Annotated in this window: 119 protein-coding genes and 1 pseudogene (2 of these 120 running past the window's edge); 63 read left to right on the top strand and 57 right to left on the bottom strand. The window is 49.8% G+C overall.

The features are described from left to right. Both HUZ68_RS12950 and pphA read left to right on the top strand, forming a co-directional pair. Nucleotides 1-7, top strand: the final stretch of a protein-coding gene (locus HUZ68_RS12950) for a YebY family protein (protein WP_000976483.1). It extends 335 nt beyond the left edge of the window; the window shows 7 of its 342 coding nt (coding positions 336-342); the start codon falls outside the window, past its left edge; its stop codon occupies nt 5-7. Nucleotides 8-402: 395 nt separating this feature from the next. Beyond that, on the top strand, nt 403-1056 hold the full coding sequence (pphA, locus tag HUZ68_RS12945) for a protein-serine/threonine phosphatase (RefSeq protein ID WP_239593892.1): 654 nt from the start codon (nt 403-405) through the stop codon (nt 1054-1056). A gap of 3 nt (nt 1057-1059) precedes the next feature. Here the strand turns inward: pphA and HUZ68_RS12940 are convergent, their stop codons facing one another. From HUZ68_RS12940 to yebS, 5 genes are all read right to left on the bottom strand, one after another. After that, nucleotides 1060-1251: a YdfD/YebW family protein gene (locus tag HUZ68_RS12940; RefSeq protein WP_001296140.1), complete on the bottom strand. Its 192-nt coding sequence runs from the start codon at nt 1249-1251 to the stop codon at nt 1060-1062. A gap of 104 nt (nt 1252-1355) precedes the next feature. Further along, a complete protein-coding gene (locus HUZ68_RS12935) occupies nt 1356-1592 on the bottom strand; it encodes a YebV family protein (RefSeq protein WP_001295499.1) in 237 nt (78 codons plus the stop codon). A gap of 117 nt (nt 1593-1709) precedes the next feature. Further along, a complete protein-coding gene (rsmF, locus tag HUZ68_RS12930) occupies nt 1710-3149 on the bottom strand; it encodes a 16S rRNA (cytosine(1407)-C(5))-methyltransferase RsmF (protein ID WP_033814685.1) in 1440 nt (479 codons plus the stop codon). 79 nt (nt 3150-3228) lie between these two features. Beyond that, a complete protein-coding gene (gene yebT, locus HUZ68_RS12925) occupies nt 3229-5862 on the bottom strand; it encodes a lipid-binding membrane homeostasis protein YebT (protein WP_033814655.1) in 2634 nt (877 codons plus the stop codon). Then, nucleotides 5831-7114: a membrane integrity lipid transport subunit YebS gene (yebS, locus tag HUZ68_RS12920; protein ID WP_001207282.1), complete on the bottom strand. Its 1284-nt coding sequence runs from the start codon at nt 7112-7114 to the stop codon at nt 5831-5833. Before yebS ends, yebT begins: the two co-directional genes overlap by 32 nt. A gap of 129 nt (nt 7115-7243) precedes the next feature. On the opposite strand from yebS, the gene msrC reads away from it, so the two are divergent. The 4 genes from msrC to htpX all read left to right on the top strand — a co-directional run bounded on the left by msrC (nt 7244) and on the right by htpX (nt 11677). After that, on the top strand, nt 7244-7741 hold the full coding sequence (msrC, locus tag HUZ68_RS12915; RefSeq protein ID WP_001043882.1) for an L-methionine (R)-S-oxide reductase: 498 nt from the start codon (nt 7244-7246) through the stop codon (nt 7739-7741). A gap of 96 nt (nt 7742-7837) precedes the next feature. Beyond that, entirely contained in the window at nt 7838-8536 is a 699-nt protein-coding gene (gene proQ, locus HUZ68_RS12910; RefSeq protein ID WP_000431368.1) for an RNA chaperone ProQ, read from the top strand. A gap of 19 nt (nt 8537-8555) precedes the next feature. After that, on the top strand, nt 8556-10604 hold the full coding sequence (prc, locus tag HUZ68_RS12905; protein WP_001055778.1) for a carboxy terminal-processing peptidase: 2049 nt from the start codon (nt 8556-8558) through the stop codon (nt 10602-10604). 191 nt (nt 10605-10795) lie between these two features. Next, nucleotides 10796-11677, top strand: a complete 882-nt coding sequence (gene htpX / locus HUZ68_RS12900; RefSeq protein WP_000984517.1) for a protease HtpX — start codon at nt 10796-10798, stop codon at nt 11675-11677. Between the two features lie 48 nt (nt 11678-11725). Here the strand turns inward: htpX and HUZ68_RS12895 are convergent, their stop codons facing one another. Continuing rightward, nucleotides 11726-13099 carry an MFS transporter gene (locus HUZ68_RS12895; RefSeq protein ID WP_001127216.1) on the bottom strand — a complete coding sequence of 458 codons (1374 nt, stop codon included), beginning with the start codon at nt 13097-13099 and terminating at the stop codon, nt 11726-11728. Nucleotides 13100-13275: 176 nt separating this feature from the next. On the opposite strand from HUZ68_RS12895, the gene kdgR reads away from it, so the two are divergent. Next, the gene (kdgR, locus tag HUZ68_RS12890) at nt 13276-14067 is read left to right on the top strand and encodes a DNA-binding transcriptional regulator KdgR (protein WP_001262182.1); all 792 of its coding nucleotides are present in this window, start codon (nt 13276-13278) and stop codon (nt 14065-14067) included. 143 nt (nt 14068-14210) lie between these two features. Here kdgR and HUZ68_RS12885 read toward each other — a convergent pair whose 3' ends face one another. Continuing rightward, nucleotides 14211-14450 carry a YobH family protein gene (locus HUZ68_RS12885; protein ID WP_001211011.1) on the bottom strand — a complete coding sequence of 80 codons (240 nt, stop codon included), beginning with the start codon at nt 14448-14450 and terminating at the stop codon, nt 14211-14213. Nucleotides 14451-14608: 158 nt separating this feature from the next. Between HUZ68_RS12885 and mgrB the strand changes: the two genes are divergently transcribed. Continuing rightward, nucleotides 14609-14752 carry a PhoP/PhoQ regulatory lipoprotein MgrB gene (gene mgrB, locus HUZ68_RS12880; protein ID WP_000714550.1) on the top strand — a complete coding sequence of 48 codons (144 nt, stop codon included), beginning with the start codon at nt 14609-14611 and terminating at the stop codon, nt 14750-14752. A gap of 42 nt (nt 14753-14794) precedes the next feature. On the opposite strand, the gene HUZ68_RS12875 is transcribed toward mgrB, so the two are convergent. Continuing rightward, nucleotides 14795-15492, bottom strand: a protein-coding gene (locus tag HUZ68_RS12875; protein ID WP_095033700.1) for an IS1-like element IS1B family transposase whose coding sequence is annotated in 2 segments (ribosomal slippage) — nt 14795-15243 and nt 15243-15492 — 699 coding nt in all. Because the reading frame shifts where the segments join, the coding sequence is not laid out codon by codon here. A gap of 110 nt (nt 15493-15602) precedes the next feature. On the opposite strand from HUZ68_RS12875, the gene HUZ68_RS12870 reads away from it, so the two are divergent. From HUZ68_RS12870 to rlmA, 4 genes are all read left to right on the top strand, one after another. After that, nucleotides 15603-15890 carry a YebO family protein gene (locus HUZ68_RS12870; RefSeq protein WP_001006862.1) on the top strand — a complete coding sequence of 96 codons (288 nt, stop codon included), beginning with the start codon at nt 15603-15605 and terminating at the stop codon, nt 15888-15890. A gap of 670 nt (nt 15891-16560) precedes the next feature. Further along, nucleotides 16561-16704 (top strand): DUF2627 domain-containing protein, encoded by a 144-nt coding sequence (locus HUZ68_RS12865; protein WP_001295496.1) that lies wholly within the window; start codon nt 16561-16563, stop codon nt 16702-16704. A 12-nt stretch (nt 16705-16716) separates the two neighbouring features. Next, nucleotides 16717-16926 carry a transcription antiterminator/RNA stability regulator CspE gene (gene cspE, locus HUZ68_RS12860; protein ID WP_001062678.1) on the top strand — a complete coding sequence of 70 codons (210 nt, stop codon included), beginning with the start codon at nt 16717-16719 and terminating at the stop codon, nt 16924-16926. Between the two features lie 165 nt (nt 16927-17091). Then, the gene (rlmA, locus tag HUZ68_RS12855; RefSeq protein WP_021577590.1) at nt 17092-17901 is read left to right on the top strand and encodes a 23S rRNA (guanine(745)-N(1))-methyltransferase; all 810 of its coding nucleotides are present in this window, start codon (nt 17092-17094) and stop codon (nt 17899-17901) included. Here the strand turns inward: rlmA and mntP are convergent. The 6 genes from mntP to manX all read right to left on the bottom strand — a co-directional run bounded on the left by mntP (nt 17898) and on the right by manX (nt 22105). Further along, nucleotides 17898-18464: a manganese efflux pump MntP gene (gene mntP / locus HUZ68_RS12850; RefSeq protein WP_001296134.1), complete on the bottom strand. Its 567-nt coding sequence runs from the start codon at nt 18462-18464 to the stop codon at nt 17898-17900. The two genes, rlmA and mntP, sit on opposite strands and share 4 nt — an antisense overlap. Further along, a complete protein-coding gene (locus tag HUZ68_RS24950; RefSeq protein ID WP_000547919.1) occupies nt 18461-18583 on the bottom strand; it encodes a hypothetical protein in 123 nt (40 codons plus the stop codon). Before HUZ68_RS24950 ends, mntP begins: the two co-directional genes overlap by 4 nt. A gap of 310 nt (nt 18584-18893) precedes the next feature. Next, nucleotides 18894-19352: a DUF986 family protein gene (locus HUZ68_RS12845; protein WP_000156258.1), complete on the bottom strand. Its 459-nt coding sequence runs from the start codon at nt 19350-19352 to the stop codon at nt 18894-18896. Between the two features lie 54 nt (nt 19353-19406). Further along, nucleotides 19407-20258, bottom strand: coding sequence for a PTS mannose transporter subunit IID (gene manZ / locus HUZ68_RS12840; RefSeq protein ID WP_088744398.1), 852 nt, complete (start codon nt 20256-20258; stop codon nt 19407-19409). A 12-nt stretch (nt 20259-20270) separates the two neighbouring features. Beyond that, on the bottom strand, nt 20271-21071 hold the full coding sequence (manY, locus tag HUZ68_RS12835) for a PTS mannose transporter subunit IIC (RefSeq protein WP_000406926.1): 801 nt from the start codon (nt 21069-21071) through the stop codon (nt 20271-20273). Between the two features lie 62 nt (nt 21072-21133). Beyond that, nucleotides 21134-22105: a PTS mannose transporter subunit IIAB gene (manX, locus tag HUZ68_RS12830; protein ID WP_000150543.1), complete on the bottom strand. Its 972-nt coding sequence runs from the start codon at nt 22103-22105 to the stop codon at nt 21134-21136. Between the two features lie 316 nt (nt 22106-22421). Between manX and HUZ68_RS24945 the strand changes: the two genes are divergently transcribed. After that, a complete protein-coding gene (locus tag HUZ68_RS24945; protein WP_001327808.1) occupies nt 22422-22580 on the top strand; it encodes a protein YoaL in 159 nt (52 codons plus the stop codon). Continuing rightward, entirely contained in the window at nt 22568-24124 is a 1557-nt protein-coding gene (gene yoaE / locus HUZ68_RS12825; protein ID WP_000394983.1) for a CNNM family cation transport protein YoaE, read from the top strand. The genes HUZ68_RS24945 and yoaE overlap by 13 nt, the downstream gene beginning before the upstream one ends. A gap of 3 nt (nt 24125-24127) precedes the next feature. Here the strand turns inward: yoaE and HUZ68_RS12820 are convergent, their stop codons facing one another. From HUZ68_RS12820 to pabB, 4 genes are all read right to left on the bottom strand, one after another. Next, nucleotides 24128-25726 (bottom strand): EAL domain-containing protein, encoded by a 1599-nt coding sequence (locus HUZ68_RS12820; protein WP_001359300.1) that lies wholly within the window; start codon nt 25724-25726, stop codon nt 24128-24130. A gap of 130 nt (nt 25727-25856) precedes the next feature. Further along, the gene (gene sdaA, locus HUZ68_RS12815; protein WP_000624283.1) at nt 25857-27221 is read right to left on the bottom strand and encodes an L-serine ammonia-lyase; all 1365 of its coding nucleotides are present in this window, start codon (nt 27219-27221) and stop codon (nt 25857-25859) included. Between the two features lie 183 nt (nt 27222-27404). Beyond that, nucleotides 27405-27983, bottom strand: coding sequence for a CoA pyrophosphatase (locus HUZ68_RS12810; protein ID WP_000456725.1), 579 nt, complete (start codon nt 27981-27983; stop codon nt 27405-27407). 3 nt (nt 27984-27986) lie between these two features. Then, nucleotides 27987-29348 (bottom strand): aminodeoxychorismate synthase component 1, encoded by a 1362-nt coding sequence (pabB, locus tag HUZ68_RS12805; protein WP_033814657.1) that lies wholly within the window; start codon nt 29346-29348, stop codon nt 27987-27989. Nucleotides 29349-29421: 73 nt separating this feature from the next. Here pabB and HUZ68_RS12800 point away from each other — a divergent pair, with 73 nt between their 5' ends. Further along, nucleotides 29422-29601, top strand: coding sequence for a YoaH family protein (locus tag HUZ68_RS12800; RefSeq protein WP_000457334.1), 180 nt, complete (start codon nt 29422-29424; stop codon nt 29599-29601). Nucleotides 29602-29720: 119 nt separating this feature from the next. Here the strand turns inward: HUZ68_RS12800 and HUZ68_RS12795 are convergent, their stop codons facing one another. Both HUZ68_RS12795 and HUZ68_RS12790 read right to left on the bottom strand, forming a co-directional pair. Further along, complete coding sequence (locus tag HUZ68_RS12795) at nt 29721-30020, bottom strand: DUF1889 family protein (RefSeq protein ID WP_001111995.1); 300 nt, start codon at nt 30018-30020, stop codon at nt 29721-29723. A 421-nt stretch (nt 30021-30441) separates the two neighbouring features. Next, nucleotides 30442-30786, bottom strand: coding sequence for a RidA family protein (locus tag HUZ68_RS12790; RefSeq protein WP_001295493.1), 345 nt, complete (start codon nt 30784-30786; stop codon nt 30442-30444). A gap of 131 nt (nt 30787-30917) precedes the next feature. Between HUZ68_RS12790 and HUZ68_RS12785 the strand changes: the two genes are divergently transcribed. The 5 genes from HUZ68_RS12785 (at nt 30918) to rnd (ending at nt 37289) form a co-directional block, all read left to right on the top strand. Beyond that, nucleotides 30918-32828 carry a DNA repair helicase YoaA gene (locus tag HUZ68_RS12785; RefSeq protein WP_000128847.1) on the top strand — a complete coding sequence of 637 codons (1911 nt, stop codon included), beginning with the start codon at nt 30918-30920 and terminating at the stop codon, nt 32826-32828. A gap of 57 nt (nt 32829-32885) precedes the next feature. Beyond that, nucleotides 32886-33581: a tRNA (adenosine(37)-N6)-threonylcarbamoyltransferase complex dimerization subunit type 1 TsaB gene (gene tsaB, locus HUZ68_RS12780; protein ID WP_001220955.1), complete on the top strand. Its 696-nt coding sequence runs from the start codon at nt 32886-32888 to the stop codon at nt 33579-33581. Nucleotides 33582-33620: 39 nt separating this feature from the next. Continuing rightward, the gene (yeaY, locus tag HUZ68_RS12775) at nt 33621-34202 is read left to right on the top strand and encodes a Slp family lipoprotein YeaY (protein WP_239593891.1); all 582 of its coding nucleotides are present in this window, start codon (nt 33621-33623) and stop codon (nt 34200-34202) included. 204 nt (nt 34203-34406) lie between these two features. Further along, the gene (gene fadD, locus HUZ68_RS12770) at nt 34407-36092 is read left to right on the top strand and encodes a long-chain-fatty-acid--CoA ligase FadD (protein WP_000758422.1); all 1686 of its coding nucleotides are present in this window, start codon (nt 34407-34409) and stop codon (nt 36090-36092) included. 81 nt (nt 36093-36173) lie between these two features. After that, complete coding sequence (gene rnd / locus HUZ68_RS12765) at nt 36174-37289, top strand: ribonuclease D (protein WP_001362465.1); 1116 nt, start codon at nt 36174-36176, stop codon at nt 37287-37289. 53 nt (nt 37290-37342) lie between these two features. Here rnd and yeaX read toward each other — a convergent pair whose 3' ends face one another. The 4 genes from yeaX to dmlA form a co-directional block, all read right to left on the bottom strand. Continuing rightward, entirely contained in the window at nt 37343-38308 is a 966-nt protein-coding gene (gene yeaX / locus HUZ68_RS12760) for a carnitine monooxygenase reductase subunit YeaX (protein WP_001287017.1), read from the bottom strand. 55 nt (nt 38309-38363) lie between these two features. Then, nucleotides 38364-39488: a carnitine monooxygenase, oxygenase subunit YeaW gene (gene yeaW, locus HUZ68_RS12755; RefSeq protein ID WP_000067822.1), complete on the bottom strand. Its 1125-nt coding sequence runs from the start codon at nt 39486-39488 to the stop codon at nt 38364-38366. A gap of 31 nt (nt 39489-39519) precedes the next feature. Further along, entirely contained in the window at nt 39520-41130 is a 1611-nt protein-coding gene (yeaV, locus tag HUZ68_RS12750) for a BCCT family transporter YeaV (RefSeq protein WP_000987525.1), read from the bottom strand. Nucleotides 41131-41380: 250 nt separating this feature from the next. Then, complete coding sequence (gene dmlA / locus HUZ68_RS12745; protein WP_033814658.1) at nt 41381-42466, bottom strand: multifunctional D-malate/3-isopropylmalate/tartarate dehydrogenase; 1086 nt, start codon at nt 42464-42466, stop codon at nt 41381-41383. A gap of 102 nt (nt 42467-42568) precedes the next feature. Here dmlA and dmlR point away from each other — a divergent pair, with 102 nt between their 5' ends. From dmlR to HUZ68_RS12720, 5 genes are all read left to right on the top strand, one after another. Continuing rightward, the gene (gene dmlR, locus HUZ68_RS12740; RefSeq protein WP_001061578.1) at nt 42569-43492 is read left to right on the top strand and encodes a DNA-binding transcriptional regulator DmlR; all 924 of its coding nucleotides are present in this window, start codon (nt 42569-42571) and stop codon (nt 43490-43492) included. A gap of 126 nt (nt 43493-43618) precedes the next feature. Beyond that, complete coding sequence (gene leuE / locus HUZ68_RS12735; protein WP_000457207.1) at nt 43619-44257, top strand: leucine efflux protein LeuE; 639 nt, start codon at nt 43619-43621, stop codon at nt 44255-44257. A 172-nt stretch (nt 44258-44429) separates the two neighbouring features. Next, entirely contained in the window at nt 44430-44789 is a 360-nt protein-coding gene (gene yeaR, locus HUZ68_RS12730) for a DUF1971 domain-containing protein YeaR (protein WP_000939317.1), read from the top strand. 3 nt (nt 44790-44792) lie between these two features. Next, nucleotides 44793-44975 (top strand): DUF1869 domain-containing protein, encoded by a 183-nt coding sequence (locus HUZ68_RS12725; protein WP_000513737.1) that lies wholly within the window; start codon nt 44793-44795, stop codon nt 44973-44975. Between the two features lie 147 nt (nt 44976-45122). After that, nucleotides 45123-45371, top strand: coding sequence for a GlsB/YeaQ/YmgE family stress response membrane protein (locus tag HUZ68_RS12720; protein WP_000512153.1), 249 nt, complete (start codon nt 45123-45125; stop codon nt 45369-45371). A 57-nt stretch (nt 45372-45428) separates the two neighbouring features. Here the strand turns inward: HUZ68_RS12720 and yoaJ are convergent, their stop codons facing one another. From yoaJ to dgcP, 3 genes are read right to left on the bottom strand one after another with little or no spacing between them, the layout of a single operon-like run. Then, on the bottom strand, nt 45429-45503 hold the full coding sequence (yoaJ, locus tag HUZ68_RS12715; protein ID WP_001386836.1) for a protein YoaJ: 75 nt from the start codon (nt 45501-45503) through the stop codon (nt 45429-45431). 2 nt (nt 45504-45505) lie between these two features. Further along, the gene (locus HUZ68_RS12710) at nt 45506-45604 is read right to left on the bottom strand and encodes a YoaK family small membrane protein (protein WP_001219350.1); all 99 of its coding nucleotides are present in this window, start codon (nt 45602-45604) and stop codon (nt 45506-45508) included. 32 nt (nt 45605-45636) lie between these two features. After that, entirely contained in the window at nt 45637-46662 is a 1026-nt protein-coding gene (gene dgcP, locus HUZ68_RS12705; RefSeq protein WP_001283455.1) for a diguanylate cyclase DgcP, read from the bottom strand. 182 nt (nt 46663-46844) lie between these two features. Here dgcP and yoaF point away from each other — a divergent pair, with 182 nt between their 5' ends. Continuing rightward, nucleotides 46845-47099 (top strand): DUF333 domain-containing lipoprotein YoaF, encoded by a 255-nt coding sequence (gene yoaF, locus HUZ68_RS12700; protein WP_000691930.1) that lies wholly within the window; start codon nt 46845-46847, stop codon nt 47097-47099. Between the two features lie 21 nt (nt 47100-47120). On the opposite strand, the gene HUZ68_RS12695 is transcribed toward yoaF, so the two are convergent. Together HUZ68_RS12695 and nimT are read right to left on the bottom strand one after the other, a co-directional pair. Next, nucleotides 47121-47468, bottom strand: coding sequence for a DUF488 domain-containing protein (locus HUZ68_RS12695; protein ID WP_001338156.1), 348 nt, complete (start codon nt 47466-47468; stop codon nt 47121-47123). A gap of 54 nt (nt 47469-47522) precedes the next feature. Beyond that, nucleotides 47523-48704: a 2-nitroimidazole transporter gene (gene nimT, locus HUZ68_RS12690; protein ID WP_000128483.1), complete on the bottom strand. Its 1182-nt coding sequence runs from the start codon at nt 48702-48704 to the stop codon at nt 47523-47525. A 96-nt stretch (nt 48705-48800) separates the two neighbouring features. Here nimT and nimR point away from each other — a divergent pair, with 96 nt between their 5' ends. Next, on the top strand, nt 48801-49622 hold the full coding sequence (gene nimR / locus HUZ68_RS12685; protein WP_000972250.1) for a DNA-binding transcriptional regulator NimR: 822 nt from the start codon (nt 48801-48803) through the stop codon (nt 49620-49622). Here nimR and HUZ68_RS12680 read toward each other — a convergent pair. Beyond that, nucleotides 49579-50025 (bottom strand): DUF441 domain-containing protein, encoded by a 447-nt coding sequence (locus tag HUZ68_RS12680; RefSeq protein WP_000460707.1) that lies wholly within the window; start codon nt 50023-50025, stop codon nt 49579-49581. The genes nimR and HUZ68_RS12680 overlap by 44 nt on opposite strands. A 169-nt stretch (nt 50026-50194) precedes the next feature. On the opposite strand from HUZ68_RS12680, the gene yoaI reads away from it, so the two are divergent. Next, nucleotides 50195-50299, top strand: coding sequence for a small membrane protein YoaI (gene yoaI / locus HUZ68_RS12675; RefSeq protein WP_000999630.1), 105 nt, complete (start codon nt 50195-50197; stop codon nt 50297-50299). On the opposite strand, the gene yeaK is transcribed toward yoaI, so the two are convergent. From yeaK to yeaG, 5 genes are all read right to left on the bottom strand, one after another. Then, nucleotides 50300-50803, bottom strand: coding sequence for a mischarged aminoacyl-tRNA deacylase (gene yeaK / locus HUZ68_RS12670; RefSeq protein WP_000138042.1), 504 nt, complete (start codon nt 50801-50803; stop codon nt 50300-50302). A gap of 42 nt (nt 50804-50845) precedes the next feature. Beyond that, nucleotides 50846-52336 (bottom strand): diguanylate cyclase DgcJ, encoded by a 1491-nt coding sequence (gene dgcJ / locus HUZ68_RS12665; protein WP_001613229.1) that lies wholly within the window; start codon nt 52334-52336, stop codon nt 50846-50848. Nucleotides 52337-52516: 180 nt separating this feature from the next. Further along, a complete protein-coding gene (locus tag HUZ68_RS12660) occupies nt 52517-53992 on the bottom strand; it encodes a sensor domain-containing diguanylate cyclase (protein ID WP_000616433.1) in 1476 nt (491 codons plus the stop codon). 146 nt (nt 53993-54138) lie between these two features. Further along, a complete protein-coding gene (locus HUZ68_RS12655; RefSeq protein WP_000219686.1) occupies nt 54139-55422 on the bottom strand; it encodes a YeaH/YhbH family protein in 1284 nt (427 codons plus the stop codon). Nucleotides 55423-55534: 112 nt separating this feature from the next. Next, complete coding sequence (gene yeaG, locus HUZ68_RS12650) at nt 55535-57469, bottom strand: protein kinase YeaG (protein ID WP_001019882.1); 1935 nt, start codon at nt 57467-57469, stop codon at nt 55535-55537. Between the two features lie 435 nt (nt 57470-57904). On the opposite strand from yeaG, the gene mipA reads away from it, so the two are divergent. Next, complete coding sequence (mipA, locus tag HUZ68_RS12645) at nt 57905-58651, top strand: scaffolding protein MipA (RefSeq protein WP_000163771.1); 747 nt, start codon at nt 57905-57907, stop codon at nt 58649-58651. Between the two features lie 89 nt (nt 58652-58740). After that, nucleotides 58741-59595 (top strand): methylglyoxal reductase YeaE, encoded by an 855-nt coding sequence (gene yeaE, locus HUZ68_RS12640; RefSeq protein WP_001186335.1) that lies wholly within the window; start codon nt 58741-58743, stop codon nt 59593-59595. 50 nt (nt 59596-59645) lie between these two features. On the opposite strand, the gene HUZ68_RS12635 is transcribed toward yeaE, so the two are convergent. Continuing rightward, nucleotides 59646-60530: a D-hexose-6-phosphate mutarotase gene (locus tag HUZ68_RS12635; protein ID WP_032200543.1), complete on the bottom strand. Its 885-nt coding sequence runs from the start codon at nt 60528-60530 to the stop codon at nt 59646-59648. 83 nt (nt 60531-60613) lie between these two features. Beyond that, entirely contained in the window at nt 60614-61609 is a 996-nt protein-coding gene (gapA, locus tag HUZ68_RS12630; RefSeq protein ID WP_000153502.1) for a glyceraldehyde-3-phosphate dehydrogenase, read from the bottom strand. Nucleotides 61610-61950: 341 nt separating this feature from the next. On the opposite strand from gapA, the gene msrB reads away from it, so the two are divergent. The 10 genes from msrB (at nt 61951) to HUZ68_RS12580 (ending at nt 71760) form a co-directional block, all read left to right on the top strand. Further along, on the top strand, nt 61951-62364 hold the full coding sequence (gene msrB, locus HUZ68_RS12625; protein WP_001284618.1) for a peptide-methionine (R)-S-oxide reductase MsrB: 414 nt from the start codon (nt 61951-61953) through the stop codon (nt 62362-62364). Between the two features lie 41 nt (nt 62365-62405). Continuing rightward, entirely contained in the window at nt 62406-62678 is a 273-nt protein-coding gene (locus HUZ68_RS12620) for a YeaC family protein (RefSeq protein ID WP_001046791.1), read from the top strand. Nucleotides 62679-63047: 369 nt separating this feature from the next. Continuing rightward, nucleotides 63048-64124: a zinc-binding dehydrogenase gene (locus tag HUZ68_RS12615; RefSeq protein WP_000645193.1), complete on the top strand. Its 1077-nt coding sequence runs from the start codon at nt 63048-63050 to the stop codon at nt 64122-64124. A gap of 26 nt (nt 64125-64150) precedes the next feature. Next, nucleotides 64151-65530 (top strand): MFS transporter, encoded by a 1380-nt coding sequence (locus HUZ68_RS12610; protein WP_033814659.1) that lies wholly within the window; start codon nt 64151-64153, stop codon nt 65528-65530. A 16-nt stretch (nt 65531-65546) separates the two neighbouring features. After that, nucleotides 65547-66590, top strand: a complete 1044-nt coding sequence (locus tag HUZ68_RS12605) for an NAD(P)-dependent alcohol dehydrogenase (protein WP_000798120.1) — start codon at nt 65547-65549, stop codon at nt 66588-66590. A gap of 20 nt (nt 66591-66610) precedes the next feature. After that, nucleotides 66611-67447, top strand: coding sequence for a ketose-bisphosphate aldolase (locus HUZ68_RS12600; protein ID WP_000878895.1), 837 nt, complete (start codon nt 66611-66613; stop codon nt 67445-67447). 4 nt (nt 67448-67451) lie between these two features. Beyond that, a complete protein-coding gene (locus tag HUZ68_RS12595) occupies nt 67452-68399 on the top strand; it encodes a sugar kinase (RefSeq protein ID WP_239593890.1) in 948 nt (315 codons plus the stop codon). Nucleotides 68400-68408: 9 nt separating this feature from the next. After that, nucleotides 68409-69389 (top strand): NADH-dependent methylglyoxal reductase, encoded by a 981-nt coding sequence (gene ydjG / locus HUZ68_RS12590; protein WP_033814660.1) that lies wholly within the window; start codon nt 68409-68411, stop codon nt 69387-69389. A gap of 136 nt (nt 69390-69525) precedes the next feature. Next, a complete protein-coding gene (locus HUZ68_RS12585) occupies nt 69526-70284 on the top strand; it encodes a DeoR/GlpR family DNA-binding transcription regulator (protein ID WP_000719088.1) in 759 nt (252 codons plus the stop codon). Nucleotides 70285-70401: 117 nt separating this feature from the next. Next, on the top strand, nt 70402-71760 hold the full coding sequence (locus tag HUZ68_RS12580; protein ID WP_033814687.1) for an MFS transporter: 1359 nt from the start codon (nt 70402-70404) through the stop codon (nt 71758-71760). A 92-nt stretch (nt 71761-71852) separates the two neighbouring features. Here the strand turns inward: HUZ68_RS12580 and pncA are convergent, their stop codons facing one another. The 3 genes from pncA to sppA form a co-directional block, all read right to left on the bottom strand. After that, nucleotides 71853-72494 (bottom strand): bifunctional nicotinamidase/pyrazinamidase, encoded by a 642-nt coding sequence (gene pncA / locus HUZ68_RS12575; protein WP_001135075.1) that lies wholly within the window; start codon nt 72492-72494, stop codon nt 71853-71855. 10 nt (nt 72495-72504) lie between these two features. Continuing rightward, the gene (gene ansA, locus HUZ68_RS12570) at nt 72505-73521 is read right to left on the bottom strand and encodes an asparaginase (RefSeq protein ID WP_239593889.1); all 1017 of its coding nucleotides are present in this window, start codon (nt 73519-73521) and stop codon (nt 72505-72507) included. A 153-nt stretch (nt 73522-73674) separates the two neighbouring features. Further along, entirely contained in the window at nt 73675-75531 is a 1857-nt protein-coding gene (sppA, locus tag HUZ68_RS12565; protein ID WP_001259824.1) for a signal peptide peptidase SppA, read from the bottom strand. Nucleotides 75532-75691: 160 nt separating this feature from the next. Here sppA and HUZ68_RS12560 point away from each other — a divergent pair, with 160 nt between their 5' ends. From HUZ68_RS12560 to HUZ68_RS12545, 4 genes and pseudogenes are all read left to right on the top strand, one after another. Further along, a complete protein-coding gene (locus tag HUZ68_RS12560; RefSeq protein ID WP_000339283.1) occupies nt 75692-76243 on the top strand; it encodes an NAD(P)H nitroreductase in 552 nt (183 codons plus the stop codon). Nucleotides 76244-76359: 116 nt separating this feature from the next. After that, nucleotides 76360-77403: a selenide, water dikinase SelD gene (selD, locus tag HUZ68_RS12555; RefSeq protein WP_001298241.1), complete on the top strand. Its 1044-nt coding sequence runs from the start codon at nt 76360-76362 to the stop codon at nt 77401-77403. Nucleotides 77404-77407: 4 nt separating this feature from the next. Then, complete coding sequence (gene topB, locus HUZ68_RS12550; RefSeq protein ID WP_033814661.1) at nt 77408-79369, top strand: DNA topoisomerase III; 1962 nt, start codon at nt 77408-77410, stop codon at nt 79367-79369. Nucleotides 79370-79496: 127 nt separating this feature from the next. Continuing rightward, nucleotides 79497-80536, top strand: a pseudogene (locus HUZ68_RS12545) (DUF1266 domain-containing protein). A 116-nt stretch (nt 80537-80652) separates the two neighbouring features. Here the strand turns inward: HUZ68_RS12545 and gdhA are convergent. Beyond that, on the bottom strand, nt 80653-81996 hold the full coding sequence (gdhA, locus tag HUZ68_RS12540; protein WP_033814662.1) for an NADP-specific glutamate dehydrogenase: 1344 nt from the start codon (nt 81994-81996) through the stop codon (nt 80653-80655). A 235-nt stretch (nt 81997-82231) separates the two neighbouring features. Between gdhA and HUZ68_RS12535 the strand changes: the two genes are divergently transcribed. Then, complete coding sequence (locus tag HUZ68_RS12535) at nt 82232-82504, top strand: YnjH family protein (protein WP_028132257.1); 273 nt, start codon at nt 82232-82234, stop codon at nt 82502-82504. On the opposite strand, the gene nudG is transcribed toward HUZ68_RS12535, so the two are convergent. Next, entirely contained in the window at nt 82470-82877 is a 408-nt protein-coding gene (nudG, locus tag HUZ68_RS12530; protein ID WP_000781877.1) for a CTP pyrophosphohydrolase, read from the bottom strand. The two genes, HUZ68_RS12535 and nudG, sit on opposite strands and share 35 nt — an antisense overlap. Before the next feature lie 86 nt (nt 82878-82963). Between nudG and HUZ68_RS12525 the strand changes: the two genes are divergently transcribed. After that, on the top strand, nt 82964-83584 hold the full coding sequence (locus HUZ68_RS12525) for a CDP-alcohol phosphatidyltransferase family protein (RefSeq protein WP_001371603.1): 621 nt from the start codon (nt 82964-82966) through the stop codon (nt 83582-83584). A gap of 8 nt (nt 83585-83592) precedes the next feature. On the opposite strand, the gene ynjE is transcribed toward HUZ68_RS12525, so the two are convergent. From ynjE to xthA, 9 genes are all read right to left on the bottom strand, one after another. Continuing rightward, nucleotides 83593-84900: a thiosulfate sulfurtransferase YnjE gene (gene ynjE / locus HUZ68_RS12520; protein WP_033814663.1), complete on the bottom strand. Its 1308-nt coding sequence runs from the start codon at nt 84898-84900 to the stop codon at nt 83593-83595. 66 nt (nt 84901-84966) lie between these two features. Beyond that, complete coding sequence (locus HUZ68_RS12515) at nt 84967-85620, bottom strand: ATP-binding cassette domain-containing protein (RefSeq protein ID WP_001383240.1); 654 nt, start codon at nt 85618-85620, stop codon at nt 84967-84969. Beyond that, nucleotides 85620-87155 carry an ABC transporter permease subunit gene (locus tag HUZ68_RS12510; protein WP_033814664.1) on the bottom strand — a complete coding sequence of 512 codons (1536 nt, stop codon included), beginning with the start codon at nt 87153-87155 and terminating at the stop codon, nt 85620-85622. The genes HUZ68_RS12515 and HUZ68_RS12510 overlap by 1 nt, the downstream gene beginning before the upstream one ends. Continuing rightward, nucleotides 87128-88294, bottom strand: a complete 1167-nt coding sequence (locus tag HUZ68_RS12505) for an ABC transporter substrate-binding protein (protein WP_112925034.1) — start codon at nt 88292-88294, stop codon at nt 87128-87130. Before HUZ68_RS12505 ends, HUZ68_RS12510 begins: the two co-directional genes overlap by 28 nt. 9 nt (nt 88295-88303) lie before the next feature. After that, nucleotides 88304-88852, bottom strand: coding sequence for a carboxymuconolactone decarboxylase family protein (locus tag HUZ68_RS12500; RefSeq protein WP_000524072.1), 549 nt, complete (start codon nt 88850-88852; stop codon nt 88304-88306). Beyond that, nucleotides 88852-89559, bottom strand: a complete 708-nt coding sequence (locus HUZ68_RS12495) for a TVP38/TMEM64 family protein (protein WP_000977128.1) — start codon at nt 89557-89559, stop codon at nt 88852-88854. Before HUZ68_RS12495 ends, HUZ68_RS12500 begins: the two co-directional genes overlap by 1 nt. Before the next feature lie 14 nt (nt 89560-89573). Then, entirely contained in the window at nt 89574-90251 is a 678-nt protein-coding gene (ydjY, locus tag HUZ68_RS12490) for a lipoprotein YdjY (protein WP_033814666.1), read from the bottom strand. 4 nt (nt 90252-90255) lie between these two features. Beyond that, nucleotides 90256-90966 (bottom strand): TVP38/TMEM64 family protein, encoded by a 711-nt coding sequence (locus HUZ68_RS12485; protein ID WP_033814667.1) that lies wholly within the window; start codon nt 90964-90966, stop codon nt 90256-90258. A 166-nt stretch (nt 90967-91132) separates the two neighbouring features. Beyond that, nucleotides 91133-91939 carry an exodeoxyribonuclease III gene (xthA, locus tag HUZ68_RS12480; protein ID WP_000673937.1) on the bottom strand — a complete coding sequence of 269 codons (807 nt, stop codon included), beginning with the start codon at nt 91937-91939 and terminating at the stop codon, nt 91133-91135. Between the two features lie 445 nt (nt 91940-92384). On the opposite strand from xthA, the gene astC reads away from it, so the two are divergent. The 7 genes from astC (at nt 92385) to ves (ending at nt 100005) form a co-directional block, all read left to right on the top strand. Next, complete coding sequence (gene astC / locus HUZ68_RS12475; protein ID WP_033814668.1) at nt 92385-93605, top strand: succinylornithine/acetylornithine transaminase; 1221 nt, start codon at nt 92385-92387, stop codon at nt 93603-93605. Beyond that, entirely contained in the window at nt 93602-94636 is a 1035-nt protein-coding gene (gene astA, locus HUZ68_RS12470; RefSeq protein ID WP_000989419.1) for an arginine N-succinyltransferase, read from the top strand. The genes astC and astA overlap by 4 nt, the downstream gene beginning before the upstream one ends. Continuing rightward, nucleotides 94633-96111 (top strand): succinylglutamate-semialdehyde dehydrogenase, encoded by a 1479-nt coding sequence (gene astD / locus HUZ68_RS12465; RefSeq protein WP_033814669.1) that lies wholly within the window; start codon nt 94633-94635, stop codon nt 96109-96111. Before astA ends, astD begins: the two co-directional genes overlap by 4 nt. Next, nucleotides 96108-97451, top strand: a complete 1344-nt coding sequence (gene astB / locus HUZ68_RS12460) for an N-succinylarginine dihydrolase (RefSeq protein ID WP_072686479.1) — start codon at nt 96108-96110, stop codon at nt 97449-97451. The genes astD and astB overlap by 4 nt, the downstream gene beginning before the upstream one ends. After that, nucleotides 97444-98412 carry a succinylglutamate desuccinylase gene (gene astE / locus HUZ68_RS12455; protein WP_000368528.1) on the top strand — a complete coding sequence of 323 codons (969 nt, stop codon included), beginning with the start codon at nt 97444-97446 and terminating at the stop codon, nt 98410-98412. Before astB ends, astE begins: the two co-directional genes overlap by 8 nt. Nucleotides 98413-98741: 329 nt before the next feature. Then, entirely contained in the window at nt 98742-99227 is a 486-nt protein-coding gene (gene spy, locus HUZ68_RS12450; protein WP_001228981.1) for an ATP-independent periplasmic protein-refolding chaperone Spy, read from the top strand. Nucleotides 99228-99429: 202 nt separating this feature from the next. Next, the gene (gene ves, locus HUZ68_RS12445; RefSeq protein WP_001302036.1) at nt 99430-100005 is read left to right on the top strand and encodes an environmental stress-induced protein Ves; all 576 of its coding nucleotides are present in this window, start codon (nt 99430-99432) and stop codon (nt 100003-100005) included. Here the strand turns inward: ves and cho are convergent. Together cho and nadE are read right to left on the bottom strand one after the other, a co-directional pair. Beyond that, nucleotides 99965-100852, bottom strand: coding sequence for an excinuclease Cho (gene cho, locus HUZ68_RS12440; RefSeq protein WP_033814671.1), 888 nt, complete (start codon nt 100850-100852; stop codon nt 99965-99967). The genes ves and cho overlap by 41 nt on opposite strands. A gap of 229 nt (nt 100853-101081) precedes the next feature. After that, nucleotides 101082-101909, bottom strand: a complete 828-nt coding sequence (nadE, locus tag HUZ68_RS12435) for an ammonia-dependent NAD(+) synthetase (protein ID WP_000175050.1) — start codon at nt 101907-101909, stop codon at nt 101082-101084. A gap of 201 nt (nt 101910-102110) precedes the next feature. Between nadE and osmE the strand changes: the two genes are divergently transcribed. The 7 genes from osmE (at nt 102111) to chbG (ending at nt 107991) form a co-directional block, all read left to right on the top strand. Beyond that, nucleotides 102111-102449 carry an osmotically-inducible lipoprotein OsmE gene (osmE, locus tag HUZ68_RS12430; protein WP_001039044.1) on the top strand — a complete coding sequence of 113 codons (339 nt, stop codon included), beginning with the start codon at nt 102111-102113 and terminating at the stop codon, nt 102447-102449. A 298-nt stretch (nt 102450-102747) separates the two neighbouring features. Then, a complete protein-coding gene (gene chbB / locus HUZ68_RS12425; RefSeq protein ID WP_000412169.1) occupies nt 102748-103068 on the top strand; it encodes a PTS N,N'-diacetylchitobiose transporter subunit IIB in 321 nt (106 codons plus the stop codon). Nucleotides 103069-103152: 84 nt separating this feature from the next. Beyond that, on the top strand, nt 103153-104511 hold the full coding sequence (gene chbC / locus HUZ68_RS12420; RefSeq protein ID WP_000073041.1) for a PTS N,N'-diacetylchitobiose transporter subunit IIC: 1359 nt from the start codon (nt 103153-103155) through the stop codon (nt 104509-104511). Between the two features lie 50 nt (nt 104512-104561). Then, nucleotides 104562-104912, top strand: coding sequence for a PTS N,N'-diacetylchitobiose transporter subunit IIA (chbA, locus tag HUZ68_RS12415; protein WP_000968919.1), 351 nt, complete (start codon nt 104562-104564; stop codon nt 104910-104912). Nucleotides 104913-104919: 7 nt separating this feature from the next. Then, nucleotides 104920-105762 carry a transcriptional regulator ChbR gene (gene chbR / locus HUZ68_RS12410; protein ID WP_000983653.1) on the top strand — a complete coding sequence of 281 codons (843 nt, stop codon included), beginning with the start codon at nt 104920-104922 and terminating at the stop codon, nt 105760-105762. Nucleotides 105763-105867: 105 nt separating this feature from the next. Beyond that, nucleotides 105868-107220 (top strand): 6-phospho-beta-glucosidase, encoded by a 1353-nt coding sequence (gene celF / locus HUZ68_RS12405; protein WP_000078747.1) that lies wholly within the window; start codon nt 105868-105870, stop codon nt 107218-107220. A gap of 12 nt (nt 107221-107232) precedes the next feature. Beyond that, the gene (gene chbG / locus HUZ68_RS12400) at nt 107233-107991 is read left to right on the top strand and encodes a chitin disaccharide deacetylase (protein ID WP_000440487.1); all 759 of its coding nucleotides are present in this window, start codon (nt 107233-107235) and stop codon (nt 107989-107991) included. A gap of 46 nt (nt 107992-108037) precedes the next feature. On the opposite strand, the gene katE is transcribed toward chbG, so the two are convergent. Then, nucleotides 108038-110299, bottom strand: coding sequence for a catalase HPII (katE, locus tag HUZ68_RS12395; RefSeq protein WP_000077873.1), 2262 nt, complete (start codon nt 110297-110299; stop codon nt 108038-108040). 182 nt (nt 110300-110481) lie between these two features. Between katE and cedA the strand changes: the two genes are divergently transcribed. Continuing rightward, complete coding sequence (cedA, locus tag HUZ68_RS12390; protein WP_001241561.1) at nt 110482-110745, top strand: cell division activator CedA; 264 nt, start codon at nt 110482-110484, stop codon at nt 110743-110745. A 288-nt stretch (nt 110746-111033) separates the two neighbouring features. Beyond that, on the top strand, nt 111034-111837 hold the full coding sequence (ydjO, locus tag HUZ68_RS12385; protein ID WP_001313014.1) for a protein YdjO: 804 nt from the start codon (nt 111034-111036) through the stop codon (nt 111835-111837). Between the two features lie 3 nt (nt 111838-111840). Here the strand turns inward: ydjO and tcyP are convergent, their stop codons facing one another. The 3 genes from tcyP to hxpB all read right to left on the bottom strand — a co-directional run bounded on the left by tcyP (nt 111841) and on the right by hxpB (nt 114786). Beyond that, nucleotides 111841-113232, bottom strand: coding sequence for a cystine/sulfocysteine:cation symporter (tcyP, locus tag HUZ68_RS12380; protein WP_001010706.1), 1392 nt, complete (start codon nt 113230-113232; stop codon nt 111841-111843). A gap of 132 nt (nt 113233-113364) precedes the next feature. Beyond that, entirely contained in the window at nt 113365-113955 is a 591-nt protein-coding gene (locus HUZ68_RS12375; RefSeq protein ID WP_001295408.1) for a metal-dependent hydrolase, read from the bottom strand. Nucleotides 113956-114117: 162 nt separating this feature from the next. Further along, nucleotides 114118-114786: a hexitol phosphatase HxpB gene (hxpB, locus tag HUZ68_RS12370; protein WP_000106834.1), complete on the bottom strand. Its 669-nt coding sequence runs from the start codon at nt 114784-114786 to the stop codon at nt 114118-114120. 146 nt (nt 114787-114932) lie between these two features. Between hxpB and HUZ68_RS12365 the strand changes: the two genes are divergently transcribed. Then, nucleotides 114933-115343, top strand: the 5' portion of a protein-coding gene (locus HUZ68_RS12365) for a YniB family protein (RefSeq protein WP_047644298.1). It continues 126 nt past the right edge of the window; only the first 411 of its 537 coding nucleotides appear in the window; it begins with the start codon at nt 114933-114935; its stop codon lies off the right edge, out of view.

The raw sequence follows: 115343 nt of genomic DNA, 5'->3' as shown, positions 1-115343 counted from the left end.
CTGTTAATTACCTAAAATAGCCTTTTGATTTCCAATAAAAAAACCGCCTTAGTTCTTTCACCAGAACGGGCGGTTTTTAACATTTAAGCTGATGACCACCGCGCTTTTTATTGACCATTTTGCACGCAAACTGGAAAACCTGGCGTCGTCATCTATTCTTAAAGGGCAAGGCAACTAAGCCTGCATTAATGCCAACTTTTAGCGCACGGCTCTCTCCCAAGAGCCATTTCCCTGGACCGAATACAGGAATCGTGTTCGGTCTCTTTTTATCTGTTAAAAGCCAGAAGCATTTCCTTCGCTGACTTTATAGTCAACCATAACACACACTCTACTGTCTGAGTCCAGCGTTTTTTAACATTCTTGTTAAGATTATGTGATCTTTAGCGCGGGAGGAAAATATTGATGAAACAGCCTGCGCCCGTTTATCAGAGAATTGCGGGTCATCAATGGCGACATATCTGGCTTTCTGGCGATATACACGGTTGTCTTGAGCAGTTGCGCCGCAAATTATGGCATTGTCGTTTTGATCCGTGGCGAGATTTACTTATCTCAGTGGGAGACGTTATCGATCGTGGGCCGCAAAGTTTACGTTGTCTGCAGTTACTGGAACAACATTGGGTTCGTGCGGTAAGAGGCAATCATGAACAGATGGCGATGGATGCGCTGGCATCCCAGCAGATGTCTTTGTGGTTGATGAATGGCGGCGACTGGTTTATTGCGCTGGCAGATAATCAACAGAAACAAGCGAAAACGGCGCTGGAAAAATGTCAGCATTTGCCCTTTATTCTTGAAGTACACAGCCGCACCGGCAAACATGTTATTGCTCATGCCGATTATCCAGATGATGTTTATGAATGGCAAAAGGACGTTGATTTGCATCAGGTCTTGTGGAGCCGCTCGCGATTAAGTGAACGCCAAAAAGGGCAGGGAATTACAGGTGCTGATCATTTCTGGTTTGGTCATACACCGTTGCGCCATCGCGTGGATATTGGCAACCTGCATTATATTGATACCGGCGCTGTCTTTGGGGGCGAACTGACTTTCGTGCAATTGTAATAATTAAAAATCACCATACTCCTGTGCTGGTCGCCAGAAACCATCTATAAAATCCTCAATCGGAAAACAACCGCCATGGCGGATCCGTTGATCGCTCATAGAATAAAGACACTGCTGTTCCGTGTTGTAGACATCCACAACAATATCTTCACAACCGCCATCCAGGTAGCAAACAAAAAGTACCAGCGCGAACATTTCATCCCCGAAGTGTGGTGCCGTACCGTTAAGTTTAGGAGAGATTTTACAACGGGGGAATAACCAGGACAAATAACCCGCCATGCCGACGGGTTCTTTTTGGATCAGGCAAGACGCATAATCCAGGCATCAGATTGTTGATCGTAACGGGTACGGTAAAGGACAGAGTGTTCGCCATTTAGCAGGGCAGGGATACTGGTTTCAGCATCCCAGGCATCCAGTTGCATACATAAATCGGGGTCAGATTTACAAGGAATGGTTAACGTTCGATCACCCGGCGATTCACCGTGTAATTCGCCGTCGTCGATTTCAAAAGCGCCTATGCGCACACTGGTTTTCATCTTCGTGCTCTCCATTTAGCTGCCGATTGTGGTACGACCAGTCCGATCGCACCATTTTTCAGCCTAGTTGAGGCCGCCGAATGTGCCAGTCAAAAAGTGCGCTTTTTTTGTGCGCTGTCATGCGTTACTGGTAAAAAGTTTCCCGTCCCGCACCAGTTCACGCGGGTAGCTGTTTTTCAGTCGCGAACCAATCCGTTTGGCTAAACCAATCGGCTGATGCTGGAAAGTAACCAACACGTCATCCGCCACTGGCTCGGCTTGCGGGTAAACATCGCGCCCGCGATACCACTCCTCCGCTTCTTGCGGTGTCAGTTCAAAAGCGTTCTCGTTGTCGGGGGAGGCAAGGGCAATAACCGCTTCATGCTGCCAGCGATAACCTTTGTTGTGCGTTTCGGCAAGTTTAATCCCCAGGCGAGAAAATCGGACTTTACCGATCAGGGCTTCAATGCCCACCGGGAACAACCACACTTCTTTGTCACGCTGCCAGAGGCGCAGGTTTTCATCCCAGTTTAAGCCAACACCTGCAGCCGCCTGACGAATTTGTGCGGCTTCGCGATCTTTCACCGGGCTGAACGGGAAATTGTCCACTTTGTATTTTGGGGTGGGTAAGGCGGGAATGGCCTGAGTTTTACGCAGACGAGCAACGAAGAAGCCTTCGCAGTCGTAAATTTGTGGGAAAACATGCAAAAAGCCTTCTTCGGTCAGCGCTTTGTTTGCACCAGGGAAGAGATCGCCAAGTGGTAAAAACTCTACTGCGTCAGGGTAAGTCTCTTTAAGCCACAGGCAAACGGCTTCGTTTTCTTCCCGGTTTAAGGTACAGGTCGAGTAAACCAGCGTACCACCAGGACGTAATGCATGAAAGGCGCTGTCGATAAGCTCCCGTTGTGTAGCTGCGATTTCCTGATTGCTTTCTGGTGACCAGTTTTTTAGCGCATCGGGATCTTTACGCACCACGCCTTCGCCGGAGCAGGGAGCGTCCAGCAAAATGGCATCGAACATTTCTGGCAATGCCGCACCAAACACGCGGCCATCAAAATGTGTGAGCGCAACATTACTGATACCACAGCGGCTGATATTGGCATGTAACACTTTTACCCGACTGGCGGAAAACTCATTGGCAAGGATTGCCCCTTCGTTATTCATCCGCGCGGCAATTTGCGTCGTTTTGGAGCCTGGCGCAGCAGCGACATCCATCACCCGCTGTGGTGCATTACCGTCAGCAAACAAGGCGGCGACGGGCAACATTGAACTGGCTTCCTGAATATAAAACAGGCCACTTAAATGCTCGGCGGTACTACCCAATGGCAATGCATCTTCATTGTCGCGTTCAATCCAGAAACCTTCTTCACACCACGGAATTGGCGTAAGCGTCCAGCCATAAGGAGCGGTTAATTGCAGGAAATCAGCAACGGAGATTTTCAGCGTATTAACGCGAATGCTGCGGCGCAACGGGCGCTGACAGGCAGCAAGAAAATCATCAAAAGAGAGCGTCGAAGGCATCGCTTCGCGCATTTGCGTCAGAAAGGCGTCCGGGAAATAAACGGTGTGTTGGGCCACGAGCATATACCACTGGCAAAAAAACAGGCGCGCAGTTTAGCATAAACGCTCCGGCGCAGGCACGCCGGAGCAGTGGGCATTATTTGGGAAGCGCAGTTCCCCATTCACGCCACTCTTTCGGTTCACTTTCCTGCAACAGGAAGTGCTTGCCTTCCTGGGCTTTCGGTGCCAGTGGCGTACCCGGAGGCGTGGCGAAGGCGATGCCGCCACGGATAAACTGGTTAAAGGTGCCGGTTTTCACTACGCCGCCCGTCAGACCAAAGTCCAGACTGTAACCCGATGCCAACCAGAAGACGGAATTGTTACGCACCAGGTGTTGATAGCGTTTACTGATGCGCATCGCAATCATCACGCGATCTGACAATGTCCCCAGCGTCATTCCGGTAACCGTACCGACTTCCAGACCACGGAACAGCACAGGCGTACCGATGCCTAACGAACCGGCTTCCGGCGCTTCAACAATAATGCTTAAGCCATCCAGGTAACGCGAATCAGTAATGGTGGCCTCTTGTAATTCAAAGTCGCGGCGAGGATTGCCCCGGCCTGGTTCGACGTTGATATACGGCTGGAGGATAGTATCAAGATGCTCAACGCCAGCTGCCGAAATTTGCGGTGTGACCACTGAGAAGCGCGTACCACCGCGAGCAAAGGTCTGGACATATTCCGGATAGAGCACCGCCTTTGCCTGTACTTCATTGCGCGCGGTAATCAGATCCAGCGTCTGGATTTGCCCGATATCAATACCGAGATAGCGAATAGGCATCCCGACCGCCAGTTTTCCGGCATCGAAAGCGTGAAGCGTAATCTGCCCGCCAACCGCACGGGCCGCTGTTTCGGAAGCATACAGAATACGCTTATCGCCTTTACGCTGACTGGCGCTGGCACCGCTGAGGTTATCGAAGCTAATGGCTCCCTTTAATGCTCTGGAGAGCGGGGATGCCTGTACGGTCAGGCCACTACCATTCAGCTGAACTTTCGCCCCGCCTTCTGCCCAGAACACGCTATTGCTGGTCAGAAGGTTGCGATACTCCGGCTTAATATGCAGATCGATATCAAACGCGTTAGCTCGCGGACGCACGGTAATAACTTCACCAACTTCAAATTTACGGTACAGCACTACCGATCCTGCCTGCACATCCGGCAGCGTCTCTGCACTCAAACTCACGGTTGTGGTGGGTAAATCGCTAAGGCTGTTCTCCAGCGCTTTTTCCAGATTGGCATACAGTGGATAGCTGGCTTTCATCTCGCCTTTATCGCCCGGCAGAATACGTATCCCGCCGTTAATCCATTCTGAGGCGCTGGCACCAAGAAACTCAACGCCATCCAGCCCCACCTTCACATCGACACGGCTGTTGACGACAAATTTGCTATCGCCTTTTACCAGTTCTCGATGCTGAGGCTCGATGGCGACGGTAAAGGTGACGCCTTTGCTGGTGAGTTTACGATTGATAACCTGGCCTACCTGCACGCCGTGAAGAATGAGCGGCTGACCCGCATCAATACCGTAACTTTCCGGCGCGGTCAGGGTCAGCGTCAGAACATCAGGTTCATGCAGCAGTGCTTTTTCGCCTGGCACAACAACGAACTCTTTGCGTGGCTCGCCATCGCCGGGTACCAACTCGAAGGTTTTGCCAGTCAGCAGGGCGCTGAGATTGGCATCGCTAAAGGATAATTTCGGATTACGTAATTCGATGCGGGTATTTTCACGAAGCAGGGTAACGACGCTGGGATCAACGGTCATTTCCCCAGTGACTTTACCACCAGGATTTAAATCCAGTTTAGTTAGCTGTCCGACTTCCAGCCCCTGATACATTAACGGCGTCGAGTCGGCGGTTAATCCGGCCCCACTCGGCAGTTCCAGTTTTATTATTACGCCACGCTGGCTGTGGGCCAGATCTTCATACAGACCAAAAGTATCTTCCGCCTCGGCAGGTTTCGACTCTTCAGGTGAATCGAAGGCAATCGCACCGTTAACCAGTGCCGCCAGACTTTCCAGTTTCACCTTCGCGCCACTGATACTGACGTTGGCATCAACGCCGGAAACGTTCCAGAAACGGCTACCTTTTTTCACCAGGTCGGTAAAACGCCGCTCGATCAGGACATCAATCACCACGCCTTGCTTGTTGGGATTGATGGCATAGTCGTAGACTTTTCCCACCGGGATCTTGCGGAAATAGACCAATGAACCGCTGTTCAGCGAACCGAGATCGGGGGCTTGCAGGTGGATCATCAGATCGCCGTTATCCAGCCGATATTTCGGTTGGGTATCAAGTGCGACAAAGTGATCCTGCTCTTTACCTTTACCTGGCATCATGCCGATATAGTTACCACCGACGAGGGCGTCCAGCCCGGAGACACCTGCCAACGAGGCCTTTGGCGTCACCAGCCAGAACTGTGTCTCTTCGCGCAGCGCATCTTTCATATCGGATTTGATGCTGACCTTGACTTCAATCTTACGAAGATCGTCGCTGAGGCTGATATCCTGCACTGTTCCGACTTCAACGCCCTGATAACGAACAGGCGTACGGCCTGGAACAATACCATCCGCCGACATAAAGTCGATGGTGACGGTATTACCCCGGTCCTGATAACTGTCCCAAATCAGCCAACCGGCAATCATTAGCGCGATGAACGGCAGCAGCCAGAAAGGTGAGATACGGCGTTTATTTTTAATCTGCGCTTCAGTCGTCGAAGCGGGCGTTTCCTGACTCATGTGCATCCCAAAGTAAGCGGCTGTCCAGCCATTCCACAGCAAGAATAGTCAAAATTACCGCTGCGCCGAAATAAAACGCAGCCGGTCCCATAGTAAAAGCGAGGATCTGATCGCGATTAATCAGCGACATGGTTAAAGATATGACAAACAGGTCGAGCATCGACCAGCGACCAATCCAGGTCACCATTCGCAGTAACAGAATGCGTGTGCGTAAACCTTGCTGGCATTTAAAATGAATGCTCAACAGTAAAGTGAACATGACGATCACTTTAGTAAACGGTACCAGAATACTGGCGATAAACACGATTCCCGCAACGGCAATGTTGCTACTTGCCAGCGACATAATCCCGGAAAGAATCGTATCTTCCTGCCGGCCACCATTCAGATAAATGATAGAAATAGGCAACAGGTTGGCAGGTAACAACAAAACGATTGACGCTAACAGCGCCGCCCAGCATTTTTGCAAACTATGACGGCGACGCAGGCGTAGCGGAATATGGCAACGCGGGCAGCGACCACGCTGATCAGGATAGCCGGTAAAATGGCACCCAAGACAGACACGAAGTTTCTCGTCCCTACGCGTAGCGGGGCGCTGCGGATAAAATCGCTCCCACAGCTCCTCGACATTAAGATGTGACAACGTCACCGTCGTTAAAATCACCAACGCCACAAAAGAGAACAAGCCGACACCCGCCTGGATATGGGCATAATCCTGTACCTTTATAGAAGCAACGCCAATGCCGACCAGGTAGATATCAAGCATTACCCACTCTTTAAGTCGCTCAAGCATCAGCAGTACCGGACGTAGATTCATTCCCAGTCGGTTACCAAACCATAAATAAGCTATGGAGGTCACCAGAATGAGCGGGGCACCAATAACGCAGAAAAAGACCATCGACCCCGTTATCGCATCGCCCTGTTTGGTCATTTGCCAGATGCCTTGCATAACGTTGGCGTCAATACGAATGCCTAACAGCCAGATATGCAACAGCGGTTCGCCCCAGGCAAACGGCATCAGCAACAGCATGGTGAAGGCCATTGCCGCCAGGCGCGTTAGCGACCAGTCGCGCCCGTCACGAATTTTTGCCTGACAGCGCGGACAATAGGCACTTTGATGAGAATTTATCTCGGGCAGGCTAAACAGCATGTCACATTGCGGGCAACGTTGGTAATCACCACGCGGCAGTTCCTCGCCGATTGCCCTCACTGTTATCTTTTTTGTCGGCGTAATTTGTGGTGTGTTAAGAGCCATGACGTGCCAAATGTAATAAGAATTAACATTAATCTTAACCCATGATGGGAATGATCTTGAGCATTAACGCATTTAATGCTTATTTTAATAGGCTGGCAGTTCCAGGTAAGACAACCAAGTGATTATATAATGAACAAAACAGAATTTTACGCGGATTTAAATCGCGACTTTAACGCGCTGATGGCGGGAGAAACCAGTTTTCTGGCAACGCTTGCGAACACCAGTGCGTTGTTATATGAGCGTCTCACTGACGTAAACTGGGCAGGTTTTTATTTGCTTGAGGACGATACACTGGTGCTCGGACCATTTCAGGGCAAAATTGCCTGTGTCCGGATACCCGTCGGGCGTGGCGTGTGCGGCACTGCGGTTGCCCGCAATCAAGTGCAGCGTATCGAGGATGTTCATGCGTTTGACGGGCATATTGCCTGTGATGCGGCGAGTAATTCTGAAATTGTTCTGCCGCTGGTGGTGAAAAATCAGATTATTGGTGTTCTCGACATCGATAGTACCGTCTTCGGTCGCTTTACAGACGAGGACGAGCAAGGCTTACGTCAGCTTGTGGCACAGCTTGAAAAAGTGCTTGCAACGACGGATTACAAAAAATTCTTTGCGAGCGTCGCAGGATAATCAACGGATAACGTAGCATTTACAGATAGCGTCATTATAATGACGCCTGTTCATGCCTGCGCTTGTTGGCTACGTCCGTTGTAATCAGGAAATTTCATGGAAAATCAACCTAAGTTGAATAGCAGTAAAGAAGTAATCGCGTTTCTGGCCGAACGTTTTCCCCACTGTTTCAGTGCGGAAGGTGAAGCGCGTCCGCTGAAAATCGGTATTTTTCAGGATTTGGTCGATCGTGTTGCCGGGGAAATGAACCTGAGCAAAACGCAATTACGATCCGCTTTACGTCTCTACACTTCGAGCTGGCGTTATCTTTACGGTGTTAAACCCGGCGCAACGCGTGTCGATCTTGACGGCAACCCATGCGGTGAGCTGGACGAGCAACATGTAGAGCATGCTCGCAAGCAGCTTGAAGAAGCGAAAGCGCGTGTTCAGGCACAGCGTGCTGAACAGCAAGCGAAAAAACGCGAAGCTGCCGCAGCTGCTGGTGAGAAAGAAGACGCACCGCGTCGCGAACGCAAGCCACGTCCGACCACGCCACGCCGCAAAGAAGGCGCTGAACGTAAACCTCGTGCGCAAAAGCCGGTAGAGAAAGCGCCAAAAACAGCAAAAGCACCTCGCGAAGAACAGCACACCCCAGTTTCTGACATTTCAGCTCTGACTGTCGGACAAGCCCTGAAGGTGAAAGCGGGTCAAAACGCGATGGATGCCACCGTATTAGAAATCACCAAAGACGGCGTCCGCGTCCAGCTGAATTCGGGTATGTCTTTGATTGTGCGCGCAGAACACCTGGTGTTCTGAAACGGAGGCCGGGCCAGGCATGAACATGTTTTTTAGGCTTACCGCGTTAGCTGGCCTGCTTGCAATAGCAGGCCAGACCTTCGCTGTAGAAGATATCACGCGTGCTGATCAAATTCCGGTATTAAAGGAAGAGACGCAGCATGCGACGGTGAGTGAGCGCGTAACGTCGCGCTTCACCCGTTCTCATTATCGCCAGTTCGACCTCGATCAGGCATTTTCGGCCAAAATCTTTGACCGCTACCTGAATCTGCTCGATTACAGCCACAACGTGCTGTTGGCAAGCGATGTTGAACAGTTCGCGAAAAAGAAAACCGAGTTAGGCGATGAACTGCGTTCAGGCAAACTCGACGTTTTCTACGATCTCTACAATCTGGCGCAAAAGCGCCGTTTTGAGCGTTACCAGTACGCTTTGTCGGTACTAGAAAAGCCGATGGATTTCACCGGCAACGACACTTATAACCTTGACCGCAGCAAAGCGCCCTGGCCGAAAAACGAGGCTGAGTTGAACGCGCTGTGGGACAGTAAAGTCAAATTCGACGAGTTAAGCCTGAAGCTGGCAGGAAAAACGGATAAAGAAATTCGTGAAACCCTGACTCGCCGCTACAAATTTGCCATTCGTCGTCTGGCGCAAACCAACAGCGAAGATGTTTTCTCGCTGGCAATGACGGCGTTTGCGCGTGAAATCGACCCGCATACCAACTATCTTTCCCCGCGTAATACCGAACAGTTCAACACTGAAATGAGTTTGTCGCTGGAAGGTATTGGCGCAGTGCTGCAAATGGATGATGACTACACCGTTATCAATTCGATGGTGGCAGGTGGTCCGGCAGCGAAGAGTAAAGCTATCAGCGTTGGTGACAAAATTGTCGGTGTTGGTCAAACAGGCAAGCCGATGGTTGACGTGATTGGCTGGCGTCTTGATGATGTGGTTGCCTTAATTAAAGGGCCGAAGGGCAGTAAAGTTCGTCTGGAAATTTTACCTGCTGGTAAAGGGACCAAGACCCGCACTGTAACATTGACCCGTGAACGTATTCGTCTCGAAGACCGCGCGGTTAAAATGTCGGTGAAGACCGTCGGTAAAGAGAAAGTCGGCGTACTGGATATTCCGGGCTTCTATGTGGGTTTGACAGACGATGTCAAAGTACAACTGCAGAAACTGGAAAAACAGAATGTCAGCAGTGTGATCATCGACCTGCGTAGCAATGGCGGTGGGGCGTTGACCGAAGCGGTATCGCTCTCAGGTCTGTTTATTCCTGCGGGTCCTATTGTTCAGGTCCGTGATAACAACGGTAAAGTTCGTGAAGACAGCGATACCGACGGACAGGTTTTCTATAAAGGCCCGCTGGTGGTACTGGTTGACCGCTTCAGTGCTTCGGCTTCAGAAATCTTTGCCGCGGCAATGCAGGATTACGGTCGTGCGCTGGTTGTGGGTGAACCGACGTTTGGTAAAGGCACCGTTCAGCAATACCGTTCATTAAACCGTATCTACGATCAGATGTTACGTCCTGAATGGCCAGCGCTGGGTTCTGTGCAGTACACGATCCAGAAATTCTATCGCGTTAACGGCGGCAGTACGCAACGTAAAGGCGTAACGCCAGACATCATCATGCCGACGGGTAATGAAGAAACGGAAACGGGTGAGAAATTCGAAGATAACGCGCTGCCGTGGGATAGCATTGATGCCGCGACTTATGTGAAATCAGGAGATTTAACGGCCTTTGAACCGGAGCTACTGAAGGAACATAATGCGCGTATCGCGAAAGATCCTGAGTTCCAGAACATCATGAAGGATATCGCGCGCTTCAACGCTATGAAGGACAAGCGCAATATCGTTTCTCTGAATTACGCTGTGCGTGAGAAAGAGAATAATGAAGATGATGCGACGCGTCTGGCGCGTTTGAACGAACGCTTTAAACGCGAAGGTAAACCGGAGTTGAAGAAACTGGATGATCTACCGAAAGATTACCAGGAGCCGGATCCTTATCTGGATGAGACGGTGAATATCGCACTCGATCTGGCGAAGCTTGAAAAAGCCAGACCCGCGGAACAACCCGCACCCGTCAAGTAATATCAATCAGGCACAAGAAATTGTGCCTGATTTTTTAACAGCGGCAAGATGCCGTAAATCAGATGCTACAAAATGTAAAGTTGTGTCTTTCTGGTGACTTACGCACTATCCAGACTTGAAAATAGTCGCGTAACCCATACGATGTGGGTATCGCATATTGCGTTTTGTTAAACTGAGGTAAAAAGAAAATTATGATGCGAATCGCGCTCTTCCTGCTAACGAACCTGGCCGTAATGGTCGTTTTCGGGCTGGTACTGAGCCTGACAGGGATACAGTCGAGCAGCGTTCAGGGGCTGATGATCATGGCCTTGCTGTTCGGTTTTGGTGGTTCCTTCGTTTCGCTTCTGATGTCCAAATGGATGGCATTACGATCTGTTGGCGGGGAAGTGATCGAGCAACCGCGTAACGAAAGGGAACGTTGGCTGGTCAATACTGTAGCAACCCAGGCTCGTCAGGCGGGGATCGCTATGCCGCAAGTGGCTATCTACCATGCGCCGGACATCAACGCTTTTGCAACCGGTGCGCGCCGTGATGCCTCTCTGGTTGCTGTCAGCACCGGTTTGCTGCAGAACATGAGCCCGGATGAAGCCGAGGCGGTAATTGCTCACGAAATCAGCCACATCGCCAATGGTGATATGGTCACCATGACGCTGATTCAGGGCGTGGTGAACACCTTCGTTATCTTTATTTCCCGTATCTTGGCGCAGCTTGCCGCGGGTTTTATGGGCGGAAATCGTGATGAAGGTGAAGAGAGCAACGGCAACCCGCTGATCTACTTTGCGGTTGCAACGGTTCTGGAACTGGTGTTTGGTATTCTGGCGAGCATTATCACCATGTGGTTCTCGCGTCATCGTGAATTCCATGCTGATGCCGGTTCGGCAAAACTGGTTGGTCGCGAGAAAATGATTGCCGCGCTGCAGCGCCTGAAAACCAGCTATGAACCGCAAGAAGCAACCAGCATGATGGCTTTCTGCATTAACGGTAAGTCGAAATCGCTCAGTGAGTTGTTCATGACTCACCCGCCGCTGGATAAACGAATTGAAGCTCTGCGTACGGGTGAATACCTGAAGTAATATTATGAAGTAAACACTAAAAAGCGCGTCCTGATCGACGCGCTTTTTTTATGCCCTGGATCGTGGCTGAGTGATACGTAAACCACTGACACAGGCAGCAATCACTGCCAGAATAGCCGCAGCCATCAGCGAGACGTGTGTACCATTATCTCCAAACTGATTTAGCATCAGCGCCACCAGCGCCGCGCCGCTACTCTGACCCAGTAGACGAGCCGTTCCTAACATGCCACTGGCTCCACCGCTACGTTCGCGAGGAGCGGAGGTAATAATGGTGTGGTTATTGGGTGACTGGAACAAGCCAAATCCAGCGCCACATAAGATCATCGGCCAGATAATATTGATATCCGCAGGTGACGCGGGCAGCAGAACCAGGGAAAAAAGCCCCGCAGCCATGATGAATAATCCTAAAGCACCCAGCAATCCTGCATGTACGCGTTCAATCAAATAGCCTGCCAACGGAGCCATCACCATCGTTGCTAACGGCCACGGTGTCAGAAGTAAACCTGTTTCGACTTCACTACGCCCGAGCACGGTTTGCAGGTAAAAGGGCAGGGAAACCATTGCCAGCATTTGTGCGCAGAAAGAGCAAACAGATGTGCAAATAGAAAGTGAAAACAGCGGGATACGCAGTAAATCCACCGGTAGCAGCGGTACGGGAAGAGAAAGCTGGCGGCGAATAAAGAAAATACCAACAACAACCATCACCACCAGTTCCGCAGCAATTAACGTCAGCGATTGCCCCTGAGCGAAACCACTCAACGCAGTGATAAGCAGGCCGAAGGTTAACGCGTTCATCACGGCGCTGGGCAGGTCGAAACGAGGTTTACTGGCGCGAGAACCATTGGGTGGCAGAAAACGCATCGCCAGAAGCAGGGCGATAATACCTAACGGTACGTTGATTAAAAATAACCATTTCCAGGATGCGATGGAGAGGATTGCTGCAGCAATTGTCGGCCCGGCAGCAGAAGAGACGGCAACAATAAACGAGTTTATGCCCATCCCTCTACCCAGAAAACGTTGTGGATAGATCAGGCGGATAAGTGCGGTATTAACGCTCATCAACGCTGCACCGCCGAAACCTTGTATGACACGCGCAAGGGTGAGCATTTGCAGCGAATCAGAAAGGGCGCAGAACAGTGAAGACAACAGAAAAACGACCAGACCGCATTTATAAATACGTCGATAGCCAAACATATCGCCCAGAAACGAAAACGAGAGCAGGGAGATGACAATGGCGATTTGATAGGCGTTCACTACCCAGATGGAACTGGCTGGCGTGGCATGAAGGTCCGTGGCGATTGTTGGCAGGGCGACGTTGGCGATTGCGCCGTCAAGGACAGCCATCGAAATACCAATCACAATGGTTAATATCGCACCGTATCGCTGGGGCAACGGCAGGCCGTCGGCCTGAACTTTTGGCATAGGAATTTTATATCTTTAGTGAATAATCAACAGGGGTATGATTCTAGCACTGATATTCACGGTGGATGTCGCAGAATTGTAACTAACCGGCAAAAGATGGATTGCGACCACCCTGGTGCGAAATTATAATAAAAAACAGTTCTGATTTTTATAAAACACTCGCAATGAGGTGATAAATGGCTAACGCAGATCTGGATAAACAGCCTGATTCTGTATCTTCCGTGCTAAAAGTTTTTGGCATTTTGCAGGCGCTGGGTGAAGAGCGCGAAATAGGGATAACCGAGCTGTCGCAGCGCGTCATGATGTCAAAAAGCACCGTTTATCGCTTTTTACAGACCATGAAAACCTTAGGTTATGTGGCGCAGGAAGGGGAGTCGGAGAAATATTCCCTGACCCTGAAATTGTTTGAACTGGGCGCTCGCGCGTTACAAAACGTCGATTTAATTCGTAGCGCAGATATCCAGATGCGTGAGATCTCCCGCCTGACCAAAGAAACTATCCACCTCGGCGCACTGGACGAAGACAGTATTGTTTACATTCACAAAATTGACTCTATGTACAATTTGCGCATGTATTCACGGATTGGGCGTCGTAATCCGCTGTACAGCACCGCGATTGGTAAGGTGCTGCTGGCATGGCGCGATCGCGATGAAGTGAAGCAAATACTTGAGGGCGTGGAGTATAAACGCAGTACCGAGCGGACCATCACCAGTACAGAAGCGTTATTACCGGTTCTGGACCAGGTGCGCGAGCAGGGGTATGGCGAAGATAACGAAGAGCAGGAAGAAGGACTGCGATGCATTGCGGTTCCGGTATTTGATCGCTTTGGCGTGGTCATTGCCGGTTTGAGCATCTCCTTCCCGACGTTGCGTTTCTCTGAAGAGCGTTTACAGGAATATGTCGCAATGTTGCATACCGCAGCGCGCAAAATTTCTGCACAAATGGGTTATCACGACTATCCGTTCTGATGAGAGTAAGAACCTGTCGGAATATCAAACAGACAGGTTCTTTATTTAGCATGAGAAAAATAAAGTTGAAGGTGGCGTTATATTAAACGCGCTTGCTATAAGAGTATTTTACTCATGAGTGAGAATCTGGTTATTTATTACACTTAACCATTATCGACCACGATATTGCTTTTGCGTAACAGCGGGCAATCTGTTATCCCCAAAAAACCACTTTTAGTGTGCAAGTATTGTACCGTGCTGGTGCCTCTGGCAGTCAGATAGGTACATTGCAAACCTAATCCTGCGGCATTCTCTTTGCTTCCAATCAAAACGCCATATCCGCTGAGTAATAATCCTATCCATACCAGTGCTATCAGCATAACTGTGCGAATGATGAATCGCATTACAACCTCTTCTCTTTTTATGTTCGCTTAATCGTAGCGGCAATATGCGCTGAAGCAAGCGACTCATTCCGAAAAAGCACGAATATCGACATAGTTAGGCGCTGTTTAACTAACGCATGCTAGTTTAATGACATAAGGTAGGTGAAACGGAGATTGGAGTGAAAAAGTTTCGATGGGTCGTTCTGGTTGTCGTGGTGTTGGCTTGCTTGCTGCTTTGGGCGCAGGTATTCAACATGATGTGCGATCAGGATGTACAATTTTTCAGCGGAATTTGTGCCATTAACCAGTTTATCCCGTGGTGATATCATTTTTTCAGCACTAGATTTTCTGGTAATGACTCCAACTTATTGATAGTGTTTTATGTTCAGATAATGCCCGATGACTTTGTCATGCAGCTCCACCGATTTTGAGAACGACAGCGACTTCCGTCCCAGCCGTGCCAGGTGCTGCCTCAGATTCAGGTTATGCCGCTCAATTCGCTGCGTATATCGCTTGCTGATTACGTGCAGCTTTCCCTTCAGGCGGGATTCATACAGCGGCCAGCCATCCGTCATCCATATCACCACGTCAAAGGGTGACAGCAGGCTCATAAGACGCCCCAGCGTCGCCATAGTGCGTTCACCGAATACGTGCGCAACAACCGTCTTCCGGAGCCTGTCATACGCGTAAAACAGCCAGCGCTGGCGCGATTTAGCCCCGACGTATCCCCACTGTTCGTCCATTTCCGCGCAGACGATGACGTCACTGCCCGGCTGTATGCGCGAGGTTACCGACTGCGGCCTGAGTTTTTTAAATGGCGGAAAATCGTGTTGAGGCCAACGCCCATAATGCGGGCGGTTGCCCGGCATCCAACGCCATTCATGGCCATATCAATGATTTTCTGGTGCGTACCGGGTTGAGAAGCGGTGTAAGTGAACTGCAGTTGCCATGTTTTACGGCAGTGAGAGCAGAGATAGCGCTGATGTCCGGCGGTGCTTTTGCCGTTACGCACCACCCCGTCAGTAGCTGAACAGGAGGGACAGCTGATAGAAACAGAAGCCACTGGAGCACCTCAAAAACACCATCATACACTAAATCAGTAAGTTGGCAGCATCACCGATTTTCTTCCTCTCCAGCAGTGGTAGAATAGCGCCTCTACTCAGAGGTGGTGAAATGAACGAAGTTGTAAATTCAGGCGTGATGAACATTGCGTCTTTGGTTGTATCGGTGGTGGTTCTTCTTATCGGGCTCATCTTGTGGTTTTTTATTAATCGTGCCAGTTCTCGGACTAACGAACAGATTGAACTGCTTGAGGCGTTGCTGGATCAGCAAAAACGTCAAAATGCACTGTTACGTCGTTTGTGCGAAGCAAACGAACCAGAGAAAGCAGATAAAAAGACCATTGAGAGTCAAAAATCGGTTGAAGACGAAGATATTATTCGCCTGGTCGCCGAACGATAATCCTTCCTCAATCTTGAGTAACCCCGTCGTTGAAGGGTTACTCAATTCATCCTGATTATACGCACTGTCATGGTGCAACTGCTTCAAATTAAAACTCTGGTCTGACTTCAAATAATTATCATATTATTTATTTGCGTAACGGGATATCAGAAAAAGATATTTTCCTCATTAATTTATTAGGATGTTTACATCGGATTTGTGATTAAGCGTGGTATTATTTATTAGCGAAACGTTTCTCTCTTGATTTTTTTTGCTCACTCATCAATTTTTCTTATTTTAAATTTACAATCCCTTTGGGGATTGACTTCTCTTTAGGGTAATTGATAGCCGTTAACTGACTGTTTTATGAGAAAAAGTGATATAACTTTTTATTCATTGCATAGCAGAAAATGTGATATTGCACGCACTATGTAATAACTTCTCCCACTGGCCTGGAACAACTGAACTTATTGAACTATGTTAGAAACTACGCCAGTTTAAGTATCTGCCTGAACTGGCAAGGTTAAGCACAATGATATATCGGCGCGTATTCCGTTGCATAAGTGTGCAAAAAAAGTGGAAGACGTATCGAGATTTGTGCGTCTGATCGAGACATGTTTAAAAATGGCTTGCCATAATTAACGTTGTATGTGATAACAGATTTCGGGTTAAACGAGGTACAGTTCTGTTTATGTGTGGCATTTTCAGTAAAGAAGTCCTGAGTAAACACGTTGACGTTGAATACCGCTTCTCTGCCGAGCCTTATATTGGTGCCTCATGCAGTAATGTGTCAGTTTTATCTATGTTATGCCTGCGGGCGAAGAAAACAATCTAAGGAATTTTTCAAATGGCAAAGATTAAAGGTCAGGTTAAGTGGTTCAACGAGTCTAAAGGTTTTGGCTTCATTACTCCTGCTGATGGCAGCAAAGACGTGTTCGTACACTTCTCCGCTATCCAGGGTAATGGCTTCAAAACTCTGGCTGAAGGTCAGAACGTTGAGTTCGAAATTCAGGACGGCCAGAAAGGTCCGGCAGCTGTTAACGTAACAGCTATCTGATCGAATCCACTGATCTGAAGTGTGAATACGCTTCAATCTCGCTATAAAGCCTCGTCGAATGCGAGGCTTTTTACTATGCTTTATCTTCGCTCCTGGCGTTCGGATATTTGCCCGCCGCGTGATTCGCGTTACACTTGCGGCCTTTAGTATCCTGCCGGAGTTGTCATGTCGTTTTCCTGTCCACTTTGCCATCAGCCTCTTACGCGTGAAAAAAACAGCTATATCTGTCCCCAACGACATCAGTTTGATATGGCGAAAGAAGGGTATGTCAATCTGCTGCCCGTTCAGCATAAACGGTCTCGTGATCCGGGCGACAGCGCGGAAATGATGCAAGCACGCCGCGCATTCTTAGATGCCGGACATTATCAGCCGCTGCGTGATGCAATTGTCGCCCAACTGCGGGAACGGCTTAATGAAAAGGCCACGGCGGTGCTGGATATTGGCTGTGGTGAAGGGTATTACACACACGCATTTGCCGATGCGTTGCCCGAAATCACCACCTTTGGTCTGGATGTTTCGAAGGTAGCGATAAAAGCGGCGGCGAAACGCTATCCGCAGGTCACTCTTTGTGTCGCTTCCAGCCACCGTTTGCCGTTTTCCGATACCAGTATGGACGCCATAATACGTATTTACGCGCCGTGTAAAGCAGAAGAATTAGCACGAGTAGTGAAGCCCGGCGGCTGGGTCATTACTGCCACGCCGGGACCGCGACATTTGATGGAGCTGAAGGGGCTGATTTACAATGAAGTACATCTTCATGCACCTCATGCAGAACAACTGGAAGGTTTTACATTACAGCAGAGTGATGAGTTGTGTTATCCGATGCGTCTTCGCGGTGATGAAGCCGTCGCATTATTGCAGATGACGCCGTTTGCCTGGCGTGCGAAGCCAGAAGTCTGGCAAACACTGGCAGCAAAAGAAGTGTTCGACTGCCAGACGGACTTTAATATTCACCTCTGGCAGCGTTCTTATTAACCGTGGAAGTGCGTCCAGAGGATCTGGACGCCGATGCCGATCAGCACCAGCCCGCCGAGAATTTCCGCTTTTTTCCCAATAATTGAGCCGATAAAGCGACCAACCATCATCCCTAATGTCGACATAATCAAGGTTGCACAACCAATGGCCAATGCGGTCGCGATAATGTTGACCTGAAGGAAAGCAAGACCAACACCCACAGCCATGGCATCCAGGCTGGTGGCAATCGCGGTGGTTACCAGTAGCCAGAAACCGTGCCGACGGCGCGGCTCTTCATCTTCATCATCTGCGCCACGAAAACCCTCAATAATCATTCGCCCGCCGAGGAATATCAGCAGCACAAACGCAATCCAGTGATTCCATTCAAGGACAAACCGGCTGGCTAACATGCCCATTCCCCAGCCGATCAGCGGCGTCAGGGTTTCGACGGCACCAAAAATAAGGCCGGTTCGCAATGCTTCAGAAAATTTCGGTTTATGGAGGGTGGCACCTTTACCGATTGATGCAGCAAATGCATCCATCGACATACCAAACGCAAGAAGAACAGTAGCAGTGATATTCATGACAACGTCCTGACCGGGGTATCCATAAAACACATCATCGCCCCCAGCAAACATGCATACATGAACAACAAGCCGCGATGGGTTTTCGCGTTCATGCAGGCATAGCGATTGATGTGCATATGGTCTCGCCTGACTGAAAGTCTTCAGTCCGTACGTGCCACGTTTTGCAACGAGTATGTTGACACGTACATTTCCGGAATCTGGAAATTGGCTACTCCCCAAATGAGGGCGCAACCTTAACATATTTTGAGAATATAAAACAACTGTTGGAATATATTATTTTATTGCCTTGTTGATAACGATTTTCATTTAGATTTATATATCAATGAAACGTTATAATAAATAACAAATAAGGGAAGAGGTAATATAGCCTAAGCTATGTCTGATTATTAAAAATACACTAAACATAGCTTTGGCTAAATTAATAACTCATTGAGTTGAAACGAGAAGTTTATAAATTCTTTCCAGATCGTCGATATTTCGAACGCGGATTAACAGCCGACGCTGTTCTAATTGCATCACCAACACGCCATCTTCCGACAAGTTCATCGCTTTGATTCGGCTATATTCAATCCAGACATTGGCGAAGAAAAAACCTTTTTGTTTAAAGATGATCTTCGGAACGCGGATCCAGAATATATAAAAACCCATCAGAGCCAGTGCGCTTAATAACCATGTCGTTATTAACGCACCATGATTCGTGACGTTGTTATAGATAAGAATGACAATCAATCCGACGAAGATAACGCTATCGATGCGACCACGCCGGAGCAAAGGAATTGCCAGCAGGGTGGGGCCGTTACGGCGGGGCATGATGAACTGATCGTAGATCGCGAAGGCCAGGAGTGCGGCGATGAAAAGAATCAGTACCAGGTCCGTGATTGTCATTAATCCTCCAGATAAAAAAACGGGGCCAAAAGGCCCCGGTAGTGTACAACAGTCTTACAGTCCCAGCAGGCCGCAAGCGTAACCAGCGATACCGATGACGAAGAAGCCAACGATGATCCACAGCGGGTTAACTTTTTTGCACAGTAGCCACATACAAGCAAAGGTCAGCAGCAGTGGTACCAGGCCTGGCATTAACTGGTCCAGAATAGTCTGGACAGTAGTAACGTGTTCTTTGCCCGTCTGGTCAGTAATGCGAGAGACAACCAGCGGGATGTTGACATGTGTCCACTTGTTAACCAATGCCCCCATGACAAACAGGCCGAGGATAGACGCCCCTTCCGTCAGTTTTTGCAGGAAGCCACCACCCATATCTTTAACGATATCGATACCTTTGGAGTAACCATACGCTACGCCGTAGTAACGGGTTGCCAGACGCACCAGGTTAAACAGGATGAAGAACAGCAGCGGACCTAACAGGCTGCCGCTCATCGCGATACCGGCACCCAGTGCTGCAAATACCGGACGTACGGTTCCCCAGAAGATCGGGTCGCCTACACCAGCCAGCGGCCCCATCAAACCGACTTTGATACCGTTGATAGCACCGTCGTCGATCTCTGCGCCATTAGCACGCTGTTCTTCCAGCGCCAGGGTTACGCCGAGAATCGGCGCAGCCACGAACGGCTGGGTGTTAAAGAACTCCAGGTGACGGCGAATAGCTTGTTTACGAGCTTCGTTGTTCTCAGGGTAGAGGCGACGAATTGCCGGTACCATAGAGAAGCAGAAACCCAGTGCCTGCATACGTTCGAAGTTCCATGAACCCTGGAAGAGGTTAGAACGCAGGAAGACGCCACGAATATCACTTTGAGTGAGTTTTTTCTCGGTGGTAGTTTGAGTTGTATCAACCATTTCGCTCACCTGTTAGTCCAGTTCGTTATCGAGATCGTTGTTACCAGCTGCCTGAGCAGGCGCACCGGCTACGCGGTTGTATTTCGGGCTAAGTTGGATGTAGAGCACTGCCATAACAGTACCAATCACACCCAGAGCAACCAGGTTAAAGTTGGTGAATGCTGCGGTTACGAAGCCGAGGTAGAAGAACGGCATCAGGTAGCCAGCACGCATCATGTTGATAACCATCGCATAACCAACCACCACGATCATGCCACCGGCGATATTCAGACCATTGGTCACCACTTCCGGAATCGCATTCAGCATGTTCTGTACTTCGCTGGTACCTACAGACAGCGCAACGATGACGGCCGGAATAGCCACACGCATTGCTTGCAGGAACAGAGAAGAAACGTGGATCCAGGAAATCGCTGTCAGGTTGCCGTTATCAGCAGCCTTATCCGCAGCGTGCTGGAAAGCAACGGTAATAGTACGAACGATGATGGTCAGTACCTGGCCCGCAGCGGCCAGAGGGATTGCCAGTGCAATACCTGCACCAATGCTCTGATGACCTGCGATAACCAGAATGGTAGAAATGATAGATGCCAGAGCGGCGTCAGGCGCAACTGCAGCACCGATGTTCATCCAGCCCAGCGCGATCATTTCCAGCGTACCACCGATAATAATACCGGTTTTCATATCCCCAAGAACGATACCCACCAGGGTACACGCGATTAGCGGACGGTGAAACTGAAATTCATCGAGGATTGATCCCATACCTGCGATACAGGCTACGATAAATACCAGCACAATTTGAAGAGTGGTAATCTCCATTGTACTTCTCCTGTTTACGTAAGACTAAAGTGTGAAAACTGAGTGATAATCAACACAATACGTTACTTATCGATTTTGCTGATCAGATCCATCATTTTCAGTTTCGGATCGGTGGAAACCTTACGGACTTCCAGCTCAATACCGCGCGCATTCAGTTTCTTGAACGCCTCGATATCTTTTTCATCAACCGAAACCGCGTTATTCACCTGGGTTTTACCCTGACGGAATGCCATACCACCGACGTTAACAGAGGTGATTTTCACGCCGCCTTCAACGAGACGCTCTACATCTGTTGGGTTGGTAAATAACAGCATTACACGTTCGCCAGCATATTTCGGGTTGTTGTAGACGCGAATCATTTTGGCAACATCAACTACGTGTGCTGTTACGCCCGGAGGTGCAACCTGGGTGAGCAGTGTCTTACGAACGGTATCCGCAGCCACTTCATCACTAACAACAATAATACGGGAGACATTGGTTTCTTTGGTCCAGCGGGTGGCGACCTGACCGTGAATCAGACGGTCGTCGATACGCGCAAGGCCAATAACCATGTAGTCGTTTGGCCCCATTGGTTTTGCCGGAGTTGGAGCCGCTTTTGGTGCTGCGGCCGCGGGTGCTGGCGCGGCTTTTTCAACCGGTTTGGCTTTCAGTGCTTTCACGCCTTCACGGCCTGTTTCTACTGCCAGCGCAACCAGTTCATCAAAGCTTGGGTCATCATCACGGGCCATTAACGTTTCCACGAGCATTGGAATGTTAACGCCTGCAATGACTTCATAATGCTCTTTGTCGACGACAATGCGGCTGGCAGCATTGAACGGGCTGCCTCCCCATGTATCAACGAGAAACAGCACGCCTTTAGTGGTGTCGAGTTTTGCCAACTGAGCGTTGTACTTTTCAATCAGCGTTTCGGCATTTTCACCTGGAACGAAATCGATCCAGCCGACGTTTTCCTGCTCGCCTAACAGCATTTCTGCCGTTTTAAGCAACTGCTCTGCAGCCCAACCATGTGTGCCTATAACAATAGCAATGGTCACTTGCTACCTCCTTTATTATCGTTAACACCTCAACGTGCCAGATGTATTTTTGAATCGTCGTCCACAATCGAATCGATTCAGATAAGGGCTACAACCAAAAACCCCTGCGTTTCGCGATTTATTTTAGATATCGAAAAAATTATTTTATGTGATGAAGATCCGTAATTTAACTTTCGATTAGCAGAAATTTCGAAAGGTAAAATATCCTTGTCACATTCGTTTGCAAAGGAAGGTAAATCTTTGCCAAATCAGAGGCGTCTCTGATATGTTTAACTCCCGTTTAACAACCATGGAGTATAGGGCAGTAGCCCGCAGTATGGATCGTCACCGACGTCATTTCAGCATCAGGCCTTTTAACGCCTGCCTTTCTGGCACTCTATGCCGCACCTTTCGTTTGCATTTTGTCGTTACGCCTGCATTATTTCTGGCGTCGAATAGCTATTCCTTAAGCAGGAGCTTGTCATGGAATTCTTAATGGACCCCTCAATTTGGGCGGGGCTACTCACGCTTGTTGTTCTCGAAATTGTGCTGGGTATCGATAACCTGGTCTTCATCGCCATTCTTGCTGACAAACTGCCGCCAAAACAACGCGATAAAGCGCGTTTGTTGGGGTTATCACTGGCGCTGATTATGCGTCTGGGGCTGCTGTCGCTGATTTCATGGATGGTCACGCTGACCAAACCGCTATTTACCGTCATGGATTTCTCCTTCTCCGGACGCGACCTGATTATGTTGTTCGGGGGGATATTCTTGCTGTTCAAAGCAACAACCGAACTGCATGAACGGTTGGAAAACCGTGATCATGATTCCGGCCACGGTAAAGGCTACGCCAGTTTCTGGGTAGTCGTCACACAGATTGTCATCCTTGACGCCGTCTTCTCGTTGGATGCGGTAATTACTGCAGTAGGGATGGTTAACCATCTGCCGGTGATGATGGCGGCGGTAGTGATTGCGATGGCGGTTATGTTGCTGGCATCCAAACCGCTGACGCGATTTGTTAACCAGCACCCCACGGTGGTGGTGCTCTGTCTGAGCTTCCTGTTAATGATTGGTCTGAGTCTGGTGGCAGAAGGTTTCGGTTTCCACATTCCGAAAGGTTACCTGTATGCCGCGATTGGCTTCTCGATCATCATCGAAGTGTTTAACCAGATTGCGCGTCGCAACTTTATTCGTCACCAGTCGACTTTGCCGCTGCGAGCGCGTACTGCCGATGCCATCCTGCGTTTGATGGGCGGGAAACGTCAGGCCAATGTTCAGCACGATGCCGATAACCCGATGCCGATGCCGATCCCGGAAGGTGCATTTGCCGAAGAAGAACGTTACATGATTAACGGCGTACTGACGCTGGCGTCGCGTTCTCTGCGCGGGATCATGACGCCGCGCGGTGAAATAAGCTGGGTTGACGCTAATCTCGGGGTAGATGAAATCCGCGAGCAGCTGCTCTCCTCACCGCACAGCCTGTTCCCGGTATGTCGCGGTGAACTGGATGAAATCATCGGAATCGTACGTGCTAAAGAACTGCTGGTGGCGCTGGAAGAGGGCGTTGATGTGGCGGCGATTGCTTCGGCGTCTCCGGCGATTATCGTCCCTGAAACCCTCGATCCGATCAACCTGTTGGGCGTGCTGCGTCGTGCTCGTGGGAGCTTTGTTATCGTGACCAACGAGTTTGGTGTGGTACAAGGTCTGGTCACGCCGCTGGATGTGCTGGAAGCCATTGCGGGTGAATTCCCGGACGCTGACGAAACGCCGGAAATCATTACTGATGGTGACGGCTGGCTGGTAAAAGGCGGTACAGATTTGCATGCCTTGCAGCAGGCGCTTGATGTTGAGCACCTTGCCGATGACGATGATATCGCGACGGTCGCGGGCCTCGTGATCTCGGCAAATGGTCACATTCCCCGTGTGGGCGATGTGATTGATGTAGGGCCACTGCATATCACCATCATTGAAGCCAATGATTATCGTGTTGATCTGGTTCGCATTGTTAAAGAGCAACCGGCGCACGATGAAGATGAGTAAGCGTTAACGTAACGGCATAATGGGCGTGATATGTCCATTATGCCGGGCGGGCGGCGGTTGGCTGCCCGCCAGCCATTTGGGAAAATCACGTAGCGGCATCGGCTGTGCGTACAAATACCCTTGCAAAATATGCACGCCATGACGGCGCAAATACTTCGCCTGTTCTTGCGTTTCCACGCCCTCCGCCACCAGTTCAATATTCAGTCTTTGCCCCAGCGCGATGATGATATCGGTCACCGTCGAGTTAACCGCGTCAGAACCTATAGCTGCGGTAAATGACTTATCAATTTTCAGCACGTCAGGACGTAATGTTTCAAGCCAGGAAAACGAGCTGTTGCCGGTGCCGAAGTCATCAATCGCCAGTTTGACGTTTTTACGATGCAGCTCGCGGGCAATCCGATAATCAACATCCAGTAAGGCATCGCGTTCGGTGATTTCGAGGATCAGTTGCTGAATCGGGTGAGCGCTAAACCAGTACTGATTGAGATCTTTTATCAGCACACCACGGCGAAAATGGCTGGGTGCGACGTTAATGCCAACATGAAACTGACTACTCATCGGGAAAACATGGCGCTGACGAATGGTTTCTGCCATCACATAGCGGGTCAGTGGCACAATTAAATGATGTTCTTCCGCGATAGGAATAAACACATCCGGTGAAATCCAGCCCTGACGCGGATTGTTCCAGCGCAGCAAAATCTCTACACCAATACATTGCTGGCTGCGCGCATTAAGCAAAGGCTGACAGAACAATTCGAACTCATGTTGCGCCAGGCCCAGATTGATTTCGCGGGAAAAGCTCATCCGGTAAGCGGTCGCCAGCCAGGCGATGTAGCCCACCAGTAAACTTAGCAGCACCGCCAGCGGTAATTGTGTTGGAAGATAGTGCCATGCCAGCGCCGTAGCCCCCGGACCATTAACGTTAATGGTAAAAGGAAAGCGTTGCGAAGAAACCTGATAGTTTTCATTGTCTTCAGGTTGTGGAAGGGAATCTACCAGCCCATTACCATAGAGCAAATGCCGTTTGTCCACCGTCAGGCTGGCGCTACTGATTTGCGGCAGTTGTGGCTCAAGCAGCATTGCCGTCAGTAAGTCGATGTTAATCATCTCCATGACCCCAGCATTGCTACTGCTCGCTGCAGGCGTCCATTGAATCAAAACCGGACTGCCTTTAATCAGGACACGGTCGGTCGTCAGGCGTAAAAGTGGTTGCGGTGCAGGAAGTTCAGCCAGAATGTCCACGACGGGCACATTGCGATAACCAAAAATGCTGGAGCAATAAAGTGTGCCGTCTTGCACCAGGCCAATGGATCGCACAGTTTGGAGTTTTGCCGCCTGTTTACGTAATGGCAAATGGGCGACAGAGCAGGGCAGACCAATCAGCGGAAGCAAGACTTCGCTACCTGCCTGTAGGGGAAGCAGTACTTTATCTAATTCTTCTACAGCGTGATTGGCGAATTGTACTACCCGTTGTTGATTTAAGTTACGCTGTGAAATAAATCGCACGCTCAGGGTCGAAGCGAGCGTAACGAGTGCGCAAATCGTACAAACAATCATTCGATTACGGCGATAGGTTTTAATGATCCGTTGTGCTTTTTGCATGCGGGCCACCCTGTAAGCGTATGGCGACAAACGCCTGACGCAACAGTGGAAGTGTAGTGGGGAATATTACAGCAGACGAGAAAGCGGGGATAAATTCGCCCATCCGTTGCAGATGGGCGAGTAAGAAGTATTAGTCACACTGGACTTTGATTGCCAGACCACCGCGTGAGGTTTCGCGGTATTTGGCGTTCATGTCCTTACCGGTTTCGTACATCGTTTCGATGACCTTATCTAGCGAGACGCGCGGTGCACTGGTGCGGCGCAGAGCCATCCGTGCGGCGTTAATCGCCTTCACAGAGGCAATGGCATTACGCTCAATGCACGGCACCTGAACCTGCCCTGCAACCGGGTCGCAGGTTAAACCAAGGTTGTGTTCCATGCCAATTTCCGCCGCCACGCAAACCTGTTCCGGGCTACCGCCCAGCAGTTCTGCAAGACCCGCAGCAGCCATTGAACAGGCAACACCCACTTCGCCCTGGCAACCAACTTCCGCACCGGAAATAGAGGCGTTCATTTTATACAATGCACCAATCGCGCCCGCTGCCATAAAGTAACGGGTATAGATGTCCGGGCTGACCGATTCAATAAAGTGGTCATAGTAAGCCAGCACTGCCGGAACGATACCGCAGGCACCGTTGGTTGGCGCAGTTACCACACGACCACCGGCGGCGTTTTCTTCGTTAACTGCCAGCGCAAACATGTTTACCCAGTCAATGACATTCATCGGATCGTTAGACAGTTTATCGCTGGAAACCAGCATCCGGCGCAGGGCAGACGCACGACGTGGTACGCGCAGCGGGCCTGGCAGTACACCTTCGGTGTTCATCCCGCGATCGATACATGCCTGCATGGTTTGCCAGACATGCGCGAAATACTCGTCGATCTCTTTCTTGCTGTGCAGCGCCAGTTCGTTCTGCATAGCGAGACCAGACAGCGAATAGCCGGTTTCATTACAGTACGCGAGCAGTTCGGTGGCAGATTTGAACGGATACGGCACGCTCACTTCGTTGGCAGCATCCTGACCAAAGTGTTCTTCATCGACGATAAAACCGCCGCCGATGGAATAATAAGTTTTGCTGTAGACGACTTCATCGCCGTTATAGGCGTGGATTTGCATACCGTTTTCATGCAGCGGCAGGTTGCCGTTATGAAAACGCATCCCGTTGTCGCGCGGGAAATCCACTTCATGCTGTCCCTGTGCCAGCAGCAGACGTTCGCGCTCTTCTACGTCGCGAATAAAACCGGGAATACTGTCGATATCCACGGTGGCAGGTTCGTTACCTGCAAGACCCATAATAATGGCGATATCGGTGTGGTGGCCTTTACCCGTCAGCGACAGTGAACCATAAACGTCCACGGCAACGCGAGTAATGCTATCCAGTAAGCCTTTTTCGACCAGATCATCGACGAACTGTTTACCTGCCTTCATAGGCCCTACGGTATGGGAAGATGAGGGACCAATCCCCACCTTAAACATGTCGAATAGACTAATCACGATAATACTCCTGACAAGGTGACTGGACTTCCAGTAACGAACTAATAACAGCGCATAGTGTAAGAGGGAACGCGGCGACTGGCTTAACTATTCACATGAATTAAACTAATCAAAAACCGCGATTTAACTAATATTGCGATGATTGTCTCAAGTAGTGTTTTGTAGATGTAAAGATAAGTATAGTCAGGGTTTCACACCAATTTGCAGCGCCAGCTCACGAATTATGCCTGCGGTCATTCCCCATACAAAATACTGTTCGTACCAGGACAGCCATACCCGATGTGAATCGCCACGGCGGTAGATATCTAAAGGGTGATAACGACCCAGATGTAATGCCTGGGCGAGCGGCATTTCAAACACAGCGGAAACTTCATCTTCACTGGCGCGATACGGCAGATCGGGCGGGATAATGCCGACCACTGGGGTTACCTGGTAGCCAGTTACGCTATCGACGGGCGGCAGCACGCCGATAACTTCAACGGCGGAAGGCGGTATAGCAACCTCTTCTTCAGCTTCGCGCAGCGCGGCGGCGATAACTGATGCGTCCGTGTCATCGACTGCACCTCCAGGGAATGCCACTTGTCCAGCGTGTTTACGCAGATGAATTGAACGCTGAGTCAGCAACAACCCCGGTTGCGGTCGACGGACGATGGGGATCAACACGGCAGCCTGACGATGATTTAGGGTTTCCCGGTTAATTTGCGGGCGCAAAAGTTGAAAGCGCGATAAAAAATCATCAAGCGTCAGGCTACGGTATTCCACGTCTTACTTCTCCAGTTGGCGTAATATCTTATTAACTTTATCAAAAGTTTCCTGATATTCCGCTTCTTCCTGGCTATCGGCGACAATTCCACCGCCCGCAGAGCAGAAAATTTGTCCGTTAATGGCAGTCAGCGTGCGGATAGTAATGCTGGTGTCCATGTTGCCGCAAAAGCTCAAATAGCCAATGCTGCCGCACCAGGCATTGCGTCGCTGCGGTTCCAGTTCGTCGATAATTTCCATAGCCCGTACTTTCGGAGCCCCGGTTATTGAACCACCAGGAAAAGCCGCGCGCAGCAGATCGCTGGCGTGTAACTGTTCTGGTAGTCGCGCCGTTATGGTGCTGACCAGATGATGCACGGCAGGGAAGGGTTCCACCACGAACAGCTCTGGTACTTTTACCGAACCTGCTACGGCAACACGACCGATATCATTACGCATTAAATCGACAATCATCAGATTTTCGGCACGATCTTTCGCTGAGTTCGCCAGTTTTTCTGCTTGTTTGCTATCTTCCTGAGGATCGGGCAGGCGTGGTAGCGTGCCTTTAATAGGGCGGGTCTGGATTTCACTATTATCACAAAGAATAAACCGCTCTGGCGAAAGGCTTAAAATTGCACCCTGTTCAAGACGTAAAAAAGCGCTAAATGGCGCGCGGTTGGCCTGATTAAGCTGAAGGAATGCCTGCCATTCATCGCCAGAATAGGTCGCATGAAAACGCTGGGCGAGATTCACCTGATAGCAATCACCGCTGTGCAGATATTCCTGTACCTGGCGAAATTTTTCGCCGTACTGCTCGCGGGTCATATTGGATTGCCAGTCGGAAGTGAGCGTGAAATCTTCCTGCGGCGAGAATTGCTGGCTTTCCAGCCAGGCCCGACGGGCATTGACATCATTATGACTCAGCAAAGAAACTGTATGACGCTGGTGGTCGACAATGAGCGCCCAATCGTAGATACCCACTGCCATATCCGGCAGAACGATATCTTGTTCCGCAATTTCTGGCAGTGACTCAAAACGGCGGCCCAGATCGTAGCCAAACAACCCCAGTGCGCCGCCCTGAAATGGCAAATCTTCGTTATGCGTTGGGCGAATGTCTGCGCGATCCAGCACCTGCTGGAGCACCTGTAGCGGGTCATCAGTGGTCGTTGTGCGTTTTTCGCTTTCACTAACAACGGTTTCTTTACCTAAAGTGGTTAAAGTGCAAATCGGATCGGCGACCACAATATCAAAGCGGCTATACGGATGATCGGCATAGCCGGAGTGTAAAAGCATCGCCCACGGCAGGTGGCTTAAGCGGGAGAAATAAAATTCAGCGGCGTCCTGACGCCAGGGTAAAGTAATCACAACGGGAGATAACGTCTTCATCAGTCCTGACTCTACTGGCTATGTGCCGGGTAGCATGAAATAATTAGCGCCAACAATTTAGCAGGAGTTAACAATGTTTGCAGGTTTACCTTCACTCACCCATGAACAGCAGCAAAAAGCTGTCGAGCGGATCCAGGAACTGATGGCACAAGGGATGAGCAGCGGCCAGGCAATCGCGCTGGTGGCAGAAGAGCTGCGTGCCAACCACTCCGGCGAGCGAATCGTGGCGCGTTTTGAGGATGAAGACGAGTAACACACTAATCCGTATCGATTTCGTTATAGAAGCCGATGATTATTTGATTGTGAGAAAAAGGACGCTTTTTATATGTGATTAAAAGCGTCCTGACCCATTTATGCTGATATAAATTTAACTCAGACCAGTGCTTTTAGTTCTTCCTGCATATATGTTGAAAAGTACTCAGGATTTTTAATCACAGAGCGTTCACCTGTCTCCATTTTTTTTGCCCATCCAACCATTTTTTCCGTGAACCCAGGGTTCCAGCCTTCCTGGTCAGCTCGCGCCGTAATATCAGCGGCACTCGCGGGTACTCCCAGTTCTTTTAAATATTTAAAGATTCCCTTCGCCGTGCTTTCATTCATCGAACTTGGTGTTGGCGCTGATACATCCATGGCACCAATGAAATCCAGGGCTTTATCTATTACAGCAGGCATATTCTTATCCTTAAAATTAACCATGTTATCGATAAGGCTATATATGACCTTAATTTGCATCTAATATCAAAGGGATTATAACGATATGGCACGAGTTAACCTGTTGACATTCAGGTGTTTTAAAGGTAGCAGCTCATGGTGTGTTATCCAGTAAGATGGAGAAAATTAACGGTCAGTCCGCACGCTATAACCAGATTGTTCAGCTAAGAAAGAAAACCAGAGTTGCTAATCAAAGGGCGAACACAACGGCATGGTTATGTTTATTTATATAGTTAGTTTTATAGATAAAATTGAAATTATAAAAATAAATAATGAATTAGCAGAAGCATCAACAGTAATATCTTATTCTCTGGTCGATTTATGTAAAACCGACCAGTATTATCGATAAATTATCGTCTGACTTATTTTGCTTCGATAAAGCTTACACCGCAGCCACAATCTTAATTTCAACTTTATACTTCGGGTTCATCAAACCCGCTTGTACCGTGCAGCGCACCGGCGCATGACCCGCGACAACCCAGGCATCCCACGCTTTATTCATCGCCGCGAAGTCGTTTTTATCGGCCAGGAAAATGGTGGCATCCAGAATACTCGATTTATTGCTGCCCTGTTTTTCCAGCACGGCGTCAATCTGCGCCAGCGTGTTGGCGGTTTGCTCAAAGGCATCGGCGTCGAGGTTTTCCGGTACACCAGTGTAGTAGAGCGTGTTGTTGTGGATTACTACATCAGACCAGCGGGCTTCAGCATCGATACGAACGATAGTCATCATTTTGTCCTCATTATCCTTCCATTTTCGTGCTGCAAAGACTGCCACAATGTGAGGTCGCCGTCACCACTTCAACTGGCGAAAGCGCCCTCATCCTGACATAATCCCTGTTCAAATCAACAGGGGGTAGTGTGACGGACGATTTTGCACCAGACGGTCAGCTGGCGAAAGCGATACCAGGCTTTAAGCCGCGAGAACCACAGCGACAGATGGCGGTAGCCGTCACCCAGGCGATAGAAAAAGGCCAGCCGCTGGTGGTGGAAGCAGGAACCGGTACGGGCAAAACCTACGCTTACCTGGCTCCTGCGCTGCGGGCGAAAAAGAAAGTCATTATCTCGACCGGCTCAAAAGCGTTGCAGGATCAGCTCTACAGCCGCGATTTGCCAACAGTCTCAAAGGCATTGAAATATACGGGCAATGTGGCGCTGCTGAAAGGGCGCTCAAACTACCTCTGCCTCGAGCGTCTCGAACAGCAGGCGCTGGCGGGGGGCGATCTGCCGGTACAAATCTTAAGCGATGTGATCCTGCTGCGCTCCTGGTCTAATCAAACAGTCGATGGTGATATCAGCACCTGCGTCAGCGTGGCGGAAGATTCACAGGCGTGGCCGCTGGTCACCAGCACCAACGACAACTGTCTTGGCAGCGACTGCCCGATGTATAAAGATTGCTTTGTGGTCAAAGCACGTAAAAAAGCGATGGACGCCGATGTGGTGGTGGTAAACCATCATCTCTTTCTGGCGGATATGGTGGTTAAAGAGAGTGGATTTGGCGAGTTGATCCCGGAAGCGGACGTCATGATCTTCGACGAAGCCCACCAGCTACCGGACATTGCCAGCCAGTATTTTGGTCAGTCACTCTCCAGTCGACAACTGCTCGACCTGGCAAAAGACATCACCATCGCCTACCGCACCGAATTAAAAGACACCCAGCAGTTACAAAAGTGCGCTGATCGTCTTGCCCAGAGTGCGCAGGATTTTCGTCTGCAACTCGGTGAGCCAGGTTATCGCGGTAACCTGCGTGAGCTGTTAGCTAATCCGCAAATTCAGCGGGCATTTTTACTGCTCGATGACACCCTGGAACTTTGTTATGACGTGGCGAAACTGTCACTGGGGCGTTCCGCCTTGCTGGATGCGGCATTTGAGCGCGCCACGTTGTATCGCACACGGCTGAAGCGGCTAAAAGAGATCAATCAGCCGGGCTACAGCTACTGGTACGAATGCACTTCGCGCCATTTTACTCTGGCTCTCACGCCGCTCAGCGTGGCGGATAAATTCAAAGAGTTAATGGCGCAAAAGCCCGGTAGCTGGATCTTCACCTCAGCAACGCTGTCGGTGAACGACGATCTGCATCATTTCACCTCGCGGCTTGGGATAGAACAGGCGGAGTCGTTGCTATTGCCAAGCCCGTTTGATTACAGCCGCCAGGCGTTACTCTGTGTGCCGCGCAACCTGCCGCAAACCAATCAACCGGGTTCCGCGCGGCAACTGGCGGCTATGCTGCGCCCGATCATCGAAGCTAACAACGGTCGCTGTTTTATGCTTTGTACCTCGCACGCCATGATGCGCGATCTGGCCGAGCAGTTCCGCGCTACCATGACGCTTCCCGTATTATTGCAGGGGGAAACCAGCAAAGGGCAACTGTTGCAGCAATTTGTCAGTGCCGGTAACGCGCTTCTTGTGGCAACCAGTAGTTTCTGGGAGGGGGTGGACGTGCGTGGCGATACATTGTCATTGGTGATTATCGACAAATTGCCGTTTACCTCGCCTGATGATCCATTGTTAAAAGCGCGCATGGAAGATTGCCGTTTGCGCGGTGGCGACCCGTTCGATGAAGTACAACTGCCGGATGCGGTGATTACTCTCAAGCAGGGAGTCGGGCGACTGATTCGCGACGCCGACGATCGCGGGGTTTTGGTAATTTGTGACAATCGGCTGGTGATGCGTCCTTACGGCGCGACGTTTCTCGCCAGTCTGCCGCCCGCGCCACGCACCCGTGACATTGCCCGTGCGGTTCGTTTCCTTGCGATACCATCCTCCAGGTAATTTGTTACGGAGTATGGTATGATGCGCGCCTTTTTATTGATCTAAGCACGAAGACCCATGCGAATTCTGGCTATCGATACCGCGACAGAGGCCTGCTCTGTCGCCCTGTGGAACGACGGTACTGTCAACGCTCATTTTGAGCTTTGCCCTCGTGAACATACTCAACGAATCTTACCGATGGTGCAGGATATCCTGACCACCAGCGGAACTTCCCTGACTGATATTAACGCTCTGGCTTACGGGCGCGGCCCCGGTAGCTTTACCGGCGTGCGCATTGGTATAGGCATTGCGCAGGGGCTGGCACTTGGCGCGGCGCTGCCGATGATTGGCGTCTCCACGCTCATGACGATGGCGCAGGGGGCGTGGCGCAAAAACGGCGCAACGCGCGTGCTGGCTGCCATTGATGCGCGGATGGGCGAAGTTTACTGGGCCGAATATCAGCGTGATGAAAACGGCGTCTGGCACGGCGAAGAAACCGAAGCCGTACTCAAACCCGAACTCGTTCATGAACGGATGCAACAGCTTTCCGGGGAATGGGTGACGGTAGGTACAGGCTGGCAAGCCTGGCCGGATCTCGGTAAAGAGAGCGGACTGGTTTTGCGCGACGGAGAAGTTTTACTGCCCGCTGCAGAAGATATGCTGCCGATTGCTTGTCAGATGTTTGCCGAGGGTAAAACGGTGGCGGTGGAACATGCCGAACCGGTTTATTTACGTAACAACGTCGCATGGAAGAAACTTCCGGGCAAAGAATGAATCTTAAGAGTATGCCCTGAGAAAAAAAGGAGTCGCATCATGGCGGTTCAAAAGAATGTTATCAAAGGCATACTGGCAGGTACGTTTGCGCTAATGCTGAGCGGTTGTGTCACTGTGCCGGACGCCATTAAAGGCAGCAGTCCCACGCCGCAACAAGATTTAGTTCGGGTGATGAGTGCGCCGCAGCTGTACGTTGGTCAGGAGGCACGCTTTGGTGGCAAAGTGGTTGCGGTACAAAACCAGCAAGGGAAAACCCGCCTGGAAATTGCTACCGTACCGCTGGACAGCGGAGCCAGACCGACGCTGGGAGAACCTTCTCGCGGTCGCATTTATGCCGATGTGAACGGTTTTCTGGACCCGGTGGATTTCCGTGGACAACTGGTTACGGTAGTCGGGCCAATCGCCGGTGCGGTTGACGGCAAAATCGGCAATACGCCCTATAAATTTATGGTGATGCAAGTAACGGGTTACAAACGTTGGCATTTAACCCAGCAGGTGATTATGCCGCCTCAGCCGATTGATCCATGGTTTTATGGCGGTCGTGGCTGGCCCTATGGCTACGGCGGATGGGGCTGGTATAATCCCGGCCCCGCGAGAGTACAAACAGTTGTAACTGAATAATTGCTTGTTTTTAAAGAAAAAGAAACAGCGGCTGGTCCGCTGTTTCTGCATTCTTACGGTAAAGATAAAAATAAATAGTGACGCGCTTCGCAACCTTTTCGTTGGGTAATTATCAAGCTGGTATGATGAGTTAATATTATGTTAACGGCATGTATATCATTTGGGGTTGCGATGACGACGAACACGCATTTTAGAGGTGAAGAATTGAAGAAGGTTTGGCTTAACCGTTATCCCGCGGACGTTCCGACGGAGATCAACCCTGACCGTTATCAATCTCTGGTAGATATGTTTGAGCAGTCGGTCGCGCGCTACGCCGATCAGCCTGCGTTTGTGAATATGGGGGAGGTAATGACCTTCCGCAAGCTGGAAGAACGCAGTCGCGCGTTTGCCGCTTATTTGCAACAAGGGTTGGGGCTGAAGAAAGGCGATCGCGTTGCGTTGATGATGCCTAATTTATTGCAATATCCGGTGGCGCTGTTTGGCATTTTGCGTGCCGGGATGATCGTCGTAAACGTTAACCCGTTGTATACCCCGCGTGAGCTTGAGCATCAGCTTAACGATAGCGGCGCATCGGCGATTGTTATCGTGTCTAACTTTGCTCACACACTGGAAAAAGTGGTTGATAAAACCGCCGTTCAGCACGTAATTCTGACCCGTATGGGCGATCAGCTATCTACGGCAAAAGGCACGGTAGTCAATTTCGTTGTTAAATACATCAAGCGTTTGGTGCCGAAATACCATCTGCCAGATGCCATTTCATTTCGTAGCGCACTGCATAACGGCTACCGGATGCAGTACGTCAAACCCGAACTGGTGCCGGAAGATTTAGCCTTCCTGCAATACACCGGCGGCACCACAGGTGTGGCGAAAGGCGCGATGCTGACTCACCGCAATATGCTGGCGAACCTGGAACAGGTCAACGCCACCTATGGGCCGTTGCTGCATCCAGGTAAAGAACTGGTAGTAACGGCACTGCCGCTGTATCACATTTTTGCCCTGACCATTAACTGCCTGCTGTTTATCGAACTGGGTGGGCAGAACCTGCTTATCACTAACCCGCGTGATATTCCAGGGTTGGTAAAAGAGTTAGCGAAATATCCGTTTACCGCTATCACTGGCGTTAACACCTTGTTCAATGCGTTGCTGAACAATAAAGAGTTCCAGCAGCTGGATTTCTCCAGTCTGCATCTTTCCGCAGGCGGTGGGATGCCAGTGCAGCAAGTGGTGGCAGAGCGTTGGGTGAAACTGACAGGACAGTATCTGCTGGAAGGCTATGGCCTTACCGAGTGTGCGCCGCTGGTCAGCGTTAACCCATATGATATTGATTATCATAGTGGTAGCATCGGTTTGCCGGTGCCGTCGACGGAAGCCAAACTGGTGGATGATGATGATAATGAAGTACCACCGGGTCAACCGGGTGAGCTTTGTGTCAAAGGACCGCAGGTGATGCTGGGTTACTGGCAGCGTCCGGATGCTACCGATGAGATCATCAAAAATGGCTGGTTACACACCGGCGACATCGCGGTGATGGATGAAGAAGGGTTCCTGCGCATTGTCGATCGTAAAAAAGACATGATTCTGGTTTCCGGTTTTAACGTCTATCCAAACGAGATTGAAGATGTCGTCATGCAGCATCCTGGCGTACAGGAAGTCGCGGCTGTTGGCGTACCTTCCGGCTCCAGTGGTGAAGCGGTAAAAATCTTTGTAGTGAAAAAAGATCCATCGCTTACCGAAGAGTCACTGGTGACTTTTTGCCGCCGTCAGCTCACGGGCTACAAAGTACCGAAGCTGGTGGAGTTTCGTGATGAGTTACCGAAATCTAACGTCGGAAAAATTTTGCGACGAGAATTACGTGACGAAGCGCGCGGCAAAGTGGACAATAAAGCCTGAGCGTTAAGTCAGTCGTCAGACGCCGGTTAATCCGGCGTTTTTTTTGACGCCCACTAAAGAGAATACAATTTGAATTACCAAATGATTACCACGGACGATGCGCTGGCTTCTTTGTGTGAAGCCGTCCGTGCCTTTCCGGCGATAGCCCTGGATACTGAATTTGTTCGTACGCGCACTTATTACCCGCAGCTGGGGTTGATTCAACTTTTCGATGGCGAGCATCTGGCGCTAATTGATCCTCTCGGGATCACCGACTGGTCACCGCTGAAAGCGATCCTGCGCGATCCGTCCATCACAAAATTTCTCCATGCAGGCAGTGAAGATCTGGAAGTGTTCCTCAATGTCTTTGGCGAATTACCACAACCCCTGATTGACACGCAAATCCTTGCTGCCTTCTGCGGACGCCCGATGTCATGGGGGTTCGCTTCCATGGTGGAAGAGTATTCCGGCGTTACGCTGGACAAGAGTGAATCGCGCACCGACTGGCTGGCCAGACCGCTGACCGAACGTCAGTGTGAATATGCAGCGGCGGATGTCTGGTATCTGTTACCGATCACCGCCAAGCTTATGGTAGAAACGGAGGCCTCCGGCTGGCTACCAGCGGCGCTGGATGAATGTCGCCTGATGCAAATGCGTCGTCAGGAAGTCGTTGCGCCGGAAGATGCCTGGCGTGATATCACCAATGCCTGGCAATTACGCACACGCCAACTGGCCTGTCTGCAACTGTTAGCCGACTGGCGACTGCGCAAGGCGCGAGAGCGCGATCTGGCGGTGAACTTTGTCGTGCGTGAAGAGCATTTGTGGTCGGTAGCGCGTTATATGCCGGGAAGTTTAGGCGAACTGGACAGCCTGGGTTTATCCGGTAGCGAAATCCGCTTTCACGGTAAAACGCTGCTGGCGCTGGTGGAAAAAGCGCAGACATTGCCGGAAGATGCCTTACCGCAGCCGATGCTTAACCTGATGGACATGCCGGGTTATCGTAAAGCGTTTAAAGCGATTAAGTCGCTGATTACTGACGTGAGCGAAACGCATAATATCAGCGCCGAATTGCTGGCATCGCGTCGGCAAATCAACCAACTGCTGAACTGGCACTGGAAACTGAAACCGCAGAACAATTTGCCGGAGCTGATTTCCGGCTGGCGTGGTGAGCTGATGGCGGAAGCATTACACAATTTATTGCAGGAATATCCGCAGTAAAATTTTCCGAAGCCGGACTGGGCGCGCTCAGCGCCACATCCGGCTTCGGCAAACTACAAATCCAACACCAGGCGTTTACCCTTCGCACGCGAACAACAGATCAACATACTTTGCTGGCTGGCACGCTCTTCATCGCTAAAATACTGATCCCGATGGTCAGCTTCACCTTCCAGTATTGCCGTTTCGCAGGTTCCGCATACCCCTTCACGACATAAACATTCCACTTTCGCGGCTTTATTATTTTCAATAACCTGCAAAATAGTCATCTCTTCCGGCACCACAAACTCTTTTCCGGAACGGGCAAGCACCAGGGTAAATGCATCGCCGGTTTTGTCTTCGATAGCAAATTGCTCAAAGTGCAGCGTATCGGCAGCGATGTCCAGACGCGCAGCTTCACTTCTTACCGCTTCAATTAGCGCCTCGGGGCCACAGGTATAAACGTGTGTGCCAGGTTCGATATCCGCCAATAATCGCGCTAATTCCAGTCGTGTTCCGGTTGATGAATGATGCAAATGGACTTTCTCAGCCTGCGGATGCTGGACTAGCTCATCACGAAATGCGCAACTTTCTGGATTTCGCGAGCAGTAATGTAGCTGCCAGTCGACGTCGCTGTGTTGCAACTCTGCCATGTGCGACAGGAAAGGGGTGATACCAATACCGCCCGCGATAAACAGATGCTTTCTGGCTGAGGAAATTAGCGCAAACAGGTTATTAGGCGTTGAGATCGTTAACCGATCGCCCACTTTTACCTGCTGATGCAGAAAGCGGGAACCGCCGCGCGAGTTTTCTTCCAGTCGAACGGCAATCTGATAACTAGAGGTGTTATGCGGTGAACTCAGTAGTGAATACGCATTGCTGTACTGGTTATCACCATCGCTCATCTGCACTATGATGTGACTTCCTCCGGTGAACGCAGGCAGCGGTTTGCCATCGGTTGCCACCAGCGTGAAGCGTTTCACCTGTTCGGTAAGCGGTTCCACCTGACTCACCTGTACTTCAAACATTTGATAGTCTGACATTGCTGTACTCCATCAAAAATCAGCCCGGCGGCGGAAAATACCGCCGCCGATGTCATTAGTCCTTAAATACCTGCGCCAGCAGATTATGGAAATGGGCGATACCATGTTCGGAAATGCCGCTACCGCTACTGTCGGCCATGATGCGCCCCTGACCACGATAGCCACGCGATTTCAGCCCTTTCTGTACGCTTTCAACCAGACGTAAATCTTCCGGACGGAACACATCGCGATACCACTCAATCAGCGATTTTTGCTCGTCGGTTAACTCTTCATTGGTGAAGTAAATATCGTAGTTTTGCAGGGTAGTTTCAGAATCCACCGGGAATTCATAAATGACCGTCATCATCCCTTTGATCGGGGTGACATTCAGCATCGTGCACGGCCACAGCCAGAAACCGTGGAATGCCGCATCCGTACCCTCTTCAAATTTAAACGACTGTTCGGACGGTTTGGCGAAACCGTATTGCAGCGTCCAGTTACCGTGCATGGTGTGCCAGTAACGATCAACCTGTACGGAGTCGGAGAAACCTGGATGCGCCGGACCACAGTGATAGCACTCGAGATAGTTATCGACAATGTTCTTCCAGTTGGCAGGCGTGCGGGTGGTAAAGCGGGCCGCCAGTTTCAGATCGTGGACTTCCGGGCAGGCTTCCAGCACTTTCGCGCCCAGACCGGGTAACTGATCTTCTACGCTGGTGGCGTTGGGGTCCATGTTGATGAAGACGAATCCGGCATATTCTTCCAGACGCACCGGAACCAGTTGCGCTTTGTCGCTATCGAAATTGGCGACGTTTTCGCAGTTACGTGCATGGGCCAGATTGCCATCGAGTTTGAATGCCCATGCGTGATATGGGCAGGTAATCACATTTTTTGCTTTTCCTTCACCGCTCAACAACTGATGACCACGGTGCGGACACACGTTATAGAACGCGCGCAAAACCTTATCACGACCGCGTACCAGCACGATGCTTTCGCCAATGATCTCACGCGTCACATAATCATTGGCATTCGCCAGTTCGCTGCTGTGAGCGACGCAAATCCAGCTTTTGGCGAAGACGTTCTCTTTTTCGTGTTCAAAGGCGTTCTGATCGGTATAAAAACGGGCAGGAATGGTCCACGCCTCTTGCGGGTTAGCGCAAAAATTTTCGGGTAGTACGAAGTCAGGGCTCAGATTGCTCATAGGGATACCTTTATCGTTAGGATGATGGCGCTCAGTTGTCGCCTTTGAATACGGTTCCCGCAGGGAGCACTGGTGTTTTTTCCAGGGCTTCAACCGGTGTCTGCGGGAGATAATGTTCAACTTGATGAGCCGGAATGTCGGCGTAATCCTGTTTCAGCCAGCGAATAAATCCGCCGACTTTCACCAGTAAAATGACGAGGAAGGGAAGGGCTGTGAGCACGACGGTGGTTTTCATCGTTTCCAGCGAAGCACCGGTAAACAAGATGGAAAGCGGGATCAGAGTGATCACCACGCACCAGAAAAGACGCAGCCCACGGTCAGGATCGTCACCTTCCTGGAGATTACGCGTACTGGTCGCCGCCATGGTGTAGGCCACTGCATCCATATGCGAGGCAAGGAAAATAATCATCACGCCCAGGTATGCGGCGAGGAACAATTTACCGGCTGGCAACGACATCAGAACTTGCTGTACAGCTGTTTCGCCGCCCAGTGTTTCCAGCACCTGTGGGACGTTGATTACGCCATTGATAAACTGATGAATGGCATAGCTTTCCATTACGCCGAAGAAGAACCAGCAACCGACGGTGCTGCCGAGGATCAGTCCCCAGATAACTTCTTTAATCTTACGACCGCGGGAAACGCGGGTGACAAACATTGCTACGCCAGGGGTGTATGAGATCCACCACAGCCAGTAGAAAACGGTCCAGTTGCGGGTAAATGAACCATCGCCAAGCGGATCGGTGAATAAGCTCATTTGCAGGAAGTTTTGCGTGGTCAGGCCGATGGCATTGATGATGCTGTTGGTAATAAATTCGGTTGGACCGACAATCAGCACCAGTAATGGCAGCAGGAACGCGCCCCAGCCAACCATTTTGCTCAGACGTTGCAAACCGTTGTTGATACCAATCCATGAGCTTAGGCAAAAAATGCCGCCGGAAAGCAGGATCACAAATGCCTGCACGGTGAAGTTATCGGGTAAACCGGTCAGTGCGGAAAGTCCACGAGTAAAGGTTGCTGCGGTGACAACAAGGGAAATAGTCAGTGCGCCGACAGTGGCGATCAGGAACATCAAATCAACCAGTTTTCCCCATGGGCCTTGCGGGCGAACGCCGGTAATCGCGGCAATAATGCCGGAAAGACTCAGACCTTTGTTTTTACGCACATGAAAGTGATAAGCCATGATTAATGAGGCCAGCGTATAAGTTGCCCAAGCGCTGATGCCCCAGTGGAAGAAGGAGTAAGGGACGCTAAATTCGAGTGCCTGTTGTGAACGCGGTGCGATATTTAATCCAGGCGTTTGATAATAATAGGCCCATTCAGCAACCCCCCAATAAAGCGTAGAAGAACCTAAACCGGCACAAATAAACATAAACAGCCAGGAGAGCGTGCTGTATTCCGGTTTTCCTTCGCCAAGACGAATATTGCCGTATTTACTGGTGGCTAAATAAATCACCAGTCCCATTGCCAGCAAAACCAATACCTGTACGGCGGAACCTAACGTACGCGTAACAAAAGTGTATATTGCGTTGGCCGCGTCGGCCGATTGTTGTGGGAAAAGGCTTAATGCAGCTGCGATGAAAAGAATGGCCACCAGGCTGATGCTTATCAGCGGCACATCTTTTTTCTTAACATTGCTCATCATGAGTCATCTCCTGGGCATAAAAGCCCGTCTCTGGCTTTTGCCAGTTGTAATTATTTGCAGGGTAATGAGTTGTATGTTGTGCTTAACAAATTGATTATTTGCATGTTACATAAATTAAACAATTAAGAATACGGAAAGCCATAAAACACGAAACGGAAACAATAAAAGGTGAAATGACGCAGGTTATTAACTGCAAAGAACGAAGAAAAAAACCGCGTCAGTGACGCGGTTCAAATAAACTGGTTTGACCTTAACGCAAAATAATTTTGCAAATCGCGTCGGCAACCTGTGGCGTGGTGGCACTGCCTTTCATATCCGGTGTTTTCGGCCCGTGAGCAATCACTTCTTCAATCGCTGCCAGAATACCGTTATGCGCTTGCTGGAAACGCTCATCGCCATTGCCGAGAAAATCGAGCATCATTGCACCGGCCCAAATTGTGGCGATAGGGTTAGCAATATTTTTCCCGTAGATATCCGGCGCGGAACCGTGGACAGGCTCGAAGAGCGACGGGAAAGTGCGTTCCGGATTCAGGTTGGCGGATGGGGCAATGCCAATGGTGCCGGTGCAGGCCGGGCCAAGATCGGAAAGGATATCGCCAAACAAATTGGACGCCACCACCACATCGAAGCGTTCCGGCTGCATCACAAAACGCGCGCAGAGAATATCAATATGCTGCTTGTCCCAGCGGATCTCCGGGTAATTCTCGGCCATTGCTTCCACTCGCTCATCCCAGTACGGCATGCTGATGGCTAAACCGTTTGATTTAGTGGCAGAAGTTAGCGTCTTACGTGGGCGGCTTTGCGCAAGTTCGAAGGCATAACGCAAAATGCGATCGACACCACGACGCGTAAATACCGATTCCTGAATGACGACTTCATGCTCTGTACCTTCATTCACTCTACCGCCGAGCGAGGAATATTCGCCTTCGGTGTTTTCCCTGACCACGTAAAAATCGATGTCGCCAGGCTGTTTTCCCGCCAGCGGGCAGGGAATGCCAGGAAAGAGACGAACCGGGCGCAGGTTGACGTACTGGTCGAATTCACGACGAAATTTCAGCAGCGAACCCCACAACGAAATATGGTCCGGAACGGTGTCCGGCCAGCCGACGGCACCAAAATAGATGGCGTCGAAACGGCTAAGTTGCTCATGCCAGTCGTCCGGCATCATTTTACCGTGATGGCTGTAATACTCGCAGCTCGCCCACTCCATTTGCTCAAAACTCAAGGCGAAGCCCCAGCGCTCAGCGGCAGCCTGTAACACGCGAATCCCTTCAGGAAGGACTTCTTTGCCAATCCCGTCTCCCGGGATCGCAGCAATACGCATCGTTTTCATCATTGGGTTCTCACTTCCTGACCATCAAAATTGACAACATCACCATCCTATAATTGACTGAAAAGGAATTAATCCCTGTAACTGGTGAAACATAAAACACGAATCATGAATAATTTACCGCTGCTGAATGATTTGCGCGTCTTTATGCTGGTGGCTCGCCGGGCTGGTTTTGCCGCCGTGGCGGAAGAACTGGGCGTTTCACCGGCGTTCGTCAGCAAGCGCATCGCCTTGCTGGAGCAAACGCTAAACGTGGTGTTGTTACACCGCACCACCCGCCGCGTCACCATTACCGAAGAAGGAGAGCGGATTTATGAATGGGCGCAGCGGATTTTGCAGGATGTCGGTCAGATGATGGACGAACTTTCTGACGTGCGTCAGGTGCCACAGGGGATGCTGCGTATTATCAGCAGCTTTGGTTTTGGACGACAGGTGGTGGCTCCGGCGTTATCAGCGCTGGCGAAGGCGTATCCGCAACTGGAATTACGTTTTGATGTGGAAGACCGGCTGGTCGATTTGGTCAATGAAGGTGTCGATCTCGATATTCGCATTGGCGATGACATCGCCCCTAATTTAATCGCCCGCAAACTGGCGACCAATTACCGCATTCTCTGCGCGTCGCCGGAATTTATTGCGCAACATGGCGCGCCGAAACATTTAACCGATCTTTCTGCATTGCCGTGCCTGGTCATTAAAGAGCGCGATCATCCTTTTGGTGTCTGGCAATTACGCAATAAAGAAGGCCACCATGCGATTAAAGTCACCGGCCCACTGTCGTCTAATCATGGAGAAATTGTCCATCAGTGGTGTCTCGATGGGCAGGGGATTGCTCTGCGTTCCTGGTGGGATGTTAGCGAAAACATTGCCAGTGGTCATTTAGTGCAAGTGCTACCGGAATATTACCAGCCAGCGAACGTCTGGGCCGTTTATGTTTCAAGGCTGGCGACGTCAGCGAAAGTGCGGATAACGGTAGAATTTTTACGGCAGTATTTTGCCGAGCACTACCCGAATTTTTCACTGGAGCATGCCTGATTCATGATTCAATTATCGGGTTGATATCAGGTTAAAACCTGATTTTCTCCTTTCTAAGCCGCTACAGATTGGTTAGCATATTCACCTTTAATCGCGCATGATCGAAAGATAATTAAAGAGGTTAATGTGTTCGCTGAATACGGGGTTCTGAATTACTGGACCTATCTGGTTGGGGCCATTTTTATTGTGTTGGTGCCAGGGCCAAATACCCTGTTTGTACTCAAAAATAGCGTCAGTAGCGGTATGAAAGGCGGTTATCTTGCGGCCTGCGGTGTATTTATTGGCGATGCGGTATTGATGTTTCTGGCATGGGCTGGAGTGGCGACATTAATTAAGACCACCCCGATATTATTCAACATTGTACGTTATCTTGGTGCGTTTTATTTGCTCTATCTGGGGAGTAAAATTCTTTACGCGACCCTGAAGGGTAAAAATAGCGAGGCCAAATCCGATGAGCCCCAATACGGTGCTATTTTTAAACGCGCGTTAATTTTGAGCCTGACTAATCCGAAAGCCATTTTGTTCTATGTGTCGTTTTTCGTACAGTTTATCGATGTTAATGCCCCACATACGGGAATTTCATTCTTTATTCTGGCGACGACGCTGGAACTGGTGAGTTTCTGCTATTTGAGCTTCCTGATTATTTCTGGTGCTTTTGTCACGCAGTACATACGTACCAAAAAGAAACTGGCTAAAGTGGGCAACTCACTGATTGGTTTGATGTTCGTGGGTTTCGCTGCCCGACTGGCGACGCTGCAATCCTGATGCTTTCAGCCCGCGTTGTCGCGGGCTTCCCATCTATAATCCTCCCTGATTCTTCTCTGATATGGTGCTAAAAAGTAACCAATAAATGGTATTTAAAATGCAAATTATCAGGCGTACCCTGAAACGGCTGGAATAAACCGTTTTCAGCGCATTCACCGAAGGAGGGAAAAGGATGCTGCAAATCCCACAGAATTATATTCATACGCGCTCAACGCCTTTCTGGAATAAACAAACTGCGCCTGCCGGAATATTCGAACGTCATCTTGATAAAGGAACGCGCCCGGGGGTTTACCCACGCCTTTCCGTTATGCATGGGGCGGTCAAATATCTCGGCTACGCTGATGAACACAGTGCAGAGCCTGATCAGGTGATCCTTATCGAAGCGGGGCAGTTCGCGGTGTTCCCTCCAGAAAAGTGGCACAACATTGAAGCCATGACTGACGATACTTATTTCAACATTGACTTCTTCGTGGCTCCTGAAGTCCTGATGGAAGGTGCGCAACAACGGAAAGTCATTCATAACGGGAAATGAATCATGGGCAAAGCAACGTATACCGTGACCGTCACCAATAACAGCAATGGCGTTTCTGTCGATTATGAAACAGAGACGCCGATGACTTTGCTGGTGCCAGAAGTGGCGGCTGAAGTGATAAAAGATCTGGTGAATACCGTGCGTTCTTATGACACGGAAAACGAACATGATGTTTGTGGTTGGTAATTATCACTGATCGTTGATGGCGCAATTTCTGCGCCATCGCAAAAAAATCCTCCGTGATGCTCGTCACAAATCTTGCCCTCCCGATGTTGTGCTATGCTTTTTATCAGCGACTAACCCGCTAATGCAAAACAGATAAGTGAGGAAACAATGGGCATTCTGTCATGGATTATTTTTGGGCTTATTGCCGGTATTCTGGCGAAGTGGATCATGCCAGGTAAAGATGGTGGTGGATTCTTTATGACTATCCTGCTGGGGATAGTCGGTGCCGTAGTCGGCGGTTGGATCAGCACGCTGTTTGGCTTTGGTAAAGTCGATGGCTTCAATTTTGGCAGCTTCGTGGTTGCCGTTATTGGTGCGATTGTCGTGCTATTTATCTACAGGAAGATTAAAAGTTAACGCGTAAATTGCACAAAGGCTGCACACAGGCAGCCTTTGCTATTTTTAGAGGTGACGTTACCACCATCCCAGCTCAGTGCCGAGTACGACAATAATCGCCACACCCATCATAATGATCGTTGTTTTTTTCATCTTTATGCTCCCGGGGCAGCATAGCCGCCAATAAAAAACCATGCTAAAAATACGACCGCTGTAATGAAGATTACAACCGGAAAAATAATACCGATTCGCATGTTATCACCAATCAAAAGGATGTGAATACGCCTCAGGAATGTGGCGCTGAATGCGCGACAAAAGGTGTTTTCTGTTTGTGTTTTTTCTCCTGATACATCGCGATATCGGCAGCATGTAGGGCACTGTCTGCATCGGTCGTTTCAGGATCGACTTCTACTATGCCAAGACTGGCACCAGGATAATACAAATCAACATCACCTAAGTGATATTCTCCACGTATTTGCTGTTGAATACGTTCTCGCAGCGACGAAATATCCGCATTCTCGTTGTTTAGTGAAACAACCAAAAACTCATCACCACCGAGACGACCAATAACTTCGCCATTTTGCTGAAGCGTATTAAGGCGCTCGCCAACCTGAATGAGAAACAGATCGCCACTATTATGACCAAAACGATCATTGATTAATTTGAAGTTATCCAGATCGATAAACGCGATCATTATCTTATGGTTAAGATGCCGGGCGAGGGAAAACAGCGTCGTCAGATTTTCAAAAATCGCCCGCCGATTCGGTAGCCCGGTTAACGAGTCGGTATACGATTGCGCAATCAGCGCGGCATTGGCTTCGCGCAGTTGTTCAACCAACGCCTCTTTTTGAATATATTGTGCAATCAGTCCGGCGAATAACTGTAAAACCTGTTCCGCGCGTTCACTCCACTGGCGCTTCTCACTGCTGGCGGCGCAAAGCGTGCCATAGAATGATCCATCCGGTAAGTGAATTGGCGTGCTCAGAAATGTGGTGATGCCAAGATTGCGTGCCGCAATACAGTCGCCCCAACGGTCAGGGACTTCATCGCTGAAAAAGCAGTTTTCATCAATGGCGCGTTTGCATAACGAGTAATCCCACGAGACGGTAAAATTCTCCGGGATGTGCATTTTCTGGCTGTTACGGGCAAACATAATATGCTGCAGGCGCGCTTCGACATCCACTTTGGTCAGGTAGGTTGATTCCATATCAGTGACCATTTCCAGCATCTCCAGAAGCTGTCGGACCAGACTTTCCAGTGACTGTTCTTTGGCAAGGGATTGCGAGACGCGGGCGATAATCTGATCTGACACGGAACAACTCCAGGATACGGCGGGTAAATGCTGATTATTTAATCTTTGCAGGCATGATAAAACATCATCAACAAAGATGAAACAAGACGTAATATGTTTTGAGTGAATGTAATAAAAATAGTGCTGCAAAACAAAACGATACCGCGATACTCTAAGCTTGGATACATATGTGAGATCAATAAATGAAAATTATCAGTTTTGTTCTGCCTTGCTTGCTGGTCCTGGCTGGTTGTTCAACCCCTTCTCAGCCAGAAGCACCTAAACCGCCGCAGATTGGTATGGCAAATCCGGCGTCGGTCTATTGCCAGCAGAAGGGCGGGACGCTCATTCCAGTGCAGACAGCGCAAGGGGTCAGCAACAATTGCAAATTACCGGGCGGTGAAACGATTGATGAATGGGCATTGTGGCGACGGGACCATCCGGCTGGTGAAAAATAACCGCCGGATGCTGTACTAAAATCACAAGCTACGTAGCCAGTCGGCCAGCACCAGCGCATGGTTCTGCGTGGTGTTTTTTGCTGAGTAGAGCAGGGTCAGCGGCTGTTTTTTGGCGATGTCCGCCAGCCGCTTTCCTTCTTGCTCGTGTTGTGCCAGTTCTGCAAGATATTGCTCGCGAAAGGTTGCAAAATCGACGACTTCGCCGTGAAAGGCTTTGCGCAGTTCCGTTGACGGCGTGATTTCTTTATCCCACTCATCAAGGGCTAAATCGGTTTTTTTGATACCGCGCGGCCAGAGGCGGTCGACCAGTATGCGATAACCATCGCTCTGTTCTGCCGGATCATAAACGCGTTTGCACTGAATATTCATCGTGTTTGTTCTCCCTTTCACGCATGATTTGTCACGTCACTATAGCACCGGATATTAGCGAATTTCTTTGTCTCTCCCGGCGCAAAGTCCGAAAATCGCCATCAGTAGTGAAAGTATTGCAACACCCATTAGTGGTACGGACCAGTCACCGTTAGCATCGTGTATTTTACCCATCAGCGGCGGCCCACAGGCTGCCAACAAATACCCGACGGATTGTGCCATCCCCGAGAGTGCCGCCGCCTGATGCGCAGAACTTGCCCGAAGACCAATGAACGTCAACCCCAGTATCATTGTTGCGCCGGATCCAAAACCGAAAAGCAGAGTCCAGGTGATCGCGTGCGCTGGCATGAAGCAGAGCCCAACCGCGCCTACTGCGCACATCAAGGCAACGAACGCTGCAATACCACGCTGGTCTTTCACATGATGTAAGAAAAGTGGGATCAGCAAACCGGGAGCTGCTGTGGCTAGTTGCAGCAAACCATGCAGTGAACCCGCCTGTGCTTCGCTATAGCCGTGACTGATGAGGATCGCCGGAAGCCAGCCAATAATTACGTAATAGATCAGTGAGTTGATCCCAAGAAACAATGTTACCTGCCAGGCAAGCGGCGAACGCCAGATACCCCGAGTATGTAAGGCGCGCGAGGTACTCAAATTTGCATGTTGTTGGCTTCGCCACTGTGGCAGCCATAAAAAAAGAGCCAGCAGAGGAAAACACATCAGCATGAGCAACGCGCCTTGCCAGCCAAAACCATTCAAAGCCAGCGGCACTACCATAGCCGATCCCAGGGCCGCCGCAGCTCCCATTGTCAGGGAATATGCGCCGGTAAGTCTGGCGACGGAATGAGGGAAATCGCGTTTAATTAATCCTGGCAGTAAGACATTACCTAATGCAATCCCACCGCCAATGACCGCTGTACCGCCAAATAATAAGTAAGGCGAAGGGAGAGAGCGAATTGCGATACCTGCACAGATCAAAAGTAACGCGGCAAACAGGCTACGTTCCATACCAAAACGTCGAGCCACCGGGGCAGCCAGAGGTGAGATTAGCGCAAAGGCCAATAATGGCAGGGTGGTCAATAAGCCGGTTTGCGCAGTCGTCAGCGAGTAAGCGGAACGAATCGTATCCAGTAACGGTGCTGCGCCGGTGAAGGTGACGCGTAATGTAGTGGCAATCATCAGAATGCCAGCGATAAGGACAATCCTGTTTTTGCCGCTTAATGAAGTTGAACAGGTCATATGCTTCTCATTGTTACAAACGAGGCTGTACCTTACCGTTTTTATTGTTATGTTGAATCAAGCTAAAATGACAAATTATCGCTAAATTCGGACAAAATGATGCACAGGTTGAATCTCAATGGCTATGAACCCGACCGACACCATGAAGCCGCGGTCGCATTTTGTATTCACGCCGGAACGGATGAGTTAACCAGTCCTGTACATCAGCACCGCAAAGGACAGCTGATACTGGCGCTACATGGTGCAATTACCTGTACGGTGGAAAATGCTTTGTGGATGGTGCCGCCGCAATATGCGGTTTGGATACCGGGCGGGGTGGAACATAGCAATCAAGTGACAGCTAACGCTGAACTCTGTTTTCTGTTTATCGAACCCAGCGCAGTGACAATGCCGACAACATGTTGCACATTGAAAATATCGCCCTTATGCCGGGAATTGATTTTAACCCTGGCAAACAGGACGACGACTCAGCGTGCTGAGCCGATGACCCGCAGATTAATTCAGGTCCTGTTTGATGAACTCCCTCAGCAGCCACAACAACAGCTGCACCTGCCCGTTTCTTCTCATCCTAAAATCCGCACGATGGTGGAGATGATGGCGAAAGGGCCCGTCGAGTGGGGGTCATTGGGGCAATGGGCTGGCTTTTTTGCGATGAGTGAACGCAATCTTGCCCGACTGATAGTAAAAGAGACGGGGTTGAGTTTTCGCCAGTGGCGTCAGCAGTTACAGCTGATTATGGCGCTTCAGGGATTAGTGAAAGGCGATACTGTACAGAAAGTTGCTCATACGCTGGGGTATGATTCAACAACGGCCTTTATTACTATGTTTAAGAAAGGCCTGGGGCAAACGCCAGGCCGATATATTGCGGGATTAACTACTGTTTCCCCACAATCAGCGAAACCAGACCCGCGGCAATAAGCGGGCCGACCGGTACGCCGCGAAACAGCGCCACGCCTAAAACAGTGCCTACCAGCAGCCCGGCGACCAGTTGCGGCTGGCTGCCCATTAACGTCACGCCGCGCCCACCCAGCCAGGAGACAATAACGCCTACTGCAATTGCCACCAGCGATTTCCAGTTCAGAAACGAGTGAATCAGGGTTGAGGGTGGTAGCGTCCCGCTGGCGATGGGGGCCATAACGCCAATCGTCAGAATTATTATCCCGATACTTAGCCCCTGTTTTTCAATCCACGGGAAAAAGGTGCTTAACGGTGTGACGCGGACAATGATTAACACCAGAATTGAAACGGCGACAGTGGTGTTATGACTGATAAAGCCCAGCGCAGCTAACCCAAGCAGGATCAGCAAAGTGACATCAAACATCGTGGTTTCCTTGCCAAAAAATAATAAGCCTGCTTACTTTACGCTTGCTGCAGGAAGGAAGTAGAAAATCTTTACGTTTTTTGCATAAAAAATCAGGGGAACTGTCATCAAACTGCCATTTGTGCACGCTAACAATAACGTGAAAACAGCTATCTCCCTGGGGCATACTATGAACGATCAAATGTTCGTCGAGACACTGATTATTACGTCATCGTTTTTTGCCATTGCGGTTGTGCTGGTTTTGTCCGTTCTGCTTATTGAACGGACAGGCTAGTTACGCAGTGCGGCGGAAATTGATCAGTTCTGGTTGCGCAATGCGCAAATAATCCGCGGTTTTCAAAATAACGGATTTATCCAGCATGCCTGCATTGAAGGCGATTTCATCAAATCGTTCGAAGAGTAGGGGGTCGGCAACCAGTTTGAGTTTTGGATGGAAGCTGAAAGGGGGGATCGCGCCGAAGACACAGCCTGTGAGTTCATCGACTTCCGCCGGGCTGGCCAACGAAGCGCGTAATCCGCCTATATGGCTGGCGAGTTGGCTCAGATCGGCCTGTTGATCCGCAGCGAGGATCGCCAGAACATGTTGATTTACGCCATTGCCTTTGACTTTACATACCAGTGCCTTAGCCCCCTGGCCTAAAGCGGTGCCACGAATTTCTGACACCGCTTCACATTTACCTACCGCTTCATGGGTAACGACGCGGAAGTCTGCACCTTCTTGTGATAATAAAGCGATTAACCGCTGATGCGTCACGCTTCCTTTAGCCATTTCAGTCATTTCATGCTCCTGAGATTACAAGCAAACAACCACAGAAGGTTATCATGAACGGCTGTTTTTGTTCTGCTTATTGACATATAAACGCTCATCGGAAGCTTTATACGCATCATGTAACGTATCGTTTTCTTTCATCGCGTAAATACCGGAAGAGAAGCCGATCTCTTTCTGCGGCGCGATATGTTGCAGACGTTTTTCGATACGTTCAGGCAGTTGTGATGCAATTTGCGGCGTCGAATCGACAAGAATGATGCAGAATTCATCGCCACCGAGTCGGATGGCATAATCACTTTTACGAATCGATTGTTTAATCGCCTGAGCTAACAACGTAATCGCTAAATCCCCTTCCTGATGACCGAGGGTGTCATTTATTAGCTTTAACTTGTCCATGTCAATTGCAATAAACATCACCGAAGAACCGGATTGCACCAGTTTCTGCAACCGCTGCTCCAGTTCAGGGGTTAAAATTTTGCGATTATACAGTCCAGTCATCGCATCACTAATATTTTCTCGCGACACATTTTGGTATAAGCGGAAGTGCATCCGCACCATATTCAGCAAAATTAACGCCGTCAAAATCCAGAACAGAACGCTTTTCCACGAAGACGTGATAAAGTAAAGAATATCAATGGATAACGAGACACGAATGCCGCCCGGTAAGTCATGGACGTAACTGACATACTGGAACAGATTATCTTCGCTCTGGTTGATGATAATGTCGCGCCCCGAATCTGTATCGGTTAGCGTGACATTGAGAAAACGCCAGAGGAGAGGGCGGTCATGAGTGTAAAAGATATTCCGCAGATTGTTTTTGTTAATATCCAGCAGCACAATCCCTTTTAGCTGCCCTGCGACATATACCGGCGTCAGCAAACTCATCACGTTCTGTTTAGTACGCTGATCCAGGTAAATGCTCGATAATACGGTACGCCCGGTAAATACCTTTTCAATATCTTTGCGATCGATGCCAATACTTCCTGACTGCAGGAAGGACCAGTTATTCATCGCAAAGTATTCAACATTAACCGGCTCATAAAAATAGACATAGCGGTCATTGAGATCGAGATAATAGTGAAATTTCTCTTCGGCCATCCCAAGACCTGAACCGTAATCATCCTGGTGGCGGTTGCCTTCCACTGCCTGATCAAAAGCGGGTAATAGTGCTGCAGCTTCCACAATTGTGTCGCAGTCAGTGGATGCGGTTTGTAGTGTGCCGCGTAAGCCCGGGTATTTATGGGCAGTCAGGTTTAAGCCATGGGTATTATTGGCAGACTCAAAAGCCTCGCAGATGGCGCGCCGCTGTTCTGGCGACACTTCCGACTGCTCAGCAGCGAGAGCGCGCATCACATGCGCGGCAATACTCTGATTCTGATACTTATCATAAAGAAAGGAGGAGTCTGCTTTCTGCACGATATAGCGCAGATAGGCACTCATTGCTCTGTCGCTGGCGACAAGTTCAAAAATAAGGAAGGAAGATGTCAGCACAATGACACTTGCGGCGATAAAATGCCGGAGCATTCTATGGTGCAATTTCATGATAAATGGCACTCCTTCGGTTAGTGAAACGAGAAAACCAGATAAAGTTCGATTGCGGCCTGGCACAGGGGCGCTAATTATACTCATCTCTGCGCCGCTGGGGAGGGGAAATTTAGGGGTAATAGTAATAAATTGTATGCAAAAGCCACGCAAAAAGCATGGCTCTGAATATTTTTGCACTTAAATATGATGAATAATCACTTTGTTGCCCCCCTCGCTTTTCGCTTCGCGTAAGGCTTTATCTGCTTCCGTCATGACAAGCGAGATATTACGCGTGTCACCCGTTGAAAAAACCGTGCCAATACTGATGGTCATTTGTTCAGGAACATCATATCTGTTACTAAAGCCGGTCAGGAGTTCGACATTTTTACGCATACGTTCCGCAATGATTTTTGCCTGGGCACTATTGAGTTCGGTAAATAGCAAGCCAAACACCTCACCCTCCAGTCGCGCTAAAATATCATCGGGGCGGATGCTTTGCTGGATAATATCGACAATTGAAACCAGCACTTTATCACCCACACGATGTCCCCATTGGGCATTGATGCGTTTGAACTGATTAATATCAACCAGCATGACACAGAAGTCCTTAACAACAGGTCGCGACAATAATGACTCTACGCTGTTGAAAAAGTAGCGCCGATTATAAATATTGGTCAGCACATCATGAACTGCCAGTTTGCTGGAGAGTTGCAGCTCCTGAAAAATGTTATAAATCAGAAAAGACACAACAAACAGTTTACTGGAGACTTCAATCCCGCGACTGATATACCAGATGGTATAATTATACTCATCCAGAGTCAGTAGAAGTAAGTTGCAGCATAGCGATGCCAGACATAATAATGCTATTAACGGCCATAGTTCGCTGGCTAATCGTGTACGCATGATAATAAAGAACAGTAAAAATGCCCACAGACAAACCAATATTTTTGTATAGTTGATTCCCCAGGTCGCAGTATGGTTGTCCGGACAGTAATCGACGACATACAAAGAATAGTCAGCGTTATAACTGCTCAGATTGTGTGCCAGAAGGGGAAAAACTAAAAAAGGAATCAGCGCCAGCAACAGAATGCCAGTTTTTTTCTTATTGTTGTCAAGGATGTTGTCTTTTCCATAACAAAAGAGCGCCAGCGAGGTTAAACAAATAAAACTGAGTTGGCGGAAAATATAGAAAATAGAAACATCATTCGACTTTGTCTGGATCAGTGTACTGCCGTTAATTGGTTTATGGATAATTACAATGGTTTCAACTAAATAGATAAGGCCACTTAAAAATGCAAGGCTTAAAATGAGTGTTGGTAAAATTTGTTTGTTAGTGAAATATTTCATTAACATGAAAAGAAAAATGACGGCGTTAAGGAAAAACAAAGCCACAACAACCATCAGGTAATTCATCTGTGGGATGAGTTTTACATTTGTGTTTTCGTTATATAAGGTAGTAATGCAAAATAAAATTAACGTCAGCAATAAACTGAAAATAAAAAAGCTTTGAGCTTTTAATTTTTGTGTACCCATAGAAACCATAAAAAGGAGAGCAATGTGAGTGCTGGATTTTATTGATGGCAGAGATATATAGTTTTGACCAGGATCAATTTTCGTTAACGATAAAAAATATTTAAAGAATAACCCCATGGAAATACGTGTTGACTGAATCATTTTTCCGAATGATTGTTTTCTGGAACTAAATTATGTAAAGGTTATGCTGTCATATTTAAAGCGATTGTAAGCTAATGTATGTAATAAATGAGATAATTTACAGTGAGCTAAAAATCAGCCAGGCGATAATGACCCGGCTGATAGTTTTAGTCTTTAGCTGTTGCATTTTGTTTATGAAACAGTTCACGGAACACCGGATAAATATCATCCTGGTCGCGGATGTGCTGCATCGCAAAGTTGTCGAAAGTAGATTGCAGATGCTCATATTCTCGCCACAATGTCTGATGTGCACGACGAGTAATTTCGATATAGCTGTAATAACGAACAACAGGTAATAATTTTTTCGCCAGGATTTCATGGCAAAGCGGAGAGTCATCGGCCCAGTTATCGCCGTCCGATGCTTGTGCAGCGTAAATATTCCACTGTGCCGGGTTATAACGCTCTTTCACTACCTCATCCATCAGTTTCAGGGCGCTGGAAACAATGGTGCCGCCAGTTTCCTGCGAGTAGAAAAACTCATGTTCATCGACTTCTTTCGCCTGGGTATGATGGCGGATGTATACGACTTCCACGTTCTTATACGTTCTGCTGAGGAACAGATACAGCAGAATATAAAAACGCTTAGCCATATCTTTAGTGGATTGATCCATTGAACCGGAAACGTCCATCAGGCAAAACATCACTGCCTGGCTGGAGGGATCGGGCCGCTTCTCGTAGTTCTTGTAACGTAAATCGAAGGTGTCAATAAAAGGGACGCGTTCAATTTTGGCACGTAATTCTGCAATTTCTTTGCGCAGACGTTCCTCTTCCAGCAGCTGCGCAGGTTCACTGTTGCTGATGATGGCCAAATTCTCTTCCAGTGCATGAAGTTCCCGCCGCTTGCCTGCCGTCATGGCTGTGCGTCGCGCCAGTGAGTTCTGCAATGAACGCACAACGCTGATATTGGCCGGAACGCCGTTAGCGGTATAACCCGCCCGATGCGTTTTATATTCGGTCAGCTGGCGTTGTTGGTTTTGTTTCAGATTCGGTAAGGCCAAATCTTCAAAGAGCAGATCAAGATACTCATCTTTCGAAATCTGAAAGACGAATTCATCCTGACCTTCACCATCCTGGCTGGCCTGGCCCTGACCACTGCCGGAACCTCCGCCGCCACCCTGGGGACGTTCAATTCGGTCGTTCTGGACGAAATGGTCATTGCCCGGATGTACGCGGTGGCGCAGGCCGCCACGCCCCTGATGAAACATCGGTTCGCTAATATCTTCCGTGGGAATGGATACGGATTCGCCGCTGTCGACGTCAGTCACCGAACGCTTATTAATGGCCTCGGAGATCGACTGTTTAATTTGCGCTTTATAACGGCGTAAAAAACGCTGGCGATTCACCATGCTTTTGTTTTTGCCGTTCAGACGCCGGTCAATAAACCAGGTCATATGCCCCCCGTACTACATTTGCCAACTGTATGCTACGCCTGTGTTGCCATTTCTCTGGCCCACGGTTCGCTGTCGTTGTAGGCCCGGTAGCATGTGTACCGGGCCAGGGTTGTTAAGACGATTTACGTACGCGCAAATACCATTCGCACAGTAAACGCACCTGTTTACGGGTGTAGCCTTTTTCCATCATACGGTCGACAAAGTCGTCGTGTTTCTTCTGCTCGTCGGTTGACGTTTTGGCGTTAAACGAGATAACCGGCAACAGCTCCTCGGTATTGGAGAACATTTTCTTCTCGATAACCGTGCGCAGTTTTTCATAGCTGGTCCAGTTCGGATTGCGTCCGCTGTTATTGGCTCTGGCGCGCAGTACGAAGTTAACAATCTCGTTGCGGAAATCTTTTGGATTACTGATCCCCGCCGGTTTCTCGATTTTCTCCAGCTCGGCGTTAAGAGACTCGCGGTCAAACAGCTGCCCGGTATCCGGATCGCGATACTCCTGATCCTGAATCCAGAAATCCGCGTAGGTAACATAACGGTCGAAAATGTTTTGCCCATATTCGGAATAGGATTCAAGGTAGGCCGTCTGGATCTCTTTGCCAATAAACTCGGCATATTTCGGGATCAGATAACCTTTCAGGAACTCCAGATAGCGTTCTGCCTGCTCTTGTGGGAACTGCTCGCGCTCGATCTGCTGTTCCAGGACGTAGAACAGATGGACCGGGTTTGCCGCCACTTCTACATGATCGAAGTTGAACACGCGGGAGAGGATCTTAAACGCAAAACGCGTCGACAGACCGTTCATCCCTTCATCGACACCGGCGTAGTCACGATATTCCTGATACGACTTGGCTTTGGGATCGGTGTCTTTCAGACTTTCGCCATCATAAACCCGCATCTTTGAATAAATGCTGGAGTTTTCTGGCTCTTTCAGGCGCGAAAGAATGGAAAAACGTGACAGTGTTTCGAGCGTGCCAGGGGCGCATGGGGCGTGAGTCAATTCACTGTGATTAAGCAATTTCTCGTAGATTTTGATCTCTTCGGAAATGCGCAAGCAATACGGCACCTTCACGATGTAAACACGATCGAGGAAGGCTTCGTTGTTTTTGTTATTACGGAAAGTGACCCATTCGGACTCGTTCGAGTGGGCAAGAATAATCCCGTTGAACGGCAGGGCGGAGATACCTTCCGTCCCGTTGTAGTTACCTTCCTGAGTGGCGGTTAACAAGGGATGCAGCACTTTAATCGGTGCTTTAAACATCTCAACGAATTCCATGATCCCCTGGTTGGCGCGGCACAGTGCGCCGGAATAGCCATAGGCGTCTGGGTCATTCTGCGCGTAGTGTTCGAGTTTACGAATATCGACTTTCCCTACCAGCGCGGAGATGTCCTGGTTGTTCTCATCACCGGGCTCTGTTTTGGCGATAGCAATTTGTTGCAGAATGGACGGCCAGACCTTCACTACCCGGAACTTAGTAATATCGCCACCAAATTCATGCAGACGTTTTGCCGCCCACGGCGACATGATGGTGCCGAGATAACGGCGAGGAATGCCATACTCTTTTTCCAGAATCTGCGCATCTTCCTGCGGATTGAAAAGACAGAACGGATGATCGTTGACCGGGCTACGCTCACCGTTGGCGCTCAATACATAAATCGGTACGAGCTGCATTAATGATTTCAGTCGCTCAGCAAGCGATGATTTACCCCCACCCACAGGCCCCAGCAGATACAGGATTTGTTTCTTCTCTTCCAGCCCCTGAGCCGCGTGTTTCAGATAAGAGACAATCTGTTCAATCGCGTCTTCCATGCCGTAAAACTCTTCAAACGCCGGATAACGTGCAATGACCCGGTTAGAAAAGAGTCGAGAAAGTCTGGGTTCCTGGGCTGTATCGACCATGACAGGCTCACCGATAGCCATCAATAGCCGCTCAGCCGCGTTGGCATAAGCACTGCGATCTTGCCGACAAGTGGTAAGAAACTCCTGCAGTGTGAACTCTTCGTCCTTGGCAGCTTCATATCGCTGGCGATAGTGATCGAATATATTCATGGTATGCCGTCCTTTCGTTTTTTAGCACAGGTTAAGAGCCGTTCATATGAATAGTAGAGGCTCCCGGAAGAGGTAAACTGAACGACGTCTCTTGCTAAAACACAGCAACTCTCATGCCATTTTATCGACGATGAGAACAACGTGCCCGGTGATACACCTTCAAAATTAAGCGTAGATGGCAAATGGAAAACTTGCCTACACGGCTTTCTTAATTTCAATGGCATATCAACAACTCATCCATAAATTTTGCATAATTAATGTAAAGACCAGGCTCGCCAGTAACGCTAAATTCATTTGGCTGTAAGCGCGGTGTCATCCGCGTCAGGAAAATTAAACAGTTACTTTAAAAAATGAAAACGTAAAAAGGTTGGGTTTCGATGTATTGACGGGTAAACTTTGTCGCCCGCTAAACATTTGTTTAAGGAATGATTAATTGTGACCAAACTCAAACTTCTGGCACTTGGAGTGCTTATCGCAACGTCTGCAGGCGTAGCGCACGCTGAAGGTAAATTTTCCCTGGGCGCAGGCGTAGGTGTCGTTGAACACCCATATAAAGATTACGATACCGATGTTTACCCAGTACCGGTAATCAACTATGAAGGCGATAACTTCTGGTTCCGTGGCTTAGGTGGTGGTTACTACCTGTGGAATGACGCAACGGATAAACTTTCAATTACCGCTTACTGGTCGCCGCTTTACTTCAAAGCTAAAGACAGTGGCGATCACCAAATGCGTCACCTGGATGACCGTAAGAGCACCATGATGGCTGGTCTGTCTTATGCTCACTTTACCCAGTACGGTTACCTGCGTACCACCCTGGCTGGCGATACCCTGGATAACAGCAACGGCATCGTCTGGGATATGGCCTGGTTGTATCGTTACACCAACGGCGGCCTGACCGTGACTCCGGGTATTGGTGTGCAGTGGAACAGCGAAAACCAGAACGAATACTATTATGGCGTATCGCGCAAAGAGTCCGCTCGCAGCGGTCTGCGTGGCTATAACCCGAACGACAGCTGGAGCCCTTACCTGGAGCTGAGCGCCAGCTACAACTTCCTCGGCGACTGGAGTGTTTACGGTACCGCGCGCTACACCCGTCTGTCTGATGAAGTTACTGACAGCCCGATGGTGGATAAATCCTGGACTGGCCTGATTTCTACCGGGATCACCTACAAATTCTGATAATGCATCTTTCCAGGGCATTTTGTGCATAAAAACAGGGCGTCACGCCCTGTTTTGCATTACGGTGGTGCAATACCTGGGAGGAAACAATGCAACAAAAAATGATTCAATTTAGTGGCGATGTCTCACTGCCAGCCATAGGGCAGGGAACATGGTATATGGGCGAAGATGCCAGTAAGTGTAAAACAGAAGTTGCTGCACTACGCGCGGGCATTGAGCTCGGTTTAACCCTCATTGATACCGCCGAAATGTATGCCGATGGTGGTGCCGAAAAGGTGGTTGGGGAAGCATTAACCGGTCTGCGTGATAACGTCTTTCTCGTCTCTAAAGTCTATCCGTGGAATGCTGGCGGGCAAAAAGCGATAAATGCATGCGAAGCCAGTTTACGCCGTCTCAATACTGATTATCTCGATCTCTACTTATTACACTGGTCTGGCAGTTTCGCTTTTGAAGAGACTGTCGCAGCGATGGAAAAATTGATCGCCCAGGGAAAAATCCGCCGCTGGGGCGTTTCGAACCTTGATTATGCTGATATGCAGGAACTCTGGCAGCTGCCGGGGGGAAATCAGTGTGCCACTAATCAGGTGCTTTACCATCTCGGTTCACGAGGGATTGAGTACGATCTACTCCCCTGGTGCCAGCAACAGCAGATGCCGGTGATGGCTTACAGTCCGTTAGCCCAGGCCGGGCGGTTGCGCAATGGACTGTTAAAAAACGCGGTAGTCAACGAAATTGCACATGCTCACAATATCAGCGCGGCACAAGTATTGTTGGCGTGGGTAATCAGCCATCAGGGTGTGATGGCGATTCCAAAAGCGGCCACGATTGCCCATGTCCAACAGAATGCGGCTGTGCTTGAGGTCGAACTTTCGTCAGCGGAATTAGCCATGCTGGACAAAGCATATCCGGCACCAAAAGGAAAAACTGCGCTGGATATGGTTTGATGTTGATACGTGCCGGATGCATCGCACCCGGCACACAACATTAACGTAAATTAACGTTTCGCAACGCGAATGGATTGCGCCAGATGTGCAGGTTTTTCTTTGGTCACTTTTTGCGTTTCTGAAGCGTAAGCCGTTTCTACACAAACAAAGGTCTTGTAGCCATCGTCCGGCATATCGCCCATGCTAACTGAAAGCGCCGGTCCCGGGTTCCAGCCTACAACGTTCAGATGATGCTGGTGGCCTACGGCGATAATACGATTCAGCGCTTCATCATTAATCACGCTGCAATCTTGCGGATTCAGATACACGCGATCGGTACGGTCAGGGAAGGTCTGAATACCGTCGGTCAGTACATCTTCTTTCGCGTCATTTACTTTATCAATGAAGCGATCGCCCAGCCCACTGACGCTTACCTTAGCGATATCACCCACGTTAAAGTAGGTATGCAGGGCAGAGGTGGTTTCAAATTCGCCGTGTGCTTCAAGATCGATTTCACAGGTTTTACCCACGCGGAAATGCGCTAACAGCGTAAAGTCGTGAGGCCAGAATTTTTTCGTCTCTTCGCTTTGTGTCAATTCAAAAGTCAGCGCTACGCCATCAGCATCTTCACGATGTGATTTCAGCGTCCACGGCAGGTTGCGGGCAAAACCGTGCGCAGGCAGGCCTCGTTCTGCCGCCGGACCAAACCACGGCCAGCAAACCGGTACGCCACCGCGAATGGCGACGCCATTTTTGAACGGTGTGTTGTTGCTCAACCACAGAACTTCTTCTTCACCCGCAGGTTTCCACGAGAGAAGGTGTGCGCCCTGTAATGCAAAAGAGGCTTTTACCTGGGGATGATCGACTACAATGAGGTCCAGTTCATCCAGTTTACGACGGGAGAGGACAGGGGAGATTTGTTCGATGACCGGAAGGGCAAAAATTTTCTTAATCATGACGCAGTCCTTTAACTTCATTTTATCAGGTAAAAAAAAGAGCGACCGAAGTCGCTCTTTTTAGATCACAGTGTCATCTCAACTTATTTGGAGATGTGAGCGATCAGGTCCAGAACTTTGTTGGAGTAACCGGTTTCGTTGTCGTACCAGGATACCAGTTTCACGAAGTTGTCGTTCAGAGCGATACCAGCTTTAGCATCGAACACGGAAGTGCAAACTTCGCCGTTGAAATCGGTAGATACTACGTCATCTTCGGTGTAGCCCAGAACGCCTTTCATTTCGCCTTCAGCAGCAGCTTTAACGGCAGCTTTGATCTGCTCGTAAGTTGCAGCTTTTTCCAGACGAACGGTCAGGTCAACTACAGATACGTTCGGGGTCGGAACGCGGAACGCCATACCAGTCAGTTTGCCATTCAGTTCTGGCAGTACTTTACCTACAGCTTTAGCAGCACCGGTAGAGGACGGGATGATGTTCTGGGAAGCGCCGCGGCCGCCGCGCCAGTCTTTGTGAGACGGGCCATCAACGGTTTTCTGAGTAGCGGTAGTAGCGTGAACGGTGGTCATCAGACCTTCGATGATGCCGAAGTTATCGTTGATAACTTTAGCCAGCGGAGCCAGGCAGTTGGTGGTGCAGGAAGCGTTGGAAACGATGTCCTGGCCAGCATATTTGTCGAAGTTAGCGCCTTTAACGAACATCGGAGTGTTGTCTTTAGACGGACCAGTCATAACCACTTTCTTCGCACCAGCGGTGATGTGTTTACGAGCAGTTTCGTCAGTCAGGAACAGACCAGTTGCTTCAGCGACAACGTCAACACCAACTTCGTCCCATTTCAGGTTAGCCGGATCACGTTCAGCGGTAACACGGATTTTTTTACCGTTAACGATCAGATGACCGTCTTTCACTTCAACGGTACCGTCGAAACGGCCGTGAGTGGAGTCATATTTCAGCATGTATGCCATGTAATCAGCGTCTAACAGGTCGTTGATTGCAACGATCTCGATGTCAGAACGTTTCTGAGCAGCACGGAAAACAATGCGACCGATACGGCCAAAACCGTTGATACCTACTTTGATAGTCATATATTCCACCAGCTATTTGTTAGTGAATAAAAGGTTGCCTGTAAAATTACAAAAACCTTACGCAGCGTCAAGCGGAATCGTGTCAATCATTGCGACAAATCAATCCTGTGCCTAAGCATAACGCGACTGACTCGCCTCACTCTTCCTTTGGGCTTGAGACCACATGGGGTCGGCGCCCCGAATTTTAAAGGGCAATTACGATAAAAATGTGATTTTCATCACGATTTAGGTGCAGCCATTTCGTCGAGATCAAGTTTAGGACAAAATTTTGCCAGTTGGTGTTAATGTTTTGTTAGAATCAGTCACGTAATGTGAGCACGATTAAAGTGAGATGTGAGCAAATGGCTAATAAACCTTCGGCAGAAGAACTGAAAAAAAATTTGTCCGAGATGCAGTTTTACGTGACGCAGAATCATGGGACAGAGCCGCCATTTACGGGTCGTTTACTGCATAACAAGCGTGACGGCGTATATCACTGTTTGATCTGCGATGCCCCGCTGTTTCATTCCCAAACCAAGTATGATTCCGGCTGTGGCTGGCCCAGTTTCTACGAACCGGTGAGTGAAGAATCCATTCGTTATATCAAAGACTTGTCACATGGAATGCAGCGCATAGAAATTCGTTGCGGTAACTGTGATGCCCATCTGGGGCATGTCTTCCCCGACGGGCCGCAGCCAACGGGCGAACGTTATTGTGTTAACTCTGCTTCTTTACGCTTCACTGATGGCGAAAACGGCGAAGAAATCAATGGTTGAAAAAACGATTCAGCAACTTATTCCACAGGAGCGGAAAAATTATGAATCTTGATGACATTATCAACAGCATGACGCCTGAGGTATACCAGCGTTTGTCGACCGCCGTTGAACTGGGGAAATGGCCTGATGGCGTTGCGTTGACCGAGGAACAAAAAGAGAACTGCCTGCAACTGGTGATGCTGTGGCAAGCCCGCAATAATACCGAAGCACAGCATATGACAATTGACACAAATGGTCAGATGGTCATGAAGAGCAAACAACAGTTAAAAGAAGATTTTGGTATCTCAGCAAAGCCTATTGCCATGTTTAAGTAAGTGGTTTGTCCCCTTTTTGCCGCGGTTATAAAGGGGATAGCCAACAATAACCCCACGACTCATCTCAATTATCTCGTCACGACCAGGCAAAGCCCCAGCCCGGTCTTTTGCCGTCGCGTTCACGCCTGAATGACTTCTCCTGAACTTAAGTCTCAGACCTATTTGGCCGGTAATCCCTCTCAAATTTGCTCATTTTGCGTTCCGCCTTCCATCAACCTGTAACAGAACCAGCCATTTTCTGCGTAATTGTGATCTGAGTTGTAAAACGCAGATCATTATCTGTGTTTTACAGATTTAATGTTGACCTCAAAAATCATGTAGGTAAGTATGATGACCATCTAAGCAAAACAAAACACAGAGGATGACGCAATGAAAGCACTGGCTCGGTTTGGCAAAGCCTTTGGCGGCTACAAGATGATCGATGTGCCACAACCCATTTGTGGCCCGGAAGATGTAGTGATTGAAATTAAAGCCGCGGCAATCTGCGGCGCAGACATGAAGCACTACAATGTCGATAGCGGTTCTGATGAGTTTAACTCTATCCGCGGCCATGAGTTCGCAGGTTGTATTGCGCAGGTTGGTGAAAAAGTCAAAGACTGGAAAGTGGGGCAACGCGTCGTGTCGGATAACAGCGGTCACGTCTGCGGCGTTTGTCCGGCCTGTGAACAAGGTGATTTTCTGTGTTGTACAGAAAAAGTAAACCTTGGTCTGGATAATAATGCCTGGGGCGGTGGTTTTTCCAAATATTGTCTGGTTCCTGGTGAAATACTCAAAATTCATCGTCATGCGTTGTGGGAAATCCCTGATGGTGTTGATTATGAGGACGCAGCCGTACTTGACCCTATCTGTAATGCCTACAAATCCATCGCGCAGCAATCGAAATTCCTTCCTGGTCAGGATGTGGTCGTCATCGGCACTGGCCCACTCGGGCTGTTCTCCGTACAAATGGCGCGAATTATGGGGGCGGTAAATATCGTCGTCGTTGGTCTGCAAGAAGATGTGGCGGTCCGCTTCCCGGTTGCAAAAGAACTGGGTGCGACGGCAGTAGTAAATGGTTCTACCGAAGATGTGGTGGCGCGCTGCCAGCAAATTTGTGGCAAAGACAATCTGGGTCTGGTGATTGAATGCTCCGGTGCCAATATCGCACTGAAACAAGCCATCGAAATGCTCCGCCCGAACGGGGAAGTGGTACGCGTTGGAATGGGCTTCAAACCTCTTGATTTCTCGATTAATGACATTACCGCCTGGAACAAAAGCATCATTGGGCATATGGCCTATGACTCCACCTCATGGCGTAACGCTATCAGGCTATTAGCCAGCGGCGCTATCAAAGTCAAACCGATGATCACGCATCGTATCGGCCTGTCGCAATGGCGCGAAGGGTTTGATGCGATGGTCGATAAAACCGCAATCAAAGTGATCATGACTTACGACTTTGATGAATAACCACTCTCCTGAAGGAACGTTATCGCATGGAACAGATAACAAAACCGCATTGTGGTGCACGGCTGGATCGCTTACCGGATTGCCGCTGGCATTCATCAATGTTTGCCATCGTCGCGTTTGGCTTGCTTGTCTGCTGGAGTAATGCCGTTGGTGGCTTGATCCTCGCGCAGCTGAAAGCGTTGGGCTGGACAGATAATTCCACCACAGCCACATTCTCAGCAATCACGACCGCCGGAATGTTTCTCGGTGCGCTGGTGGGCGGCATCATTGGCGACAAAACCGGTCGCAGAAATGCGTTCATCCTCTATGAGGCCATTCATATTGCCTCGATGGTTGTCGGTGCTTTCTCACCGAATATGGATTTCCTTATTGCCTGCCGTTTTGTGATGGGAGTTGGGCTGGGAGCTTTACTGGTTACGCTGTTTGCTGGTTTCACCGAATATATGCCCGGTAGAAATCGTGGAACGTGGTCAAGTCGGGTTTCCTTTATTGGCAACTGGTCATATCCGCTCTGTTCATTGATAGCGATGGGACTCACGCCGCTGATTAGTGCAGAGTGGAACTGGCGGGTACAACTGCTTATCCCTGCAATATTGTCGCTTATCGCTACGGCGCTGGCCTGGCGCTACTTTCCTGAATCCCCGCGCTGGCTGGAATCGCGCGGACGGTATCAGGAAGCCGAGAAAGTCATGCGGAGTATAGAAGAAGGCGTCATACGCCATACAGGTAAACCTTTGCCGCCCGTGGTTATTGCTGATGACGGTAAAGCACCACAAGCGGTGCCATATTCAGCCTTACTGACAGGAGTATTACTGAAACGCGTGATATTAGGCTCTTGTGTGCTGATTGCCATGAACGTTGTGCAGTACACACTAATTAACTGGTTGCCAACGATATTCATGACCCAGGGGATTAATTTAAAAGACTCGATTGTTTTAAATACCATGAGTATGTTTGGCGCGCCATTTGGCATTTTTATTGCCATGCTGGTGATGGATAAAATTCCGCGTAAAACAATGGGTGTGGGGCTATTAATCCTGATTGCGGTGCTCGGATATATCTATTCACTGCAAACCAGCATGTTGCTCATAACGTTGATTGGTTTCTTCCTGATTACTTTCGTCTATATGTACGTTTGCTATGCCTCGGCAGTGTATGTCCCTGAGATCTGGCCGACAGAGGCCAAACTCCGTGGCTCCGGTCTGGCGAATGCGGTAGGGCGAATCAGTGGTATTGCCGCACCTTATGCCGTTGCAGTGCTGCTCAGTAGTTATGGCGTTACGGGAGTCTTTATTTTTCTGGGGGCGGTTTCAATTATTGTCGCAATTGCTATCGCCACCATTGGAATCGAAACCAAAGGTGTCTCCGTTGAAAGTTTAAGTATTGATGCAGTAGCCAATAAATAATACGGGTGGATTCAAAATGAAAAATTCAAAAGCAATATTGCAGGTGCCGGGCACAATGAAAATTATTTCAGCAGAAATACCAGTGCCTAAAGAAGATGAAGTTTTGATTAAAGTAGAATATGTCGGTATTTGTGGTTCAGATGTACATGGTTTTGAATCAGGTCCGTTTATTCCGCCTAAAGACCCAAATCAAGAAATTGGCCTGGGTCATGAATGCGCCGGGACGGTTGTGGCTGTGGGAAGCCGCGTGCGCAAATTTAAACCGGGGGATCGGGTAAATATCGAACCTGGCGTTCCTTGCGGTCACTGTCGTTACTGTCTGGAAGGCAAATATAACATCTGCCCGGACGTTGATTTTATGGCGACACAACCCAACTACCGCGGCGCATTAACGCACTATCTGTGTCATCCGGAGAGCTTTACTTACAAACTGCCCGACAATATGGACACGATGGAAGGGGCGCTGGTGGAGCCTGCCGCAGTCGGGATGCATGCCGCGATGCTGGCAGATGTTAAACCGGGTAAGAAGATAATTATTCTGGGAGCGGGTTGTATTGGTTTGATGACGTTGCAAGCGTGCAAATGCCTGGGAGCAACGGAAATTGCCGTCGTTGATGTGCTGGAAAAACGTCTGACAATGGCGGAACAGCTTGGTGCGACAGTGGTTATTAACGGCGCAAAAGAAGACACTATTGCACGCTGTCAGCAATTTACCGAAGACATGGGCGCAGATATTGTTTTCGAAACAGCGGGTTCTGCGGTCACCGTTAAACAGGCACCTTATCTGGTAATGCGCGGCGGTAAAATTATGATTGTTGGTACTGTACCCGGCGATTCGGCAATCAATTTCCTCAAAATAAATCGCGAAGTCACTATCCAGACGGTATTCCGCTATGCCAATCGTTATCCGGTTACGATTGAAGCTATTTCTTCAGGTCGATTCGATGTGAAATCGATGGTGACGCATATTTACGATTATCGGGATGTACAACAGGCATTTGAAGAGTCGGTTAACAACAAACGCGACATTATTAAAGGCGTTATTAAAATTAGCGATTAATTAATACGGGAGAACAGAACATGCTCGCAGATATCAGATATTGGGAAAACGATGCCACAAATAAACATTATGCAATTGCCCATTTTAACGTATGGAATGCAGAAATGTTGATGGGCGTTATCGACGCAGCCGAAGAAGCGAAATCACCGGTTATTATTTCTTTTGGCACAGGTTTTGTCGGCAACACCTCATTTGAAGATTTCTCTCACATGATGGTATCAATGGCACGAAAAGCAACTGTGCCGGTAATAACTCATTGGGATCATGGTCGGAGTATGGAGATTATTCATAACGCCTGGACTCATGGTATGAATTCATTAATGCGTGATGCTTCCGCATTTGATTTCGAAGAAAATATTCGCTTAACCAAAGAGGCTGTCGATTTCTTCCATCCGCTGGGTATTCCGGTAGAGGCGGAATTAGGGCATGTCGGTAATGAAACCGTTTATGAGGAAGCGCTGGCGGGCTATCACTATACCGATCCTGACCAGGCGGCTGAATTTGTTGAACGTACGGGCTGTGACTCATTGGCTGTCGCCATCGGCAACCAGCATGGGGTTTATACGTCAGAGCCACAATTGAACTTTGAGGTCGTCAAACGCGTACGCGATGCCGTGTCTGTTCCGCTGGTTTTGCATGGCGCATCGGGGATCAGTGATGCCGACATTAAAACTGCAATTTCGTTGGGTATCGCGAAAATCAACATCCATACGGAGCTCTGTCAGGCCGCAATGGTCGCAGTGAAAGAAAACCAGGATCAGCCTTTCCTGCATTTAGAACGTGAAGTACGTAAAGCTGTAAAAGAACGGGCATTGGAAAAAATTAAACTGTTCGGTTCTGATGGCAAAGCGGAATAATGATATGGATAATCTCGACGTTATTTGTATAGGTGCCGCTATTGTTGATATTCCATTGCAACCGGTCAGTAAAAATATCTTTGATGTGGATTCTTATCCTCTTGAAAGAATCGCAATGACCACCGGGGGTGATGCAATAAATGAAGCAACAATTATTTCTCGTCTGGGCCATCGTACAGCATTAATGAGCCGTATTGGTAAAGATGCCGCAGGGCAGTTTATTCTCGACCATTGCCGCAAAGAGAATATTGATATTCAAAGCCTGAAGCAGGACGTCAACATAGATACCTCTATTAATGTTGGACTGGTGACGGAGGATGGCGAGCGGACGTTTGTCACAAACCGTAACGGCAGTCTGTGGAAATTGAATATTGACGATGTTGATTTTGCGCGGTTTTCCCAGGCGAAATTATTATCACTGGCCAGTATTTTCAACAGTCCACTATTGGATGGTAAAGCGCTAACAGAAATTTTTACGCAAGCTAAAGCCCGGCAGATGATTATCTGTGCCGATATGATCAAACCGCGGTTGAATGAAACGCTGGATGATATTTGCGATGCATTGAGTTATGTCGATTATCTGTTTCCTAATTATGCCGAGGCAAAATTACTCACCGGGAAAGAGACACTGGATGAAATTGCTGACTGCTTTCTTGCGTGCGGCGTAAAAACGGTGGTGATTAAAACGGGTAAAGACGGCTGCTTTATCAAGCGTGGTGACATGACGATGAAGGTGCCGGCGGTCGCAGGAATAACCGCCATCGACACCATTGGCGCGGGCGATAACTTTGCTTCAGGTTTTATTGCGGCACTGTTAGAAGGAAAAAATCTGTGTGAATGCGCACGCTTTGCCAATGCAACGGCGGCTATCTCGGTTCTAAGCGTCGGTGCCACCACCGGCGTAAAAAACAGAAAGCTGGTCGAACAATTGCTGGAAGAATACGAAGGATAATGAAGGCAAATGAAAAAGATACCTTTAGGCACAACGGATATTACGCTTTCGCGAATGGGGTTGGGGACATGGGCCATTGGCGGCGGTCCTGCATGGAATGGCGATCTCGATCGGCAAATATGTATTGATACGATTCTTGAAGCCCATCGTTGCGGCATTAACCTGATTGATACTGCACCAGGATATAACTTTGGCAATAGTGAAGTTATCGTCGGTCAGGCGTTAAAAAAATTGCCCCGTGAACAGGTTGTAGTAGAAACCAAATGCGGCATTGTCTGGGAACGAAAAGGAAGTTTATTCAACAAAGTTGGCGATCGGCAGTTGTATAAAAACCTTTCCCCGGAATCTATCCGCGAAGAGGTAGAAGCCAGCTTGCAACGTCTGGGTATTGATTACATCGATATCTACATGACGCACTGGCAGTCGGTGCCGCCATTTTATACGCCGATCGCTGAAACTGTCGCAGTGCTTAATGAGTTAAAGGCTGAAGGGAAAATTCGCGCTATAGGCGCTGCTAACGTCGATGCCGACCATATCCGCGAGTATCTGCAATATGGTGAACTGGATATTATTCAGGCGAAATACAGTATCCTCGACCGGGCAATGGAAAACGAACTGCTGCCGCTATGTCGTGATAATGGCATTGTGGTTCAGGTTTATTCCCCGCTAGAGCAGGGATTGTTGACCGGCACCATCACTCGTGATTACGTTCCGGGCGGCGCTCGGGCAAATAAAGTCTGGTTCCAGCGTGAAAACATGCTGAAAGTGATTGATATGCTTGAACAGTGGCAGCCACTTTGTGCTCGTTATCAGTGCACAATTCCCACTCTGGCACTGGCGTGGATATTAAAACAGAGTGATTTAATCTCCATTCTTAGTGGGGCTACTGCACCGCAACAGGTACGCGAAAATGTCGCGGCACTGAATATCAACTTATCGGATGCAGACGCAACATTGATGAGGGAAATGGCAGAGGCCCTGGAGCGTTAAATACTCAACACGATTCACCTCTGTTTCTGTGAAAACTGTGATGAAAATCTGTGATTCAAACAGGTTATTTTGAAAGTAAACATCGGTTATGCGATAATCGCGCTAATGTGATGTAAAAAGATACAGGGGTGTAATCGTGGCGGCAAAAGACAGGATTCAGGCAATTAAGCAAATGGTTGCCAACGATAAAAAGGTGACAGTCTCAAATTTGAGTGGGATTTTTCAGGTAACCGAAGAAACCATTCGCCGCGATCTTGAGAAGCTGGAAGATGAAGGCTTTTTGACCAGAACCTATGGTGGTGCTGTTTTAAATACAGCGATGTTGACGGAGAATATCCATTTTTATAAGCGCGCTTCATCGTTTTATGAAGAGAAGCAGCTTATTGCACGCAAGGCACTACCCTTTATCGACAATAAAACCACCATGGCAGCCGATTCCAGTAGTACCGTAATGGAATTGCTCAAATTGTTACAGGACCGTAGTGACCTGACGTTGCTAACCAACTCGGCGGAAGCGATTCATGTTCTGGCTCAGTCAGAAATTAAAGTCGTTTCAACGGGTGGGGAACTAAACAAAAATACACTTTCACTGCAAGGAAGAATTACTAAAGAGATCATCAGCCGCTATCATGTCGATATCATGGTAATGAGTTGTAAAGGTCTTGATATTAACAGCGGCGCGCTGGACTCTAATGAAGCGGAAGCTGAAATCAAAAAGACAATGATCCGTCAGGCGACAGAAGTTGCGTTATTGGTTGATCACTCTAAGTTTGATCGCAAAGCTTTTGTCCAGTTAGCTGACTTTAGTCATATTAATTACATAATAACTGATAAATCACCGGGTGCAGAGTGGATAGCATTTTGCAAAGACAATAATATCCAGCTGGTGTGGTAATTTTAGCACACGTTGTCAATATTATTTGTTCCTGTGCCTGGAAATAAAATGATGATAAAGATGCGGCAAGTGAATTTGCCGCAATTGCTACCTTTTTTAGCAAATCCGAGGCACCCAATGGAACAATATGATCAAATTGGCGCAAGACTGGACCGCTTGCCTTTGGCCCGGTTTCATTATCGTATATTTGGTATTATAAGCTTTAGTCTGTTATTAACAGGGTTTTTGAGTTACTCCGGTAATGTCGTCTTAGCAAAGCTGGTAAGCAATGGATGGTCAAATAATTTCCTCAATGCCGCCTTTACCTCGGCATTAATGTTTGGTTATTTCATCGGCTCTCTTACCGGTGGGTTCATCGGTGATTACTTTGGGCGGCGCAGGGCGTTTCGCATAAATCTTCTCATCGTCGGTATTGCTGCAACAGGGGCCGCTTTTGTCCCTGATATGTACTGGCTCATCTTCTTTCGCTTCCTGATGGGAACAGGAATGGGGGCGCTGATTATGGTTGGCTATGCCTCATTTACGGAGTTTATCCCCGCGATGGTGCGTGGAAAATGGTCCGCGCGGCTCTCATTTGTTGGTAACTGGTCGCCCATGCTGTCTGCGGCGATAGGTGTGGTGGTTATCGCTTTTTTTAGTTGGCGGATAATGTTTATGTTGGGTGGTATTGGCATACTGTTAGCCTGGCTTCTCTCAGGTAAATACTTTATTGAGTCGCCACGATGGCTGGCAGGGAAAGGGCAAATCGCAGGTGCAGAATGCCAACTTCGTGAAGTAGAGCAGCAAATTGAAAGAGAGAAGAGTATTCGTTTACCCCCGCTTACTTCGTATCAGAGCAACAGCAAGGTTAAAGTAATCAAGGGTACTTTCTGGCTCCTGTTTAAAGGTGAAATGTTACGACGTACATTAGTCGCGATTACTGTTTTAATTGCAATGAACATTTCGCTTTATACCATCACCGTATGGATACCGACCATATTTGTTAACTCCGGCATTGATGTCGATAAATCAATATTAATGACCGCTGTTATTATGATTGGCGCTCCGGTAGGAATATTTATTGCGGCATTAATTATTGATCATTTTCCTCGTCGGTTATTTGGCTCCACCTTACTTATTATTATTGCCGTGTTAGGCTATATCTATTCAATTCAGACTACAGAGTGGGCGATTTTAATCTATGGCCTGGTGATGATCTTCTTTTTATACATGTATGTTTGCTTCGCGTCGGCGGTTTATATCCCGGAGCTTTGGCCAACGCATTTACGCCTGCGCGGTTCGGGTTTCGTTAATGCCGTCGGACGGATCGTCGCAGTCTTCACGCCCTATGGCGTTGCGGCATTATTAACACATTATGGGTCGATCACGGTGTTTATGGTACTTGGTGTCATGTTATTGCTCTGTGCGCTGGTTCTCTCCATTTTTGGCATCGAAACGCGGAAGGTGTCGTTGGAAGAGATTTCTGAGGTGAATTAAATCTTTCGTTGATGGCATCAATTGCCAGATGTGCCACTGACGTGTTTTATTTGGCCTACAATGCCAGTACAGAATTGTAGGCCAGCGTAAAATTACCCCTGCGTCTCTTCCCAGTCTGCCAGCGTATATAGCGTTGCCCCAGCTGCTGACATCTCCATAAACGCGTGCGCACTGTCCTGGGGCTGGATATTCACGCCACGACAACCATCGGTAATCACGTTTACCTTATAACCTAACTGTAACGCGTCCAGCACGGTAAACTTCACGCAATAGTCAGTAGCCAGGCCCATAACGATCAATTCATCGATTTCATGATCGCGTAACCAGTCATCGAGAGAGGTTTTCTGCCGACGGCCGTTATCAAAAAAGGCACTGTAACTGTCAACTAAAGGATTTTCGCCTTTATGGAACACCGCTGCGATCGCTTTTTGGTTCAGTAACGGATGTAATTGTGCGCCTTCACTGTTCTGCACACAGTGATCTGGCCAGAAGGTTTGTGGCAAACCGTCGAGTTGGCCTGGCGTATAAGGCTCTACACCGTGCTGGCTGGCAAAACTGCCGTGATTCGCCGGGTGCCAGTCCTGACTGGCGATAACCGCTTCACCGCGCGACTGGCACCAGTCAATCAGGCGGTTAGCGACATCCACCGTACTGTCACCTTCCGGCACGGCGAGCGCGCCACCAGCACAGAAATCATTTTGTAAATCGACCAGTAACAGGGCGCGAGGGGGCATTGCAGTCTCCTTAATCATCTGGCGTCAGTTCGCCGCGCAGGTTTTGGCTCATGGCCTTGCGAATGGTTTCAGTATCCAGTTCCTGGCTAAGCAGGTAATGCAGTTTGGTTAGCGTGGCTTCTACAGTCATATCTGCACCGCCAATAACGCCAGCATGGGCGAGGGCGTTACCGGTGGCATAACCACCCATATTCACTTTACCGGACATACATTGTGTCAGGTTGACCACCACAATACCGCGATCGCTGGCTTCTTGTAATTCCTGCAGGAAGGCTTTGTTTTGTGGCGCATTACCCACGCCATAGGAGCGCAGAATCAATGCTTTCACCGGTTGGCGCAGAAAATTGCGCACGACGTCAGCAGAAATCCCTGGATAAATCGTCACTACGCCAATTGGTTGTGGGGTGATTGGATGAACGATTAATTCCCCTTCACCGTGCGGGGCGGGTGGCGTATTCAAACGACGAATATGGATACCTGCTTCCAGTAACGGAGGAAGGTTTGGAGAGGCAAACGCATCAAAACCATCGGCATGGGCTTTGGTAGTGCGGTTGCCGCGATACAATCGGTTATTGAAAAAGAGCGTTACTTCGTTGATCGGATAATTCGCCGCAACGTACAACGCATTCAGCAGATTAATTTGTCCGTCAGAGCGTAACTCAGCCAGCGGGATTTGTGACCCTGTCACAATGACCGGTTTACCGAGATTTTCGAGCATGAACGACAGCGCAGAGGCGGTATATGCCATCGTATCGGTGCCGTGCAGAATGACAAAACCATCATAGTCGTCATAGTGCGCTTTAATATCTTCAGCAATATGCTGCCAGTCTTCCGGCGTCATATCTGAAGAATCCATCAGCGGCGTATATTCATGAATGGTGAAATCTGGCATCTCCGGGCGATGGAATTCCGGCATCAGCGCCAGTTGGCGTTGTAGATGACCTGACACCGGTATATAACCCTGCTCGGAACGCCGCATCCCGATGGTCCCGCCCGTGTAGGCGACGTAAATTGATTTCTTTTGCATGATATTGATATGAATGATATCGAAAGAGCAAAAGTATATACGTGAGGCAGGGGGAGCGCACCTGATACTATGCGGATAAGGAAATATGGGGCGAGACAGCGGGAAGAGGATTAAAAATATGGCCGACGATCTGTCGGCCACTCAGTACAAGACTTAACGCACGTTGGCGCAGGTGAGGCAAAACGCATAACGGTTTTGTGGGTCGTTAAACGCGGCCAGCTTGTCACTTTCACTTTTAACGGTAGAGGCTACCGAGGCCAGCGGTGCAGGTAACATGGCCTGGAACGCATCTGGCAACATTGCCCGGACAGAACCAGACATGTTGTCCATCACTTTGTCGAAGAAGGTCGGTTCATCAACGTAGTATTCCAGATGCCACTGTTTCACTTTTGCCAGCTCTGCTGCTTTGGCAACCGCATCATCGAAATCCCCGAGACTATCGACCAGCCCGTTAGCTTTTGCATCCTGACCGGTCCAGACGTGGCCCTGGGCGATTTTATCAATCTGCTCCGGCGTCGAATGACGCGCATCAGCAACCAGCGTGATAAAGCGTTTATAGCCATTCTCAATGCTTAACTGCATCATCTGCTGCGCTTCCGGCGGCAGTGCCCTGGTGATAGAAACATCTGCCAGCGGTGAAGTTGAGACACCATCAGTATGAACACCAATCGAATCCAGACTATTTTCTACGGTGGTGATCACGCCGAAGATACCGATAGAACCGGTCAGGGTGCTGGGGTTAGCCACAATGTAATTAGCTGGCGTAGAAATCCAGTAACCACCAGATGCCGCCATGCCGCCCATCGATACAACCACAGGCTTACCCGCTGCACGGGCTGCTGCCAGTTCAGCGCGAATCACTTCAGACGCGGTAACGCTGCCGCCTGGGCTATTAACACGCAGGACAATCGCTTTCACTTTCGGGTCAAGGCGAGCGTCGCGGATTTGTGCCGCAGTGGTATCACCGCCAACATTCCCCTGAGTTTCCTCGCCATCCATAATTGCGCCATTAGCGAAGACGACACCGATGCTGTCACCGGTATCTGCCGGCGTTTTCAATGCGTAATCGTAATAACTGATGGCGCGATAATTTTTATCAGTCTTACTCCAGCCGAACTCTTTGGTCAGTGCTTTTTCGATTTCCGCACTCGATGCCAGTGCATCGACCAGCTTGTTTTCCAGTGCATATTTCGCGGTATCGCCACCGGTTTTGGTTAAACCCTCAAGCAACCCTTGCGCGCCAGGGAATACCTGCTGAGCAGGGATCTGTCGGTTAGCGGCAACAGTATTCAGATAGTTTTGCCACAGCTCACCAATCCAGCGGCTGTCAGCTTCGCGGGCTGCCGGTGACATGTCATCACGAATAAACGGTTCAACGGCAGATTTATACGTACCCACGCGGAACACATGGGTGGAAACTTTCAGCTTATCCAGCAACGATTTGTAGTACAGACCGTTGGTAGCAAAACCGTGCAAATCCACCACGCCTTGCGGTGACAGCCAAATTTTATTGGCGAAACTGGCGAGATAATATTGCCCCTGGCTGTAGTTCTCGCCGACGGCATAAACCGGTTTCCCGCTGTCACGAAACTCTTTCAGGGCTTTGCCGATGTACTGCATAGACGGTTGGTCGCCGCCTGCGAAGTTTTTCAGATCCATCACGATACCGGTGATATTGCGGTCGTCCTTCGCCTGGCGAATGGTGTTGACGATATCAAACAGTGAGTTTTCCTGCAGACGATCGGAACTGGCACCAAGTAGTTGGCGGCTTAATTTACTAAACCGCTGAGAACTGTCGGGTTTATCGACGATCACACCAGAAATGTCCAGCAGCAGTGCACCACGACTGGCCGTTTCTTTCGAATCACCACCACTGACCTGCATCCAGATCCCCACACCAACCAGTACGAGAAAAATAAAGAACAGGTTAAGTACCATTTCACGGACGAAATTCAGCAGACGCCACGTCCATTTAAAAAATCCGGCAATAAATCGCCAAAGGGTTCGCATGTATTCTCCCAACTTAAGGTCACACCTGTCACAGGCGCAATAGATGTGGTTATCGTAATGACCCAACCGGTACTTGTCAGCAGGAATTGCGGACTGTGCTGTAACAAAATCCACTCTCGTGTTAATTTTGTGAATAAATATCACGACAGGAGTTAATCAAATGGATGCACTCGAACTATTGATCAATCGCCGTAGCGCCTCCCGCCTGGCTGAACCCGCGCCAACGGGTGAACAACTGCAAAACATCCTGCGTGCGGGTATGCGTGCGCCGGACCACAAGTCCATGCAACCGTGGCATTTTTTTGTGATTGAAGGGGAAGGGCGCGAGCGTTTCAGCGCCGTACTGGAACAGGGGGCGATTGCTGCCGGTAGTGATGACAAAGCTATCGACAAAGCCCGTAATGCGCCGTTCCGCGCACCGCTCATCATCACGGTGGTGGCGAAATGCGAAGAAAATCATAAAGTCCCGCGCTGGGAACAGGAAATGTCTGCCGGATGCGCGGTCATGGCGATGCAAATGGCAGCCGTTGCCCAGGGGTTTGGCGGCATCTGGCGCAGTGGCGCATTAACTGAAAGTCCGGTAGTGCGTGAAGCATTCGGTTGCCGTGAGCAGGATAAAATTGTCGGTTTTCTCTACCTCGGTACGCCGCAGCTGAAAGCATCTACGTCGATTAACGTCCCGGACCCGACGCCGTTTGTAACTTATTTCTGATAATTGTCGCGAAACTGTCTGGATTGTGAGCAAAGGCGCAGGAATTCAGACACTCTCACTTATCACTTCACGGAATGAGGGTTACCATACCCGGATTGCATTGACAGGAGATGTCCATGAGCGAGAACTCGATTCGTTTGACCCAATACAGCCACGGAGCTGGTTGCGGCTGTAAAATTTCCCCAAAAGTGTTGGAAACCATCCTGCACAGTGAGCAGGCGAAGTTTGTTGATCCGAATTTGCTTGTGGGTAATGAAACCCGCGACGATGCGGCGGTGTACGATCTGGGCAATGGCACCAGCGTTATCAGTACCACCGACTTCTTTATGCCGATCGTTGATAATCCTTTCGATTTTGGCCGCATTGCGGCGACTAACGCCATCAGCGATATCTTCGCGATGGGGGGCAAACCGATTATGGCGATTGCGATCCTCGGCTGGCCGATTAACAAACTTTCCCCGGAAATTGCCCGCGAAGTAACCGAAGGTGGACGCTATGCATGCCGTCAGGCGGGTATTGCGCTGGCTGGCGGTCACTCCATCGATGCGCCGGAGCCGATTTTTGGTCTGGCGGTAACGGGGATCGTACCGACCGAGCGGGTGAAGAAAAACAGTACCGCACAAGCCGGATGCAAACTGTTCCTGACGAAACCGTTGGGGATCGGCGTTCTTACCACGGCTGAGAAAAAATCACTGTTGAAACCAGAACATCAGGGACTGGCGACGGAAGTGATGTGCCGGATGAACATCGCAGGCGCGTCCTTTGCCAACATCGAAGGCGTAAAAGCGATGACCGACGTTACTGGTTTTGGTCTGCTGGGTCATTTGAGCGAAATGTGTCAGGGCGCAGGTGTGCAGGCGCGCGTTGACTATGACGCGATCCCAAAATTGCCGGGGGTTGAAGAGTACATTAAGTTGGGCGCAGTGCCTGGCGGCACCGAACGTAACTTTGCCAGCTACGGTCATCTGATGGGTGAAATGCCGCGTGAAGTGCGCGATTTGCTGTGCGATCCGCAAACTTCTGGCGGTTTGCTGCTGGCGGTCATGCCGGAAGCAGAAAATGAGGTTAAAGCTACAGCCGCCGAGTTTGGCATTGAACTGACGGCGATTGGCGAACTGGTGCCAGCGCGCGGCGGTCGTGCCATGGTTGAGATCCGTTAATTCAATGCGGTTGTTTATTGCCGAAAAACCGAGTCTGGCGCGCGCCATTGCTGATGTCCTGCCCAAACCGCACCGTAAAGGCGATGGCTTTATCGAGTGCGGTAATGGTCAGGTGGTGACCTGGTGTATCGGTCACCTGCTTGAGCAGGCGCAGCCAGACGCCTACGACAGCCGCTATGCGCGCTGGAATCTTGCGGATTTGCCGATTGTCCCGGAAAAGTGGCAATTACAGCCCCGACCCTCCGTGACCAAACAACTTAACGTCATCAAACGGTTCCTGCATGAAGCCAGCGAAATCGTTCACGCCGGGGACCCGGATCGCGAAGGGCAACTGCTGGTGGATGAAGTGCTGGACTATCTACAACTGGCACCGGAAAAGCGCCAGCAGGTGCAGCGTTGCTTGATAAACGACCTGAACCCGCAGGCGGTTGAGCGGGCGATCGACCGTCTTCGTTCCAACAGTGAGTTTGTGCCATTGTGCGTTTCTGCGCTGGCGCGAGCGCGTGCCGACTGGCTATACGGCATCAACATGACCCGTGCGTATACCATTCTCGGTCGCAATGCCGGTTATCAGGGCGTACTTTCCGTGGGACGCGTGCAGACACCCGTGCTCGGGCTGGTGGTGCGCCGCGATGAAGAGATTGAAAACTTCGTGGCGAAAGACTTCTTTGAAGTCAAAGCGCATATCGTGACACCTGCCGATGAGCGGTTTACCGCTATCTGGCAACCGAGCGAAGCGTGTGAACCGTACCAGGATGAAGAAGGGCGCTTGTTACATCGTCCACTGGCGGAGCATGTGGTTAACCGCATTAGTGGTCAACCGGCTATAGTCACCAGCTATAACGATAAACGGGAATCAGAATCCGCGCCGCTGCCGTTTTCGCTTTCGGCGTTGCAGATTGAAGCGGCAAAACGCTTTGGTCTGAGCGCGCAGAACGTGCTTGATATCTGCCAGAAGCTGTACGAAACGCACAAGCTAATCACTTATCCGCGTTCCGATTGTCGCTATTTGCCAGAAGAACATTTTGCCGGACGCCACGCGGTGATGAATGCCATCAGCGTTCATGTACCGGATCTGTTGCCGCAGCCAGTGGTAGATCCAGATATACGCAACCGCTGTTGGGATGACAAAAAGGTCGATGCGCACCACGCCATCATTCCGACCGCACGGAGTTCTGCGATCAACCTGACGGAGAACGAAGCGAAGGTCTATAACCTGATTGCCCGTCAGTATCTGATGCAGTTCTGCCCGGATGCGGTGTTCCGCAAGTGTGTTATCGAACTGGACATTGCCAAAGGCAAATTTGTCGCTAAAGCCCGTTTTCTTGCTGAAGCAGGCTGGCGCACGCTGTTAGGCAGCAAAGAGCGCGATGAAGAAAACGACGGTACGCCATTGCCTGTGGTGGCGAAAGGCGATGAGTTGCTGTGTGAAAAAGGTGAAGTGGTAGAGCGGCAAACCCAGCCGCCTCGCCATTTTACCGATGCAACACTGCTTTCGGCGATGACCGGGATCGCGCGCTTTGTGCAGGACAAAGATCTGAAAAAGATCCTTCGTGCGACCGATGGTCTGGGGACAGAAGCAACGCGTGCCGGGATTATTGAACTGTTGTTCAAGCGTGGTTTCCTCACCAAAAAAGGGCGCTATATCCACTCCACCGACGCCGGAAAAGCGCTATTCCATTCGCTGCCAGAAATGGCTACGCGACCGGACATGACCGCGCACTGGGAATCGGTGCTGACGCAAATCAGCGAAAAGCAGTGTCGCTATCAGGACTTTATGCAGCCGCTGGTGGGGACGCTATATCAGCTTATTGATCAAGCCAAACGTACTCCGGTGCGGCAGTTTCGCGGCATTGTGGCTCCGGGCAGTGGTGGCAGTGCTGATAAGAAAAAGGCTGCACCGCGTAAACGTAGTGCGAAAAAAAGTCCGCCAGCAGATGAAGCCGGAAGCGGGGCGATAGCGTAAGCGAGCGAATCTTTCGTGCTATTCGAGTCATATTCTGAAATATCCAGCGGATCAAGAAAATTCGTTGGATATTTTTTTTGCATGGATAAAATTATCGCCTCTAAAGTATGTAATAACAGGGAATGTGATGAAAAAAGTTTTATTACAAAACCATCCTGGGAGCGAGAAGTATTCTTTTAATGGCTGGGAAATATTTAATAGTAATTTTGAACGGATGATTAAAGAAAATAAGGCCATGCTGCTTTGTAAGTGGGGGGTTATTTAACATGTGTTGTCGCTGTAATGTTTGTATTCGCAGCGATAACATCCAACGGTTTGAATGAAAGAGGCCTGATTACTGCGGGATGCTCTTTTCTTTATCTATTAATTACGATGGGGCTTATTGTTCGGGCCGGTTTTAAAGCAAAAAAAGAACAACTGCATTATTATCAGGCTAAAGGTATTGAGCCGCTCAGTATCGAGAAGTTACAGGCGCTACAATTGATCGCACCTTATCGATTCTATCATAAGCAATGGTCTGAAACGCTGGAGTTCTGGCCGCGAAAGCCTGAACCTGGCAAAGATACCTTCCAATATCATGTGCTTCCTTTTGACTCGATCGATATCATAAGTAAAAGACGCGAGTCTTTAGAGGATCAATGGGGTATCGAAGATAGCGAAAGTTATTGTGCCTTAATGGAGCATTTTCTTTCTGGCGACCATGGAGCCAATACCTTTAAAGCAAACATGGAGGAAGCCCCAGAGCAGGTTATCGCCTTGTTGAATAAATTTGCTGTTTTTCCCTCAGACTATATCTCTGATTGCGCTAATCATAGCTCCGGTAAATCCTCGGCGAAGCTAATATGGGCGGCGGAATTATCATGGATGATCTCGATATCAAGCACAGCTTTTCAAAACGGGACAATTGAAGAAGAACTGGCCTGGCATTATATAATGCTTGCTTCTCGAAAGGCGCACGAGTTGTTCGAAAGCGAAGAAGATTATCAAAAAAATAGTCTAATGGGATTTCTTTACTGGCATATCTGCTGCTATCGCAGAAAGTTAACGGATGCTGAACTTGAAGCGTGTTATCGTTACGACAAGCAGTTTTGGGAGCACTACAGTAAGAAATGCCGTTGGCCCATAAGAAATGTTCCCTGGGGAGCATCATCCGTTAAATACTCATAAAAGCCTGAAATATTGCCGGGGGCGCTGCGCTTGCCCGGCCTACATTAGAGCGTAACTGCAATGAATTATGCCCATTTGTAGGCCTGATAAGCGTAGCGCCATCAGGCGTTTACAACTTAAATCACACCCTGCGCCAGCATCGCATCGGCAACCTTCACAAAACCGGCAATGTTCGCGCCCTGCACGTAGTTTGTTTGCTCACCTTCACCACCATGCTCAACACAGGCATGGTGGATATCCAGCATGATGTGATGCAAACGTGCGTCAACTTTCTCGGCTTTCCAGCCCAGGCGCGCAGCGTTTTGTGCCATTTCCAGGCCTGACGTTGCTACACCGCCAGCATTAGCCGCTTTACCTGGTGCAAACAGTACGCCTGCCTGCTGGAACAGTTCAGTCGCTTCGATGGTGGTCGGCATATTTGCCCCTTCGGCGACGGCTTTAACGCCATTGGCGATAAGCTGATGCGCGGCGTCAACATCCAGTTCGTTCTGGGTGGCGCAAGGCAGGGCGATATCAACCGGTACAGACCACGGCTGTTGGCCTTCGAGATAGACCAGATCAAATTCTTTGGCGTAATCTGCCACTCGACCATCGCGGCTGGCTTTGATTTCGATAAGACGCGCCAGTTTCTCTTTCGTGAATCCGCTTTCATCAACTACAGTGCCGCTGGAGTCTGACGCAGTGATCACACGAGCACCAAATTCCATCGCTTTTTCGATAGCGTACTGGGCGACGTTGCCGGAGCCAGAAACGGAAACGCGCATCCCTTCAAAACCCATACCGTGGCGTTTTAGCATTGCTTCGGTGAAATAAACCAGACCGTAGCCGGTAGCTTCCGGGCGAATAAGACTGCCGCCAAATGAAAGGCCCTTACCGGTGAAGACGCAGGCGGTATTGTTGGAGAGCTTTTTCATCATCCCCGCCATAAAGCCGACTTCACGACCACCAACCCCGATATCACCTGCCGGAACGTCGGTATCCGCGCCCAGGTGGCGATACAGTTCAGTCATCAGCGCCTGGCAGAAACGCATCACTTCGCCTTCGCTTTTCCCTTTCGGGTCGAAATCGCTGCCGCCTTTACCTCCGCCCATCGGCAGAGTAGTCAGGGCATTTTTGAAGGTTTGTTCGAAGCCGAGGAATTTGAGAATGGAGAGGTTAACTGACGGATGGAAGCGCATACCGCCTTTGTACGGGCCGATGGCAGAGCTGAACTGCACACGCCATGCACGGTTGACCTGTACCTGGTTGCGATCATCAACCCATACCACGCGAAACTGGATCACGCGCTCCGGTTCAACCAGACGCTCCAGTAATGACATCTGGCGATATTTTGGATTTTGTTCAAGAAAAGGCCAGAGTGTGGTCATTACTTCACGAACGGCTTGCGCGAACTCGGTTTGATTCGGGTCGCGCTTTTGGACATGGTTGAGGAATGACTCCAGAGAATATGTCTGATCCATAGATATAAAACCCTTATATATTAATACGATTGTGCTTATGTTGTTTATGTCATGTGCTTTTGCAGTTTTCGACTATACCATCAAGAATGTGACGGTAAGCAAGAAAAAAATGACCCAGGAAAGCAAATTAATAACGAGAGTAATCTCATAACCAAATGCGATAACTCAGACGCTAAAGTTTTGCCACCCGGCTACCGTTATCAGTAGCAGAGACAATAACGTTAAGGAGTTCCCTGTGAGTCGAGCATTGTTCGCCGTAGTATTAGCATTTCCATTAATTGCACTGGCTAACCCGCATTATCGTCCGGACGTGGAGGTAAACGTACCGCCAGAAGTGTTCAGTTCAGGCGGGCAGTCAGCGCAGCCCTGTACTCAGTGCTGTGTTTATCAGGATAAAAATTATTCTGAAGGAGCGGTAATTAAAGCCGAGGGAATACTGCTGCAATGCCAGCGTGATGACAAAACCCTTAACACTAATCCGCTGGTCTGGCAGCGCGTAAAGCCATAAATGCCTCTAATAGTGGAATGTCAGCAGGGGCCAGCGGATATTGCAGCGCCTCTTCAGGTGAGCACCAGACCAGCGCCTGATGTTCATGTGCCTGTAACGTCCCGTGGAAGTCGGGTACGTGCCAGGCATGAAGATGGATAATCCGCCCCGAAACTTCTCGCTGATGGCTGGCAACATACTCACCCACAGTTGCTTCGATGCCCAATTCTTCGTTTAACTCACGCACCAGCGCCTGCTGCTGGCTTTCATCCAGCTCGACTTTACCACCGGCAAACTCCCATAATCCCGCCTGATCGCTCTGGGCGGGGCGTTGCGCGAGTAAAATTTTGCCATCACGTTCAATGATGGCGGCAACAACTTCAATCATTTTCATAAATTACACACGGGCAGATAAGCGAAAAATGCCATAATATCCGCACTGTTGCTCAATCAGAAAGGCTTTATATTTAAGGAGTGCCTGTGCTAGACCGCCATCTTCATCCCCGGATTAAACCGTTGTTGCATCAGTGCGTGCGGGTTCTTGATAAACCGGGCATTACGCCAGATGGTTTAACATTAGTGGGATTTGCCATCGGCGTGCTGGCTCTGCCGTTTCTGGCTCTGGGCTGGTATCTGGCGGCGCTAGTCGTCATTTTGTTGAATCGTCTGCTTGATGGTCTGGATGGCGCACTGGCGCGGCGCAGAGGGCTTACCGACGCGGGCGGCTTTCTCGATATTTCTCTCGATTTTCTTTTTTACGCGCTGGTGCCTTTTGGGTTTATCCTCGCCGCACCGCAGCAAAACGCCCTGGCAGGCGGCTGGCTGCTGTTTGCGTTTATCGGCACGGGTAGCAGTTTTCTCGCTTTTGCTGCGCTGGCGGCGAAACATCAGATTGATAATCCCGGTTATGCGCATAAATCGTTTTATTATCTGGGGGGATTAACCGAAGGCACAGAAACGATCTTACTGTTTGTGCTGGGATGTTTATTCCCTGCATGGTTTGCGTGGTTTGCGTGGATCTTCGGTGCGTTGTGCTGGATGACGACCTTTACGCGGGTGTGGAGTGGGTATCTGACGCTGAAGTCGCTCCAGCGTCAGTAATTGCAATGTTATTTGCTGCTGTCCGGGCCGCGTTCACCGGTTGCTACCGGATTTTTTGGATCGCTGCTCCATTCGTACCAGCCGCCGTCGTAAACGGAGACGTTATTCCAGCCCATTGCTCGTGCGTACATAAAGGTTTCGGACGCGCGCCAGCCGGTGCCGCAGTAGAATGAAACTTGCTGATCTGGTTTGATATTCCATGCTTTCCACATAGCGGTAATATCATCGGCGCTACGCATGGTGCCATCCGGGTTATGGAAATCTTCCATATGCGTCGAGTCGCTACCAGCGTGTCCCCAACGTGCTCCGGCTATTTCACCTTTTGGTTTAATATAGCTGTAACCGCTGGTCGTACCGATAAACTCCGGCCACGAACGAATGCTCACCAGCGATGCATCCTGGCGATGCAGCAGTCCACGGGCCTGTTCCATATCGAGCATCAACTGCGGTTGTGCCGGGATCTTCACGCCGAAATCCGGTTCCGCTTTCACTTTCGGTGGCGTTCCTCGCTCAACAGGCAGTCCCGCGTCGGACCAGGTTTGCCAGCCGCCATCCAGCAGGCGCACATCTTTCACGCCGGCATAAAGCATAATCTGCGCCACACGCGCTGCAGCGTATACGTCACGCCCGTACAGAATGACCGTGGTGTCATGGCGAATGCCGTGTTTTGCCAGCATCGCTTTTAGTTGTTCATCAGAAACTTTGTTCCACAGCGGTTCACTTTCCACTTCGTTGGTATCGATGTAGTCAGCGCCGGGAATATGGCTGATAAGGTAAAGCTTAGGAGCGCCCCAGGCCGCTTCAATGACTTTCCAGTCACCGGCAGGTTTCGCCGTAACCTCTTTACCTTGTTGCAGGTCGTGCAGCCATTGCGGATAAACCAGCTGCTCAAAGTGCGGCAGTTTTTGTAGACGGGAAGGTTCGCTTAGCGCGTCACTCAGAATGGAGATATGCGTAAAACCTGCTTTTTGCAGTCGCGTTTTGACGGCGTCGACATCTTTGCCATTACCGTACAGCGCCACCGGGGCATCGGCTTTCAGGTTATGTTGCTTGATCCACGCGTTGAGCTGTTCGGTGCTCATTTTGTCGAGCCAGTTAGCAGAGAGGTTTAAGGCGGCAGGTTCATGACCAGAAGGGCCATTTAAGGTTTGTGGCCAGCCGTTATAAAACGCGCTGGGGCGAGTATCTATCGCTTTGCCATTTTGTTGTTGAAGCTGGTCAAGTGTAAGAGGCTTCGCCAGTTCAGCGGCCCACGAAGAAGCGCAAGCCAGCCCTAAAGCCATTGCCAGCGCGGTCATTTGAGAAACACGTTTCATCGAAAATCCCGACATTGTAGTTTTGAGTGCGCCATTCTGAACTGACGCATTGGGAAAAACTTTGCGTTATCGCAGTTTGTTGTAATTTTCTGACCACTGCGCCATATCCAGAACAGAACTATCAGCAGGAACATCCTGGAGATCGTGCGTTACCTGAACGACGGGGATCGCCAGTTCGCGAACTTCGCTGAACACCCACTGGCGAAAATTATCACGTAGAGCCACATCAAGACGGCTGAATGGCTCATCCAGTAGCAACGCTTTTGGCTGAGCGAGAAGGGCGCGAAGCAGAGCAACGCGCGCTCGCTGACCGCCAGACAAAGTGGCAGGATCCTGATGGAAAGCTCCGTCAAGGCCTGAACGCTCAAGTGCATCATTCACGGCATTACGTCGGGCATTCCCCTTAAGTGTCGCCGGTAGCGCCAGCAGTAAATTTTGCCCGACACTGAACTGGTCAAATAACAGTGCATCCTGAAAAAGAATGCCAATCTGACGCTGTGCGGTGGGTAGCATGTCAATCCGTTGCTCATTGAGCCATAGCTCACCTGTACAAGAAAACTGTCCGGGCAGTGCACCAATCATCCATGAAAACAGAGTGGATTTTCCACAGCCAGACGGCCCCATTAACGTGACAATGTCACCTTTATCCACCGTAAAGTTAACGTTTGTCAGCAAGCAACTTTCTGGTAAACGTAGCGAAACATTTTTCACGCAGAGCATTAGCGGAGTCCTTGTCTGACATAATCTACCCATTTTGCGACTAACGCGGTCAGGGCAAAAATAGTAAGCGGTAATAGCAGTTGCCATAAAGCCTGGGCGGCGAGAATACCGTTGCTGCCGCCGCTGCTTAATGCCACCGCCTCAGTGGTGAGCGTCGGAAAACGCCCCGCGCCCAGCCACAGCGTCGGCATATACTGCGCAATACTGACTGAAAATCCCACCGCGAAGGCAATCAGCGTAGGGCGTAGCATAAGCGGACATTTCACGTAAAAGAAGATTTTGGCCCGCGACCAGCCCAGTGTTTGTGCAATCAAAATTAACCGTGAATCAATGCGCTGCCAGGCGGGTTGCAGGATAAACAGCATCCACGGCATTACCCACAGCAGATGCCCCCAGACCACCGCCGTCCAGCTTCCATCCATGTTCAGCCATAGCGCCAGCGTGTACTGGCCCGCCACCAGCGGCAGTGCCGGTAATAAAATGGGCAACCATAGCCACAACTGGCGACGCTGTGGCCCCCATTCCATCCACAGCAGTAACAGGAGCAAAGCGATGAATGTCGCCACCAGCCCCATTGTCAGGCTGTTGATGAGCGCTTCACTATTGATCGTCGACTGATCCGCGAGGATCGCCAGCAGAACCACACACAGCACACCGGTCAAGGGTAAAAAACTCGCCAGGGTAATGCCTGGCAATAAAGGCGTGGCAGGCTTACGAACGCCATCTACGCGGGGAATAGTACGCCGCCAGGTACACCATAGCAGATAGCCCAGCAAAACGTAGGCGGCGAGTAACAACATCAGCAGCAGGCTGGCGAGTGCGCCTTTCGTTTGTTGATCGGCGTCGCCCTGAGTTAACCACTGCCAGCTAATTACTGCCAGCGTCGGTGGATTACCTGGCCCAAGAATAATCGCCACATCTACGACCGACAGCGACCAGGCAACAATCGCCAGCATCGCCATTGCCAGCGCAGGCGCGACGGAGGGCAACAGCAGCCAGTTCAGGCATTGCCAGCGGCTGTAGCCCAGCGAATCCAGCACGATGACTTGCTGTAAAAGCCGTTTTTCACTCAATACCGCTGCTAAGATCCACAGCAGAAATGCGCTTTCTTTCACCGCCAGCGTGAAGCCCAGCCCAATACCCAATTTGTCCATTGGCGGAGTGAAATACGGGAAATAGTCATAAAGCAGCCCTCCGTCAGCAAAGAGCAGAAGGGCGCTGGTGGCAAAAGCCACATGGGGAATGGCGAGCAGCCACGGCAGACGGGTGCACATACGCTGCCATTTCGGCCCAGGCCACAGCGCCACAATCACCAGCAGGGCAATCAACAACGCCCCGACCGCCGCGATGGTTGTCGACACCAGCGTTGCCAGTAATGCCTGCGGTAACTGTGGATCGGCAAATAACGCCTGCCAGTGTGTCAACGACAAAGCAGGCGATATCAGCGTGAGAGCTGCCGGGATCAGCGGTGCATAAATCACCGCCACCATCGCCCACAGCAAAAAGATTAATGCGTACCGTAACGGTGTAGCCATTCTTGTTCCAGCGCATTTACCCAACCTGCGTGCGGTTCAGCCAGTACCGGCGGCAGATCTTGCGGCATTCTTGATTGCAATGTTTCGCGCTGCCCATCAGGCAGTTTTTGCGGATCGAGAACAGAAGGATCGCCCCAGACAGCGGGATCTGCTTTACGCAATTGCGCATCGGGTGAGAGCAAGAAATTGGCAACTACCTTCGCCGCAGCACTGGCATTCGCGTTGGCAGGAATGGTGACGAAATGCACGTTGCCAATCATCCCCTCGCGAAAGCCAAAACTGTAACTGCTTGCAGGCAAATCGCCGCTGGCGATTTTTTGCTGCGCATGCGCGGGGTTAAAGGTCAGCGACAGGCGCAATGTGCCGGCTTTCAGCAGAGCATCCATCCGCGCGGGCGAAGGCGGGAAATCCTTTCCTTCGCGCCACAAATACGGATGCAGCGCATCAAGATATTGCCACAAGGGAGCAGTGACACGGGCGAAAGTCGCATCGTCCGGCGCTTCTTTTAATGCGGCGGGATCGGGCGTCAGCATAATCAGCAACTGTTCAAGAAACGCCGTGCCGGTAAAGTCCGGTGGGCGCGGATAGGTAACCGTGCCGGGATTGGCTTTAGTAAACTCCAGTAAGGCTTGCGGCGTTTGTGGTGGCTGTGGCGTAACATCGCGGCGGGCGATAAATGTCAGTTGTGCGCCCCCCCAGGGCGATTCAGCCCCTTCTGTAGGCACTGAAAAATCTTCCCGCACCGGCAGCTGTGTGTCGACATAGCGCCAGTTGGGCAGAGTCTCTGCCCAGTCGGTTTGCAGTAAATTGGCCTCTTTTAAGGTGCTGAAGTTTTCGCCGTTCACCCAGAGCAGATCCACCGAACCGCCCGTTTTACGTCCGGCTGCGGCTTCGGTCTGAATGCGCTTCACCGCGTCTGCGGCATCCGCCAGACGGACAATCTTCAGGTTTATAGCGTAATGGGTTTTCATCTCGCCGCTCACCCAGTCGAGATAGCGGTTAATTGCGGTATCGCCGCCCCAGGCGTTAAACCAGACAGTTTGCCCTTTGGCCTCATTTTTAATTTCTTGCCAGTCACTGGCATGTGTTGCCAGAGAAAACAGCGATAACAATCCCAGCAACCACCCACAATGGCGCATCATCTCTCCTTAAGAACGTTTTTCCGGAATACGGCACAGTCCCTGAGCGGGAATGTCCATGGCAGAATTAAAACGAGCCGACAGGTTTTGCAGGCCGATCAATGCCGTCAGTTCGGTGAGCGCCTGAGCGTCAAAATGCGCAGCCAGTCGGGTACGCAGGGCATCATCGACCGTTGGCGGCGTTACGCTTGCGGCTTCGGCGTACTCCAGCGCCAGCCGTTCTTCATCGCTAAAGAGCGGGCTTTGCCGCCAGTCAGCCACTGCCAGCAGTTTATCGCTGCTGCCGGTGCGCTCGGCGACTTTCATACTGGTGATATCCACACAAAACTCACACAGGCACATTTGCGCAATGCGCGCGCTGACAAGCGATCGTACCACTGGATCGAGCGGTGAGCGTTTGCGCTCCAGCCAGCCAACAAACATCGACACCAGATAAAAGATAAACGGGATCCGCCCCCACCAGCGAATGGGGCTTAGCACCTCGCCGTAATGGCGACGATGCAGCCACGCCTGCGGACGTAAAATGAAAGGAATTTTGCTAAGCGGCGGTAAACCCATCAGGCATTCCTCTTCTGGCGCTCAAGCCATATTTTCTTCGCCATAAAAATCACCACGGTCAGGGCAAACAGAATAAACAGTCCGGTGACAAACCAGAAGGTACCGCCTGTTAACATGCTGCCCGCCCAGGAATAAACAATAGTCGCCGGTAACTGACCAAGCCCGGTGGCGATAAAAAACGAGCGAAAACGTATTGAAGTCAAACCGGCAGCATAGCTGATTGGATCGAAAGGGACAAAAGGCAATAACCGACAGACCAGGATGGTGTGTTTGCCGTAGCGAGTGAAAAAGCCGTCCATACTGTCAAGTACGGTTTTGCCGGTTAATTTTTCCACCACTTCGCGGCCCATCACTCTGGCGATAAAAAAGCACAGTGCCGCGCCGGCCATCGAACTGGTCCACGACAGCAAGCCGCCCCAGAACGCGCCAAACAGCGACGCATTGGCAAAGGTGATCAAAAACGCAGGTAGCGGTGCAGCAATGGCCTGTAAAATCATCAACAAGAACGAGACAACTGCCGCCAGTGCGCCGTAAGACTGAATAAAGCGTTCTATACCCTGTTGGTCCACGGCGGCAAACGCCGCAACGCTGCGATTGATAAACTCATGGACGCCGGGAAGCAGCGCCCATGCCAGCAGCATAGCGAACAACAGGATGATGAGGGTTATACGGTAGTACCAGATTTTACGCGATTGCATCTTCATCATCCTTTATCCTGGCTTTATTCGGTGATTTTAAAGGTAACCGTTGCCAGCGTGTTATCCGCCGGGAGAACCGAGGCATTGCCTTTGAATTTAACTTCACCTCGTTTTTCAACCGCACCATAAGTGTATGTTGCATTGCTGACGATGCCGACCGGGCAGCTATCCAGACACACCAGGCAACCCGTTTTCTTCTCTTCTGCTGCCGTTAAATTACCGCCAAAGCGCATGTCCAGTTTCTTGCCATTACTGTCAACAATCACTTCATCGAAGGAATACGTTTTTGCCGCCCCTTGCCAGTTGACCGAAATATCCAGTTTGCTGCCCGTGACATGAGTCGTTTCTTTATTATCCATCGTCATGTTTTCGCCCGGCGTACCACCTGCCTCTTTCAGGGCTTCATAAAATGCTTTCGGGGTCGCATAACCCATAAACAGCGATTTATGTCCGTTGGAGCCATCTTTAAACACAATACCGTGACGAGTGTCGTCGGTGAGGAAACGACCATTAATTTGCACCAGCATGGTTACCGTATGGTTATTGGCATCGACGCGCAGCGGTTGGCTGTTCGAAAGTCCGTCGTATTCCACTTTTGCCGCCGTATTCTCTTTTTGATCGCAGCCGCTAAGCCCAGCAACAGCCAGTAAGCAGAGTGCAGTCAGTCCTTTTTTCCATGACACTGAATAATGTTGCAACATCGTTCTATCCTTCATTTTTTGGGTGAGTAAGTGGGTTGCGGCGCGAAGCAGACAGATCCACATGTTTGTGTCGGGCGTAGAGTTTGGCGAGCTGGACGAGAATAAACAGCGCCAGGCCCGCCAGACAGAGTTGTAAAATAAAGCGCAGCGTAATGCCTTCATTGGCGAGATCGCTTGCCATCACGGTATAAATTACGATTCCGGGCAGGGTGGTTAATGCCGAAATAAGGGTATAGGGCCAGAAAGCAATAGCGGTTAATCCGTAAGCGTAATTTTGAATATTGTACGGAAACAGCGGAATTAAGCGGGTCAGAATAAGAAAATCGATGCCGTTACGCGCAATGCCTTTTTCTATAGCCTTGAAGGTATGGCTATGGCCCACGTATTTCAGCAGTAAATCACGTCCCATCCAGCGCGCCAGCAGGAATGAGCACGAGGAGGCCAGCGTAGCGGCAATTAATGAGAGTAGTGTCCCTAAGAGCGGGCCAAAAACTATTCCTCCCGCGATCACCAGTATGCTTCCTGGTAACAGAAAGAGGGTGGCAATGATGAATAACAGAATATAGAGGCTATAACCGAACAATCCGCTCTGGCGAATGAGTGTCTGTAAGTGGGGTAAATCGGTGAGCAGATCGAATAAACCGAAAGCGTGGATAGCGTAAATGACCAGCGCAAAAATAAGACAGGCAAAAAGAAATTTACGCTCAGCGTTCATCGTGGAGTTTCCTATATCAAACTTGATAATAGAGAAGTGGTCAGACAACTAAAAACGCAGTGACGGTATAACAAAGGACGGCAGGCAACAAATCATTACTGACAGTTTGTTGATTTTTCTCAAGGTTAATTCTCCTGACCCAGTTTGAGCCAGGAGAGCTGCTAAATTAGCGGCGGAAGGTCGCCCAGACGGGGGCGTGATCGGACGGTTTTTCCATGCTGCGGATTTCATAGTCGATGCCGGTTTCTACGCAACATTCTGCCAGCGGTTGGCTGGCGAGCAGCAGGTCGATGCGCAGACCACGGTTATCGTCAAAACCTTTTGAGCGGTAATCAAACCATGAGAAACGATCTGCTGTTTGCGGATTCGCATGGCGGAAGGTATCAACCAATCCCCAGCTCATCAGTCTCTCCATCCATTCGCGTTCCTCCGGAAGGAAAGAACATTTTCCGGTACGCAGCCAGCGCTTACGGTTCTCTTCGCCAATGCCAATATCCAGGTCGCCAGGACTGATATTCATATCGCCCATAATCAGCACCGGATTTTCACGCTTGAGTTCGGTTTCCAGGTAGTTTTGCAGATTCTGATAAAACTGCGCCTTTGCCGGGAATTTTATCGGATGGTCGCGGCTTTCACCCTGCGGGAAGTAACCGTTGATCACGGTGACATTGCCCAGCGGCGAGGGGATTTCCGCCATAATAATCCGCCGCTGCGCCTCTTCTTCGTCACCGGGAAAGCCGCGACGCACGGCAATCGGCGTCTCTTTGGTCAGCAGCGCCACGCCATAATGGCCTTTCTGCCCGTGATAAAACACGTTGTAGCCGAGCTTCGCCACCTCTTCGAGGGGAAACATATCGTCATGAACTTTTGTCTCCTGCAGGCCAATCACATCCGGTTGGTGCTTTTCGACGATGGCTTCAAGCTGGTGGGGTCTGGCGCGCAGGCCGTTGATATTAAAAGAGACAAATTTCATAGTCGCTGCCATTTATTCAGATAAAGAGTGCGTGGATGGTAGCAGAATTTCGCTTTGCTTACCGCCTGTTGTTAAGTGATTTGATCGATGGTTGTTAATGATGTCAACGATGGCGCAAAAAATGCCCGCTTTTGGTGCGCGCTGCGTCAGAATGGCGCAGTAATTTCCAGTAAATTTCGTCAATGATCACAATTCCAGAATTATATTTTACTTCTGCATAACATTGCGTTTTTTATTCTTTTTATTCACCCACATCGCAAACGTATTCACTTTATATGCACTTTAAATGCATATGGTTTGGTTATAACTCCTTGATTTCCAGTTGGCCTCCGCCGTTTATGCACTTTTATCACTGGCTGGCACGAACCCTGCAATCTACATTTACAGCGCAAACATTACTTATTATTAACATATAAATAACGAATTATTTACTGTAGAGGTCGCTATGTCTCAGCCAATTACGCGTGAAAACTTTGATGAATGGATGATACCTGTTTACGCTCCGGCACCCTTTATACCGGTACGTGGCGAAGGTTCGCGCTTGTGGGATCAGCAGGGGAAAGAGTATATCGACTTCGCGGGTGGCATTGCGGTGAACGCGCTGGGCCATGCGCATCCGGAACTGCGTGAAGCGCTGAACGAACAGGCGAGTAAGTTCTGGCATACCGGCAACGGTTACACCAACGAGCCGGTACTGCAACTGGCGAAAAAATTGATCGACGCCACGTTTGCCGATCGCGTCTTCTTTTGTAACTCCGGTGCGGAAGCCAATGAAGCGGCGCTAAAACTGGCGCGTAAATTCGCTCACGACCGCTACGGCAGCCATAAGAGCGGTATCGTGGCGTTTAAAAATGCGTTTCATGGTCGCACGCTGTTTACTGTCAGTGCGGGTGGGCAGCCAGCCTATTCACAGGATTTTGCGCCACTGCCGCCGGATATTCGTCATGCTGCATATAACGATATTAACTCTGCCAGCGCGCTGATTGACGATTCTACCTGTGCGGTGATTGTCGAACCCATCCAGGGGGAAGGCGGTGTGGTGCCAGCCAGCAACGCATTTTTACAAGGTCTGCGTGAATTGTGTGATCGCCACAATGCGTTGTTGATTTTTGATGAAGTACAAACCGGCGTCGGGCGCACCGGGGAACTGTATGCCTATATGCACTACGGCGTGACGCCTGATCTGTTAACTACCGCCAAAGCGCTGGGCGGCGGTTTCCCGGTCGGTGCGTTGTTAGCAACCGAAGACTGCGCCAGCGTGATGACCGTTGGCACTCATGGCACCACCTATGGCGGCAATCCGCTGGCCTCGGCGGTGGCAGGCAAAGTGCTGGAGCTCATCAATACGCCAGAGATGCTTAACGGGGTTAAGCAACGTCACGACTGGTTTGTTGAGCGTCTTAATATTATTAATCACCGCTATGGTTTGTTCAGTGAAGTTCGCGGCTTAGGTTTGCTGATTGGCTGTGTACTGAATGCCGATTACGCCGGGCAAGCGAAACAGATCTCTCAGGAAGCGGCGAAAGCAGGCGTGATGGTACTGATTGCGGGTGGCAACGTGGTGCGTTTTGCGCCTGCGCTCAATGTCAGCGAAGAAGAGGTGACGACCGGACTGGATCGCTTTGCAGTTGCTTGCGAACACTTTGTTAGCCGAGGTTCATCATGATGGTCATCCGTCCCGTTGAGCGCTCAGATGTCTCGGCGCTGATGCAGCTTGCCAGCAAAACGGGCGGCGGCCTGACGTCGCTTCCCGCCAATGAAGCCACGCTTTCGGCGCGTATCGAAAGGGCAATCAAAACCTGGCAAGGCGAACTGCCTAAAAGTGAGCAGGGTTATGTGTTCGTGCTGGAAGATAGCGAGACAGGCACCGTGGCGGGGATTTGTGCCATTGAGGTGGCAGTTGGGCTGAACGATCCCTGGTACAACTATCGCGTCGGCACGCTGGTTCACGCTTCGAAAGAGCTGAATGTCTATAACGCATTGCCGACGTTGTTTCTCAGTAACGATCACACCGGCAGCAGCGAGCTGTGCACGCTGTTTCTCGACCCGGACTGGCGCAAAGAGGGCAACGGCTATTTGCTGTCGAAATCGCGCTTTATGTTTATGGCGGCTTTTCGCGACAAGTTTAATGACAAAGTGGTTGCTGAAATGCGCGGGGTGATTGACGAACACGGCTATTCACCGTTCTGGCAAAGCCTCGGTAAACGCTTCTTTTCGATGGATTTTAGCCGCGCCGATTTTCTCTGCGGCACCGGGCAAAAGGCATTTATTGCAGAACTGATGCCGAAACATCCGATCTATACGCACTTTTTATCCCAGGAAGCCCAGGACGTCATCGGTCAGGTACATCCGCAAACCGCGCCTGCCCGCGCGGTGCTGGAGAAAGAAGGTTTTCGCTACCGCAACTATATCGACATCTTCGACGGTGGGCCGACGCTTGAGTGTGACATCGACCGCGTGCGCGCCATCCGTAAAAGTCGGCTGGTGGAAGTGGCAGAAGGGCAGCCTGCGCAGGGCGATTTTCCGGCCTGCCTGGTCGCCAATGAAAATTATCACCATTTCCGCGTGGTGCTGGTGCGTACCGATCCGGCAACCGAGCGTTTGATTTTAACCGCCGCACAACTGGATGCCCTCAAATGCCATGCAGGGGATCGCGTTCGTCTGGTGCGCCTGTGCGCAGAGGAGAAAACAGCATGACTTTATGGATTAACGGTGACTGGATAACGGGCCAGGGTGCATCGCGTGTGAAGCGTAATCCGGTATCGGGCGAGGTGTTATGGCAAGGCAATGATGCCGATGCCGCTCAGGTCGGGCAGGCTTGTCGCGCAGCCCGTGCGGCGTTTCCGCGCTGGGCGCGGCTCTCATTTGCTGAACGTCAGGCAGTTGTCGAACGCTTTGCCGGATTGCTGGAAAGGAATAAAGCCGAATTAACCGCAATCATTGCCCGAGAAACCGGCAAGCCGCGTTGGGAAGCGGCAACCGAAGTGACGGCGATGATCAATAAAATCGCGATTTCAATTAAGGCGTATCACGTTCGTACCGGCGAGCAGCGTAGCGAAATGCCGGACGGCGCGGCGAGCCTGCGACATCGCCCGCACGGCGTGCTGGCGGTGTATGGGCCGTATAATTTCCCTGGTCATTTGCCGAACGGACATATCGTTCCGGCATTGCTGGCAGGTAACACCATTATCTTTAAACCCAGCGAACTGACACCGTGGAGTGGCGAAGCGGTAATGCGTTTATGGCAGCAGGCTGGCTTACCGCCTGGCGTGCTGAACCTGGTGCAGGGCGGGCGCGAGACGGGTCAGGCGCTGAGTGCGTTGGAGGATCTCGACGGCTTGCTGTTTACCGGCAGCGCCAATACCGGCTACCAGCTGCATCGCCAGCTCTCCGGTCAGCCGGAGAAAATTCTCGCCCTTGAGATGGGCGGTAATAACCCGCTAATTATCGATGAGGTGGCGGATATCGACGCCGCTGTCCATCTGACCATTCAGTCGGCGTTTGTCACAGCCGGTCAACGCTGCACCTGTGCCCGCCGTTTATTGCTGAAAAGCGGGGCGCAGGGCGATGCGTTTCTTGCTCGTCTGGTTGCCGTCAGCCAGCGATTAACGCCGGGCAACTGGGATGACGAACCGCAGCCGTTTATTGGCGGGCTGATTTCTGAACAGGCCGCACAGCAGGTGGTTACTGCCTGGCAGCAACTGGAAGCGATGGGCGGACGAACCCTGCTTGCGCCGCGCTTATTACAAGCAGGGACATCGTTGCTGACGCCGGGGATCATTGAAATGACAGGCGTTGCTGGCGTACCAGATGAAGAGGTGTTCGGACCGTTATTGCGCGTCTGGCGTTATGACAATTTCGATGAAGCGATCAGGATGGCGAACAACACCCGCTTTGGCCTCTCTTGCGGTCTGGTTTCCCCCGAGCGGGAAAAATTCGATCAACTGTTGCTGGAGGCGCGGGCGGGGATTGTTAACTGGAACAAACCGCTTACCGGCGCTGCCAGTACCGCGCCATTCGGCGGCATTGGCGCTTCCGGTAACCATCGCCCCAGCGCCTGGTATGCCGCAGATTACTGCGCCTGGCCGATGGCGAGCCTGGAGTCGGATTCGTTAACGCTGCCCGCGACACTTAACCCCGGGCTGGATTTTTCCGATGAGGTGGTGCGATGAACGCCTGGGAAGTTAATTTCGACGGGCTGGTAGGGCTGACGCATCATTACGCGGGCCTGTCGTTTGGTAATAAAGCCTCTACCCGTCACCGTTTTCAGGTCTCTAACCCGCGACTGGCGGCAAAACAGGGCTTACTGAAAATGAAAACCCTTGCCGATGCGGGATTCCCCCAGGCCGTGATCCCGCCGCACGAGCGTCCGTTTATTCCGGTGCTGCGTCAGTTGGGATTCAGTGGTAGCGATGAGCAGGTACTGGAAAAGGTTGTACGCCAGGCACCGCACTGGCTTTCCAGCGTCAGTTCCGCTTCGCCAATGTGGGTAGCCAATGCGGCAACGATCGCGCCATCTGCCGATACGCTGGATGGCAAAGTGCATTTCACGGTCGCCAACCTGAACAATAAATTTCACCGTTCGCTGGAAGCGCCCGTCACCGAATCGCTGTTAAAAGCGATTTTTAACGATGAAGAGAAATTCGCTGTCCATTCGGCGTTGCCGCAGGTGGCTTTGCTCGGTGATGAGGGGGCGGCAAACCACAACCGTCTCGGCGGTCATTACGGTGAACCGGGTATGCAACTTTTTGTCTACGGGCGAGAAGAGGGCAATGATACCCGACCTACCCGCTATCCGGCGCGGCAGACTCGCGAAGCCAGCGAGGCGGTGGCAAGGCTGAATCAGGTGAATCCCCAACAGGTGATTTTCGCCCAGCAAAACCCGGACGTTATCGACCAGGGCGTTTTTCATAATGACGTGATTGCCGTGAGTAACCGCCAGGTGCTGTTTTGCCACCAACAGGCGTTCGCTCGCCAGTCACAGTTACTGGCAAACCTGCGTGCGCGGGTGAACGGTTTTATGGCGATAGAAGTTCCGGCAACTCAGGTTTCCGTGTCGGATGCGGTGTCTACCTATCTGTTTAACAGCCAACTGCTGAGCCGCGATGATGGTTCCATGGTGTTGGTGCTGCCACAGGAGTGTCGGGAACACGCCGGAGTATGGTGTTATCTCAATGAACTCCTTGCCGCTGACAACCCGATCAGCGAACTAAAAGTCTTTGATTTACGTGAAAGCATGGCGAATGGCGGTGGCCCGGCGTGCCTGCGGTTGCGGGTGGTATTGACAGAAGAAGAACGCCGGGCGGTGAATCCGGCGGTGATGATGAACGATACCTTGTTTAATGCGCTCAATGACTGGGTGGATCGTTACTACCGCGATCGTCTTACTGCTGCCGATCTGGCCGACCCGCAATTGCTGCGCGAAGGGCGGGAAGCACTGGATGTATTGAGCCAATTACTGAATCTCGGTTCGGTTTATCCGTTCCAGCGCGAGGGAGGGGGCAATGGATAATTTTCTTGCTCTGACCTTAACGAGTAAAAAACCTGTCATCACCGAGCGAGAAATCAACGGTGTTCGCTGGCGCTGGCTGGGCGATGGTGTGCTGGAACTGACGCCATTAACGCCACCGCAAGGCGCTCTGGTGATTTCTGCGGGGATCCACGGTAATGAGACGGCACCTGTGGAGATGCTGGACGCATTGCTTGGCGCGATATCTCACGGCGAGATCCCGTTACGGTGGCGGTTGCTGGTGATCCTCGGGAATCCTCCTGCGCTGAAGCAAGGGAAACGTTATTGCCATAGCGATATGAACCGAATGTTTGGCGGTCGTTGGCAGCTGTTTGCTGAAAGCGGGGAAACCTGTCGGGCGCGCGAACTGGAACAGTGCCTGGAAGATTTTTATGACCAGGGCAAAGAATCTGTGCGCTGGCACCTTGATCTACATACCGCAATTCGTGGCTCCTTGCATCCGCAGTTCGGTGTATTACCGCAACGCGACATTCCCTGGGACGAGAAATTTCTGACGTGGCTGGGTGCGGCGGGGCTGGAGGCGCTGGTGTTCCATCAGGAGCCTGGTGGTACGTTTACCCATTTCAGCGCCAGACATTTTGGCGCGCTGGCCTGTACGCTGGAACTTGGCAAAGCGTTGCCCTTTGGGCAAAACGATCTTCGCCAGTTTGCAGTAACTGCCAGCGCAATTGCTGCGCTGCTATCTGGTGAGAGTGTCGGTATCGTGAGAACACCGCCGCTCCGTTATCGGGTGGTTTCGCAAATTACTCGCCACTCGCCGTCCTTCGAAATGCATATGGCAAGTGACACGCTGAATTTTATGCCGTTTGAGAAAGGAACATTGCTGGCGCAGGACGGTGAGGAACGTTTTACCGTAACCCATGATGTAGAGTATGTGTTATTCCCTAATCCGTTGGTAGCGTTGGGATTACGCGCGGGATTAATGCTCGAAAAAATAAGCTAATACTTACCCGCAGAAATCATTCTGCGGGTATTAAGTTGCTTTCTTATAAATTAATACAGATTAATCCTGGTTATTTGCTTTATTTATCACCAGTCATCCGGTATAGTTCTTCATAATCTCTGCAAAATCATCGTGTTGTAATATTCGCTCATCACTCTCCATCAAATTTTCTTTTTTTCTCCATAATTGGCGCAAAAGTGTTTTTTACACTTTCATTGTTTTACCGTTGCTCTGATTAATTGACGCTAAAGTCAGTAAAGTTAATCTCGTCAACACGGCACGCTACTTAAGAAAGCCGTAATAAATAACTGAAAGGAAGGATATAGAATATGCGTAAATTAACTGCACTGTTTGTTGCCTCTACCCTGGCTCTTGGCGCGGCTAACCTGGCCCATGCCGCAGACACCACTACCGCAGCACCGGCTGACGCGAAGCCGATGATGCACCACAAAGGCAAGTTCGGTCCGCATCAGGACATGATGTTCAAAGACCTGAACCTGACCGACGCGCAGAAACAGCAGATCCGCGAAATCATGAAAGGCCAGCGTGACCAGATGAAACGTCCGCCGCTGGAAGAACGCCGCGCAATGCATGACATCATTGCCAGCGATACCTTCGATAAAGCAAAAGCTGAAGCGCAGATCGCAAAAATGGAAGAACAGCGCAAAGCTAACATGCTGGCGCACATGGAAACCCAGAACAAAATTTACAACATCCTGACGCCGGAACAGAAAAAGCAATTTAATGCTAATTTTGAGAAGCGTCTGACAGAACGTCCAGCGGCAAAAGGTAAAATGCCTGCAACTGCTGAATAATCTTTCAGCCAAAAAACTTAAGACCGCCGGTCTTGTCCACTACCTTGCAGTAATGCGGTGGACAGGATCGGCGGTTTTCTTTTCTCTTCTCAAACAGTTGTAAAAAAAGCCTGATCACCACTAACGTAAATCACCCGAGTTGCCGATAACCATCCACGGTTACCTGAACGATAACAATGAAAAGAACGGGCCGGGAGCGAGTATGGAATACTTTGATATGCGTAAAATGTCGGTGAATCTGTGGCGAAACGCTGCCGGTGAAACGCGCGAAATTTGCACTTTCCCACCGGCAAAACGTGATTTTTACTGGCGTGCCAGCATTGCATCCATCGCGGCGAATGGGGAGTTTTCTTTGTTTCCCGGTATGGAAAGGATAGTGACGTTGCTGGAAGGCGGCGAGATGTTCCTTGAAAGCGCAGACCACTTTAACCATACCTTAAAACCGTTACAGCCTTTTGCCTTTGCGGCGGACCAGGTGGTAAAAGCGAAACTGACGGCAGGGCAGATGTCGATGGATTTCAATATTATGACGCGCCTGGATGTCTGTAAGGCGAAAGTCAGAATTGCCGAACGTACGTTTACTACCTTTGGCTCACGCGGCGGGGTGGTGTTTGTGATTAACGGGGCGTGGCAACTGGGCGACAAACTGCTCACTACCGACCAGGGCGCGTGCTGGTTCGATGGCAGGCACACCCTGCGGCTTTTACAACCGCAAGGTAAACTGTTGTTCAGTGAAATCAACTGGCTCGCTGGTCATTCGCCGGATCAAGTTCAGTAATTTCATAGTTACCGGAAAGCAGCGGCTTACAAAGAATTTTATAACCGTCGTGATCAAACCCGGCGGGTGTCCGAATTAACGTTGTCGCTTCTTCCAGCGAATTAACCGCCCCCAGCCACAGCCAGTTTTGAATAATATGATATTGAGTCATTTCCGGGTGCTGTTCTTTCAGCGCCACCGCCCCTTGCCAAGGCCAACACACCACCCGCAAACGCTCCAGAGACTGGCGCAAGCGTAGCGCATGTTCCTCATGGCTCTCTTTACCGCAGCATGCTCCGGCGCAACGTTTTAGCGCTGAACGAAAACATGCACGACCGCGACTTAACGGTTCCAGTCCCAACAGGCCATAACAAAGTTTTTGTTCATCAGCGATGCTCTGCAATGCTTGCAAAGCTGCGCGCCTATTGGCAAACAGGCCAAACAGGTTGGGGGCTCGTGAAAAATCCACCTCTTTGGCATACACCACATCGACGCGCTTTTCATTTAATTGCAGGGCACAGAGCTGGCGATTGCGGCGCAACCGTTTATTAAACAGCGGCTGTTGTTCTTTGATTAATCGCGCTTCAAGGAGCAGAGCGCCGATTTCGCCTGCGGTGCAGATCCAGCTAATTCGCCGGGATTGCCGTAGCATGGCGGCTTCATCCGGGGTGCGTAAATGAGAAAGCACCCGACTGCGGATATTAACGCTTTTGCCGATATAGAGCGGCATGGTGTCACTTTCGCCATGAAACAGATACACCCCTGGTCGGGTGGGTAAGTCATTAAGGAATGAACGTAAATGTTCGGGATATTCATAAATTGCCGCAGCTTCAAATTCGAGCCGCGAAGAAGTTAAACGCCGTACCACTGTTGACTCCGAATGCTGGTTATCTATCCAGTGTAACAGGCGGGAAGCGATTAAAAAAGAGGCGGGTCGATGACAAAGGTTACACCGTCTTACGTGCTACGCCTGTCAGGCCTATTCGACTCCTGCAATGTATTGAATTTGCATAGTTTTGTAGGTCGAATAAGGCGTTCACGCCGCATCCGGCGTGAACAAATTACTCTTTTTCGCACAATCCAATATGTGCAAATTATTACTTTTTCCAGAAATCATCGAAAACGGTAATTGGCGGACGGCGTTTATGTTCGGTTTTCAGATACCAGTTCTCTATTGTTCTGGCGACCTGTTCAGGTACGTTTTTCCCTTCCAGATAGTCGTCGATATTGTCATAGGTCACGCCGAGTGCCACTTCATCTGGCAGAGAAGGGCGATCATCTTCCAGATCGGCCGTTGGCGCTTTCTTATAAAGGTGTTCCGGGCAACCTAATGCTGCCAGTAACTGTTTACCCTGACGTTTGTTGAGACGATACAGCGGATTAATGTCCGTACCGCCGTCACCATATTTAGTGAAGAATCCGGTAATGGCTTCTGCTGCATGATCGGTGCCCACCACGACACCGCTGGTCATACCCGCAATGCTATATTGTGCTTTCATCCGCTCACGCGCTTTTTCATTGCCACGGACAAAATCGCTCAGTTCAATGCCTGCTTCCCGCAATGCCTGCTCGCTAGCCAATACCGCGCCCTTGATATTAACGGTTAATACGCGATCCGGTTGAATAAAGGCAATGGCATCCTGGCAATCTTGTTCGTCGGCCTGAACACCATAGGGCAGGCGTACGGCAATAAATTGCAGTGATTCGTTGCCGGTTTCCTGGCGCAGCTCATTAATCGCCATCTGGCACAGCTTTCCGGCAAGCGTGGAGTCCTGACCGCCGCTGATCCCGAGCACCAGTGATTTAATGAACGGATAAGTTCGCAGGTAGCTTTTCAGAAAATCGACACTACGACGAATTTCCTCTTCGGCATTAATCTGCGGTTTTGCGCCCAGCGCCTTTATTATTTGTTGTTGCAATGTCATTGAACCCCTCCAGACAGAAAAGACAAAACTTCCTTAAAGCTAACCCGTTGCCACTGAAACGACAAGCGACAGCGGGCTGAATGGTGGTTAAAACGTCATACAGGAATCCTCTGAAAGCGGAGCCGTTTCGTTCATGGGCTTGAAAAAGCGCCCAATGTATTCCAGGCTTATCTAACACGCTGATAAACAAGAGGACGGAATATGAACAAGAATATGGCAGGAATTCTGAGTGCAGCGGCGGTATTAACCATGCTGGCGGGTTGTACGGCTTATGATCGTACCAAAGACCAGTTTGTACAGCCTGTGGTGAAAGACGTCAAAAAAGGCATGAGCCGGGCGCAGGTTGCACAAATTGCGGGTAAACCTTCGTCTGAAGTGAGCATGATCCATGCTCGTGGTACTTGCCAGACCTACATCCTGGGTCAACGTGATGGTAAAGCAGAAACCTACTTTGTCGCGTTAGATGATACCGGACATGTCATCAACTCCGGTTATCAGACCTGTGCTGAATACGACACTGATCCACAGGCTGCGAAGTAATCACTTCGTCTGAACGCTTGAGTAACAACGGAAACCGGCCATTGCGCCGGTTTTTTTTGGCCTGAGTTCTTAATTATCTTCGCGAATTATTTGCCCGAAATGTGAAGAGGGTCATAACCGCAGGTCAAGGAGAGACAATTTATAAGGTCAAAGAAATACTATTGCTCAGGTCTATACCGTATACTCCTTTCAGCCACAAAAAAAGTCATGTTGGTTTCGCAAGTTACCCAGAGCATGGAAGCAGGTTAAGGCTTGCGGAGTGTCTGGCTGACAGATAATCGTCGATGAGGGCAGTTTTATGGAAAAGAAACACATTTATCTGTTTTGTTCTGCGGGCATGTCTACCTCTTTACTGGTATCAAAAATGCGCGCACAGGCAGAAAAATATGAAGTTCCGGTCATTATTGAAGCATTTCCGGAAACACTGGCTGGTGAAAAAGGTCAGAATGCCGATGTCGTGTTATTAGGGCCGCAGATTGCTTATATGTTGCCCGAAATCCAGCGTTTGTTACCCAACAAACCGGTTGAAGTAATTGACTCGCTGCTTTATGGCAAAGTCGATGGTTTAGGCGTGCTTAAGGCTGCGGTTGCAGCGATTAAAAAAGCCGCAGCAAATTAATTTATTTTAAATTTTCCCGTCAAAGAGTTATTTCATAAATCAATACCGCAATATTTAAATTGCGGTTTTTAAGGGTATTTTTCTATGAGTAATGTTATTGCATCGCTTGAAAAGGTACTCCTCCCTTTTGCAGTTAAAATAGGAAAGCAGCCACACGTTAATGCAATCAAAAATGGCTTTATTCGCTTAATGCCGTTAACCCTTGCGGGGGCCATGTTTGTATTAATTAACAACGTTTTTCTAAGCTTTGGGGAGGGGTCGTTTTTTTATTCCTTAGGTATTCGCCTCGACGCCTCAACCATTGAAACACTTAATGGTCTGAAAGGTATTGGCGGCAACGTATATAACGGAACATTAGGGATAATGTCTTTAATGGCACCGTTCTTTATTGGCATGGCGCTGGCAGAAGAGCGTAAAGTCGATGCGCTGGCGGCTGGGTTGTTATCCGTTGCAGCATTTATGACCGTCACCCCATATAGTGTCGGTGAGGCCTATGCGGTTGGCGCAAACTGGTTAGGTGGGGCGAATATCATCTCCGGGATTATTATTGGCCTGGTGGTGGCAGAAATGTTTACCTTTATTGTCCGCCGCAATTGGGTCATTAAACTGCCCGACAGCGTACCTGCTTCAGTATCGCGTTCCTTCTCGGCATTAATTCCCGGCTTTATTATTCTTTCCGTGATGGGGATTATTGCCTGGGCGTTGAATACCTGGGGCACCAACTTCCATCAGATCATTATGGATACCATCTCAACCCCTCTGGCATCGTTGGGTAGCGTGGTGGGCTGGGCCTATGTGATCTTTGTTCCACTGCTCTGGTTCTTCGGTATTCATGGCGCGCTGGCGCTGACCGCACTGGACAACGGCATTATGACGCCGTGGGCGCTGGAAAATATCGCGACCTATCAGCAATATGGTTCCGTCGAAGCGGCGCTGGCAGCCGGTAAGACCTTCCATATCTGGGCCAAGCCGATGCTGGACTCCTTTATTTTCCTTGGGGGCAGTGGTGCGACTTTAGGCCTGATCCTGGCTATCTTTATCGCCTCTCGCCGTGCTGATTATCGTCAGGTGGCAAAACTGGCGCTGCCGTCCGGCATCTTCCAGATTAACGAACCGATTCTGTTTGGTCTGCCAATTATCATGAACCCGGTGATGTTTATCCCGTTTGTACTGGTACAACCGATTCTGGCGGCAATCACCCTGGCAGCGTACTACATGGGCATTATTCCTCCGGTGACCAATATTGCACCGTGGACCATGCCAACCGGTCTGGGAGCCTTCTTTAACACCAACGGTAGCGTCGCCGCATTGCTGGTTGCACTCTTCAACCTTGGTATCGCAACGTTAATTTATCTGCCCTTTGTTGTGGTGGCTAACAAAGCACAAAACGCGATTGATAAAGAAGAGAGCGAAGAAGATATCGCTAACGCCCTGAAATTTTAATCGATGCCGGTACGGGTAATCGTGCCGGTAAGAATAGAGAGGAACGATGTATGATGGATCTCGATAATATTCCCGATACGCAAACGGAAGCTGAAGAGCTGGAAGAAGTGGTGATGGGGCTTATCATCAACTCCGGACAAGCGCGCAGCCTGGCGTATGCGGCACTGAAACAGGCGAAGCAGGGCGATTTTGCCGCAGCAAAAGCCATGATGGATCAGTCACGGATGGCATTGAATGAAGCGCATCTGGTACAGACGAAACTGATTGAAGGCGATGCGGGCGAAGGTAAGATGAAAGTGAGTCTGGTGCTGGTCCACGCTCAGGATCATTTAATGACGTCCATGCTTGCGCGTGAACTGATTACCGAATTAATTGAGCTTCATGAAAAACTGAAGGCATAAGGAGTCGATGATGCAGCCAGTGATTAACGCGCCGGAAATTGCCACTGCCCGAGAACAGCAGTTGTTTAATGGCAAAAACTTCCATGTGTTTATCTATAACAAAACTGAGAGTATCAGCGGACTGCATCAGCACGACTATTATGAATTTACTCTGGTATTAACCGGGCGTTATTTCCAGGAGATTAACGGTAAGCGCGTGTTACTGGAACGGGGCGATTTTGTTTTTATTCCGTTAGGTTCGCACCATCAAAGTTTTTATGAGTTTGGTGCCACGCGTATATTGAACGTTGGGATCAGTAAACGCTTTTTTGAGCAGCATTACCTGCCGTTGTTGCCTTATTGCTTTGTTGCTTCGCAGGTATACCGGACCAATAACGCTTTTCTCACCTATGTGGAAACAGTGATTTCTTCATTGAATTTCCGCGAAACAGGGCTGGAAGAGTTTGTTGAGATGGTTACTTTTTATGTCATTAACCGTTTACGTCATTACCGCGAAGAACAGGTGATTGATGATGTACCGCAGTGGCTGAAAAGTACGGTAGAAAAGATGCATGATAAAGAGCAGTTTAGTGAATCGGCGCTGGAGAATATGGTGACGTTGTCAGCCAAATCACAGGAATATTTGACGCGGGCGACTCAACGATATTATGGCAAAACGCCAATGCAGATTATTAATGAAATCCGTATTAATTTTGCCAAAAAACAACTGGAAATGACCAACTATTCAGTGACGGATATTGCGTTCGAGGCCGGTTATAGTAGCCCGAGTTTGTTTATTAAAACGTTTAAGAAATTAACGTCCTTTACGCCTAAGAGCTATCGTAAGAAATTGACTGAATTTAATCAGTAAGTCGTTATACCTGACAATTCACATATCTGTCCTGTTGCTGGATTATTTATGTCCGGGGGGGGCAGATATGCCAGATATCAGTATTCTGTACTGAAGGGAGAAATTATGAGCCAGAAATTAAAAGTCGTCACTATTGGTGGCGGGAGCAGCTATACCCCGGAGTTACTGGAAGGATTTATTAAGCGTTATCACGAATTGCCGGTCAGCGAATTATGGCTGGTGGATGTCGAAGGTGGCAAAGCTAAACTGGATATTATTTTCGATCTCTGCCAACGGATGATTGATAACGCTGGCGTCCCGATGAAGCTTTATAAAACGCTGGATCGCCGCGAAGCATTGAAAGATGCTGATTTCGTTACTACCCAACTGCGCGTAGGCCAATTACCGGCGCGCGAACTGGATGAACGTATTCCATTAAGTCATGGTTATCTTGGTCAGGAAACCAACGGCGCGGGCGGTCTGTTTAAAGGTCTGCGTACCATTCCGGTGATTTTTGACATCGTAAAAGATGTCGAAGAACTTTGTCCGAATGCATGGGTGATTAACTTCACTAACCCGGCGGGAATGGTCACTGAAGCCGTTTATCGTCATACCGGATTTAAACGCTTTATCGGCGTGTGTAATATTCCGATCGGCATGAAGATGTTTATTCGCGATGTTCTGATGCTGAAAGACAGCGATGATTTATCTATCGATCTGTTCGGCCTCAACCATATGGTGTTCATTAAGGATGTGCTGGTAAATGGCAAATCTCGCTTTGCCGAATTACTTGATGGTGTGGCATCCGGGCAGTTAAAAGCATCTGGCGTTAAAAATATTTTCGATCTGCCATTTAGCGAAGGCTTAATTCGTTCTCTGAATCTGTTGCCGTGTTCTTATTTGCTTTATTACTTCAAGCAAAAAGAGATGCTGGCTATTGAAATGGGCGAATACTACAAAGGCGGCGCACGAGCGCAGGTAGTACAGAAAGTCGAGAAACAACTTTTTGAGCTGTATAAAAACCCGGAGTTGAAAGTTAAGCCGAAAGAACTGGAACAGCGCGGTGGGGCTTATTACTCTGATGCAGCGTGCGAAGTGATCAACGCTATCTACAACGACAAGCAAGCAGAACATTACGTTAATATCCCGCATCATGGGCATATTGATAATATTCCGGCAGACTGGGCGGTAGAAATGACCTGTAAGCTGGGGCGCGATGGCGCGACGCCACATCCGCGCATTACGCATTTCGATGATAAAGTGATGGGGCTGATTCACACCATTAAAGGCTTCGAGATTGCTGCCAGCAACGCCGCACTTAGCGGAGAGTTTAACGATGTGTTACTGGCGCTAAACCTTAGTCCGTTGGTGCATTCCGATCGCGATGCTGAGCTGCTGGCACGCGAGATGATTCTGGCGCACGAGAAATGGCTGCCAAATTTTGCCGACTGCATCGCAGAGCTTAAAAAAGCACATTAACCGAGGCTGATTATGGAACGCTTACTGATTGTTAATGCCGATGATTTTGGCTTAAGCAAAGGTCAGAACTACGGCATTATCGAGGCCTGTCGCAATGGGGTTGTCACATCGACGACGGCGCTGGTGAATGGGCAGGCTATTGACCATGCGGTGCAGTTGAGTCGTGATGAACCGAGTCTGGCCATAGGGATGCACTTTGTCCTTACTATGGGCAAGCCACTGACAGCTATGCCGGGGTTAACCCGCGATGGTGTGCTGGGAAAATGGATCTGGCAGTTGGCAGAAGAAGATGCTTTACCGCTGGAAGAAATTACTCAGGAGCTTGCCAGTCAGTATTTGCGTTTCATTGAGCTATTTGGACGCAAACCTACGCATCTTGATAGCCATCATCATGTGCATATGTTCCCGCAGATTTTCCCTATTGTTGCCAGGTTTGCGGCTGAAGAGGGGATTGCGTTGCGCATCGACCGTCAGCCGCTATCTAACGCTGGTGATTTACCGGCTAATCTGCGCAGTTCGCACGGATTCAGTAGCGCGTTTTATGGTGAAGAGATTAGCGAGGCACTGTTCCTGCAAGTGCTTGATGATTCCAGCCATCGCGGGGAACGCTCGCTGGAAGTCATGTGCCATCCGGCGTTTGTCGATAATACGATTCGCCAGAGTGCTTACTGTTTCCCACGGTTAACGGAGTTGGAAGTGCTGACATCAGCGTCGTTGAAATATGCAATTGCTGAGCGTGGTTATCGGTTGGGTAGTTATCTTGATGTGTAAGTAAGGTGGTAAGGTCACTCCCCAGGGGACGTGACCTTATCCATATTTACGCCGGAATTTTGTCAATCTTAGGAATGCGTGACCACACGCGGTGTGCTGCCATCAGCGTTAACAGTTCATCCATAAAACTACCGTCGGCGCTGTCAGCTTCCACAATCCCTTCTTCACCCTGGTCAGCGACCTTGATTGTTGCTTTAAACTTGCGCGCGTCTCCCGCCAGCGCAATCGGTTTAAGGTGTTTGTAGGCTTCCATCAGGTAGTAGTTGGCATCGCCGTTGTCAGCGATATCCGCGATATTGCCGCAAGGGACAATGACCGCATCGACCGTCAGCGAAGGCGCACCGGCAAAGGTAGCGGCTATAGGCAACACCGTACCGTCATCCGCAGTCACTTCACCCATTCGGGAGTAGAGCAGTTTGGCATGAACGCCTTTGGCCTTCAGGGCCTTGAGAATGGCCAGAAGGTCTGCCGATCTCACTTCATCATTAAGTAAAATCGCTACCACGCGACCTTTCACATCACCGTCAGGAATGGCGTACAAACTTAAGGATGGATCCTTTTTCAGACCGTTGACGTCCGGAGGTGGGGTGATATTCAGCTGGTCGTCAGTCAGTTCGATACCGAGATTTTTCGCCACCGCCTGGGCCAGAGTGAGATCAATATGCGCCAGCTGGTCAACAACGCGCTCACGAATATACGGACGAACGACTTTGCTTAACTCAAAACTGAAACCATCGACAATATGACGCTGCTCGAATGGCGTCTGACTTAGCCAGAACAGACGCGGATGGGAATAATATTCGCCAAAAGATGGACTGCGCTCGCGAACTTTATTTCCTTCCACGCGTTCCTGATATGATTCAAAACCGCCGCGTTTCGGTCCCGGCGGTGTTTCGCGCGGCCAGTTATCGTTGATCGAGTTCGGTTCGTAATTCGCCGGGTTAGTGTCGATCCCCATACGATGCATGCCATCACGCTGGAAGTTGTGGTAAGGGCAGGTCGGACGGTTAATCGGAATCTCATGGAAATTCGGCCCACCAAGACGACTGATTTGTGTATCGGTATAGGAGAACAAACGTCCCTGCAACAGCGGATCGTTGGTGAAGTCCAGTCCCGGCACGATATGCCCAGGATGGAAAGCCGCCTGTTCGTTTTCAGCAAAGAAGTTATCCGGGTTGCGATTGAGCACCATTTTGCCGACACGCTGAACGGGCACCAGTTCTTCCGGGATAAGTTTGGTTGGATCGAGAAGATCGAAGTCGAACTTGAATTCATCTTCTTCAGGAATCAACTGGAAGCCCAGTTCGTATTCCGGAAAATCGCCTGCTTCAATGGCTTCCCACAACTCGCGGCGGTGGAAGTCCGGGTCACGTCCGGTTAGTTTTTGTGCTTCATCCCAAACGAGTGAGGCTTTACCTGCCAGTGGTTTCCAGTGGAAACGTACAAACGTTGCCTTCCCTTCGGCATTAATCAGGCGGAAGGTATGAATACCAAAGCCTTCCATGGTGCGGTAACTGCGGGGGATGCCGCGATCCGACATCGCCCACATCACGTTGTGCAGAGTTTCAGGTTGCAGAGAAACATAATCCCAGAAAGTATCGTGGGCGCTTTGCCCTTGTGGAATTGCCCAGTGTGGTTCTGGTTTTACCGCATGAACAAAATCGGGGAATTTATGCGCATCCTGGATAAAGAAGATTGGCGTGTTATTGCCAACAAGGTCAAAAATACCCTCTTCGGTATAGAATTTGGTGGCAAAGCCACGGATATCACGCACGGTATCGGCAGAGCCAGCACCACCCTGAACGGTAGAGAACCTAACAAATACTGGGGTGATTTTGTTCGGATCTGAGAGGAAATCCGCTTTGGTGATATCGCTTAAGCTTTTATATGGCTGGAAATAACCGTGAGCTGCTGATCCACGTGCATGAACAATACGTTCCGGGATGCGCTCATGGTCAAAGTGGGTGATTTTCTCGCGCAGAATAAAATCTTCCAGCAGCGTTGGACCACGGCTACCGGCACGCAGTGAGTTTTGATCGTCGGCGATGCGCACGCCCTGATTAGTGGTCAGCGCATAATTTTCACTGCCTTTGCGTACGTCTTCCAGAGAATTAAGTTTTTCGTTACGCGTATCAGGGGCTTTCAGGCTCCCTGGGGCGGTAGGTTGTGCACCTGGCGGTGTTGGTTCAGCCGCTGGACGATGAGAGCCGTCCTCAGGTGCCAGTGAGTCCATCCCCGGTTTCGCTTCGCTGGAATCGTGTAGTGGTGACTGGTGCTGATGTGGGTTCTTTTCGTTATGTTGCGACATTGAACTCGTCTCCTTAATTTATTACTGAAAGGGCCGCTGTTTTGGTCAAAAAACTCTCTAACTATAGACCACCAGCCAGATCCCACTTCGGAGACTATTCTGGAAACGGTGTTATGAAATACACGCAAAGCGGGACGTACAGGGGCTAAATCGGCTAAACTACAGTTTTTCTGATTTTTAATATGCGTTTAGTGAAGCCAGTAATGAAGAAACCGCTCCGCCAGCAAAACCGCCAGATTATTAGCTATGTCCCACGCACGGAACCCGCGCCGCCAGAACATGCGATAAAGATGGATTCGTTTCGTGATGTCTGGATGCTGCGTGGCAAATATGTTGCGTTTGTACTGATGGGAGAGTCATTTCTGCGCTCACCGGCGTTTACTGTGCCTGAATCCGCCCAGCGTTGGGCAAATCAGATCCGCCAGGAAGGGGAAGTGACTGAGTAAGGATTACGTACCTCCCGGTTTTGCCGGGAGTTACATGGCCTGAAATTTTGTATTTCATTGCTACATTCATTCAAACCACCTGTAACAAAAAGCTGCCTTTGACGATCTATTGCTATAAATAAGTGATCTTTTTTCTTTAATTGTTTATTTATTTTAAAATGGTTAAGTTTTGCTAATCATGATGAGCTATTTTTGATAGTTCATCCTGTGGCGTCGCTCTTAAACTTATATTGTAAATGACTTAGATTTAAATGAGATAATAATTTTGTTAACAATATGAGGCGGGAGATGTTTTCTACAAACTTAATACAGAGTAATTATGGTGATTTAAATATTAAAAGCCTGGCTTTCGACTCTTTTAAAGAAAGGCTGCAGTCTACTATGACAGCACTCACTTTCTTTATATCAACGGGGCAATGTGACTGCGATGAAATAGCAGAATCAAACTTTAATTATATGATTGCCTATATGTCTAACATTAACTATGATGCCTCAAAGCCAGGAGCGCCAGCACTTAGTTTTGATACATATCTGCAGGACAATGTTAAATATAGAGTAATAATTAATAATCTTTATGGTAGTGAAATTCGGATAAGAGGTATAAATAAAGATTTTATTGGAATGGATGTCACTTCTGTATTTCGCCCAGAAAAAATGACCAATTTGATCAGTATAAAAAACAGGCTGGTTATTCACTATTTAAGGACTATATACTATGAACAAAATTATATACATCCTGTCGGGAGCATTTTTGCTGCGATTCAAAAAAATGAGAGTCTCCTAAAGTTTCCTTCGATAATATCAATGCTTAATATCAATCTTCTTTTTAATCCACTAAATCTTCCGGGAATGGGAAGTGGTATACTTGAAGATATTATGAGTATTCCAGATAGTTCACTTAGAAAACGTCTCGGGTATGAGGTTTTAAGCTTCTCGCTACAGGCACATTCATTGAGCCAGGAATGTATTGATAAGTTGGACATTTTTTTCGCTGACGATCTGTTTAAATATGAGTCAGTATGCATCGCCGCGATGGAACATTTAAAAAGTAAGGCAACGGCCCCTATACAAAACGGACCGTTGCCAGCATAAGAATTAATGGTGTGCCAGTTCGGCGTCGTCTTCGCTATCCAGAATGGCTTTATCGGTTTGCTTCAGCCACTGGCTGGTCAGCGTGCCAGCTGTCATCGAGCCACTAACGTTTAGCGCCGTACGGCCCATGTCGATAAGCGGTTCAACGGAGATTAACAGCGCCACCAGGGTTACTGGCAGGCCCATCGCAGGCAGCACAATCAGTGCGGCGAAAGTTGCACCACCACCGACACCGGCAACGCCTGCGGAGCTAACGGTAACAATACCGACCAGCGTCGCAATCCACATCGGGTCCAGCGGGTTAATGCCAACCGTAGGCGCAACCATCACCGCCAGCATTGCCGGATACAAACCGGCGCAGCCGTTCTGACCAATGGTCGCACCGAAAGAGGCGGCGAAACTGGCGATGGATTCAGGAACGCCCAGACGACGCGTTTGTGCTTCCACATTCAGTGGGATAGACGCAGCACTGGAACGGCTGGTAAAGGCAAACGTCAGCACAGGCCATACCTTACGGAAGTACTTCAGCGGACTCACGCCATTAATGCCCAGCAGAATGCCATGCACTGCAAACATAATCAGCAGACCGAGGTAGGACGCGACAACGAAACTTCCCAGTTTGATGATGTCTTGCAGGTTAGAACCTGCAACCACTTTGGTCATTAGTGCCAGAACGCCGTAAGGGGTCAACTGCATGACCAGGCGAACTAGTTTCATCACCCAGCTTTGCAGGGTATCGATAGCGGTTAAGACGCGTTCACCTTTCGGCGCATCATCCTTCAGCAGTTTCAGCGCAGCTACACCGAGGAATGCGGCAAAAATTACCACGCTGATAATTGACGTCGGATTGGCTCCGGTCAGATCGGCAAACGGGTTTTTCGGGATAAAGGACAAGACCAGCTGCGGAACGCTCAGGTCAGAGACTTTACCAACATAGTTACTTTCGATGGCGTTCAGACGTGCAGTTTCTGCACCACCCTGAACCAGACCTTCAGCCGTCAAACCAAACAGGTTGGTGACCAGCACACCGACCAGCGCCGCAATCAGCGTGGTAAACAAAAGCGTACCGATGGTCAGAAAACTGATTTTGCCTAACTGAGATGCGTTATGCAGACGGGCAACCGCGCTCAGAATAGAGGCGAAGACTAACGGCATAACGATCATTTGCAGCAGTTGAACATAGCCGTTACCAACGATGTTAAACCACTGTACAGAATCTTTAAGTACCTGGCTGTCAGAACCATAAATGGTATGCAGGGCAAGGCCAAAAACCACACCCATCACCAGACCCACCAGCACTTTTTTCGCCAGACTCCACTGTTTATGGCGGGTCTGAGCCAGCGCAAACAGCAGTACAACGAACACCACGATGTTCGCAATTAATGGAAAGTTCATCCCCGTTCTCCTGATCTTATTATTTCTATCACTGCGTAGCAGTCATAGTGTTGGCGCAAGATTAACAGAACTGTGAGCTGGCTCTTATATTCAAATGGAATTGCTTATTCCAGAAAGGTGATTTTTGCCTTTTTAGTATTCAACCTGATGCTTAATAAGCCGATGAAACTGGATCTGCAAGGTATTGATCATTTGCGATGACCAACGAACAGCGCTGTTCTCGGGTAATGAATGGGGCATCCATACCGACCAGACAAATAATGCCATGCAGATAAAACGTTCCAGTTGGTTACCCTTTTGGGGAACCAGGATAGGCAAGCGGAAACGCCAGCGGCATGGCCAGAGCAGGGGAACACCGGCGGGTGTCAGCATATCGGCAAGTATGTGGCTTAAATAACCCAGCACCATTCCTTGTAGCGCATCAGCCGGAATGAACCAGCTTTCAGGAACCTTAAGGTAAAAGGTTGCCAGCAGCGCAAATACCGCCAGCAGACTGTGGGTAAAACCACGATGCCCAAAAGCGCGGGCGATCGGTTTTGATATCCACTTTAATCGCTGCCCAAGAAACGACTTTGGGTGATCGATGTCCGGTAACAAACACGTCAGGATTGCGGAAGGGACAATATGCCACCAGTCACCCTGTGCCAGCACGGGCGTCAGCTCGGCATTTTTGGCAAATACCGCACAAGCAATAGAAAAGAGAAGGTGACCTTCCGCCGTCATGATAAAACTCACTAAACTGTCGATACGTACAGTATAGGATTTTTATACAGTGCACGGAAGTGGTGACGGTGTAACTCTTTCTCTTAAATTGACGATTAATCCGTCAGTTGAATGCAAATTCAGATAAAGAACCAGGGGCAGCGTGATCACTGCCCCTGGTCATTAACCGAGAAGGTCTTTTGCGGTGAGTTCTGTCAGCGATGAGAGTTTGACGTTTGCTAATACAAAACGTGGATCATTTTGCGCTTCTGGCGCAGGAACGACGATGGAACGCATGCGGGCTGCTTTAGAGGCGATCATGCCATTTACCGAATCCTCCAGCGCTACGCAGGTCAGTGGGTCAACGCCCAGTTTTGCTGCGCAGTCGAGATATACTTGCGGATGCGGCTTGCTGTAAGGCAGTTTTTCGGCCGAGGCGAGGGCATCGAAACTGTCGCGTAAGTCAAACATGGTCAACACTTTTTCCAGCATATGTAGTGGTGACGCGGAGGCCAGTCCCACCAATAAACCTTGTTCTTTGCATAACGCAACGGCTTCGCGCACGCCTGGTAATAATGGACGTGTCTCTTCAACCAGTGAAATGGCACGGGCAATAACCCGTTCTACTACTTCCTGACGGCTTGGCCCATTCCACGGTTGCCGGGCGTACCAAAGATCGACCACCATATCGATGCGTAAACCTAAGGTGTCCGGCAGCTCGTTACGACGGGAGATATCCACCCCCAGGCTTGCCATCACATCCAGTTCGGCTCGATCCCATAAAGGTTCTGAGTCGATAAGTAATCCATCCATATCAAAAATTGCAGCAAGAATCTGACGCGGGGTTGACATTACAACCTCTCCTTTAGAGCATTATGTGTAAGGTATTAAGCCGTGCTTATGATTAAGCGCCTATCATATCGCCTTTAAAGAATGGGCGAAAACAGATATCTACAGGTAAACTAAGTGAAACGACGCGTCTTAATCAAGGAGAACTCATGACGTATCAACAAGCTGGACGCATTGCTGTTTTGAAAAGGATTTTGGGTTGGGTGATTTTTATACCTGCATTGATCTCTACATTGATTTCTTTGCTGAAATTTATGAATACCCGACAGGAAAACCAGGAAGGCATTAATGCGGTCATGCTCGACTTTACTCATGTCATGATCGATATGATGCAGGCGAATACGCCTTTTTTGAATCTATTCTGGTATAACTCCCCGACGCCCAATTTTAATGGTGGCGTGAACGCTATGTTCTGGGTGATTTTCATCCTGATTTTTGTCGGACTGGCGTTGCAGGATTCCGGTGCCCGGATGAGTCGCCAGGCGCGCTTCTTGCGGGAAGGTGTTGAAGATCAACTCATTCTGGAAAAAGCCAAAGGGGAAGAGGGGCTAACGCGTGAA

The organism is Shigella dysenteriae, assembly GCF_022354085.1.
Classification (GTDB): domain Bacteria; phylum Pseudomonadota; class Gammaproteobacteria; order Enterobacterales; family Enterobacteriaceae; genus Escherichia; species Escherichia coli.
This window is presented reverse-complemented; position numbering and strand designations above follow the sequence as displayed.

Coding starts and splice junctions, on each gene's coding strand:
- pphA (WP_239593892.1), top strand. CDS start 403: ATGAAACAGCCTGCGCCCGTTTATCAGAGAATTGCGGGTCATCAATGG.
- HUZ68_RS12940 (WP_001296140.1), bottom strand. CDS start 1,251: ATGTTCGCGCTGGTACTTTTTGTTTGCTACCTGGATGGCGGTTGTGAA.
- HUZ68_RS12935 (WP_001295499.1), bottom strand. CDS start 1,592: ATGAAAACCAGTGTGCGCATAGGCGCTTTTGAAATCGACGACGGCGAA.
- yebT (WP_033814655.1), bottom strand. CDS start 5,862: ATGAGTCAGGAAACGCCCGCTTCGACGACTGAAGCGCAGATTAAAAAT.
- yebS (WP_001207282.1), bottom strand. CDS start 7,114: ATGGCTCTTAACACACCACAAATTACGCCGACAAAAAAGATAACAGTG.
- msrC (WP_001043882.1), top strand. CDS start 7,244: ATGAACAAAACAGAATTTTACGCGGATTTAAATCGCGACTTTAACGCG.
- proQ (WP_000431368.1), top strand. CDS start 7,838: ATGGAAAATCAACCTAAGTTGAATAGCAGTAAAGAAGTAATCGCGTTT.
- prc (WP_001055778.1), top strand. CDS start 8,556: ATGAACATGTTTTTTAGGCTTACCGCGTTAGCTGGCCTGCTTGCAATA.
- htpX (WP_000984517.1), top strand. CDS start 10,796: ATGATGCGAATCGCGCTCTTCCTGCTAACGAACCTGGCCGTAATGGTC.
- HUZ68_RS12895 (WP_001127216.1), bottom strand. CDS start 13,099: ATGCCAAAAGTTCAGGCCGACGGCCTGCCGTTGCCCCAGCGATACGGT.
- kdgR (WP_001262182.1), top strand. CDS start 13,276: ATGGCTAACGCAGATCTGGATAAACAGCCTGATTCTGTATCTTCCGTG.
- HUZ68_RS12885 (WP_001211011.1), bottom strand. CDS start 14,450: ATGCGATTCATCATTCGCACAGTTATGCTGATAGCACTGGTATGGATA.
- HUZ68_RS12870 (WP_001006862.1), top strand. CDS start 15,603: ATGAACGAAGTTGTAAATTCAGGCGTGATGAACATTGCGTCTTTGGTT.
- HUZ68_RS12865 (WP_001295496.1), top strand. CDS start 16,561: ATGTGTGGCATTTTCAGTAAAGAAGTCCTGAGTAAACACGTTGACGTT.
- cspE (WP_001062678.1), top strand. CDS start 16,717: ATGGCAAAGATTAAAGGTCAGGTTAAGTGGTTCAACGAGTCTAAAGGT.
- rlmA (WP_021577590.1), top strand. CDS start 17,092: ATGTCGTTTTCCTGTCCACTTTGCCATCAGCCTCTTACGCGTGAAAAA.
- mntP (WP_001296134.1), bottom strand. CDS start 18,464: ATGAATATCACTGCTACTGTTCTTCTTGCGTTTGGTATGTCGATGGAT.
- HUZ68_RS24950 (WP_000547919.1), bottom strand. CDS start 18,583: ATGCACATCAATCGCTATGCCTGCATGAACGCGAAAACCCATCGCGGC.
- HUZ68_RS12845 (WP_000156258.1), bottom strand. CDS start 19,352: ATGACAATCACGGACCTGGTACTGATTCTTTTCATCGCCGCACTCCTG.
- manZ (WP_088744398.1), bottom strand. CDS start 20,258: ATGGTTGATACAACTCAAACTACCACCGAGAAAAAACTCACTCAAAGT.
- manY (WP_000406926.1), bottom strand. CDS start 21,071: ATGGAGATTACCACTCTTCAAATTGTGCTGGTATTTATCGTAGCCTGT.
- HUZ68_RS24945 (WP_001327808.1), top strand. CDS start 22,422: ATGGATCGTCACCGACGTCATTTCAGCATCAGGCCTTTTAACGCCTGC.
- yoaE (WP_000394983.1), top strand. CDS start 22,568: ATGGAATTCTTAATGGACCCCTCAATTTGGGCGGGGCTACTCACGCTT.
- HUZ68_RS12820 (WP_001359300.1), bottom strand. CDS start 25,726: ATGCAAAAAGCACAACGGATCATTAAAACCTATCGCCGTAATCGAATG.
- pabB (WP_033814657.1), bottom strand. CDS start 29,348: ATGAAGACGTTATCTCCCGTTGTGATTACTTTACCCTGGCGTCAGGAC.
- HUZ68_RS12800 (WP_000457334.1), top strand. CDS start 29,422: ATGTTTGCAGGTTTACCTTCACTCACCCATGAACAGCAGCAAAAAGCT.
- HUZ68_RS12795 (WP_001111995.1), bottom strand. CDS start 30,020: ATGCCTGCTGTAATAGATAAAGCCCTGGATTTCATTGGTGCCATGGAT.
- HUZ68_RS12790 (WP_001295493.1), bottom strand. CDS start 30,786: ATGACTATCGTTCGTATCGATGCTGAAGCCCGCTGGTCTGATGTAGTA.
- tsaB (WP_001220955.1), top strand. CDS start 32,886: ATGCGAATTCTGGCTATCGATACCGCGACAGAGGCCTGCTCTGTCGCC.
- yeaY (WP_239593891.1), top strand. CDS start 33,621: ATGGCGGTTCAAAAGAATGTTATCAAAGGCATACTGGCAGGTACGTTT.
- rnd (WP_001362465.1), top strand. CDS start 36,174: ATGATTACCACGGACGATGCGCTGGCTTCTTTGTGTGAAGCCGTCCGT.
- yeaX (WP_001287017.1), bottom strand. CDS start 38,308: ATGTCAGACTATCAAATGTTTGAAGTACAGGTGAGTCAGGTGGAACCG.
- yeaW (WP_000067822.1), bottom strand. CDS start 39,488: ATGAGCAATCTGAGCCCTGACTTCGTACTACCCGAAAATTTTTGCGCT.
- yeaV (WP_000987525.1), bottom strand. CDS start 41,130: ATGATGAGCAATGTTAAGAAAAAAGATGTGCCGCTGATAAGCATCAGC.
- dmlA (WP_033814658.1), bottom strand. CDS start 42,466: ATGATGAAAACGATGCGTATTGCTGCGATCCCGGGAGACGGGATTGGC.
- dmlR (WP_001061578.1), top strand. CDS start 42,569: ATGAATAATTTACCGCTGCTGAATGATTTGCGCGTCTTTATGCTGGTG.
- yeaR (WP_000939317.1), top strand. CDS start 44,430: ATGCTGCAAATCCCACAGAATTATATTCATACGCGCTCAACGCCTTTC.
- HUZ68_RS12725 (WP_000513737.1), top strand. CDS start 44,793: ATGGGCAAAGCAACGTATACCGTGACCGTCACCAATAACAGCAATGGC.
- HUZ68_RS12720 (WP_000512153.1), top strand. CDS start 45,123: ATGGGCATTCTGTCATGGATTATTTTTGGGCTTATTGCCGGTATTCTG.
- HUZ68_RS12710 (WP_001219350.1), bottom strand. CDS start 45,604: ATGCGAATCGGTATTATTTTTCCGGTTGTAATCTTCATTACAGCGGTC.
- yoaF (WP_000691930.1), top strand. CDS start 46,845: ATGAAAATTATCAGTTTTGTTCTGCCTTGCTTGCTGGTCCTGGCTGGT.
- HUZ68_RS12695 (WP_001338156.1), bottom strand. CDS start 47,468: ATGAATATTCAGTGCAAACGCGTTTATGATCCGGCAGAACAGAGCGAT.
- nimT (WP_000128483.1), bottom strand. CDS start 48,704: ATGACCTGTTCAACTTCATTAAGCGGCAAAAACAGGATTGTCCTTATC.
- nimR (WP_000972250.1), top strand. CDS start 48,801: ATGATGCACAGGTTGAATCTCAATGGCTATGAACCCGACCGACACCAT.
- HUZ68_RS12680 (WP_000460707.1), bottom strand. CDS start 50,025: ATGTTTGATGTCACTTTGCTGATCCTGCTTGGGTTAGCTGCGCTGGGC.
- yoaI (WP_000999630.1), top strand. CDS start 50,195: ATGAACGATCAAATGTTCGTCGAGACACTGATTATTACGTCATCGTTT.
- yeaK (WP_000138042.1), bottom strand. CDS start 50,803: ATGACTGAAATGGCTAAAGGAAGCGTGACGCATCAGCGGTTAATCGCT.
- dgcJ (WP_001613229.1), bottom strand. CDS start 52,336: ATGAAATTGCACCATAGAATGCTCCGGCATTTTATCGCCGCAAGTGTC.
- HUZ68_RS12660 (WP_000616433.1), bottom strand. CDS start 53,992: ATGATTCAGTCAACACGTATTTCCATGGGGTTATTCTTTAAATATTTT.
- HUZ68_RS12655 (WP_000219686.1), bottom strand. CDS start 55,422: ATGACCTGGTTTATTGACCGGCGTCTGAACGGCAAAAACAAAAGCATG.
- yeaG (WP_001019882.1), bottom strand. CDS start 57,469: ATGAATATATTCGATCACTATCGCCAGCGATATGAAGCTGCCAAGGAC.
- yeaE (WP_001186335.1), top strand. CDS start 58,741: ATGCAACAAAAAATGATTCAATTTAGTGGCGATGTCTCACTGCCAGCC.
- HUZ68_RS12635 (WP_032200543.1), bottom strand. CDS start 60,530: ATGATTAAGAAAATTTTTGCCCTTCCGGTCATCGAACAAATCTCCCCT.
- gapA (WP_000153502.1), bottom strand. CDS start 61,609: ATGACTATCAAAGTAGGTATCAACGGTTTTGGCCGTATCGGTCGCATT.
- msrB (WP_001284618.1), top strand. CDS start 61,951: ATGGCTAATAAACCTTCGGCAGAAGAACTGAAAAAAAATTTGTCCGAG.
- HUZ68_RS12620 (WP_001046791.1), top strand. CDS start 62,406: ATGAATCTTGATGACATTATCAACAGCATGACGCCTGAGGTATACCAG.
- HUZ68_RS12615 (WP_000645193.1), top strand. CDS start 63,048: ATGAAAGCACTGGCTCGGTTTGGCAAAGCCTTTGGCGGCTACAAGATG.
- HUZ68_RS12610 (WP_033814659.1), top strand. CDS start 64,151: ATGGAACAGATAACAAAACCGCATTGTGGTGCACGGCTGGATCGCTTA.
- HUZ68_RS12605 (WP_000798120.1), top strand. CDS start 65,547: ATGAAAAATTCAAAAGCAATATTGCAGGTGCCGGGCACAATGAAAATT.
- HUZ68_RS12600 (WP_000878895.1), top strand. CDS start 66,611: ATGCTCGCAGATATCAGATATTGGGAAAACGATGCCACAAATAAACAT.
- HUZ68_RS12595 (WP_239593890.1), top strand. CDS start 67,452: ATGGATAATCTCGACGTTATTTGTATAGGTGCCGCTATTGTTGATATT.
- ydjG (WP_033814660.1), top strand. CDS start 68,409: ATGAAAAAGATACCTTTAGGCACAACGGATATTACGCTTTCGCGAATG.
- HUZ68_RS12580 (WP_033814687.1), top strand. CDS start 70,402: ATGGAACAATATGATCAAATTGGCGCAAGACTGGACCGCTTGCCTTTG.
- pncA (WP_001135075.1), bottom strand. CDS start 72,494: ATGCCCCCTCGCGCCCTGTTACTGGTCGATTTACAAAATGATTTCTGT.
- ansA (WP_239593889.1), bottom strand. CDS start 73,521: ATGCAAAAGAAATCAATTTACGTCGCCTACACGGGCGGGACCATCGGG.
- sppA (WP_001259824.1), bottom strand. CDS start 75,531: ATGCGAACCCTTTGGCGATTTATTGCCGGATTTTTTAAATGGACGTGG.
- HUZ68_RS12560 (WP_000339283.1), top strand. CDS start 75,692: ATGGATGCACTCGAACTATTGATCAATCGCCGTAGCGCCTCCCGCCTG.
- selD (WP_001298241.1), top strand. CDS start 76,360: ATGAGCGAGAACTCGATTCGTTTGACCCAATACAGCCACGGAGCTGGT.
- topB (WP_033814661.1), top strand. CDS start 77,408: ATGCGGTTGTTTATTGCCGAAAAACCGAGTCTGGCGCGCGCCATTGCT.
- gdhA (WP_033814662.1), bottom strand. CDS start 81,996: ATGGATCAGACATATTCTCTGGAGTCATTCCTCAACCATGTCCAAAAG.
- nudG (WP_000781877.1), bottom strand. CDS start 82,877: ATGAAAATGATTGAAGTTGTTGCCGCCATCATTGAACGTGATGGCAAA.
- ynjE (WP_033814663.1), bottom strand. CDS start 84,900: ATGAAACGTGTTTCTCAAATGACCGCGCTGGCAATGGCTTTAGGGCTG.
- HUZ68_RS12515 (WP_001383240.1), bottom strand. CDS start 85,620: ATGCTCTGCGTGAAAAATGTTTCGCTACGTTTACCAGAAAGTTGCTTG.
- HUZ68_RS12510 (WP_033814664.1), bottom strand. CDS start 87,155: ATGGCTACACCGTTACGGTACGCATTAATCTTTTTGCTGTGGGCGATG.
- HUZ68_RS12505 (WP_112925034.1), bottom strand. CDS start 88,294: ATGCGCCATTGTGGGTGGTTGCTGGGATTGTTATCGCTGTTTTCTCTG.
- HUZ68_RS12500 (WP_000524072.1), bottom strand. CDS start 88,852: ATGGGTTTACCGCCGCTTAGCAAAATTCCTTTCATTTTACGTCCGCAG.
- HUZ68_RS12495 (WP_000977128.1), bottom strand. CDS start 89,559: ATGATGAAGATGCAATCGCGTAAAATCTGGTACTACCGTATAACCCTC.
- ydjY (WP_033814666.1), bottom strand. CDS start 90,251: ATGTTGCAACATTATTCAGTGTCATGGAAAAAAGGACTGACTGCACTC.
- HUZ68_RS12485 (WP_033814667.1), bottom strand. CDS start 90,966: ATGAACGCTGAGCGTAAATTTCTTTTTGCCTGTCTTATTTTTGCGCTG.
- xthA (WP_000673937.1), bottom strand. CDS start 91,939: ATGAAATTTGTCTCTTTTAATATCAACGGCCTGCGCGCCAGACCCCAC.
- astC (WP_033814668.1), top strand. CDS start 92,385: ATGTCTCAGCCAATTACGCGTGAAAACTTTGATGAATGGATGATACCT.
- astA (WP_000989419.1), top strand. CDS start 93,602: ATGATGGTCATCCGTCCCGTTGAGCGCTCAGATGTCTCGGCGCTGATG.
- astD (WP_033814669.1), top strand. CDS start 94,633: ATGACTTTATGGATTAACGGTGACTGGATAACGGGCCAGGGTGCATCG.
- astB (WP_072686479.1), top strand. CDS start 96,108: ATGAACGCCTGGGAAGTTAATTTCGACGGGCTGGTAGGGCTGACGCAT.
- astE (WP_000368528.1), top strand. CDS start 97,444: ATGGATAATTTTCTTGCTCTGACCTTAACGAGTAAAAAACCTGTCATC.
- spy (WP_001228981.1), top strand. CDS start 98,742: ATGCGTAAATTAACTGCACTGTTTGTTGCCTCTACCCTGGCTCTTGGC.
- ves (WP_001302036.1), top strand. CDS start 99,430: ATGGAATACTTTGATATGCGTAAAATGTCGGTGAATCTGTGGCGAAAC.
- nadE (WP_000175050.1), bottom strand. CDS start 101,909: ATGACATTGCAACAACAAATAATAAAGGCGCTGGGCGCAAAACCGCAG.
- osmE (WP_001039044.1), top strand. CDS start 102,111: ATGAACAAGAATATGGCAGGAATTCTGAGTGCAGCGGCGGTATTAACC.
- chbB (WP_000412169.1), top strand. CDS start 102,748: ATGGAAAAGAAACACATTTATCTGTTTTGTTCTGCGGGCATGTCTACC.
- chbC (WP_000073041.1), top strand. CDS start 103,153: ATGAGTAATGTTATTGCATCGCTTGAAAAGGTACTCCTCCCTTTTGCA.
- chbA (WP_000968919.1), top strand. CDS start 104,562: ATGATGGATCTCGATAATATTCCCGATACGCAAACGGAAGCTGAAGAG.
- chbR (WP_000983653.1), top strand. CDS start 104,920: ATGATGCAGCCAGTGATTAACGCGCCGGAAATTGCCACTGCCCGAGAA.
- celF (WP_000078747.1), top strand. CDS start 105,868: ATGAGCCAGAAATTAAAAGTCGTCACTATTGGTGGCGGGAGCAGCTAT.
- chbG (WP_000440487.1), top strand. CDS start 107,233: ATGGAACGCTTACTGATTGTTAATGCCGATGATTTTGGCTTAAGCAAA.
- katE (WP_000077873.1), bottom strand. CDS start 110,299: ATGTCGCAACATAACGAAAAGAACCCACATCAGCACCAGTCACCACTA.
- cedA (WP_001241561.1), top strand. CDS start 110,482: ATGCGTTTAGTGAAGCCAGTAATGAAGAAACCGCTCCGCCAGCAAAAC.
- ydjO (WP_001313014.1), top strand. CDS start 111,034: ATGTTTTCTACAAACTTAATACAGAGTAATTATGGTGATTTAAATATT.
- tcyP (WP_001010706.1), bottom strand. CDS start 113,232: ATGAACTTTCCATTAATTGCGAACATCGTGGTGTTCGTTGTACTGCTG.
- HUZ68_RS12375 (WP_001295408.1), bottom strand. CDS start 113,955: ATGACGGCGGAAGGTCACCTTCTCTTTTCTATTGCTTGTGCGGTATTT.
- hxpB (WP_000106834.1), bottom strand. CDS start 114,786: ATGTCAACCCCGCGTCAGATTCTTGCTGCAATTTTTGATATGGATGGA.